The following is a 112,982-nucleotide window of genomic DNA, read 5'->3' as shown; positions in this document are numbered from 1 at the left end:
ACGAAGTTCCTTCGCGCCGCGACCAGTTGGCCCTTGCGGACGACCTGGAAGGTGACCTCGGGGTTGATGAGGCGGGGGAAGCCGGCGGAGGCTATGAGGTCCTCGAAGCGCCAGCTGAGCGGCGGGGTCAGGCCACCGGTGGTGACCCGCAGGCCGCCGTCGAGGACGCGCCGGATCGTCTGGGAGGTCACCTCCCCGTCGCCGATCTCCTTGATGGCGGCCGTCAGGACGGTGTACGCGATCCACGTCGTCTGCACGCCGGGGTCCGCGGGGTCGATCCGGTTGTCGCCGAACGCGTGCTCCCGGATCACCTCCTTCATCCGGTCCCACCGCTTGTCGTTCTCCACCGGGTACCAGCCGGTGACGTACGCCCCCTCGTACGGCCCCGACCGCCCGCCGGTCGCGTCGATCACCGTCTGGTCGACGCTGCCCAGCACCGTCCCCGTACGGACGTCCGGGAAGTCCGCGCGGTCCCGGCGGAAGGAGTCCATGAACGTGAAGGTGCGGTCGCCCAGGGCGGGGACCACGCACCCCTCCGTGCCCGGCTCCGCGCTGGCCCGCCGCAGCGCCTCCCGGGCGTGCCCCCCGTACTCGGTCGCGTCCTCGGCGGCCAGCTGGTCCGCCGACCGGTCGTGGCCCCCGGACCGCAGCCCCGAGTCCAGCAGCAGCGGCAGCTGGTCGCCGGCGATCGAGTCGGGGCGGACGAGGGCGACCGGGCCGCAGTCCTTGGCGAGCTGTTCGCCGAGGCCAGCCATGAGGGCGGCCTGGCCGCCGTTGACCGGGTACGACAGCGCGCTGGCGAACTCGTCGTCGGTGACGCCGTAGCCGCCGATGTACGGGATGCCCGCCGACTCCAGCGGGGCGAGGAAGGCGCGGCCGTGCTGACTGTAGGAGCCGACGACCGCGACGACGTCCTCGTCGGCGGCGCGGCGGGCGCACTTCGCGGCCGCGACGGTCTCGTTGTGGTCGTTGCAGGTGAGGATCTTCAGCTCGCGGCCGTTGATGCCGCCGCCGGCGTTGATCCAGCGGGCGTACGCCTTGGCCATCGCGGGCATGCCGGGCTTGTTGGTGGCGGCCGTCTTCTCGGGGGCCCAGGTCATGACGGTGACGGGGCCGTCCCCGGTACCCCCCGTGGTACCAGGGATGACCCCGCACCCGGCGACGAGTGAGGCACACGCCGCCAGCGTGGTGGCTCTGACCAGGCGTTTGGCGAGGCCTGTGGGATGGCCTGGGGGCTGAGGTGTCCGTGGTGCCTGGAAGCCAGTCATGGCTCCGCACGATTCCGCCATATCCCCAACCCGGGCGTGACGAACGGTCAACGGGAGGTGACCGGGAGGTGAATTACGAGGAGCTACGATCGTATTTTCGAGTGGTTTCAGAGAGGAATGCGCGAGCGATGACCGTCCAAGGCCCGGAGACCCCTTCCCGTCGTGGGCGTCGCTCATCCACCATGGGCGGCATGCCACTGAACGACATGCCGTGGTGGCGCTGGCGCAGCAATGTGCGCTCCGCGCTGCACATGCTCTCCGACCCCGCCTTCCAGCAGAACGTCTGGCTGGCCGGTGTCGACGGGTACGGGGACGTCACCGACGCCGTGTACCGCCTGGTCGAGGACACCTGGCTGGACAACTGGTCCGCCGAGAAGTACGTCGGCACGATCTTCCGTGACGCCCAGGAGGCGGCCCTCGTCGACACGGCCGTCCTGCGCGTGCTGCGGATCATGCACCAGGTCGGCCCGGACGCGCCCGTCTCCGCGTACCTCGACCACGAGGCCTGGCCCGAGGCCGTCCGCGCCGCCCGCGAGGCCCACGTACGCCTCTCGGCGAGCGACGGTGAGGACCCGGACACCCCGCCGCGCACGCTCGAAGTGCTGCGGATCATGACCAGGGCGGCGTAGGGAAGCCGGCGGGCGGTGGTGCGGGGCCCCGCGGTCCGGTCCTCGGGACGGTTGCCGACCTGGGTACGCCATATGGGACCCTGTCGGGCATGAACGAGCAGTCCACCCGAGCCGCGGCGCCCGCCGACCAGTACGTCCTCACCCTCGCCTGCCCCGACAAGCCGGGCATCGTGCACGCCGTGTCGAGCTACCTCTTCATGACCGGCGGAAACATCGAGGACAGTCAGCAGTTCGGCGACCACGACACGGGTCTGTTCTTCATGCGCGTCCACTTCTCGGCGGACGCACCGGTGAACGTGGACAAGCTGCGCGCCAGCTTCGCGGCGATCGGTGACTCCTTCCAGATGGACTGGCAGATCAACCTGGCCGACGAGAAGATGCGCATCGTCCTCATGGTCAGCAAGTTCGGGCACTGCCTGAACGACCTGCTCTTCCGGGCGAGTACGGGCGCGCTGCCGGTGGAGATCGCGGCCGTGGTCTCCAACCACACCGACTTCGCCGAGCTGGTGGGGTCGTACGACATCCCGTTCCACCACATCCCGGTGACCAAGGACACGAAGGCGGACGCGGAGGCGCGGCTGCTGGAGATCGTGCGCGAGGAGAACGTCGAGCTGGTCGTGCTGGCCCGCTATATGCAGGTCCTCTCCGACGACCTCTGCAAGCAGCTCAGCGGGCGCATCATCAACATCCACCACTCCTTCCTGCCGAGCTTCAAGGGCGCGAAGCCGTACCACCAGGCGCACACGCGCGGTGTGAAGCTGATCGGCGCGACGGCGCACTACGTCACCGCCGACCTCGACGAGGGGCCGATCATCGAGCAGGAGGTCGAGCGGGTGGGCCACGGGGTGACGCCCGAGGGGCTCGTCGCGGTCGGGCGGGACGTGGAGTGCCAGGCGCTCGCGCGGGCGGTCAAGTGGCACGCCGAGCGCCGCATCCTGATGAACGGGCGCCGGACGGTCGTCTTCGCGTAAGGGCTCAGCCGGGCCGGGGCGCCTCATGGGTCGCGGGCGTCCGCGGTGTGGCGGGTGTGGGTCCGTCGTGGCTGGTCGCGCGGTTCCCCGCGCCCCTTTGCGGGCCGGTGGTGCTCGGTGCGGGTTCCCGACTCTTACATGCGGCTCAGGGCCGCCGCCGCGAACAGTACGTCTCTGATGGCCTCCCGGTCGCCGCCCTGGCCGGCGGCCGCCTCCTCCGGGGGGACGTGACCGGCGGCGAGACGGCAGAACTCGACGCCGTCCAGGGCCACGTGGGCCACCTCGTGATCGGCGGAGCCGAGGGCAGCGGGGGAGTCCAGGGGGATCAGCCACTCGCCGCCGCCGGAACCCTCGATCTCCAGACGGAGACTGCGGCCGGGGGCACCCGCCGGTACGAGGTGGCGGCCGGACGGGGGGCGGGGACGCGAGACCGGTCCGGCGGCGTTCGGCCAGCGACACCGGCAGCATGCGGGCCGCCAGGTCGATCATGGCGTGCAGATGGCGGCCGGAGGGCGGCTCGTACGGGTAGTCCACGGCCTCCGCGATGTCCTCCGCGTGAATCCAGCACTCGAACGCGCGATCGAGCATCGCGTCCTGGAGGGGGAGTTCGAAGCCGCCGTAGGAGACCGCCGGCCCGCTCGAGGCGTCGGTGCCGTCGGTGCCGTCGAGGCCGCCGCCGCTCGTGAACGAGGTCGTGCGGACGATGTCGTGGCTCTGCTGCCGCCAGGGGGCGCGCAGGGCGCGGGTGGGCGGGAAGTGGGACGCCTTCCAGTACGCCTCGGTGCGCGCCGCCGGGGAGACGCCGCCGGGAGGCTCGTCGGGGCCGGGTTCGCGTGGGCCGAGTGAGTCGAGCGGGTCGTCCAGGCCGAGCGCCGTGGCCACGAGGCCGTCGACGGTCAGGAGGTGGGCGATGACCCCGGCGACGGTCGTACGACGGCTCACCGGGCCCTCGCCCTCGAACCAGCGCAGCCGTACGGGGGCGTGCCAGTCGGAGGCGTCGATGTCCTGGAGCAACGCGTCCAGCCGGGCCGTTTCCGCGTCGTACGGGGCGGCCCAGCGGGGGACGGGGATACGGGGTGGGCGGCGGCCGAGGCAGACGTCCAGGACCTGGGTGCGCAGGGCAGGGTCGAGGTCGAGGCTCTCCGCAGGGTGCAGCAGCCCCACGGCCTCCCGCAGCCGCCGAGCCTCGTCCGCGCACCCGCCGCACACCCCGAGATGCTCCTCCACCGCCAACGCCTCCTCCCCCGAACACACAGCCAGGGCCCAGGCCCCGAGCAACGCCTTCAACACCCGGTGCTCCAGCACGAGAGGAGAAGGGGAGGGAGAGGGGGAAGGGGAGCCGGGCGCGTCGGAAGAGGTCGGAGGTGTCGAGAGGCCGGGAGAGGTGGGTGGGGTTGAGGGGTCCGGGGGGACGGAGGGCGTGGGCTGATCCGAAGAGGCTGGTGGCACGGAGGTTCCGGACGGTGCGGAGGGGCCGGGCGCCGGGGTGGGGTCCGGCGGCTCGGGCGGGGCTGATGGGGCCGAGGGGGCTGACAGGGCCGGTGGGGTGGCCGGGGGCGCCTCGGGGGTGGGGTTCGGCATGACGTCGGGCAGAGGCATTCCGGTGTCCTCCACGGAGGTGCGCGGCAGCGGTATCCGGGGCGGCCCCACGGGTTCGTCACCACCAGCGCCCGTGCCCCCGACCGGCCCGCTCGGCCCGTCGGCGCCGCCGGAAGCACCTGGCCGCGCGGATCCGCCCGACCCCCTCGGTTCGTCCGGCCTACCCGTGCCGTCCGTCCCGCCCGTGCTGTCCCTTCCGTCCGCGTCGTCCGTTCCGCCCGTGCCGCTGGATTCGGGCGTTGCGAGGTCGGGGGACGGGCCCGGGGCCGGGGTTTTCCGGTTCTCCGGCTCGTGCTGCCCGTGCGGGCTGGGGTCGGCGGTCATGTGTGGGGCCCGGGTTCGGGTGGGGGGCCGGAGGGGCGGGTGTCGTGGGCGGTGGAGAGGAGTTGGAGGCCGAGGCGGAGGCGGCGGCGGGCCTCGTCCTCGGTGACGCCGAGGTCCGACGCGGTCTGGCGGTAGTCGCGGCGCTGGAAATAGGCCAGGTCCAGGGCGGCCCGCAGCGGCGCGGGCATGGCCTGCACGATGTAGTCGGCGCGGGCCGCGACCGACGCCTGCTGGACCTTGCGCTCCAGGTCCTCCGCCGTGCCCTCGCCGCCACGGGCGAGCGCCGCGGTCTCGGTGGCCCGCAGCCGCTGCACCGCGAGACGGTGGGTCAGCGCCGCCACCCAGGACCGCAGCGGCCCCTGCTTGGGGTCGTAGTCCTCGGGGTTCTCCCAGAGCTGGAGGAACACCTCGCGGGTGATGCCGTCCGCAGCCCGCTCGTCGCCGAGGACGCGGTGGGCCAGCCCGTGCACGAGGGACGCGAACCGGTCGTACAGCTCACCGAGCGCCGCCGCCTCGCCGCGCGCCAGCCGCTGCTGCATCTTGCGGTCCCAGCGGGGCGGTGCGTCCATCGCCGCCATACGGCCCCCTCACCCTGCTCTCACCTGCGCCGTTCCTGATATCCGCCCGGTCGACGGCCCGCCCGTTTCCGGCCCGCTTCCAGCCTGTGCGCACCGCCGTCCCGAATGTAGTCGGCACCGCTGACCGCGCACGCCCCTTTATGGCAATGCGCGCCCCTCACGAGGCCGGAGGTGGTATGCGCCTCCCGAGTAAGCCGTTTCCACACCGCCCACGTGGGCGTCCACCCGTCTTTCGTATGCCTGTACGACCATACGAGGTACCTGATCTGCGCGAATCCAACCGAGTGGCGGCCGTCTGAGCCCGCATCCGATCGATACCGAAGTCATTCGTGATCAATGTGCGATCACATGTGACCGTACTCGATGGAAATCGCACCGAAAAGGGCCCGGAATTGGCTCGCTTACCCCGCGCTTTCGGCGGGCCACGGGTGTTTCATGGAACGACGGCGGGGCAGCCGCGCAGCAGGAAGCGGTGCAGTGGCTTCCGGTTCGGCGACTGAGAGGCATCGCGGTGGCGTTCGAAGTGACCGACGGCGAGCAGGGCGGACAGGGGGACTGGGCCGTGCTGCACGTGTCCGGGGAGATGGACCTGGTCACCTCCCCCGTGCTCCGCCAGCGCGTGCACGAGGCGGTGGCCGACGGCCGCCGAAGTCTCGTCCTCGACCTCTCCGCCGTCGTCTTCTGCGACTCCAGCGGCGTGGGCGTCCTGGTCGCCACCCGCCGTCTGATGCGGTCCTGCCGGGGGCGGCTCCGGCTGATCCTCCCCGCCGACGGCCACGCGGGCGGCGGCCCCTCGGAGGGCGCGCACGTCAACCGCGTCCTCGCCGCCCTCGGCGTCCGCCGCCTCTTCGACGTCCACCCGGACGTCCCCTCGGCGGTCGCGCCGGACGCGGACGACGAGGCCGACCCCCTGTCGGCCTGACCCCGCACCCTCCCCATGAGCAGTACGTACGTGTGAGCTGTCCCACCTGGTGGTGTCCCGGCGGCCACACAGTTGTCCCGGAATTCCCGCAGTCTTGGTACAAGCGCCGCTTTCCGGCTCCGTCCGGGCCTCTGACGTCGTACGCTCCGTCCGAGAAGCACCCCACTTGACGTAAGGCGGGCCCGAAGAGACATGGTCAGCAGCGAGTACGAGCGCAGGATCGCCGCCCGGTTCGCCACCTTCGACCAGGACGGCAACGGCTGGATCGACCGCGAGGACTTCAGCGCGGCGAGCAAGGCGGTTCTCAACGAGTTCGGCACCACCGCCCGTTCGGACAAGGGCCAGGCCCTGTACGGCGGCGCCGAGGCCTTCTGGCAGGGCATGGCCGGCATAGCGGACCGGGACGGCGACCAGCGCATCACCCGGGACGAGTTCGTGAACGGCGCGGTCAAGCGGCTGCGCGACAACCCCGACCGTTTCGCCGAGATCGCCCGCCCCTTCCTGCACGCGGCCCTCGCCGTCGCGGACGCCGACGGGGACGGGAAGGCCACGGTCGAGGAGACCGCGCGGGTCCTCAAGGCCCTCGGCGCCCCGGCCGAGACCGCCGCCGCGGCCGCCGCCACCCTCGACACCGACGCCGACGGCAAGGTGGACGAGGTGGAGGTCGTCAACGCGTTCGCCCGCTACTTCACCGTCCCCGAGTAGTCCCACGGCCGGGCATCACCACAGCCGTCGCGGGCATCGCACCAGCCGTCGCGGGAACCTCAACAGCCCGTCGCGGGCCGCTCGTCAGCGGTCATCGGCGGGCTTGTCAGCGGTCACGGCGGGGTCGAGAGCGGTCGGCAGTCGTCGGTGATCGGTCGGATTCGCTCGTGGGCGGTCAGCCGTCGCACGTGTGCGGGTCGCGGTGCGGCCGCTCGTACGTGGGCCGCGGCGCAGCCGCTCACGCGCGGGTCCCAGTGCAGCCGCACGTGGCGCGGTCACGTGCGGAGGCCGCCGCCCGCACCGGTGGTGGGCCGGCGGTCGCGGCGGTCACGCATAGCGTTCGCGGAGTTTGTACTTGAGCACCTTTCGCAGGGTCTCGTTGCGTGGCAGGGCGTCCACCACCTCCAGCCGCTCCGGCAGTTTGTGGACGGACAGCCCTTCCGCGCGCAGCCAGTCGGTGATGTCCGGCAGCGTCAGCGCCTCGGCCCCCGGCGGCTGTTCGACGACCGCGCACACCCGCTCCCCGCGCTCCGGGTCCGGCAGCCCGATCACCGCCACGTCCTGGACGGCCGGATGGCGGTGCAGCAGGTCCTCGATCTCCTTGGCGGAGATGTTCTCGCCCTTGCGGATGATGACGTCCTTGAGGCGGCCGGTCAGCACCAGATGGCCGCTCTCGGTGAGGTGTCCGAGGTCGCCGGTGACGAAGAACCCGTCCGCGTCGAAGGCCGCCGCCGACTGCGCCGGATCCAGGTACCCGTGACAGACGGCCTCCCCACGCAACCGCACCTCCCCGTCCTCCGCGATCCGGATCTCCATCCCCTCCGGCGGCCGCCCCTCCGTCGTCGCCAGGTTCTCCGCCGAGTCGTCGGGCGCCCCCATCGTGATCATCGGCACCTCGGTCATGCCGTACCCGTGGGTGAGCTGCACCCCCATCTCCCGTACGACCGCGTGGTAGAGCTCGGGCGGCTTCGGGGCGCCGCCGCCCGCGAGGAGCCGCAGGGACGGGACGACCGGCTCGCCCGGCTGCTTGCGCTGCTCGGCCAGGAACATCGAGTAGAACGCCGTCGACCCGCCCGCCACCGTCACCCCGTGCTTGCGGTACGCCTCCAGCGCGGCCGGCAGCGCGAAGTGCTCGAACAGCACGGCCGGGAAGCCGTACAGCAGGAGCATCACCATGTAGTCGGGGCCGCCTATGTGCGCGTACGGGAAGGCGATCGAGCCGACGTCGTCCGCGGTGAGCCGGAGCGCGTGGGCGAGGCAGGAGCCGCCCGCGATCAGGGAACGGTCCGTGTGCAGGACGCCCTTGGGGTCGGAGGTGGTGCCCGAGGTCCAGTAGATCCAGCGGACGGAGGTGCCGTCGGCGGGCGGGGCGGGGAGCGCCGTGGGGTCGCCCTCCGGGAGGGCCTCGTACGCCTCGAAGATCCCGCGCGCGTCCAGCCGTCGGGCCATCGCGGTGTGGTCGAAGCCCCGCCACTCGCCGGGTACGGCGAAGTGCTCGGCCCTCGACTCCCGCAGCGCGAAGCCGACCTCGCGGTCGCGGTAGAAGGGGATGACCGGGGACTGGACGGCGCCGAGGCGGGCCAGGGCGAAGGAGAGCAGGACCGTCTCGATGCGGGTGGGCAGCTGCCAGGCGACGACCGTGCCGGGGCGTACGCCCCTGTCGTACAGCCCGGCCGCCACGCGCTCGGCGCGGGACCGCAGTTCGCCGAAGCTCAGGGTGCGGTCGTCCTGGAGGAGGACGGGCCGGTCGGGGGTGAGGCCGGCGCGGCGGTCGAGAAGTTCCCAGAGGGTGCGGGAGTCGCTGAGCGCGTGGGCGGTGTCGGTCACGAAAGGCCCCCTGCCGCATTCAACTGACGATATGTCAGATCGTGGGCAGAGCGTAGGGCCGGGCGCCTTGTCGGTCCAGAGGTGCGCCACTAGCCTGCTGGAGAGGACCTAACTGACGGTCCGTCAGAAAACGGCTCGGTGGAGGGGACCCATGACCGAACTGCCCCGCATCATCAGCGTCGACGACCATGTGATCGAGCCCGCGCACCTCTTCGAGACCTGGCTGCCGGAGAAGTACCGCGAGCGGGGCCCGAAGCCCCTCACCGCCGGGATCGGCGAGCTCGCGTACGTCGGGGGCAAGTACCAGATCACGATGGACCCGGACGGACCGCCGACCGACTGGTGGATCTACGAGGACCTCAAGTTCCCGTACAAGCGGAACATCGCGGCCGTCGGGTTCGACCGGGACGAGATGACGCTGGAGGGCATCACCCGCGAGGAGATGCGGCGCGGCTGCTGGGACCCGAAGGCACGGCTGGCGGACATGGATCTCAACCACGTCGAGGGCTCGCTCTGCTTCCCGACCTTCCCGCGCTTCTGCGGGCAGACCTTCGCCGAGGCACACGACAAGGAGGTCGCCCTCGCCTGCGTCCGCGCCTACAACGACTGGATGGTCGAGGAGTGGTGCGGCGACAGCGGCGGCCGGCTCATCCCGCTCTGTCTGATCCCCCTGTGGGACATCGACCTCGCCGTCGCGGAGATCGAGCGGAACGCCGCCCGGGGCGTCCGGGCCGTCACCTTCTCCGAGATCCCCACCTATCTCGGCCTGCCCTCCATCCACTCCGGCTACTGGGACCCCTTCTTCGCCGCCTGTCAGGCGACCGGCACGGTCGTCAACATGCACATCGGCTCCAGCTCCCAGATGCCGGCCGCCTCCCCCGACGCGCCCCCCGCCGTCCAGGCCTCCCTGTCCTTCAACAACGCGATGGCCTCGATGATGGACTTCCTCTTCAGCGGGGTCCTGGTGAAGTTCCCGACCCTCAAACTCGCCTACAGCGAGGGGCAGATGGGCTGGATCCCCTACGCCCTGGAGCGCGCCGACGACGTCTGGGAGGAGCACCGCGCCTGGGGCGGGGTGCGCGACCTGATCCCCGAGCCGCCGTCGACGTACTACTACCGGCAGATGTTCTGCTGCTTCTTCCGCGACAAGCACGGGGTCGCCTCGCTGGACGTCGTGGGCCGGGACAACGCGACCTTCGAGACCGACTACCCGCACGTCGACTCGACCTTCCCGCACACCAAGGAGGTCGCCCTCGACCATGTGAAGGGCCTCGACGACGAGACGGTCTACAAGCTGATGCGCGGCAACGCCATCCGCATGCTCGACCTGGACTTCGACCGCCACCTCGGCCGGTAGGGCCCGGGGCGATGGATCTCGCGTACAGCCCGGAGGAGGAGGCGTTCCGGGCGCGGCTGCGGGAGTGGCTCGCGAAGACGCTCCCCTCGCTGCCGCCGAAGCCGTCGCCCGACGACTGGCCGGGGCGGCGCGCCTACGACCTCGGCTGGCAGCGCACGCTGTACGACGCCGGGTACGGCGAGGTCCACTGGGACGCCTCGCCGACCACCCGGCTGATCTTCCTGGAGGAGACTGAGAAGGCGGGCGCTCCGTATGTGGGGGCGGGGTTCGTCGGGCTGCTGCACGCCGGGCCCACGATCGCCGCCGAGGGGACGGCCGAGCAGCGGGCGCGCTGGCTGCCGCCGATCCTGCGGGGCGAGGAGGTGTGGTGCCAGGGGTTCAGCGAACCGGACGCCGGGTCGGACCTCGCCTCGCTGCGGACCCGGGCGCGACGGGACGGCGACGTGTACGTGGTCAACGGGTCCAAGCTCTGGACCTCGCACGCCGAGGTCGCCGACTGGTGCGAGCTGCTGGTGCGCACGGACGCGGAGGCGCCCAAGCACCGGGGCATCTCCTGGTTGGCGATGCCGATGGACGCGCCCGGTGTGACCGTACGGCCGTTGCGCACGCTCGCCGGTTCCACCGAGTTCGCCGAGGTGTTCCTGGACGACGTGCGGGTGCCGGTCGCCAACCGGGTGGGCGCGGAGAACGACGGCTGGCGGGTGACCATGGTGACGCTGTCGTTCGAGCGGGGGACGGCGTTCGTGGGTGAAGTGGTCGCCTGTCGGCGTGTGTTGGCCGAGGTGGCGCGGGAGGCGCGGGCGAACGGGGCCTGGGACGACTCCGGTGTGCGGCGGCGGCTCGGGCGGGCGAACGCGGAGTTCCGGGCGCTGTGGCGGCTCACGCAGTGGAACGTCAGCGAGGGGGAGGCCTCCGGCGGGGTGCGGGGCGCCTCCGGCGGGGTGCCGGGGGTGGGGGGTTCGGTGTTCAAGCTGCGGTATTCGCGGGCGCGGCAGGAGTTGTTCGAGGTGGCGGCGGAGATTTTGGGGCCGGACGCGCTGGATCTGGGGCGGGGATGGGTGCTGGATCGGCTCAGTTCGTTGTCGTACACGATCGCGGCCGGGACGTCCGAGATTCAGCGGAACATCGTGGGGGAGCGGATTCTTGGGCTGCCGAAGGGGTGACGGGGGCGCCTAGTGGGGTGGGGGTGACTGTTTCGCCGGCGGGTTCGGGTGCGTTGTGGTTGCTCGCGCAGTTCCCCGCGCCCCTTTGGGGCCCGCGGTGGTGATGAGGGGCTGGTGGCTCATGCGGTTTCGGCTCACTGAGGATCAGGTGGCTTTGCGGGCTGGGGTGCGGGAGGTGTTGGTGCGGTGTTTCGGGGCGGAGCGGCTGCGGGACGCCGTCGACGCCGGTGGTGTGTTGGACCGGGGGCTGTGGCGGGAGTTGGGGGCGGCCGGGTTCTTCTCGTTGTGTCTGCCTGAGGCGAAAGGTGGGGTCGGGCTCGGGGTGCCGGAGGCTGTGGTCGTGTTCGAGGAGGCGGGCCGGGCGCTGTTGCCCGGGCCGTTGGTGGCCACGCATCTCGCCGCCGGGCGGGTGCCGGGGGCGGCGACGGGGGAGGCCGTCGTGACGGCCGTCGGGGGCGGGGGGTTGGTGGAGTGGCTGGACGACGCGGACGTGGTGGTGGGGTCCGTGGAAGGGGCCGTGGCGTTGCGGTCGGTGGACCCGTTGACGCCGTTGCACCGGGTGCCGGGGGCGGACCCGGCCGCTCGTCTCGATGATCTGTTCGTCCTGCTCACCGCCGCCGAGCAGGTGGGCACGGCGGTCCGTGCCTGTGAGGCGGCCGTGCAACACGCCCGGACCCGGGAGCAGTTCGGGCGGCCGGTCGGCGCGTTCCAGGCGGTCAAGCACCTCTGCGCCGAACTGCTGGTGCGGGTGGAGGTCGCGCGGGTGGCCGTGTACGCGGCGGCCGTGACCGTCGATCCGGTGGACATCGCGGCCGCCCGGCTGCTGGCCGACGAGGCGGCGGTGCGCGGGGCCCGCGACTCCCTTCAGGTCCACGGCGGTTCGGGGTTCACCTGGGAGGCCGACGTACACCTGTGTCTGAAGCGGGCGTGGGTACGGGCGGAACGTGGCGGATCGATCACGGAGAGTGAGGAGTTGTTGGCGGGGGAACTGCTGGTCGAAGCGAGTTGAGCGCGCTGACCAGGGTCGTAAGGGAAATGTGTGGCGGGGACTCGCTGGAATGTCGCGGAACGTGGCATACCGGAATTACCGAGCGTTGATACCGTGTTGTGTCCTAGGCGTGACTTGTCACGGCCTGGAGTCGGACTTCCGCTCCGGTACCTTCTGGTGGATGCGAGTGGTTCCGAGGTCGAGCCGAGCCGGTGTTGCCCCTGTGGCGGCCCCGGAATGGGCGGTGCCCGGCGCTCGTGAAGTGGGCCGGAGTCTCGATGCCCCGGTCTGTTCGACTCGCCGTGATGAGCGTCGCACAGTATGCCGTATGCGTACTCCTTCGCGCTGGAATATGCCCGAAGCGCTTGTTGGGGTGACTGTACGTCAACCATGCTGTCCTGTAAGGGGATCACGTTCCGTGATCCCGGTGCCGATGGTGTCGATGGCGGTGGCGTCGGCCAGGCAGCAGATGACCACGATCGTGGCCCCTCGGGGGCGTGCGGCGATGTGTCCGCCGGTTCGGATGGTGTGAGCGGTGCAGGTGCTTCAAGTGCAGCTGGAGATCCGGCCCGACCCCGCAGAGGTGGGTCGTGCGCGGAGATGGGCCCGTGCACGGCTCTCCGGGTCCGGGATAGGGGACGACGAGCCGCTCGCCGAGACGCTGATCCTCCTCGTCTCCGAGCTGGTCACCAACGCGGTCGTGCACACCGGCCGTCCGGCGGTGCTGCGGCTGCTGTTGTCCGCCCTCCGTGACGGGGTCATCGGCAAGGTCCGTCTGGAGGTCGTCGACGGCAGTGCGTGTGCGCCGGTCCCGCGGCGCGCCGACGGGGACGAGACGGGCGGGCGCGGTCTCGCCCTCGTCGACGTGCTCGCGGACCGCTGGGGCTGGAGTTACGAGGGCGTCGGCAAACGGATCTGGTGCGAGCTGGACCGTGCGGTGCCGGGCGCTTCGGGGGCGGCGAGCGGTGTGGGCGCCTCCGGAGCGGCGGGGGGTGCGCCGGGCGTGGGCGGCGGCGCGGTCGCGCCGGCGGTGTACCCCGCCTGTCGCGCGGTGACCGGGGTCGCGGCGGTGGCGCGGGAGAGCGTGGCGCGGGAGAGCGTGGCGTACGAGGCGGTCTAGGCCGGGAGTTCCCGGCCCGTAGCCGCCGACGGGACCTCTGCCTCCGGGGCATGAGGCGTACTCGGCCACCCGCTTTCGCGTCGCACACGCCGCGCGCGAGTGCACGGGGTGGGGCGGTTGCCCTGTAGTGGCCGCATCGTGCGCCGGACTTGCTTCCGCACTCACCCTCGCGGTGCCGGTTTCGCCCGCCTCGTCCCCGAACGGGTGTTGACGTCTCGTGTCCGTTTGATCACGCTTGTGTCAGCGATTCGCCGCGAGGGGACGCCGAGGGTCTCGGTGACGGAGGCCCTCGACGAGTGTGGGTCGTGATTCGGCGCCGGCTCCCCGCAGGGCCCAGGGGCAGGGGCGGGTACGCCGAAGCCGGATGGCGGCGCGCGGTGCCGTGCTCGGGGCGGGCAGCGGCGCGCCGCCAGCCGACTCCGCCAGCCGACTCCGGAGATCGGAGTCCGGGGAGGGTGGCGACGGCCCGGTCTCGCGGGATGGTGCGGTCCTACAGGATGGCGATCGGCGCCACCGGTGCGCCCGTCGCTCCGACGAACGGCTCGGGCATCGCCGACAGCAGGAAGTCGTACCGGCCCGCTTGTCCACAGGCTGTGGACAACTCCTCCAGGTTCCAGTTCTGGCCCTGCGGCATGCCCATCTCGACCAGGTCGAGCGCGTGCACCGGCAGCCACAGGTCCTCGACCTCCGGCGGGAAGATCTCGAACGTCAGAGTGTCATTGGCGACGGCCGCGACATCGCGCGCGTGGAACCACTCGGGCGTACGGAGCGACAGCCCCGGCGACGGGAACGCGTACGCGTGCTTGTCCCCGGCGAGGTAGGTGCGGATCTGTCCGGTGCGGACCAGGACGATGTCCCCCGCGCGGACCCGGGTGCCCGCCAACTCCTCGGCCGCGTCCAGGTCTTCGGGGGTGACCGCGTGGCCACCGGGCAGCCGGTCGTCGTCGAGCCCGAGTGCGCGGGGAACGTCCAGCAGGACACCGCGCGAGACGATGTGCCGCGCCTTGTCTATGCCGGCGAAGGCCGCGCCGCCGTGCGGGGTGATCGTGGACGCGGGGCGGCCGTTGTAGATCCGGCCCGAGTGCGAGACATGGGTGAGCGCGTCCCAGTGGGTCGCCGCCTGCAGCCCCATGGTCACCGCGTCGTCGCTGCACGCGACCGTGCCCGGACCGAAGATCTCCTGGTTGATCTGCACCATCGCGTGCAGCGGGTTCACCCGGCCCGGCATCATCCCCGTCTGCACACCGTCCTGTTGCAGGGGTAGCGCCAGCGGCACGCGGCGCCCCGAGCGGACCGAGGCGGCGGCCTCCCGGACGACCTCGTCGGTGATCAGGTTGAGGGTGCCGATCTCGTCGTCCGGCCCCCAACGGCCCCAGTTGTTCACGCGCTTGGCGATGTCGGTGAACGCGGCGAACTCCGTGGGCGATGACATCGGGCCCTCCCCGGGGCTTGTGTGGGTGTATCTGACGGGTCGTAGAATCGCCGTGCGAGCGAATCTAACGGTCCGTCAGATACCGCGATGAGGGGAAGGGGCCGGGGTGGGAAACTTCTTGGCAGGCAAGGTCGTCGCCGTCACCGGGGCGGGGCGGGGGATCGGCCGGGCGGTCGCCCTCGGCGCCGCCGCCGAGGGCGCCCGCGTCGTCGTCAACGACTACGGCGTCTCCGTCGACGGCTCCGCACCCACCAGCTCCGTCGCCGAGGCCGTCGTCAAGGAGATCGAGGCCGCCGGGGGCGAGGCGGTCGCCGTCGCCGACGACATCTCCACGATGGCCGGCGGGCAGCGCGTCGTGGACACGGCGGTCGAGACGTACGGACGGATCGACGGGGTCGTGTGCGTCGCCGGGATCCTGCGCGAGCGGATGCTGTTCAACATGGCCGAGGAGGAGTGGGATCCGGTGATCGCCACCCACCTCAAGGGCACGTTCACGGTGTTCCGGGCCGCGTCCGCCGTCATGCGCAAGCAGCGGGCCGGGACGCTGATCGGGTTCACCAGCGGCAACCACCAGGGGTCCGTGTCGCAGGCCAACTACAGCGCGGCCAAGGGCGGGATCATCTCGCTGGTGCGGAGCGCGGCGCTCGGCCTGCACCGGTACGGGGTGACCGCGAACGCGGTGGCGCCGGTGGCGCGTACGCGGATGTCGGCGGGGGTGCCGATGGAGCTGACCGAGATCGGTGAGCCGGAGGAGGTGGCGGCGTTCGTGGTGTACCTGCTGTCCGAGCGGGCGCGGGAGGCGGGGATCACCGGGCAGGTGTACACGGTCGCCGGGCCGAAGATCGCGGTGTGGGCGCAGCCGCGGGAGCTTCGGGCCGCGTACGCCGACGGGGGGTGGACGCCGGAGAGGATCGCGGAGGTGCTGCCGGGGGCGGTGGGGGTGGATCCGATGCCGATGTTGGAGCGGGTGGAGGGGATGGCTGCGGCTGCGGCGGCGGGGCGGCGGCCCAACGCGTGAGGGGGTGGGGGTGCCGGGTTCGTTGGCGGGTGCGGGTGCGTGGGGCTTCTCGCGCAGTTCCCCGCGCCCCTAAAAGCCCAGGCCCCTGCGGGCCTGAAAAGGGCGGGGCGCAGCCCCGGCTTTTCAGGGGCGCGGGGAACTGCGCGAGCAACCACGAATCACCCGCAGTCGCCGACGAGACAGGCACCCCCTCTCCCGTCCGCGCGGCTTTTGTCTGGAGGCGGTATGGACTTCGGGTTCGGTGATGAGGACGAGGCCTTCCGGGCGGAGGCGCGGGCGTGGTTGGGGGCGCACGCCGGGGTGGGAGAGGACCGGCGTGCGTGGGAGCGGACGCTCGGTGGCGCCGGGTGGATCGGGCTCGGCTGGGGTGAGGGCGGGTACGGAAACCGGACGGCCACCCTCGTCCAACAGGTGGTGTGGGCCGAGGAGTACGCCCGGGCCGACGTACCCCCCAGGTCCGGCCACATCGGGGAGAAGCTGCTCGCGCCGACGCTGATCGCGTTCGGGAGCGAGGAGCAGAAGCGGCGGTTCCTGCCGCCGATCGCACGCGGCGACGAACTCTGGTGCCAGGGGTACAGCGAGCCCGGCGCAGGGTCCGACCTCGCCGGCGTGCGGACCAGGGCGGAGCGGGCGGACGACGGCTCGTACCGGATCACGGGACAGAAGATCTGGACCTCGCTCGCCCACGAGGCCGACTGGTGCTTCGTGCTGGCCCGCACCGAGCCGGGCTCCGAGCGTCACCACGGGCTGTCGTTGCTGCTCGTGCCGATGGACCAGCCAGGGCGGATCGACGTACGGCCCATCCGGCAACTGACCGGGACCAGCGAGTTCAACGAGGTCTTCTTCGACGGGGCGCACGCCCGCGCGGAACACGTCGTCGGGGGCGACGGGAACGGCTGGCGGGTGGCCATGGGGCTCCTCGGCTTCGAACGCGGGGTCTCGACCCTCGCCCAACAGATCGGATTCGAGGAGGAGTTGAAGGACGTCGTCCGGGCCGCCGTCGACAGCGGGGCGGTGGACGACGCCGTCGTACGCGACCGACTCGTACGGCAGTGGGCCGAGTTGAGGACGATGCGGTGGAATGCCCTGCGGACACTCGGCGGGGCGGAGGGTGGCGCGGAGCCGGGCGCGCCCAGTGTGGCCAAGTTGCTGTGGGGGCAGTGGCATCGCCGGCTCGGGGAGCTGGCGATGGAGGTGCGGGGCGCGCGGGCGGCCGTCGGACCGCGGGAGTGGTCGGCGGCGGAGCCGTACGAACTGGACCCGTTCCAGCACCTGTTCCTGTTCAGCCGGGCCGACACCATCTACGGCGGTTCCGACGAGGTGCAGCGCACGATCATCGCCGAGCGGGTGCTCGGTCTGCCGAGGGAGCCGAGAGGCTGAGACGCCGAGAGGTGGAGGCCATGCGCGGAGTGGTGTTCGACGGGAAGCGGGCCGAGGTCGTCGACGATCTGGCCGTGCGGGAGCCGGGGCCCGGTGAGGTACGGGTGGCGATCGCGGCCGCCGGGCTCTGCCACAGCGATCTGTCGGTGGTGGACGGGACCATTCCGTTCCCCGTTCCCGTGGTGCTCGGGCACGAGGGGGCTGGGGTCGTCGCGGAGGTCGGGGCGGGGGTCCGGCACGTCCGGCCCGGGGACCATGTCGCCCTGTCCACCCTCGCCAACTGCGGGGCCTGCGCCGACTGCGACCGGGGGCGGCCGACCATGTGCCGCCGGGCGATCGGGCGGCCGACGCGACCGTTCTCGCGGGGCGGGCGGGAGGTGTTCCAGTTCGCCTCGAACTCCGCCTTCGCGGAGGAGACCGTGGTCAAGGCCGTACAGGCCGTACGGATACCGGAGGACATCCCACTGACCTCCGCCGCGCTCATCGGGTGCGGCGTGCTGACCGGGGTGGGCGCGGTGCTCAACCGGGCCCGCGTCGACCGGGGGGACGGCGTCGTGGTCATCGGGGTCGGGGGCATCGGGCTCAACGTGGTGCAGGGCGCGCGGCTCGCGGGGGCGACCCGGATCGTCGCCGTGGACGCCAACCCCGAGAAGGAGGCGGTGGCGCGGCGGTTCGGGGCCACGCACTTCCTGACGTCGGTGGAGGGGGTGCGGGACATCCTCCCCACCGGCGCCGACCACGTGTTCGAGTGCGTCGGTCGCGTCGAGCTCATCCGCCAGGCCGTCGACCTGCTGGACCGGCACGGGCAGGCGGTGCTGCTCGGAGTGCCGGCCGCGACCGCCGAGGCATCCTTCCTCGTCTCCTCCCTCTACCTGGACAAGTCGATCCTGGGCTGCCGCTACGGCTCCTCCCGGCCGCAGCGGGACATCGCGCTCTACGCCGCCCTGTACCGGGAGGGCCGACTGCTCCTGGACGAGCTGGTCACGGCCACCTATCCCGTGGAGGACTTCGCGAAGGCGGCGGAGGACGCGGGGGAGGGGCGCGTGGCACGGGCGGTGCTCACGTTCTGAGCGGGTCCGGTGGCTCCGGTGGCTCGGGGCGGTCTGGTGGCTTCAGCGGCTCCAGCGGCTGCGGTGGCTCCGGCGGCTGCGCTGACTGCGGCGGCTCCGGTGGAGCGGAACGTGCGTCGGTACGCCGTCGGGGTCACCCCCAGCGCCCCCTGAAGGTGCTGCCGCATGGACTGGGCCGTGCCGAAGCCCGCGTCGTGGGCGACCTGGTCGATGGTGAGGTCGGTGGATTCCAGGAGGTGGCGGGCGCGTTCGACGCGTTGCTGCGTGAGCCACTGACCCGGGCTGACGCCGACCTCCTCACGGAAGCGGCGGGTGAACGTGCGAACGGACATGGACTCCCGCGCGGCCATGTCCCGGAGCTGGATCGGTTGATGGAGCCGCCCCAGCGCCCACGCGCGGGCGGTGCTCGTCGTCGCGGTCTGCGGCTCGGGCAGCGGCCGCTGGATGTACTGGGCCTGCCCGCCGTCCCGGTGCGGCGGCACGATCGTGCGCCGGGCCACGTCGTTGGCGACGCCGGTGCCGTGGTCGCGTCGTACGAGGTGCAGGCACAGGTCGATGCCGGCCGCGACGCCCGCCGACGTGAGGACGTCGCCGTCGTCGACGAAGAGGACGTTCGCGTCGACCAGGACCTTCGGGAAGAGCCGCTGGAAGTGCTCGGCGTGGTACCAGTGCGTGGTCGCCGGGCGGCCGTCGAGGAAGCCGGCCGCGGCCAGGACGTAGCCGCCGGTGCAGATGGAGACCAGCCGGGTGCCGGGGCGGACGTGGGCGAGGGCGGCGGCCAGTTCGGGGGTGAGGACGCCGTCCTCGTAGACCGGGCCGAGCTCGTACGAGGCGGGCACGACGACCGTGTCGGCGGTGGCGAGGACCTCCGGGCCGTTCGGGACGAGGATCTCGAAGTCGGCGTCCGTCTGCACGGGGCCGGGCGGACGGATCGAGCAGGTGACGATGTCGTACAGCGGTCGCCCCGCCGCGTCCCGCGCCTTGCCGAAGATGCGCTGCGGGATGCCGAGTTCGAAGGGGAGCAGGCCGTCGAGGGCGAGCACGACGACGCGGTGGGGGGTGGTGGGACGGTGTGGGGTGGCGGGGCGCTCGGCACCGTCGACGTGGTTCGGCCCGGGGGTGGGCTCGGTCGGTGGGGCGGGAGGCATGGCCCGATCCTAACGAATGCTGTCCTTTCGGCCACTCGTCCGGAATGACCGCAGGTCGGAAGCTTGACGGCATGACCCAGACAGCCGACGACGCGGCCGACTCCCGCTCCACCGCTGCGGCCGACGCTGCCCCTATCGGCCGTGACGGCGGTGGCGGTGGCGGTGGTGGCGCACGGGGGCGGGGCCGTATCCACCGTGCCTGGTTCGTCGCTGCCGTCACCTTCGTGACGATCATCGGGGCGGCGGCCTTCCGTTCGCTGCCGGGGCTGTTGATCGATCCTCTGCACGCGGAGTTCGACTGGTCGCGCGGCACGATCGCGTCGGCGGTCTCGATCAACCTCGCGCTGTACGGGCTGACCGCCCCCTTCGCCGCCGCGCTGATGGACCGCTTCGGCATCCGCCGGGTCGTCGCCGTGGCGCTGACGGTGATCGCGGTCGGGGCCGGTTCGACGGTGTGGATGACGTCGGCCTGGCAGCTGATGCTGTGCTGGGGCCTGCTGGTGGGGCTGGGTTCCGGTTCGATGGCGCTGGCGTTCGCGGCGACCGTCACCGACCGCTGGTTCACCGAACGGCGCGGTCTGGTCTCGGGCATCCTGACCGCGGCCTCGGCGTCGGGCCAGCTGATCTTCCTGCCGCTGCTGTCGTGGATCGTCTCCGAGCGCGGCTGGCGGCCCGCCTCCGTCACCGTGGCGCTCGCCGCGCTGGCCGTCGTGCCCTTCGTCTGGCTGCTGCTGCGCGACCACCCGGCGGACGTGGGGCTGAAGCCGTACGGGGCGCGGGAGTTCGTGCCGAAGCCGGGGCCGGTGCAGGGGGCGGCGCGGCGGGCGGTGAGGGTGCTGTTCTCGGCGATGCGGACGGGGCCGTTCTGGCTGCTGGCCGGTACGTTCGCGATCTGCGGCGCCTCGACCAACGGCCTGATCCAGACCCACTTCGTGCCCGCCGCCCACGACCACGACATGCCGATCAGGGCGGCGGCCTCGCTGCTGGCGGTCATCGGGGTCTTCGACGTCCTCGGCACGATCGCCTCGGGCTGGCTCACGGACCGCTTCGACTCACGGCGACTGCTGGCGGTGTACTACGCGTTCCGGGGCGTCTCGCTCCTCTTCCTCCCGATGCTCCTCGCACCCGCCGTCCACCTCCCGATGATCTTCTTCATCGTCTTCTACGGCCTCGACTGGGTCGCGACCGTCCCGCCGACCATGGCGCTGTGCCGCGAGCACTACGGCGAGAACAGCGCCATCGTCTTCGGCTGGGTCCTGGCCTCTCACCAGGTCGGCGCCGCCCTCGTCGCCTTCCTCGCCGGCCTGGCCCGGGACACCTTCGGCCGCTACGACGTCGTCTGGTACGCCTCGGGCGCGCTGTGCGCGGCGGCGGCGTTGATGGCGCTGGTGATACGACGGGCGCCGACGGCGAAGCCGGGGGCGGCGATGGCCTGAGTCGCCGGGGGCGTAGAGGGGGGCGGAGGGGCCCCGGGAGGCGCCTCAGCCTGCGCGATCGAGCGGCTCGAAGGCGACGTGGAGGCGCATGCCGAGAGCGACGGCGAACCGTTCGAGGAGGGGGAGCGTGGGCATGGTCCCGCCCGCCTCGAACCGCGCCACGGCCGGCTGCAGCATCCCCGCTTCCTGTGCCAGCTGGGACTGCGTCATGCCCAGCGCCTCACGCCGCTCCCGAACCGTCCGGCCCAGCTCGTATCGGATGCGAGCCGCGTCGTACGCCTCGCGCGCAGTCGGTGAGGCGAGGGCTTCGTCCCGCAGTTCGTTCCAGCTTCCGCGCTCACTCATGCATCACACCTCGTCCACTGTGTGGCGTTCCTCGACGCAGCGCACCAGGGCTCTCCGGGCGCGGGCGACCTCGGCAGTCTCGCGCATCCGTCGCTTGCGGAAAGCCGTCAGCAGGATGATCCGCCGCCCTGAGGCGATCCAGTACGTGATCCGGACGGCGTCGGTGTCCAGATGGAACCGCAGTTCTCGCAGCTTGCCATTCAACTGGCGCGAGTAGGGCTCGCTGAGCAGCGGGCCCTGGGCAGCGAGGAGATCCACGTAGAACGCGACCGTACCTCGATGTCCGGCGGACAGTCCCAGGAACCACTGCTCCACCTCCGGCTCCAGCTCCACTTCACCCCACGTCATAACAGCGACGTTATGGCCAGGGTAGTCGCTGACGTCGTGGTTCGTGTGGCGTGCACCCGAAAGAGTGGCGTCCGGCTTTGCTCTCAGGTTCTGAGTTCGCCGAAGCGGCCCCGGTGGAACAGCAGCGGCGGCAATGGTTCGGTGTCGGCGCCCAGGGCCTCCACGCGGCCCACCACGATCAGGTGGTCGCCTCCGGGGTGTACGGCGTGGATCGTGCAGTCGATCCACGCGGCGGCGCCGGTGAGGCGGGGGGAGCCCGTGGCGGGGGCCGGGGTGTGGGCGACCCCGGCGAACTTGTCCGCGCCGCTCACCGCGAAGCGTCGGCACAACTCGCCCTGATCCGCGCCGAGTACGTTCACGCAGAACACACCCGCGCGGGCGATCCGGGGCCAGGTCGTCGACGTACGGCCGACCATGAAGACGACGAGGGGCGGGTCGAGGGAGAGCGCGGAGAAGGACTGGCAGGCGAAGCCGGCGGGGGGCGGGACCGCCGGGGTCGGGGTGCCCGATCCCGGCAGGGTCCCCGCGGCTCCCGCGGCTCCCGGGGCCGTGATCACCGTGACCCCCGTCGCGAAGTTGCCCAGTACGCGGCGGAACTCGGCCTGGTCGACCGGTGCCCGTTCGTGCTCGCCGACGCAGCGCAGGTCGGGGCGGGGCAGGGCGTCGACGACGGGGGGCGTGTGCGTCGCCCCACGGCCCCTGTCCGCCGGGGCCGCCCTCAGATAGCGGACGGCGGCGGCCGCCATTCCCGCGTGTCCCATCACGTGGGTCATTAGAGCTGACGGTCCGTCAGAAGTGAAGGGGCGTACGACGTGTACGAAGCCTTTTCTCGGTCGTCAGCGGCCCTCGTAGCGAGGATTCCGCCGCTCGACGAAGCTCGTCACGCCCTCTTGGGCGTCCGCTGTCGTCATGTTGATCTCCTGCGCGGCCGCCTCGGCGGCGAAGGCGGTGGCGCGGTCGGTGTCGAGGGAGGCGTTGACCAGGTGTTTGGTCAGGGCGATGGCGCGGGTCGGGCCGGCGGCGAGGCGTTCGGCCCACTCGCGGGCCGTCTTCTCCAGGTCCTGGGCGGGGACGACACGGTTGACGAGTCCGAGGCGATACGCGTCGGCGGCGGACAGGGCGTCACCGAAGAACATCAGCTCCTTCGCCCGCTGGGGGCCGACGAGACGGGGCAGGAGGTACGCCCCGCCCCCGTCGGGCACGAGGCCGCGCCGTACGAACACCTCGATGAAGCGGGCCTCTTCGGCCGCCAGGACGAGGTCGCAGGCGAGGGCGAGGTGCGCGCCGAGGCCGGCGGCGGTGCCGTTCACCGCCGCGATCACCGGCTTCTCGCAGTCGAGGACGGCCGCGACGAGCCGCTGGGCGCCGAGGCGGATCACGCGCGCCACGTCACCCGCCACCCGCGTCGCCCCGCCGCCTCCCCCCGTGCCCCGGAGGTCCGCGCCCGCGCAGAAGCCGCGTCCCGTGGCCGTGATCACCACCGCGCGCACGGTGGGGTCGGCGGAGGCCTCGGAAAGGAGGTGGATGAGGCGTTCTCGCTGGTCGGGGGCGATGGCGTTCATCGCCTCGGGGCGGTTGAGGGTGATCCACGAGACGGCGTTGTCAGTGGCGTGCAGTATCAATGAGTCACGGGAAGCGCGGGATTTTTCGGGATGTTCAGAGGGGGAAGCGGACATGTGGGTGCTCCGATTCTTACGGGGAGTGATGGTTCTCCTGGCTGTGGGGGCTGCCTTCCGTGCGCGTCGGCGCTCAGCGGCAGACCGCCAGCGCGTCCAGGGCCACCGCCCCCTGCCCCCTCGGCAGCACCATCAGCGGGTTGATGTCCAGCTCCGCTATCTGGTCCCCGAGTTCGAGCGCCATGCGCTGCACGCGGAGCACGACCTCCACGAGGGCGTCCACATCGGCCGGGGGAGCCCCGCGCACCCCGCCCAGCAGGGCCCGCCCGCGCAGTTCGGCGAGCATGGCGTGGGCCTGGTCCTCACCGAAGGGCGGCACGCGTACGGCCGAGTCGCGGAGCACCTCCACGAGGACACCGCCGAGGCCCACCGTGACCGTGGGGCCGAAGAGGTCGTCGTGGGTCATGCCCACGACCATCTCCACCCCCCGCTCGACCATCTGGCACACCAGCACCCCGTCGAGAGAGACGTCCTCGTAGCGGGCGATGTCGGTGAGTTCGCGATAGGCGTCGCGGATCTGGCTCGCGGAGGTCAGACCGATCTTCACCAGGCCGAGCTCCGTCTTGTGGGCGATGCTCGCGCCGGACGCCTTCATCACCACCGGGTAGCCGACGAGGCTCGCCGCGCGTACGGCCGCCGCCGCGCTGGTCACCAACTGCTCGCGCGGCACCCGGATGCCGTACGCGCGCAGCAACTGCTTGGCCGCGTGCTCGCTCAGCTGCTGCCCCGGCCGCATCAGTGCCTGCGCCTTGCGGAAGGAGGGCGAGGGGGAGCGGGGTGCCTCGTCGAAGGGGGAGCGGTAGGCGGCGCTGAAGCGGGAGTGGTCGAGGTGGGCGCGGACGGCCGTGATGCAGTTGGCGAAGGTGCGGAAGGTCGCCACCCGGGACGACCCGAGCAGCGTCTCGCGGTACGCGGCCTCGGTGCCCACCGGCGACCCCCACACCACGCACACCAGCTTGTCCGTCCGCTCCGCCGCGGCCACCAGGTCCTGGGCGAGCTTGTCACTCATGGGAGGGAAGGGGCCCGTGATGGGGCAGATCAGCACCCCCACGGCAGGGTCGTCGAGGATCGCGTCGAGGATGCGGGGGCCGCGCCAGTCGCCCACGGGGTGACCGCCGTTGTCGACGGGGTTGGCCACGCTCAGATAGTCGGGGATCCACTGGTGCAGCTCGGCCTGCTTGGCCTCGGAGAGCGTGGGCAGGGGCAGCCCCGCCTCGGTGGCAAGGTCGGCGAAGTGCGCGCCCGTGCCGCCCGAGATCGAATAGACGACGACGCCTTCGGGCCGCGGCACGGCAGGGCTCGGCATGGCTGGGCTGGGCTCGGCAGGGCTCGACGCGGCCGGGCTGGGCATGGCTGATCCCGAGGGCGAGGGCGAGGGCGAGGGCGTCGAGGTCGACGGCGTCGAGGTCGACGAGCCCGGGACGCGGTGTCGCCTGGCCCTGGCCAACAGGGTGGCCGTGTCCTGGAGTTCGTCGAGTCCGTCGACGCGGATCACTCCGTACTGCCGCATCGCCGCGTCGACCACCGCGTCCGCGCCGGTGAGTTTGCCGGTGTGGGAGGCGGCCGTGCGGGCGCCGGTCTCGGTGCGGCCGACCTTCACGGCGACGACGGGGACACCGCGCCGGGCGGCCCGGTCGGCGGCGAGGAGGAAGGCGCGGCCGTCCTTGAGTCCCTCGACGTAGGCGGCGATGGCGCCGACCTCGGGGCGTTCGGCGAAGTAGGAGATGAAGTCGGCGGTCTCCAGGTCGGCCTCGTTGCCGGTGGGGGCCCAGTGGGAGAGGCGGATACCGAGTTCCTGGAGGGAGAACAGGGGGCGGCCCTGGTGGCCGGACTGGGTGATCAGCGCGATGGCGGGCCCGTCGAGGTCCTCCCTGAACCGCTCGAAGGCGTTGAGGTTGGTGTTGGGGCCGAGCAGCCGCAGACCGCCGGCCCGGGCCACGGCGGCGGCCAGCCGCTCCTGGGCGGCGGCACCCTCGGCACCGGTCTCGGCGAAACCGGAGGCGAAGGCGACGGCGAACTTCACCTTGGCCTCGGCCAGTTCACCGATCACGGGAAGGGGGTCGGAGAGGAGCAGTGCGGCGAGATCGACCTGTTCGGGCAGGGCGGCGACGGAAGGGGCGCAGGGGATGCCGAAGACCGATGCGCGGGTGGGGTGCACGGGGTGGAGCCGGGCGCCGACCCGTTCGGACCAGGCGAGCAACTGCCGGGTGATACCGGTGTTCGGCCGGCCCTCCGTGTCCGAGGCGCCGACGACCGCCACGGACTCCGGGCGGAAGAAACGGTCCAGATCGGGGACCGCGGCGTACAGCGGGCGCCCGCTGACGTCCAGGTCGCCGGCGCCTGCGGGCCTGCCGTGCACGGCCTGTGCGGGGTGCTCGCCGCACGCGATGGCCCGGGCCCGGCGGGAGTCGGTGGTGAGGGTGCCGTGGGTTGATCCAAGCATCGGTCCGCCCGCTCCTGTGTGACAGCCAATTCAGTGACGTGACGAGCGACGTGACGCGTTCACGAATCTGACGACACGTCAGATTTCAGACTACTGAACTGACGCTGTGTCAGGAATGGGTGTGCGAGCAAAGTTACGCGGCAGTAAGGAGGTTGTACCCATGCGGGGCGGCGGTCAGACCTGTGACCGGAGTCGTCCGTGAGGGACGATCCGGTCGTTGCGGGGAGGGTCGCGCGGCGCGAAGAACCGTCGAAGCCCGAGGTGGCCGGCGGTGCCCGAGGTGGCCGGCGGTGCCAGGGGGCTCGGTGGCGGTCGGTGCGGTGGTGGTCCTCGGTCGGTCAGCGGGTGGTGCGGATCTGGACGGTGATCGCGTCGCGGGTGGCGACACCGCCGGTCTTCGCGACGGCCTTGGCGATCTTCTCGGCGTCGCGGGCGAGTTCGCGGAACATACCGCTGATGGGGTTGGTGAAGCCGGTGAAGTACAGGCCGGGGGCGTTCCCGGGGGTGCGGGCGCCGTGCACGACGGGCTTGCCGCGTCCGTCGAGCACGTCGAGGTGTCCGACGAGTCCTTCCAGGGCGCGCCGGTAGCCGGTGGCGGCGATCACGGCGTCGGCCTCGACGCGCGTGCCGTCGCCGAGGACGATCTTGCCGTTCTCGAACCCCTCGACCGGGCCGACGATCTCGACCTTCCCCTTGCGTACGGCGTCGATGATCCCGACGTCCTGGACGGGGATGGAACCTTCGTTGACGCGGGAGTAGAGGCCGGTGTCGGGCCGGGACAGGCCGTGGGCCGACAGGTCCGGGACGCTGAGCTTCGCCACCGGTCTGGCGAGCCGGTCCACGAGGGCGACCGGGAGCCGCCGTACGAGGACGGCGGTGTACTGGGCGGCCCACCCGGCGGTCGACCGGCGCACGATGTGCGGGGCCGTCCGCACCGCGAGCCGTACGCGCGCCGCTCCGCCCTCGACGAGGTCGACGGCGATCTCGGCGCCGGTGTTGCCGATGCCGACGACGAGGACGTCCCGGCCGGCGTAGGGCTTGGGGTTGCGGTACTCGGCGGCGTGCACCAGCTCGCCCTCGTAGGAGTCCCGGCCGGGCCAGTCGGGGATCCTGGGCGTGTGGTTGTAGCCGGTGGCGACGACCACCGCGCTGCCGGTCAACTCGCGGCCGCCGGTGGCGTGCAGCAGCCAGCCGGTGCCGTCCGCGCTGCGTTCGACGCGGGAGACCTCGACGCCCGTCACGATCTCCAGCTGGTGCACCTCGGCGTACTTCTCCAGGTACCGCACCACGTTGTCGCGCGACACCCACCGGCCGAAGCGGCGCGGCATGGGCAGGCCGGGCAGGCCGGACAGCCGTCGGGTGGTGTGCAGGTGCAGCCGGTCGTAGTGCCGCCGCCAGGACGCGCCGACCGCGTCCGACTTCTCCAGCACGACCGCCCGCACCCCCTGGACCCGCAACGCGTGCGCGACGGCCAGCCCGCCGGGTCCGCCGCCGATCACATAGACGGGGCGGTCGGAGGAGGCGGGGGTCGCGGGTCCCGCGGGTGCACTGGAGTCGGCCATGTGCCTGAGCGTATTCACGCCTTCACTTGTTGGGTCTCGGTCAAGACCGGAATTGGTTGCGGATTGATCACGGGTGTAGGAGGGGTGGGTGGGGTCTGTGGCGTAGGTCGCCTGGTATGTGGAGGAGAGATGGCGGCGTATCGGGTCGCCAGGCCGTGGTCTGCCGCGGTGAGCGGGGCGGCACCTCCGCGGGCGCCGGGAGCAGCGGCAGCGTGAACCGACCGGGGCCTGTCCGCCGGTCCGCGCGTCTTGCGTATCCATCGCCCTTCCGCTGAACTGACGTACCGTCAGAAACCCGCGTGGGTGCGGAAGGGCGTTGTCCATGGAGACGATCTGGCTCAGTGATGCCGAATGGGTGGCCGTGCTCCGTATCGGGCTCGGGCTGTGGTGGCTGGAGAGTTGGCGGCACAAGGACAAGAGGGCCTGGTTCCAGGAGGGGACCGGCATCGCCTGGGCGGCGGGGGTGGCGGAGAAGCATCGGTGGGGGGCGGTGCGCGGTGGGTTCGACGTGGTGGTCAGGCCCCGGCCGAGGGCCATGGCCTACGTCGTCGTCTACGCCGAACTCGCCCTGGGGCTCGGGCTGGTGCTCGGGTTCCTCACGCCGATCGCGCTCGTCGGCGGCCTGGTGCTCAACCTCCTCTACCTCGTGCTGATGATCCACGACTGGGCCGAGCAGGGGCAGAACTCGATGATGGCGCTCATCTCGGTGGTGGCGCTGTTCGGGATGTCGTGGCAGACGTGGTCCCTGGACAGCGCGTTCGGGTTGTTCTAGTGGGGGCCCGGTTCGATCTGCCGGAGGTCGACGGTCTCAGTCGTACGTACTGGGACGCCGCCGCCGAGGGACGGCTGCTGCTGCGGCGATGTGGAGCGGCGGGCTGTGGGCGCGCCCACCACTATCCGCGCGAGTTCTGCCCGTACTGCTGGAGCGAGGACGTGCGGTGGGAGGAGGCCTCCGGACGCGCCGTGCTCTACACCTGGTCCGTCGTCCACCGCAACGACCTGCCGCCCTTCGGGGCGCGGACGCCGTACGTCCCCGCCGTCGTCGACCTCGACGAGGGGCCCCGGATGATGACCGAGGTCGTGGAGTGGGCGGAGGGGGGCGGGGAGCTGCGCGCGGGGATGGGGCTCCAGGTCGCCTTCCGGGAGGGCGGGGGGTTCGTGGTGCCCGTATTTCGCGTGCGGGCGTGAGGGGCCGCGCGTTTCAATGGGGGGCGTGAGCCGTACTGATGAACGATCCTCTGGCCCGTTCCCCGACCCGTCCGAACCGTCCTCCGGGCTGTCCTCCGGCCTGTCCTCCGGCCCGTCCGAACCGTCCTCCGCCGAGCCGCAGGGGCACGGGCTGCGGCTGTGTTCCTGGGACGCCGAGTCCGACGCCGACGTCGAGGCGTGGCTGCGCGGCCGTACCGATCCCGACTTCCAGCGGTGGAACACGCCCCTGGTGTGGGACGCGACCTTCGAGGGCGCCCGGGAGTCGCTGCGGCAGCGGGCCGAGTCCGACGCGGCGGGCACGACCGTGGCTTTCCGCGTCACCGACGCGGAGAGCGGCGCGACCCTCGGGCAGGTCGGGCTGAGCGGGATCGACACGTATCTGCGCAGGGCCGTCGTCGGCTACTGGGTGCTGCCCGAGGCCCGTGGCCGCCGGGTCGCCACCCGCGCCCTCGACCTCGCCGCCCACTGGACCTTCACCGAACTCGGCATCCACCGGCTCGAACTCGACCATGCCGTCGGCCACGCCGCGTCCTGCCGTATCGCCGAGCTGTGCGGATTCCGGTACGAGGGGCTCCTGCGCGGGGCGGCGTTCGCCGAGGGGCGCCAGGACGTGTTCCGGGACGCCCACCTGCACGCACGACTGGCCACCGACCCGGCCCCGGAGGGGATTCGATGAGCGAGCAGTACGAAGAAGTCGACGATCCCGACGGGTACTTCGGGGAAGACGTCGCCGCGCACTACGACGGGCCCTCGGACGACCCCTCCGACGAGGTGTTCGGCTCGGAGGCCGTGGACCCCGTGGTGGACCTGATCGCCGGTCTCGCGGGCGGGCCGGGAGCCGAAGGGGGCGCGCGGGCACTGGAGTTCGGGGTCGGCACCGGACGGATCGCGCTGCCGCTCGCCCGGCGGGGGGTGCGCGTGCACGGCATCGACCTGTCGCGGGCCATGGTGGAGCGGATGCGGGCCAAGCCGGGCGGCGAGGACATCGGGGTCACCATCGGAGACTTCGCGACCGCCCGGGTCGAGGGCCCCGGCTTCCCCGTCGCGTACCTCGTCTTCAACACGATCAACAACCTGACCACGCAGGACGCCCAGGTGGACTGCTTCCGCAACGCCGCCGCGCATCTCGTGCCCGGCGGCTGTTTCGTGATCGAGGTCCTGGTGCCGGACCTGCGGCGGCTGCCGCCGGGGCAGAACGCGGTGCCGTTCCGGGTCGGTCCGACGCGGCTGGGGTTCGACACGTACGACGTGGCGACGCAGGGGATGCGGTCGCACCATGTGACGGTCGTCGACGGACGGGCGGAGTACCGGTCGATCCCGTTCCGTTACGTCTGGCCGGCCGAGCTGGACCTGATGGCCCGGCTGGCCGGGATGCGGCTGCGGGACCGGTGGGCGGGGTGGAAGGGGGAGCCCTTCACGAACGACAGCACCAAGCACGTGTCCGTGTGGGAGAAGGTCTGAGCGGCGCCCACGCTCCTTATGGTCGGCAGCCATCAGGGCCACAGCAGCTCCGTGGCCCAACCCTCCCCTTCACGGCGGTAGTTGAGCCGTACGTGCCGGCGCCGTGCGTCGCCCTGGAAGAACTCCACCTCGTCCGGCTCCACGACGTACGCCGTCCAGGACGGCACGGGCACCTCCGGTTCCTGCTCGGCCCGTGCCCAGGCCGCCTCCGACGCACGCTCCAACTCCTCGTACGAGGACAGGACTTCGCTCTGGTGACCCACGAGGGCGGCGGCCAGCGCACCTGTGGAGCGGGCGTGCAGGTCGGCGTGGGCGACCTCGGCGGGCTCGACCGTGACACGGCCCCGCACCCGTACCGCGCGGCCGAGGCGGGGCCAGTAGAAGCCGAGCGACGCGTACGGCCGGTGGGCGAGCTGGCGGCCCTTGCGGCTTCCGGAGTGGGAGGCGAAGTGCCAGCCGCGCGCGTCCACGTCGTGCAGCATCACCGTACGGACGTCCGGCCGCGCCTCCGCGTCAGCCGTGGCCAGCGACATCGTGTGCGGCTCCACCTCCCCGGCCGCCACGACCTCCCCGAACCAGCTCGCGAAGAGCGGCACCGGCTCGGCGGGCGCCGTGGCCGGGTCGAACAGGGGCAGCGCGCTGACCTGCGGATCCCAGACGCGCAGCTCGCGCAGCGTCTGGACGAACTCGGACGACGGGCAGGGCGCGAACGCGGCCTCGGCCTCGGCTTGGGGCCGGGACTGGTCCTGCGACTGGGGCTGGGCCTGGGGCTCGGCCTGGGCCTGGGGCCGGGAAGGGGGCTCGATCATGGGTGGGACGGTCTCACACCGTGCCCAGGTCGGACGAGACCCACCGCTCGGGACGCATACGGATGACGACCTGCGCGCCGTGGTTGGCGGAGGAGAACTCCACGTAGCCGTCGACCTTCTCGGGCGGGAGGTAGCGCGCGGTGATCTCCCGGAGCTCGTCGAGGGTGGCGGGGGTCGTGTCGGTGACGGGGCCCTCTACGGAGACGTAGCGGATGGTGGGTTCCAGTCGGTCGATCATCAGGCTGAAGCGTCCGGCGGCCTGGATCAGCTGGTTCTTGCGGGAGTCCCGGCCGGTCATGACCCAGATGTCGCCCCCGGGTGCGTACTGGTACCAGATCGGCACCGTCAGCGGGGCCCGCCCCTCTCCCGCGTCCACCGCCAACGCGGCCACATGAGCCTCGGCCAGAAACTCCTCGCGTTCCTTGCGGGACAGCGCCATGTCGCTTCCTCCGGGATGCCTCGGGGTGCCTGGGGACGCCCCGTGGTGCGTCGGGGCGCCTTCGCCTGCCGAGTCGCATCAGCGCGCCGGACCCGCGGCCTATTCCGGGCCCGTCACCCCCGCCCCAGGATCACCGTCCCGGACGAGCAGAACCAGCCACCCGTGCCCGAGGCGACCGCCAGCCGGGGCAGGTCGCCGGCGCGGGTGCGGATCTGCCGGGTGTCGGCCTCGCCGCGCAGTTGGCGTACGGCCTCGACCAGGAGGAAGAGGCCGCGCATGCCCGGGTGCTGGGCGGAGAGGCCGCCGCCGTCGGTGTTGACGGGGAGGTCGCCGGTCAGGGTCAGGCGGTCCTTCTCCACGAAGGCGCCGCCCTCACCCTTGGCGCAGAACCCGAGGTCCTCCAGGGTCACGAGGGTCATGTACGTGAAGGCGTCATAGATCTCGGCGAAGTCGATCTCGGCGGGGCGCACTCCGGCGCGTGCGAAGGCCAGGCGCCCGCTGACCGCCGCCGGGGAGACGGTGAAGTCGGGCCACTCGGACATGGTCGTGTGGGAGGTGTGCTCGCCGGTGCCGAGGACCCAGACGGGTGTCGTCGGCCGGCAGTCCCGTACGTACTCCTCGGCCGCCAGCACGACCGCCGCGCCGCCGTCGGAACGGATACAGCAGTGCAGCTTGGTGAAGGGGTCGGCGATCGGCGCGGACGACAGCACGTCGTCGACGGTGATCGGGGCGCGGAACATCGCCTCGGGGTTCGCCGCCGCGTTCGTCCGGGCCTGCACGGCCACCGAGGCCAGCTGCTCCAGGGTCGTGCCGTACTCGTGCATGTGGCGGCGCGCAGCCATGGCGTACTTGGCGATCAGGGTGTGCCCGTAGGGGACCTCGTACTGGAGCGGGCCGCGCGCGCCGAAGGAGAGGTTGCCGGTCCGGCGGCCCGCCTTGATGTCCGCGCGGGCCGTGGAGCCGTAGACGAGGAGGACGACGTCCGCGTGCCCGGCGGCGATCGCGTCCGCCGCGTGCGCCGCCATGACCTCCCAGGTCGAGCCCCCGACGGAGGTGGAATCGACCCAGGTGGGCCGCAGGCCCAGATACTCCGCCACCTCCACCGGCGCGAGCGTCCCCAGGCCGGCCGAGGCCAGTCCGTCGACGGCCGTGCGTTCCAGCCCCGCGTCGGCGAGGGCCCGGCGGGCCGCCTGCGCGTGGAGCGCGTACGGGGTCGCGTCGTCCACCCGTCCGCAGTCGGACAGGGCGACGCCGACGATCGCGACGTTCCGTCCGGTGGTCCGTCGAGTGGTCATGAATCTGACGGTACATCAGATCAGCCGGGCGCAACCCTGCGCGGCAACCCTGTGCTTCGCTCGCCATCCCCCCTAATATGACGGTCCGTCAGATCCAGAGCAGGGTTTGGCTGGGAACCGAAGGGGGACCGCCCATGGACGCCCGCTTCACCGCCGAGCAGGAGGAGATCCGGCGCACCGTACGGGAGTTGCTGCTCAAGCGCTGTGGTCCGGAGGAGGTCCGGGCCGCCGTGCGGACGGAGGAGGGGTACGACGCCGGGCTGTGGGCCGCCCTGTCCGACCAGCTCGGGCTGCCGGGGCTCGCACTCCCCGAGGCGTACGGCGGCGTCGGGTGCTCGATGACCGAACTCGCCCTCGCTGCTGAGGAGTTGGGACGGGCCCTCGCGCCCTCGCCCCTGCTGTCCGGCTCGGTCCTCGTCGCGCCCCTGATCCTCGCCCTCGGCACCGAGCGGCAGCGCGCCGAGCTGCTTCCCCCGCTCGCCTCCGGCCGGCTCACCGCCGCCCTCGCGGTACCGGGCGGCGCCCTCGCCACCGCACTGGCCCTGACCTGCGACAACAGGGGCGCGTGGTCGGGCGGCGGGCGGGCCGGCGGCGTCCAGGCGCGACGCGTCGGGGACGGGTGGCGGCTCTACGGGGAGGCCGGGCAGGTCCTCGACGGGCACAGCGCGGGGCTGCTGGTCGTCGCCGCGCACACCGGGGGGTATGCCCGCTCGCGGACGCTGCTGTTCCTGGTGCGGGTGGGGAGGGGGGACGGTGGCGGTGCTGGTGTCGGCGCCGGGGTCATGCGGGTGCGGCAGACCTCCGTCGACGAGACGCGACCGGTGGCCAGGATCGAACTGCGGGACGTGCGGGCAGAGTTGCTGGGCGCCGATGACGCGGCGGATGTGCCGGGAGCCCTGGCACGCGTCGGGGACGCCGCGGCCGCCGTGCTCGCCGCGGAGGCCGTGGGCGCCGCCGACCGGGCGTTGGAGCGGACGGTCGCGTATGTGCGGCAGCGGGAGCAGTTCGGGCGGCCGATCGGGTCGTTCCAGGCGGTGAAGCACCGGCTCGCGGATGTGTACGTGGCGGTGCGGGCGGCCCGTTCGGCGGCGTACTACGCCGCCTGGGCGGCCGGGACCGAGTCCCCCGGGGTGGGCCCTCGTGGAGGCGGTGAACGGGTCGGCGGGCTGGCGCTCGCCCATGCCCTGGAGGCCCTGCGGGTGGCCTCCGGGGAGGGGATCCAGCTGCACGGGGGGATCGGGTTCACGTGGGAACACGAGGCGCAGCTGTACTTCAAGCGGGCGGCGGGGGACGAGCTGCTCTTCGGGCCGGTGCACCGGCTGCGGGGGCGGGCGGCCGACGCGGCGGGGGTGTTCACGGGCCGGAGCGGGGAGTTCGACGGACGGGACGTACGCGAGGAGGTGCGGGGCTGATGGCTTCGAGGAGTGCGGCGGGGATGACCGACGGGATCAAGGACATGGGCGTACGGCTGGTGCAGAAGGTGTCCTCGGCACCCGCGTTCGCCCGGGTCGCGCCGCACGTCATACCCGCCCTGGACCGGGCGGTGCACCGGGTCACCCGGGGGCGTGTGCTGCTCAGCGCTCAGTTGCTGCCCGGGGTCGTCCTGACCGCGACCGGCGCGCGCAGCGGGGTGCCGCGTCGTACGCCGCTGGCCTGTATGCCCGAGGAGGGAGGCGGGAGTTGGGTGCTCGTGGGATCGAACTTCGGCCGGCCCGGTCATCCCGCCTGGAGCGCCAACCTGCTGGCCCATCCCGAGGCCGAGATCAACTGGAAGGGGCAGGACATCCCCGTCACCGCGCACCTGCTGGCGGGTGAGGAACGGGCCGCCGTTTGGAAGGAGTTGCTGCGGTTCTGGCCGCCGTACTCGACGTACCAGGCCCGGGTGGACCGGGAGATCCGGGTGTTCCGGATCGTGCGGCGCTGAGGCGCTCGCCGGGGGAGTCGCGGGCCCCGGGCCCCGGACGCGGCAGGCGGCACTCCTCGGGTGAGGGTGCCGTCTGCGTGACAGGAATCGCGTCCGGGGGCGTGCCCGGGGGCTCCTGGCTACTTCGTGGGCTTCTTGCCGGTGATGCCCAGGTGGACCAAGAGGGCCAGGTTGGGCTTCAGTTCGGCCTGCTTCACGCCCCAGGACTGGAAGCCCTTCTGGTGGCCGGAGACCGAGGCGAGCATGGCGACCAGGGAACCGGCGAGGGCCCCCGGGTTCACGTCCTTGTCGACGCGGCCCTTGGCCTGGAGCTCGGCGACCGTCTCCGAGAGGGAGTTGGTGACCGAGTTCAGGATCTTCATACGGATCTTGTAGAACCGTTTGTCGCCCTCGGCGGCGCCCAGGTCGACGACGCGGAGGATGGCGTCGTTCTTGCGCCAGAACTCCAGGAAACCGTCGACGAGTTCCTGGGCGGTCTGCCAGCCGGCCTTGCCGACCCAGGAGCGGCCTTCGAGGAGGCGCGTCAACGTGGCGCCCTCGGTGGCCATTTGCTCGGCGATCTCCAGGACGGCGCCCTCGACGTCCGGGAAGTACTGGTAGAAGGTCGCGGGTGAAGTGCCCGCCTTCCGGGCGACATCAATGACTTTGACGTCCCGGTAGGGCGACGAGCTGAGCATCTCGCTGAGGCAGTCGAGCAGCTTCTGCCGGGTCGCCTGCCCTCGTCGGCCGGCCACGCGGCCGTCGACGGTACGCACTTGTCCTGTCATGCCGTCAGCTTACCGAGGGGTGATCGGAGCGCGATTCGGCCGACTGCAAATGGGGAGTGTGGGCTTCACCAAGGGGTTCGGGTGGTGAGCGGGGGGCGCCTTGGCCATTTTCTTTCGCCCCCGCGCTCGGTGTGTTGGGCGGTGCGTTCTTCGGGTGCGGGTGGGTGGGGCTTCTCGTGCAGTTCCCCGCGCCCCTGAAGGTGCCTTCGGTCCTTCATCGAAAAGCACGGGGCGCGGCCCCTGCCTTTCGAGGGGCGCGGGGAACTGCGCGAGCAACCACGGACCACCCGCACCCGGCGACGCGCAGACACCCCCACCCCGCCCGCCGGTCTCAGAACGTCGCGCGGTCGGACGCGCCCGGCGCGCGGGTGGGGGCGTGCGCCCTTAGCTTGGCGGCATGGCCGATGTGACGGGTGGCGCCGCCGGGACGGGAAACGCCCCGTATCCCGAGGGCGTGCCGTGCTGGGTGGACGCCCAGCTGCCCGACGTGGAAGCGGGCAAGCGGTTCTACGGCGAACTCTTCGGGTGGACCTTCGCGGTGGCCCCCGGAGACGGCGCGCACGAGGTGTGGGCGCACATCGAGGGCGCCCCCGTCGCCGCCCTCGCCCCCAAACCCGACGGCCGCCTCCCCACCGTGTGGACCGTGCACTTCGCGACCCCGGACGCGGTCGCCCTCACCGCCCGGATCGTCGCGGCCGGCGGTCAGGTGATCACCCCGCCCACCCCCGTCGGCGGCCTCGGCACGGCCGCGCTCGCCACCGACCCGGAGAGCGCGGTCTTCGGCCTCTGGCAGGCCGCCGCGCACCCCGGCTTCGGCCGGCGCCACGAACCCGGCACCTTCACGTGGGCCGAGCTCTACACCCGGGACACCAAGGCGGCCAACTCCTTCTACGCGCACCTCTTCCACGACGCCCTCTTCGGCCCGGACGCCACCCCCGACTTCGGCCGCGCCACGCTCACGGACGTCTTCCCGGCGGAGATGCCGCCGCACTTCCTGGTCCACTTCGGGACGGAGGACTGCGAGGCCGCGCTCCGGACCGTCAGCCGGCTCGGCGGCCGCGTGCAGGTGCCGCCGTTCGACACCTCGTACGGAAATGTGGCGGTCGTCACGGACAATCAAGGGGCGTCGTTCGCGTTGCTCCAGCGGAGGGACGAAAACGGCTGGCGGGAGGCCCCGCAGGCGCCGGATCAGGCCGAACAGCGTCCGGACGACCTGCGGCAACAGGGGGAGGACCGGCGCGAGGACGAGGGGCGACCTGCGGGAGAACGCGCGGCGGACGGCCCGGAGGACGAGGGCTGACCAGCGGGAAGACCGCTGCGGCTCAGGGGACCGGCCGGCCTGCGGTCCGGTGCCCGCGCGGGGCGCGCGGGGGGCGCCGGGCGGGCAGACGTACGGGGTTGTGCGCCGGTGGTACGCGGCTCGCCGCACTGTCCCACCATCCGGGCTCCCACTTCCCGAGGGGCGGACGACGTGGTTTTGTCCTGAGACACCCCGTTCCGCACCCGGGTTAGCAACCTGCCCCCGGTAGCAGGAAGAATCGGGGTGCGTGCCGCCATGGCGGTGCGGTGGTGAGACGCTGCACGGGGGTCGCGCGCACAACGTGGGTGACGCGGTCCGTACGGGGAGGTGGCAGGGCAAGTGGTGGATCAGCTGACGCAGCACGATCCGCGGCGGATCGGGCCGTTCGAGGTGCTGGGACGGCTGGGGGCCGGCGGCATGGGGCTGGTCTATCTGGCGCGCTCGGCGTCGGGTCGGCGCGTGGCGATCAAGACGGTGCGGACCGAGCTCGCGGAGGACCAGCTCTTCCGGGTCCGTTTCACGCGTGAGGTCGAGGCGGCCCGCGCGGTGTCCGGTTTCTACACGGCCGCCGTGGTCGACGCCGACCCGCGCGCCGCCGTGCCGTGGCTGGCGACCGCGTACGTCCCCGCGCCCTCGCTCGAGGAGATAGTGAACGACTGCGGGCCCATGCCGGTCCAGGCCGTCCGCTGGCTCGCCGCGGGTGTGGCCGAAGCCCTCCAGTCCATCCACGGCGCCGGACTCGTCCACCGCGACCTGAAGCCGTCCAACGTGCTCGTCGTCGAGGACGGGCCGCGCGTGATCGACTTCGGTATCGCCTCCGGTGTCTCGAACACGCGTCTGACGATGACGAACGTCGCCGTCGGTACCCCGGCGTACATGTCGCCCGAGCAGGCGAAGGACTCGCGCAGCGTGACCGGCGCGAGCGACGTCTTCTCGCTCGGCTCGATGCTCGTGTTCGCCGCCACCGGGCACGCGCCGTTCCACGGGGCCAACCCCGTCGAGACCGTCTTCATGCTGCTGAGGGAGGGGCCGGACCTCTCCGGGCTCCCGGACGACCTGCGCCCCCTCATCGAGTCCTGTATGCAGATGGACCCGACCGCGCGCCCCAACCCCGCCGACCTCCAGGCGCAGCTGGCGCCCCATCTCTTCGGCTCCGGCTCGGACGACAGCGGTACGGCGTCGGCGTGGCTGCCCGAGAAGGCGGTCAGCCTGATCGAGACCCGCCGGGGCGGACGCCCCGCGGCCAAGCCCCAGCAGGCCTCCGGCGGCCGCAGCGGCGGCGGTGCGCGCCCCGCGCCCGTACCCCCGCCCCCGCCCTCGTACGACCCCGCGCCCGTCGCGCTCGGCGCACCCGACACCGGGCCGGTACGGCTCGCGGGCGGTCAGGTGCCCATCGGGCCCGGTCCGCGCGTCGCCGACGCCCGCGCCGCCGCCGTCAAGGCGCCCCCTCCGGAGGCCGGTCTCGCCGCGTCCTGGTCCCGGCCGCGCGCCGGCGTGAACGGCGCCGACCCCGCGCCCGCCGTGGCCCCGCCCGCCCCGGAACCGGCCGCCTCCGGCTGGCGCCCCTGGCGTTTCCGCATGTCGAACGACGTCTGGGGCACCCCGTCCGTCGCCGGTGACCTCGTCTACGTCACCTCCTTCGAGGTGCACGCCCTGGACGTGGCCACCGGCCGGCGCCGCTTCAAGACCCGGGACGTCGCCTGGTCGATGGCGGTCGCGGACGGCCGTATCCACGCCTCGGACGGCCCGACCCTCTTCGCGCTCGACGCCCGCGAGGGCGCCGACCTGTGGCGGCTGTCCACGGAGGCCTGGGTGTACTCGCTGAAGGCCGACCGGGGCACGGTGGTCACCGCCACCCGGGGCGGCGGCGTCCAGGGCTGGGAGGCGTCCAACGGGCAGAAGCTGTGGGAGCTCACCGGCGCGCAGACCGACTTCGAGTCCCCGGAGGCCGGGCCGGTCGTCCAGGACGGCACGGTGTACATCTGGAAGGACGCCCGGCTGCGCGCGCTGGAGGCCCGTACGGGTGAGGAGCGCTGGTCGTACCCCATCGGCGACGCGGCCTCCTGCGGCGGCGTCCCGGTACGGCTGACCCCGGCCTCCGACGGCTATGTCTACATCGCCGCCGGGAGCCGCGTCCTCGCCATCGACATCGCCGGCGGTCACGTCCGCTGGCACTTCGAGGCCCCGGCGGTGTTCCTGTCGGCCCCCACGTTCGCGCCGGGCCCCGCCGTCACGGGCGGCGGTGTCTACCTCGCCGACTACCTCGGCACGGTCTACGCCCTCGACGCGACCGACGGCCGCGACCGCTGGCGCATCGCGACGGAGTCCCGTGCCTCAGTGGAACCGGTGCTGGTCGCCGCGGGACACGTCCACGTCGGCAGCGGCAAGGGGCTCTACACCCTCGACGCGGTCACGGGGACGCCGAAGTGGCGCTTCCAGGCGGGCGGCGAGATCGTGGGCGCCCCGTCGGTGGCGGAGGGCCGCATCCACTTCGGCTCCACCGACCACCTGCTCTACACGCTGAAGGCGGACGACGGCCGGCTGCGGTGGAAGCTCGCGACGGGCGGGGAGATCACCGGGTCGCCGGTCGTCAAGGACGGCGTCGTGTACGCGTGCAGCAAGGACCGCTGCGTGTACGCACTCGACGCGGAGAAGGGGACGGGGACGGCGCGCACCACGTAGGCCGCGTCATATCCCTCTCCCCTCGGAGTCCCTGGCGGACCGGGACACGGGACGCGGCCGAAAACGGTATGGTGTCGTGCACCTGTCACCGCCGCGGTTGTTCCGTTTGCGTGCGTGTGGCCTCAAATCAACGCTACTCAACGGGGGTTGAGCAACGTGAAAACTCGTCATGTCCGAGCCGTCGCCGTGTTCGGCATCGTCGTCTTCGCTCTCACCGGGGCCCGCGGCTCGGGCGGGGGCGGCTGCTCGGGCGGCTCGTCCTCCTCGTCCAGCTCCAGCGGCGGTTCCAGCTCCAGCGGTGGATCCGACAGCAGCTCCACGTCCACCTCGGGCGGCAGCACCACCGTGGGCACGGGCGGCTCGTCGAGCTCCCAGCGCGGTGCCGCGCGGGACCTGAAGATCGAGACCTGCACCTACGACAACGGCCTGGTCTCCCGTGTCCGCGCCACCAACACCAGCTCCAGCAGCACCTATTCGTACGAGTTCGACCTGGAGTTCACGGACGCGAGCGGCACCGTGCTGCACACCGCCGAGGACAACAGCATCCCCTCGGTGCCGCCGGGCGAGTCCGCCACCGTCGAGGTGAAGGCTCCCGCCGGCACGGTCGCCGACGGCGGCGCGAGCGGCGGCAGCTGCAAGCTGGCCGACCTGGAGCGCTCCTCCTTCTGAGGCCCACTCCTGAGGCTCGCTTCTTGGCTCCGCGCCGGGGCTCACCGCACCCGGAACCCGCCCGGCCGGCGTCCGGCGAACAGCTCGGACTGCCGGTCGGCCGGGAGGTTGCCCAGGGAGATCAGGTGCGGTGCCTGCGCCAGGGCGTGGGTCCGCGCCGCCTCCGACGCCGCCCAGCAGGCCCGTACCGTGCCCTGGACGGCCTCCGTCGGATACCCGGCGACGATCTCCGCGCACCGTACGGCCGCGGCGACCGCCTCGCCGGGCTCCGTCACCTCCGACACCAGCCCCACCTCCCGCGCCCGCCGGGCCGACATCCGCTCGGCGGTGCCCAGCAGGGCCATGCGCGCGGCCTCCCCGTACGGCATGCGCTGGGCCATCAGGATCGACTCGAAGGCGCTGACCATGCCGTAGCCGGTGTGGGGGTCGAAGAAGGTGGCGGAGGGGTCGGCGACGAGGAACTCCGACTCGCCCAGCAGGTAGAAGGCCCCGCCGCACGCCATGCCGTTCACGGCGGCGATCAGCGGTTTCCAGCAGTCGTTGGACTTCGGGCCGATCCTGAGGAGGGGGTCCTCGATCGCGTACGGGGAGTTCGGCTGCGGGACGGCCGTCGCCGCGTCCCGGTCGAGGCCCGTGCAGAAGGCGCGCTCGCCGGCACCGGTCACGACGACCGCCCGTACCGAGTCGTCGTACCGCAACTCCAGCCAGAATTCGGTGAGTTGTTCTGCCATTGCTAAGTCGATCGCGTTCAGTCGCTCCGGACGGTCCAGGGTCAGCAGGGCCACGCCCGTGGTCCTGTCCGTCGTCGTGCGCAGGGTCACGGTCGCTCCAGTAGCCATTGGGGGAGGCCGGTGGGGGTGAACACCACCTGCACCCTCGCCCCGATCCGGATCCGCTCGGCCGGGACCGAGTCCAGCCGGGCACCCGGCCCGCTCACCAGGTTGCCGACGAGGCGGATGCGGGGCGCGTCGGTCAGTTCGACGAGGACGACGTGGTACGGGGCCTGCTCGGCGTAGTCGGGGAGGAGCGGCGGGTGCGGGCGGACGTACGACCAGATACGGCCCCGGCCCGAGACCCGGCGCCACTCGGTGGCGAAGGAGCGGCAGTGCGGGCAGCAGGGGCGGGGCGGGAAGCGGAGTTCGGCGCAGTCGGCGCAGGCCTGGATCCGTAGTTCGCCCCGCGCGGCGTACTCCCAGAAGGGGGCGCCGTCGTCGTCCACCACCGGTGTCAGCATGTCTCGACTCCTCAGTTCCTCAGCAGCAGGGCGGAGGTCGGTACCCCCTCACCCGCCGTCACCAGACAGGTCGCCGCGTCCGGGACCTGGGCGGTGCTGGTGCCGCGCAGCTGCCGTACGCCCTCGTTGATCAGGTTGAAGCCGTGGACGTACGCCTCGCTGAGGCCGCCCCCGGAGGTGTTCAGGGGGAGCCGGCCGCCCGTCTCCAGGGCGCCGCCCTCGGTGAACGCGCCGCCCTCGCCGCGCGCGCAGAAGCCGTACCCCTCCAGCGACAGGGGGATCAGGGCGGTGAACGCGTCGTAGATCTGGGCGACGTCGATGTCGTCCGGGGTGAGGTCCGCGTGCTTCCAGAGGTGCCGGGCGGCGGTCCAGGCGGGGCCGGTCAGCGGGTCGTCGTTCCAGTAGTTGACCATGCCGTGGTGCTGGGCGGGCAGGCCCTGGGCGGCGGAGTGGACGTAGACGGGGGTGCGGCGGCAGTCGCGGGCGCGCTCGGCGGAGACCACCACGCACGCCAACGCCCCGTCGGTCTCCAGGCAGTTGTCGAAGAGGCACAGGGGCTCGCTGATCCAGCGGGAGTTCATGTACATCTCGCGGGTCAGGGGGCGCTCGTACATGATCGCGGCCGGGTTCTGGTTGGCCCGGTTGCGGCAGGCGAGGGCCACGTTGAAGAGGTGGTCGCGGGTGGTGCCGTACTCGTGCATGTGGCGGCGGGCCAGCATGGCTATCTCGTCGGCGGGGCGCAGCAGGCCGTAGGGGCGGGTCCACTGGGCCGGGGTGGGGAGTTGGACCGTGGTGTTCTTCCACGGGCGGGGGCCCGAGCCGCGTTTGCGGGACCGCCAGGCGACGCCGACCGTGGCCTGGCCGGTGGCGATCGCGGCGGCGAGGTGCGCGACCGTGGCGCACGAACCGCCGCCGCCGTAGCCGACCTTGCTGAAGAAGGTGAGGTCACCGAGGCCCAGCGCCTTCGCCACCTCGACCTCGTCCGTCTCCTCCATCGTGTAGGAGGCGAGCGCGTCCACCTCGTCGGGCGCGATACCCGCGTCGTCGAGCGCGGCGAGGATCGCGCGGCACGCCAACGCCCGTTCGCTCTCCGGGAGTTGTTTGGCGAAAGGGGTCTGGCCGATGCCGACGATGGCTGTCGCGTCCTTGAGCACGGCCATGAAGGCACACCTCCGCACGGGGGCTTTCGGCTGCTGACAGTCCGTCAGGGTACAGCTAATCTGACGGGTAGTCAGCTACGGATGTCCGACCGGACATCCGGCGGGTGTCCGGTCGGATGTCCGGCTGCCGCTGGCGCACTTGGACACTGGTTCTCGGGTACGGAGGCCTGCTGTGAACGGTGGCGTGGAGGGGCGCGGAGATCTGGCGTGGGGGACCGTCCCGGGGCTGGTCCGCGCGGCGGCCGAACGGTTCGCCGGGGTCGAGGCCGTCGTCGACGGACGGACCCGGGTGTCGTACGCGGAGCTGGGCGCCCGGGTGGAGCGCGCGGCGGCGGCGTGCGTGGCGAACGGGGTGCGGGTCGGGGACCGGGTCGCCCTCTGGGCGCCGAACTCCCTCGACTGGATCGTCTCCGCGCTCGGCGCGGTCTCGGCGGGCGCGGTCCTCGTCCCGCTGAACACCCGCTTCAAGGGCGGTGAGGCGGCGGACGTGCTGGCACGCAGCAGGGCGAAGCTGCTGTTCGTCACCGGAACGTTCCTCGGCACCTCGTACGTGGCCTCGCTCCGGCGCGCGGCGGGCGCGGACGGGGGGCGGCTGCGGGCGCCGGAGGCGGTCGGGAGCGGGTGCGAGCCGCCGGGGCCGCTGCCCGGGCTGCCGCAGTTGGAACAGGTGGTGGTGCTCTCGGACGACGCCCCCGCGGACTTCCGCACCTGGAAGGACTTCCTGGCGAGCGGCGACGGGGTGAGTGCGGCGGAGGTACGAGCGCGGTCGGCCGGACTGACGGGTGATTCGCCCTCCGACATCATCTTCACGTCCGGGACGACCGGCCGGCCCAAGGGCGCGGTGATCACCCACGCGCAGACGCTGCGGGCGTACGAGGTGTGGAGCGAGTTGGCCGGGCTCCGGCAGGGTGACCGCTACCTCATCGTGAACCCGTTCTTCCACACCTTCGGCTACAAGGCCGGGGTGATCGCCTGCCTGATGCGGGGCGCGACGATGATCCCGCAGCCGGTGTTCAACGTGGAGACGGCGATGGCCAACGTGGCGGCCGAGCGGGTCTCGGTCCTGCCCGGGCCGCCCACGCTCCACCAGTCCCTCCTGGACCACCCCGCCCGCGACGACTACGACCTCAGCGCGCTGCGCCTGGTGGTGACGGGCGCGGCGGTGGTCCCGCTCCGGCTCGTCGAACGGCTGCGGGCCGAGCTGCGCGTGGACACCGTGCTGACGGCGTACGGCCTGTCCGAGGCGTCCGGCATCGTCACGATGTGCCGGCGCGGCGACGAGCCGTCGGTGATCGCGTCGACGTCCGGACGGGCAATCCCGGGGACGGAGGTGCGGGTCGTCGATCCGCTGGGCGCCCCTCTGCCGCCCGGCTCCCCCGGAGAGGTCCTCGTCCGTGGCTTCAACGTCATGCGCGGCTACTTCGAGGATCCCGCCGAGACGGCGCGCACGGTCACCGCCGACGGGTGGCTCCGCACCGGCGACATCGGCGTCCTGGACGAGGACGGCAACCTCCGGATCACCGACCGGCTCAAGGACATGTTCATCGTCGGCGGGTTCAACGCGTATCCCGCCGAGATCGAGCAACTCCTCGGCCTCCACCCGGATGTCGCGGACGTGGCGGTCGTCGGCGTCCCCGACCCCCGCCTCGGCGAGGTCGGCAAGGCGTTCGTCGTCCGCCGCCCGGGTTCCCTCGTGACCGCCGACGACCTCATCGCCTGGTCCCGCCGCGAAATGGCCAACTACAAGGTGCCGAGGGCGGTGCACTTCGTGGGCGAACTGCCGCGCAACGCGAGCGGGAAGGTGGTGAAGGGGGAGTTGCGGGGGTGGTAGCGGGGTGTGGCTGGACCGGCGGGAGAGTCTCGGCTCAGCCACCGCGCAGCCGCCGCCCGCCCTCCACACGGCGGCCCGGCCGCCGCCCAGTAGCCGTCCGGCCTACGGTCAGGTGTTGTTCAGGGACTGTCGGGCCGCCGTGTGGAGGGTGTGGATCTCCTCCATGGCCTTGCGCCAGGCGGGGTCGTCGGGGTTCACGGTGCGGGCGGTGTGTTCGGCGGTGCGTAGGCGCGCGGCGGTGGCGGGGACGCGGGCGATCTCCACGGCCACGGCCCAGGTGTCGAGGAACCGGGTGATCGGGGCGAGGCTGCCCGTGCGGGCCGCCAGCGTGATCGCCTCGTCCTTCTGCCGTTCCATCTCGCCCACGCGGTGCGGGGCGACCCGCTCCAGGGCCGCGCGCAGCGCCGCGGGTGTCCTCTCCGGCCGCGAGGCGACGGGAGCACCGGGTCCGACCTTCGCTGCGCCCATCCTGGTCCTCTCCTCGCTCGTACCGGCCCGCTCCCCGGACACACCTCGGCCGCGGTGGCTCCCCCTCCGCGCCACCGCGGCCGATCCCCGTGGGAAGGGAGTCCGGTGCGCCCTTACTTTCCGCCGTCCAGGTCCAGGGCGGGCGGCGCGGGCATGTTGTTGTCGAGGGTCGTGATGGCCTCGGTGTCGACGGGCTCGCTGGGCATGTTGTTGTCCTGGGGGCCGTCACCCAGGACCTTCTTCGGCGGGGTGGGCATGTTGTTGTCGAGAGTCGTGAGGTCGTGCTTGACCGGCTCGCTGGGCATGTTGTTGTCCAGCGGGGTGGCGTCCACTGCCTTCTTCTTGTCACTCATGGTCGCGTTCCTCTGCTGTGGTGACTGATGAGGAACGCCCGTCCAGAGGCTCCCCCGAGGACCGCTGGACGGGCGTACGGAGCCGCACCATAACTGGTAGGACTCCTGGTCAGACCGCCTGCCCCCCGACGCGACGGTGTGACAGGTACGAGAGTGCCGGGCCGGGATAAACGAATGCTGAACGTCCAGGCGGCGCGCGGGGGCGTCTCCTCGGTCAGGCGGCCGCGGCGGGCGAGAGCAGCGCGCGTACGTCGTCGGCCTCGTCCGCGTCGTTCTGCTCGAACAGGTTGAGCGCCTCCCTCCAGCAGGCCTTCGCGCGGTCCGCCTGCCCCAGGGAGGCGAGCGCACGGCCCAGGAGCGTCAGGACGCTCCCCCGCGTCCGGTCACCGCCGATGCAGCCGAGCGCGAGGGCCTGTTCGGCGTGCTGGGCCGCCTTGGCCGGCCGCCGCCCGGCGATGTGCGCCTCCGCGATCCTGAACTGGGTGGTTCCCTCCCAGAGCCGCTGCCGGTGATCCACGAAGATGGTCAGGGCCTGGGAGAACTGGCCGAGCGCCTCCGTGTGACGGCCCGCCTTGGTCAGCGCCACTCCGAGGGCGTAGTGCCCGTTGGCCAGCCGCATCGTGCTGCCCACGTCGATGTGGACCGCGAGGCCGTGCTGCGCGAACTCGATGGCCTTCGCGGTGTTGCCCATGCCGATGTAGGCCCGTGAGAGGTTGCAGAGGGCTGTCGCCTCGCAGAGGCCGTTGCCCGCTGCCCGGAACCCTTCTATGGCCTGGTCGAAGAAGACCTTGCCGTCCGTGTACCGGTGTTGGTGGAGTGCGATGAGTCCTCGGTCCTGGGCGGCCCAGCTGTGGGCGGTGGCGTCCCCGGCCGCGGACGCGCACTCCATGGCGAGCCGTGACGACTCCGCCGCCTGCTGGATACGGCCGGAGACCAGCAGCACACCGGTGAGGGTGTTGCGTGCCCTGCCCTCCGCGCGCACGTCCCCGGCCGACTGCGTCGCCTCGCACATGGCCGCGGCCGTCGTCTCGTACTGGTGCGAGTTGGCTCCCGACTCGGCCAGGTCCCTGGCCGCCCAGAGCAGGTCGACCGCGCGGCGCAGCCGGTCCGTGCCCGCCGCCTGCCGCACGCAGGCCAGCAGCGAGGCCGCCTCGCTGTACAGCCAGTCCAGGGCCGCGGACCCGTCGGTGAAACGGAGTCCCGCGTACTCCGTCGCCTCCCACTCGTCCGGGAGTCGGTCCCCCGGCCGCTCGATCGCGTACACCCCCGCGGCCGTCGCCAGATAGTGGTCCAGCAGCCGCGACATCGCCGACTCCCGTTCGCTCGGCGGCTGTTCGTCCCGCTCGGCGCATGCACGCGCGTAGAGCCGGACGAGATCGTGGAAGCGGTAGCGGCCCGGCGCGGCGGATTCCAGGAGGGACGTGTCGACGAGGATCTCCAGCAGGTCCTCGGTCTCCTCCGGCGGCAGGTCCAGTACGGCGGCCGCGGCGGCCAGCGAGATGTCCGGGCCGTCAGCCAGGCCGAGGAGCCGGAAAGCCCGGGCCTGCGCGGGCTCCAGCTGGCCGTAGCCCAGCTCGAAGGTGGCCTTCACCGCCAGGTCGCCGGCCTGCAGCTCGTCCAACCGCCGCCGCTCGTCGGCGAGTTTCGCGGCCAGGACGGACACCGTCCAGGTTCTGCGCGCCGCCAGCCGGGAGGCGGCGATGCGGATGGCGAGGGGCAGGAAACCGCAGGCCGCGACGACGTCGAGGGCGGCCGTGCGTTCCGCCGCGACACGCTCCTCGCCGACGATCTTCGTGAAGAGCCGCAGGGCCTCGTCGGGGGACATCACGTCCAGGTCGACGAGATGCGCGCCGACCAGGTCCACCATGCGCACCCGGGCGGTCACGAGGGCCGCGCAGCCCGCCGTCCCCGGCAGCAGGGGCCGTACCTGGGCGGCGTCGCGCGCGTTGTCGAGCAGCACCAGCACCCGGCGGCCGTCCAGGACCGACCGGTAGAGGGCGGACCGTTCCGCGAGGGAGTCGGGGATCGCCGAGTCGGCCGTGCCCAGGGCACGCAGGAAGGCGCCGAGGACCGTCTCCGGCTCGGCCGGGCGGGCGCCGGCGCCCTGGAGGTCGACGTACAACTGGCCGTCGGGGAAGGCCCCTCTGGCCTGGTGGGCCACCCGCACCGCGAGGGTCGTCTTGCCGACGCCGCCGATGCCGGCCAGCGCGGAGACGGCCATCACCTGGCCCTCGGCGGCGGAGGCCTGCGCCAGCACCGCGCTCAGATCCTCGACGAGGGAGGCGCGGCCGGTGAAGTCGGGCACGGTGGCGGGAAGCTGGGCCGGACGGACCGGGGCGGCGGCCGGCTCGGGGGCCAGCGGCGCGGAGGGTTCCGCGAGGCCGGGATCGGCTCGCAGGATGCGCTGCTGCAACTCCCGCAGGCCGGGGCGCGGGTCCACGCCGAGTTCGTCCGCGAGCAGGCGGCGGGTGTCCGCGTACACCGCGAGGGCCTCCGCCTGGCGTCCGCTGCGGTAGAGCGCCAGCATCAGCAGTTCGCGCAGTCGCTCCCGCAACGGGTGCGCGGCGGTGAGGGCGGTCAGCTCGGACACCGCTTCCGCGTGGCAGCCCTGCTCCAGGTCCATGTCCAGCCGGGACTCGACCAGTTGGAGCCGCCACTCGTCGAGGCGGGCCCGCTGGGTCTCCGCGTACGGCCCCGGAACGCTCGCCAGGACCTCGCCGTCCCACAGCCCGAGCGCCTTGTTCAGCAGCCGGCGGGCCTGGCACAGATCCCCGGAGTTCTTGGCCTTCTCCGCGTCCGTCGCCAACTCCTGGGCCACGGCGAGGTCCAGGGCGCCGGGGGACAGCGCGCGGACCGCGTATCCGCCGGACTCGCTGACCAGGACGCCGGGGGAGAGCACCTTGCGCAGCCGGGAGGCGTACGTCCGTACGGCGGCCAGCGCCTGGGAGGGCGGCTCGTCGCCCCACAGCGCGTCGATCAGCTCGCTCGCGGTGGCGGTGCGGCCCTCGCGGAGCAACAGTGCGGCGAGCAGCGCGCGTTGCTGTGGCGAACCGGTGGCGAGGGGTTCGGAGCCGCGCCAGGCCCGCACGGGTCCGAGCACGCTGAAGCGCAGCTCGGCCGGGTCCTCGGGGGCCGGTGTCACGGTCTCGGCGTCCATTGCGGTCCTTTGCTCCGGCACTCGCGGCCCACCGACCTCCGGCACTCCCGGTCCACCGCCCATCGACAGCCCCCTATGGCCTCCTGATATCCAGGCCAGTTTGCCTTGTTCATGGCAGATCCGTCAGCCGTGCGAGAGGTCGATCACAGGGAGCCGCGCGGGATGTCACGAGGTCCACACAGACTCTTCGCGGCGGGGGTTGTCGGCGAACCGTAGCTGACGGTTCGTCAGATCAGCGCTACCGTGACGGACATGGACACCATGGAGACGAGCGCCACGGATTCCACCAGCATCCCCGCCCCGGCGGCCTTCCCGAAGATCATCTCCGTCGACGACCACACGGTGGAGCCACCGGACGTCTGGCAGGACCGGCTGCCGAAGAAGTACCTCGACATCGGGCCCCGAGTGGTCCGCGCGCCGCTGAAGGAGATGACGTTCCTCGGCGGCCGCTTCAAGCCCGTGATGGGCGCCCCCGGCGACGACGGCCCCATCGGCGACTGGTGGGTCTACGAGGACCTGCACCGCCCGCTGACCCGCCTGGACACGGCGGTGGGATACAGCCGGGACGAGATCAAACTGGAGATCATCACCTACGAGCAGATGCGCCCCGGCTCGTACGATGTCCCGCAGCGCCTCGCGGACATGGACGTCAACCACGTCCAGTCGGCCCTCTGCTTCCCGACCTTCCCGCGCTTCTGCGGCCAGACGTTCACCGAGGCCGCGGACCGTGAGCTGGGGCTGCTCGGCGTCCGGGCGTACAACGACTGGATGGTGGAGGAGTGGTGCGGGCCTGCGGCACAGGGACGCCTGATCCCCCTCACCCTCATCCCGCTCTGGGACGCGGAGCTGGCGGCGGCGGAGGTCCGCCGCAACGCGGCGCGCGGGGTCCGCGCCGTGGCCTTCTCGGAGATACCCCCGCACCTGGGCCTGCCCTCCGTCCACACCGACGACTGGGACCCCTTCCTCGCGGCCTGCGACGAGACCGGCACGGTCGTCGCGATGCACATCGGCTCGTCCAGCCGGATGCCGTCCACCTCGGCGGACGCGCCGCCCGCCGTCGGCTCGACGATCACCTTCGCCAACTGCTGCTTCTCGATGGTCGACTGGCTGATGAGCGGCAAGTTCGAACGCTTCCCGAACCTCAAGGTCATGTACGCGGAGGGCCAGATCGGCTGGATCCCGTACATCCTGGAGCGCGCGGACGTCGTCTGGGAGGAGAACCGGGGCTGGGGCGGCGTCGCGGACAAGGTCCACCGCCCGCCGTCGGAGCTGTTCGCCGACCACGTCTACGGCTGCTTCTTCGACGACGCGTTCGGGCTCCGCAACCTGGACGCGATCGGCGTCGGCAACGTCCTCTACGAGACCGACTACCCCCACTCCGACTCCACCTGGCCCGAGTCCCGCCAGGTCGGCGAGGCCCAGATGGGCCACCTGGACGCGGATGTCGTCGACCGCATCGTGCGACGGAACGCGATCGAGCTGCTGGGGCTGACGGAGGAGGGGTTGTGGGCGGGGCCGGGGAGCACCCGTTGAGCGGGGGCGGGGGGCGGTCGTCGAGTGGGGCCGGGGGGCGGTCTTGGGGCGGTTCCGAGGGGCGGCCTTCTGGCGGGGTCGGGGAGCGCCCGTTGAGTGGGGCCGGGGGACGGTCTTCGGACGGGTCCGAGGGGCGGCTTTCGGGCGGGGGCGGTGAGCGGTCCTCGGGCGGGGGCGGTGAGTGGTCTTCGGGCGGGGCGGGTGCGGTGCTTCGCTACGGGATGCAGCTGCCTGTCCAGTCGCAGAGCACCCTCTACGCCGAGACCTGGGAGGCGGACGCCGGGGCGGCGGAGCTGGCCGAGGTCGCGCGGGCTGCCGACCGGGCGGGGTTCGCGTATGTCGCCGTCTGCGACCACGTGGCCGTCCCGCGTCGGCTCGCGCCCGCGATGGGCACGGTCTGGTACGACCCGGTCGCCACGCTCGCCTACCTGGCCGCCGTCACCGAACGGGTCCGGCTGCTCAGCCATGTCGCGGTCGTCGGCCTGCGCCACCCGCTCCTCACGGCGAAGCAGTACGCCACCCTCGACCACCTCTCCGGCGGCCGGCTGATCCTCGGCGTGGGCGCCGGGCACGTACGGGAGGAGTTCGAGGCGCTGGGGGTGGACTTCGAACGGCGGGGAGCGGTCCTGGACGAGTGCGTGGACGCGCTGCGGGCGGCCCTCGGCCCGGACGAGTTCCCCTCCCACCACGGCAAGCTGTACGACTTCGACGACCTCGGCCAACGCCCCCGCCCGGCCCAGGCCCGCATCCCGGTGTGGGTCGGGGGCTCGTCCCCCGCCGCCGTCCGCCGGGCCGCCGTCCGGGGCGACGGCTGGCTGCCGCAGGGCGACCCCCGCGACCGCCTCCCGGCGCAGATCGCCCGACTCCGGCGACTGCGGGAGGAGGCGGGCGTCACCGGCCCCTTCACCATCGGCGCGATCACCGAGCCGCTGTACGTGGGCGAGCCGGGGTGGGACGTCGGACGCCGCACCCTCACCGGGAGCCCGACCGCGATCGCCGATTCCTTGCGCGCTTACGGGGCGATGGGGGTGGGGCAGATCCAGGTGCGGTTCCGGAGTCGGGACGCGAGTGAACTCGTGGACCAGATGGAGGCGTTCGGGGCCGAGGTGGGGCCAGACCTTTAGAAGCCGCCCGCCCTGTCGCGGGGGCCGTGTCGGGGCAGGCGGCTGATGGTGAGGCTCCTGGCTACCGGGGCCCCGTCTCCCCCTCCGTCCGGCAGCGAGGGCATCCGCACGGCGGCCACACTTGCGACTGCGGCAGGCGCTCGGTGTCGTGCGCGCTGATGACGATGCGATGCCGCGGGGCGCCGTCGGTCTCGCCGTCGGGGCGGATTCGGTAGATACGAATGGTCAGCCGGGAGGCCCCGTTCTCGGGGTACCGCCCAGCTTTCACCAGGCCCTGTCCGAGCCGGGTGCGCGGCAGGAGCACTGGCACGGGGGCATCAGCAGGCCCGTGGCTCCCGGCAGGGGTACTTCGGCGGCCTGCCGACACCGCCGGTGCGGATCCGCGTAGGCGGGCCGCCCGGCGAGCGCGCACTCGGCAGACAGCGCCGCGTCCGCCTCCGCCGGGCTCAACACGCCACCGCCCGCTCCGCGCCGACCACATGACGGTCGAGGTCGATACCGAAGTCGGCGGCCAACACCAACGCGAGCCGCCGCCGGGACTGCCGTGCCTGCTCCCGCTCGACGGCGAGGAGGTAGGGGCGGACGAGGGGGGAGGCGGAGCCGTCGAAGGGGCCCTGGTCGAGACCGTACGGCGAGCGAGGGATCGGGGGCCCTTCGGCAGCTGTCGTCAAGGGTGCCTCCGGCATGTACCTGGTGTCGGGCTCGTGCAGGCCGGTACCGGCCCGCCTCTTGCCGGTGCCGGGCGCGAAGGTGCCCAGAGCCCACCGTAGGAACGCGTGGATAATGCTCACTGTCATCAGCTCCTTTTCAGCTGGTGGCCGTGCCCCGGGAGGTCCCACAACCTCGCCGGGGTCTGTGTCTCCGCAGCGTAGACGAGGTGTACTACCCCCGTCTATCCTCTGGGGTAGCTATGGCAGGTACACGCTCGCCTCCTACTGTGTTCGATCATGACCATTGACCGGGAGGGGCCAGTCCCGCCCTATCGCCAGATCGCCGACAACCTGCGTGCCCGCATCACGGACGGGACCATCCCGGTCGGCCGCCGCATCCCGAGCCTTGTCGAGCTGGAAGCCGAGTTCGGCGTGGCCCGCGACACGTTGCGCAAGGCTGTGAAGGTGCTGAAGGACGAGGGTCTCGTCGAGACGGTGACCGGCATGGGGGTGTACGTAGTGGACGGGCCGCCTGGTCCGGCCGGCAGAAGCTGATGCGCGGCGCCGCTGCTCTCGCTCCGCGGGTCTGGCTCGGCTCACCCGAAGGACCGGGCTGGGACCTGCCCGACTGAGCGCGGCACCGGCCGCCACCGAGCCGGCCGCAGCCCTACCGCGGCCGCATGAGCCGCAGGTCCTCGCCCCACGCGTCCAGGACCGGGCCGTGTCCGGCCCGGCGGGTCACGGTCTCGACCTGGGCGAAAAGGTGGCGCTGTGCGGCTACGTCGCCCGTGGCCGTGATGTGCTGAACGGCGCCGAGGAGTGGGGCGGTGGGCCAGTCGGGGAGGGGGTAACGGGTCAGCTCCCATGCCAGGTACTTGTTGTAGGGGCGGGGGCGGCGGTCCAGGGCGAAGAGGGTCTCCAGGAGGAAGCGGACGCTGTCGGCGGCGTCCAGGCGGGCCGCGACGGGCTCGCCGTCGCGGGCGTTCTTGACCGAGCGGTAGAGGGAGTTGGCGTAGGCGTCGAGGTACCCGGCCGCCTGCCCGTGGGCCTCGTCGGCGTCGAGCCGGGCCTTGGCGGACAGGATCCGGGTGATCCCTCCGTCCAGACGGTCCAGCACGACCCGGGCGCGGGCGAGGGCGTACCGCTCGAAGCCGGGCATCCCGGCGGCGCGGAACTCGTCGAGGGTCAGGACGACGAGGTCGAGCTCGGGGGTGCGGTGCCCCGCGAACCGGGTCAGGGCCGTCGACGCGTCCTCGGCGAGGACGACGTACAGGTCGTGGTCCGAGTGCGCGGTGGTCATGCCCTCGTGGGCCCGGGAGCCCTTGAGGACGAGGCCGACGACGGCGGGGTCGGCGGTGGCGAGTTCGACGAACGTGTCGTAGTCGTAGGACATGCGGGGCCGAGGGGTGGTCATGGCGTGATCTCCGGTATGGGTGGAGGACGGGTATGCCGAACCGGGCGGCCCCGCGACGCGCCGGGGTCACTCGCATCCTCTGCGGCGGCACTCGGCCACCGCCCGGCAGATCAACGCACTCGCGGACCCTACCGCCCACCCGTCGCACGAGTCCCGCACTCGTCCTGGGCTGCTGCCGCGGCAGTTGGCTCGCTGATCCGTTTGCTCAGCCGACCGGCCCCGTCGTCGCCAGCGGCCGTACCGCCGGTTCGAGCAGCGACAATGTCCGCCGGTGCGCATCGAGGCCGACGCGGATGCCGACCGGCATCGGCAGATTCGGGCCGGCGTGCCCGAACTCGACGTTGCCCAGGACGGGGATATCACGGTCGCCGAGGACGTCGAGGACTATCTCGGCCAGGGTCGGTGATGTGTCAGGAGCATCGGCCGTGCCGAGCCCGTCGATCCCGTCCGGAACGCCCACGACCATGCCGGAGATCCGATCGAGAATGCCAGCGTGCCGCAGTACCTGCAGATAACTCCACACATGCGATGCCTGGCCGCCCGCCTCCTCCCAGAACAGCACCGCGCCGTCGAAGCATTCGAGTGGCAGCGCGAAAGACGTCGCCTGCACCAGCGCGACACGGTTGATCACTCCGCCGATCAGCCGGCCTTCGGTGCGACCGGCGCGCCAGCACTCCCACGACGGGGTGGCCGGCAGCGCACCGATCGCCTCGTCGCCGGTCAGCAGCGTCGAGTAGAGCTTTTCGAGTTCTGCTCTCCGTGCCGCGGGCGCGGACTGCCAGTGCCCGCCAAGTCCATGGGTGGCCACGTCGGCGTGGAATCCGACCAGTCCGGTACGCGCGTAGAGCACCAGATGCAACAGTGAGATGTCGCTGTAGCCGAGGATCGGCTTGGGGTCGGCCGCGATCGCCTCGAAGTCGATCAGGTCGAGGTAACCGAGTACGGTCTGCCCGCCGTCGTGCGCGATGATCCCGCGCACCTCAGGATCACGCAGCAGAACGTTGAACTCCCCGGCGATCTCCGTCGGCGCGGCCGCGCTCCACCAACGGTGCCGCCCCGCTTCGAGCAGCGGTGCCCGACGCACCCGGAACCCCATCTGCTCGAGCACGGCCACCGCCTGCTGGAGGTCGGGCTCGTGCACCGCGTCCAGCGGTCCGGAGAGTGCTGCGACAACGACGAGATCGCCGGGCTTCAGGGCACGAGGCCGAAGCAGTTGAGGCAGTGCGGAACCGGTCACCGACGCAGTGTCCCGACACGCGCGACAACTCGCTACGCATTTCCCGGACTCCTCATGCTGTTCGGCAAGCTGCCAGGGCGATCGGTGGTGCGGGCTCGTACGACGCCGGGAGTTAAGCACGGGCACTGATGCATCAGCCGGCCAGCAGCGCCCGCGTCCACTCGTCTTCGCGTTGCTCGATGTACTCGGCGTCGTTTCGCCAGGCGTCGCCGTGGCCTTCGGCCCACAGCCTTGACCAGGGCTGGACTCCTTGGGCTGCCTGGTCGCGCAGGAAGTCGTGCATGGAACGCGTACGGCGCCCCAGGAGAGGGACCAACTCACGGCGCTCGGACTCCGCCAGACCGTAGGCGTCGGCGAAGGCTCGCAGTCGGTTCGCCGCGTCCGGGCTCTGCCAGTCCGGATGCGCGGAGAGTGGGATGAACCCGTGCATGGCGTAGGCGACGTCCCACAGGCGTGAGCCGGGACCCGCACCGTCCCAGTCGATGAAGGCCCACCGCGCCTCGTCCGCGACCACGAGGTTCCAGGGGGCCAGGTCGTTGTGGGCGATGATGTCACTGCCCTCGGCGGGGATCAGCGTCTGCCACCGCGCATCGGAGGGCGGCGTGAAGTCCTGCACGGCGTCGTGGAAGTCCCGGATCAGCCGTGCGACGCGAGCGAGTTGCCGAGCGGGTTCCATCAGCGAGAACCGGTCGGGCCAGACCACATCTCCCGGCATGAAGGTCAGGACCTCACGCCCCTGATCGTCAATGCCGAGCGGGCGAGGAGCCGAGTCGAATCCCACCTCGTGCAGATGGGCGAGCAGGGCATGCACAGCGGGAGTCCACGGTCCGGCCGGACGGCGAACGGTGTCCCCGACGCGAACGACACCCTCACTGACGTTGCCACCGGACAAAGGCTGTTCATGATCGGGCCGCATCGAACCAGTGTGTCGGATCGGCTCGTCATGCTCACCCCATTACCGGACCCACCGCACCTCGGCCCGACCCCCGCCGGAGCGACCCTGTCTCCGCGCATCGACACGGCTCGTGGGCCAACTGCCTTTCCCCGCAATCTAGTTCGGGACGGGCGGGTTTCGGCCGTCACGGTGGTGGCGAGCGGTCAACCTGTCTGACAGCTTCGCGGTTCGTTCTTGAAACTTCGAACAACCGGCGCCGGAGTCACGTATGTAGGGGAGTCATGGCTTCGGCGGAAGGACACGCGAGGTGCGATCCCCCCGGCACGTCAGAACGTCCCAGCACACCGGCACCCCCGTTTCAGCTGGTCCCGCACGTCCCTCCCGCGTCCCGGCACACCCACCCCGCCAACCCTCACCGTCGTCCCCGGGCCTGTCCGTCGCCCTGGCCTGTGCCCCGGGTCGGTGGCCGCACGACGACTGGCCGGCCCCCGACGACCGGTACGTGAGCAGCGCGCTCCTCGTCCCGCCGCCCTACAGTCAACTGCGCGAGACCGAGGCGGATGTCGTGGTCCTGCACTGCGAGGACCCGTCGGAGTCCTTCGCCGGGCTGCTGAAGGCCATGGGCTCCATGCGCGCCCCGGTGATCGTCGTCAGCCCCCGGCAGGACGCCGACACCGTGGTGGAGGTGTTCCGGGGCGGGGCCGGGTATCTGGTCGAGGGCGACTACTGCACCTGCATGCTGTCCTCCGCGGTCGTGGCCGCCACCGTCGGCCACACCTCCTTCTCGCCCGTAGCATGCGCCGCCATCCGCGACGCGGCGCGACAACTGCCGGAGCAGGGGCAGGCGACGGAGCACCTGCGCTCCCTGCTCTCGCCGCGTGAACGCCAGATCATGGAGCTCCTCTCCACCGGACTCGGCGCCCAGGAGATCGGGCTCCGACTGACGCTGAGCGAGAAGACCGTCCGCAACAACCTCAGCAACATCTACGCCAAGCTGGATGCCCGCGGGAGCACGGAGGCCGTGCTGAGATGGCTGGGCGCGGCCTCCGCGGTTCGCGTATGAGAACGCTCTGACGGTCTCCTGAAAAATCCCCCGCGCGTGGCACGGGGGATCGTTCGGCTTTTCTTTTCTCCGGGCGCTATTGGATGGTGACTTCGGAGAGCGGCACCTCGACGTCGGTCACGTTCGCGCCACCCTCTTCGAATCCGGGCTCGGCGCGGACGCTTCCCTCACTGTTGAGGATTCCGTTCGCCTGCGGGGAATCGCACTTCACATTACGCAGCCAGAGCCGGCCGTCCGGCGTCCCGCTCGGCAGGAGCTGCGGGTAGAAGACGTGGACGCTCGTGGCGTTCTCACTGGGCGAGAAGAACACCTTCTGGCCGTCCTGGGCCTCCTTGTAGGTGGCCTTGAGGAAACCGCTCACGTCGGTGCGCTTGTGGGACCACATGAAGAAGGCGATGTGGTCCGCCTTGACCGTGTCGGACCTGGAGAAGGAGAACGACGACGTCGTGTCGTCGCGCTTGATGTTGAATTCCTGGGTGGCGAACTTGACGCCGATCTCGAAGACGGAGCTGGCCAGTTTCGTACTGCCGTCCGTGTTGAAACCGTCCTCCAGCTGAATGACGCGGGTCACCGACGCCGTGCCGCTGAAGGTCTTCGTCGCCGCGGTGCCGACCCCGCAGTTGTCGGTCACCGAGGTGACCCGCTCGTTGGGGCCGAGGCTGTTGGCCTTGAACTGGACGTCGACGAACTCGCAGTTCTCCAGCTTGTCCGAGTCCGTACGGCAGTCGGTGGCCACCTCGTCGGGAGTGGCGGCTCCCGCGCTGTACATCAGCGGGACGGCCAGTCCGAGGGCGGCGACCGGCGCCAGCGCGAGGGTGATGCGCTTCTTCTTGCTGCGGTGGTTGCCGCTGCGCCCTGTGCGTGTCATGGGGGTCTCCTGCGAAAGGGGTCGGATCGAGAGGGAAGAGCTGGTGGGGGGAGGGGGCGGGGATGGAGAGAGGGGGTGGGGGGAGGTCAGCAGTCCTCCAGGACGACCTTCGTGGTGCCGTCCGCCAGGCCGGGGGTGCCCGCGGCGCTGTCCAGGATGACCGGGCCCTCGACGACCTCCGGCGCCACGAAGTTCTTCTCGGGGGAGGGGTTCACGGCGAAGCTGCCGGGGTCGGCGTCGAGGTGCACCCGCCATTCGCCGGTCATGCGCTGCATCTTCGGCGTGAAGGTCACATGCATGACCTTGCCCACAGGAACTTCCCGCTGTTCCGACTCGCTGGCGGTGGCCGTCTTGACGGTCATGTCCAGCGTGCCCTTGTGCTTCACCCAGCCGCCGCTCAGGGCCCCGAAGAGCCCGCCGAGTGCGCCCTGCTGGGTCGCGGTGTACTTGCCCTGGCCCTGGCCCACCGCCTTCGAGAACTCGGTGGTCACCTTCGCCGGCTCCGTGGCGTTCGGCTCGCAGTTCGGGAAATCGACGGTGACCTTCTCCGTGGGACCGTCGAAGGTCTCGAACTTCGTCTCGACGAAATCACAGGTATCGGATTCGAATCCATCGCCGAGTCCGCCCTTGAAATCGCTCACCGACTGCTGCTTTCCGTTGAGCTTGGCAGTCCTTTCGCACATCCTCATGATCCGCTCGACGGACGGCTCGTCGGCGGCGTTGGCCGAAGGCAGTAGTACGGTGACGGTGGCCGCGCCGGTCACGAGCGAAGCGCCGATCGCCAAGTATCGGACCTTCTTGTTCTTGAAGCGCCTCTTGGCTGCCATGACTGTCTCTCCTTGGGAGTTGCTTTACCTTCCGATGGAGGATTATTGGGGCCCTGTACAGCCAGTGGACAGAGTCAAATGTCCCTACTCTCCGGTCACTTGTCATCGCAGAAGCAAGCTGTCGGCCGCCGGACTGACGCATCGTCAGGTCTGCCGGTACCCTGACCTCGACCAACACACCGCGATGGGAGTCCCCATGGGCAAGCTCGACGGACGTGTCGTCCTCGTCACAGGTGCCGCGCGTGGCCAGGGCGAGCAGGAGGTGCGGCTGTTCCGGTCGGAGGGGGCCGAGGTCGTCGTCGCCGACGTCCTGGACGACCAGGGGGAGGCCCTCGCCAAGGAGATCGGCGCGCTCTACGTCCACCTGGACGTGAGCCGCGAGGGCGACTGGACCGCCGCGGTGGCCGCGGCCAAGGGTGCGTACGGCCGCGTGGACGGGCTGGTCAACAACGCCGGGGTGCTGCGCTTCAACTCCCTCGTCGACACCCCTCTCGACGAGTTCATGCAGGTGGTGCGGGTCAACCAGGTCGGCGTCTTCCTCGGGATCAAGACCCTCGCCCCCGAGATCGAGGCGGCCGGCGGCGGCACGATCGTCAACACCGCCTCGTACACCGGGATGACGGGCATGGCGTACGTCGGCGCGTACGCGGCGACCAAGCACGCGATCGTCGGGCTCACCCGGGTCGCCGCGCTGGAGCTGGCCCGCAAGGGCATCCGGGTCAACGCGGTCTGCCCCGGCGCCGTCGACACCGCCATGACCGACCCGGGCGACGAGGTGTCCGCCGAGGCCGTCGACAAGCTCTACCGCAAGCGCATCCCGCTCGGCCGGATCGGCCGCCCCGAGGAGGTCGCCCGCCTCGCCCTCTTCCTCTCCTGTGCCGACTCCTCCTACATCACCGGGCAGCCCTTCGTGATCGACGGGGGCTGGCTGGCCGGGGTGAGCCTCTGACCGTGCTCGGGCCCGGCCGAGCACGTATCTGACGGCACGTCAGCTATTGACGCTCCACGGGGCCGGTGGAACAGTCGGCCGTACCGAGATCTGACGTACAGTCAGAAACGGTCAGGAACGGTCGAGACGACGACTGCCGGGTATGGCTGAGGACGGTGAACCTCCTTGGAATTCGGGCTCTTTGTACAGGGATACGTGGGCAAGCGGGCCGAGACCGACCCCCTCGCGGAGCACAAGGCGCTGATGGAGGAGACCGAGTACGTCATCCAGGCCGACAAGTCCGGCTTCAAGTACGCGTGGGCCTCCGAGCACCACTTCCTGGAGGAGTACTCGCACCTGTCGGCCAACGGCGTCTTCCTCGGCTACCTGGCGCACGCGACGGACCGGATCCACCTCGGCTCCGGCATCTTCAACCCGCTCGCCCAGGTCAACCACCCCGTGAAGGTCGCCGAGAAGGTCACCATGCTCGACCATCTCACCGAGGGTCGCTTCGAGTTCGGCAGCGGGCGCGGCGCCGGCTCGCACGAGATCCTCGGGTTCATCCCCGGGGTGACCGACATGAACTACACCAAGGAGATCTGGGAAGAGACCATCGCCGAGTTCCCCAAGATGTGGCTCCAGGACGAGTACGTCGGCTTCCAGGGCAAGCACTGGTCGCTGCCGCCGCGCAAGATCCTGCCCAAGCCGTACGGGAAGTCGCACCCCGCGATGTGGTACGCCGCCGGGTCGCCGCCCTCGTACTCCATGGCCGCGCGCAAGGGGCTCGGGGTGCTCGGCTTCAGTGTGCAGAAGGTCTCCGACATGGAGTGGGTGCTGGAGAAGTACAAGACCGCCATCGTCGACGCCGAGCCCATCGGGGACTTCGTCAACGACAACGTGATGGTGACGACCACCGCGATCTGCGCGCCCACGCACGACGAGGCGGTGCGCATCGCGGTCAACGGCGGGCTGCACTATCTGCCGTCGCTCGTCTTCCGCTACCACGACACGTTCCCCCGGCCGGACGGCTTCCCCGTGTGGCCGGAGACGCTGCCCGAGTACAACGAGGAGTTCATCGAACTGCTCATCGAGGAAGAGCTGTTGATCTGCGGCGATCCGGACGAGGTCTTCCGGCAGTGCAAGCGGTGGGAGCAGGCCGGGGCGGATCAGTTGAGCTTCGGGTTGCCGGTGGGGGTGCCGAAGGACGCGACGCTGCAGACGATCAGGTTGGTGGGGGAGCACGTGATTCCGAAGATCGACACGGATCCTGTGCATCGGACGTCGCGGTTCCGGGCTGCCGGGTGAGGTTCGTTCGGCGGCTGCGGGTCCGTCGTGGTTGCTCGCGCAGTTCCCCGCGCCCCTAAACAATTCCAGGCACCCGGAGGGGAGAGGCATGCTCGACCATGTCATCAAAGGTGTGACCGTCGTCGATGGGACCGGCGCGCCCGCGTACACCGCCGATGTCGGGATACGGGACGGCCGTATCGCCGTCATCGGGAGCGTGACCGAGGAGGCCCGTACGGTCGAGGACGCGGCCGGGCTCGTGCTCGCGCCCGGGTTCGTCGACCCGCACACGCACTACGACGCGCAGTTGTTCTGGGACCCGTACGCGACGCCGTCGCTCAACCACGGGGTGACCACCGTCGCGGGCGGGAACTGCGGGTTCACGCTCGCGCCGCTGCACCCCGACCGTCCCGAGGACGCGGACTACACACGGCGGATGATGTCCAAGGTCGAGGGGATGTCGCTCGTCGCGCTGGAGGAGGGGGCGCCCTGGACCTGGAGTGGCTTCGGGGAGTACCTGGACGCGCTCGAAGGGCGGATCGCGGTCAACGCCGGGTTCATGGTCGGGCACTGCGCGCTGCGGCGGTACGTGATGGGGCCCGACGCCATCGGCGGGCAGCCGAGCGCCGAGCAACTGGACGCCATGCTGCGGCTGTTCCACGAGGCGATGGACGCCGGGGCCTGGGGGCTGTCGACCACGCAGTCCTCGACGCACAGCGACGGGGACGGGCAGCCGGTCGCCTCCCGGCACGCGCGACCCGCCGAACTGATCGCGCTGTCGCGGGCGGTGGGCGAGCACGAGGGGACCCAGATCGAGGCGATCGTCGCCGGCTGCCTGGACCAGTTCAGCGACGACGAGATCGACCTCTTCGTCGAGATGAGCGCGGTGGCCGGGCGCCCCCTCAACTGGAACGTCCTCACCATCGACTCGGCCGTCCCCGAACGCGTACCGAGGCAGCTGGAGGCGAGCGAGCGGGCCCGGAAGGCGGGCGGCCGGGTGGTCGCCCTCACCATGCCGATCCTCACCCCGATGAACATGTCGCTGGGCACGTTCTGCGCGCTGAACCTGATCCCCGGCTGGGGTCCGATCCTCGGCCTGCCGGTGCCCGAGCGGATCGAACGCCTGCGCGACCCCGAGGTGCGGGCGGAGATGCTGCGCCGGGCGGACTCCAAGGAGGCGGGCGTCTTCCGGCGGCTCGCCAACTTCGGCCGGTACGTCATCGGGGACACCTACAGCGCGGCGAACGAGGGCCTCACCGGGCGCGTCGTGCGGGACATAGCCGCCGAGCGGGGGCAGGAACCGTTCGAGTGCCTGGTGGAGATCTGCGCCGCCGACGATCTCCGTACGGTCCTGTGGCCCATGCCCACCGACAACGACCCCGACTCCTGGACGCTGCGCGCCGAGACCTGGCGGCACGAGGACGTCCTCCTCGGCGGCTCCGACGCGGGCGCCCACCTGGACCGCATGTGCGGCGCCCCGTACACCACCCGGTTCATCGGCGACTGTCTGCGCGGACGCAAGCTCGTCGGTCTCGAGCAGGCGGTGAAGATGCTCACCGACGACCCGGCCCGCCTCTTCGGCCTGCGGGAACGGGGTCAGGTGCGGGAGGGGTGGCACGCGGACCTCGTCCTCTTCGATCCGGAGCGCGTCGACGCGGGCAAGGCCACCCTGGTGCACGACCTGCCGGGTGACAGCCCGCGCCTCGACTCCAAGGCGATCGGCGTACGGGCGGTCTGGGTCAACGGAGTCGAGGCGATCCGCGACGACGTGGTGACGGGCGCCGTGCCCGGCAAGGTGTTGCGCAGTGGGCGGGACACGCGGACGGTGAGTACGCGGTGAGTCGGCCGGAGTCTTCGGGAGGGGCGTCGGAGAAGTCCTCGGAGGGGGCGTCGGAGGAGTCCTCGCAGCGGCGGCGGCTGTTCATCGGGGGCTCCTGGGTGGAGCCCGACGGCGGGCACTATCCGGTGGTCGACCCGGCGACGGAGGAGGTCGTCGGGTGGGCGCCGGAGGCCTCGCGGGAACAGGTGCACGCGGCGGCCGCCGCCGCCCGGGAGGCCTTCGGCCCGTGGTCGAGGACGCCCGCCGCCGAGCGGGCCGCGATCCTCGCCCGTACGGCGGACCACATACGACGCCACCTCGTCCCGTACGCCGCGCTCGCGCAGGCCGAGAGCGGTGCGACGACCGGGACGGCGCGGGGCATGCAGGTCGGGGTGGGTGCCGCCCGTTTCCAGCGGTACGCGCGCGTGGAGCCGGTGGAGGAGCCGATCGCGCCCCAGATCAACGAGGCCGGGCCCTTCGGGAAGGCGGCCGTGATGGGCGCCCTCGCCGTACGCCAGCCCGTGGGCGTGGTCACCTGCATCACCTCGTACAACAACCCCTGGGCCAACCCGGCCGGGAAGATCGCCCCCGCCCTCGCCATGGGCAACACGGTGGTCGTGAAACCGGCCCCGCAGGACCCGCTCTCCGTCCACCGCATGGCGGAGGCCCTGGAGGCCGCCGGTGTTCCGCCGGGTGTGGTGAACGTGGTGGGCGGGTCGGGGCCGGAGGTCGGTGAGGCAGCCGTGGACGCACCGGACGTCGACATGGTGAGCTTCACCGGCTCGTCGGCGGTCGGGCGGCGGATCGCGGAGGTGTGCGGGCGCGGGATGAAGCGCCAGCTGATGGAGCTGGGTGGGAAGGGCGCGGCGGTCGTCTTCGACGACGCGGACCTCGGCGCGGCCGTCGCAGGCATCGCCACCACCTTCACCTTCTACAGCGGGCAGATCTGCACGGCGCCGACGCGGGTGATCGCACAGCGCGGCGTGTACGACCGGCTGGTGGCCCAACTGGCCGCCTACGCCGCGCGGTTGCCGGTCGGCGATCCGCGCGCGCCGGGCACGGTGGTCGGGCCGGTGATCTCGGCGGCCCACCGCGACCGCGTCGAGTCGTACGTCGAGCTGGGCCGCAAGGAGGGCGCGCGGGTGGTGGCGGGGGGTGAACGGCCGCCGTACGAGCGGGGTTTCTGGGTGGCGCCGACCCTGCTGGCGGACTGCACCCCCGACATGCGGGTCGTCCGCGAGGAGATCTTCGGGCCGGTCGTCGTCGCCCTCCCCTTCGACGACGAGGACGAAGCCGTCGCCCTCGCCAACGACAGCGACTACGGCCTCATCGACTACGTCTGGTCCGGCGACGTCGCCCGAGCCTTCCGGGTGGCCCGGCGCCTGCGGGCGGGCGGCGTGGGCGTGAACACGGTCGGCCGCAACATGGAGGCCCCGTTCGGCGGCTTCAAGCAGAGCGGGGTGGGACGCGACGTGGGCTCGTACGCGCTGCACGCGTACAGCGAGACGCAGGCGATCGTCTGGCCGGGGTGAGCGGGCGCCTTCTCCCCTCGGCGCGGGGTTGAGGCGATGATGGCTGGATGAGCGGGATGAGTGGGTCAGGCGAGCCGGGTGGGCCTGGTGGGCCGGGCGGATCGGGTGAGTGGTCCGGTGGGGCTGTGGGTCGGCGTCCGGTGCTCTATCTGGATGTGGACGGGCCGTTGAACCCGTACGCGGCGAAGCCGGAGCGGCGGCCCGCCGGGTACTCGACCCACCGGATGAAGCCGCAGGGCTGGATCGACCAGCATCCGGGCGAGCCGGCGGCGTACGTCAAGCCGTTGCGGGTGTGGCTGAACGAGGAGCACGGGCGGCGGCTGCGGGAGTTGGGGCGGCTGTACGACCTGGTGTGGGCGACGACGTGGGGCGCCGAGGCGAACACGTACATCGGGCCGGTGCTGGGGCTGCCGGAACTGCCGGTGGTGGAGTGGCCGGGGGCGGCGGGGCGGCCAGGGGCCGTCGCGGTCGAGGGGCCGGGGGCGGGGGCGGACCGCGACCAGATGCCTGACACGGCGTCCTGGCCGACCGGTCTGTTCTGGAAGACCCCGCATCTCGTCGAGCACGCGGCGGGGCGCCCGTTCGCGTGGGTGGACGACGAACTGACCGTGATCGACCGCACCTTCGTCACCGCACGCCACGGCCCCCACGCCCTGCTGCACCGCATAGACCCCCGACTGGGCCTGCGCGAGCCGGACTTCACGGCACTGGCCGACTTCGCCCGGACAGGCGTGCGGTCCGGAGAGGACATGGGTACGGTCGGCCGGTGATCGTCTGGGTGAACGGGGCCTTCGGGAGTGGCAAGAGCACGTTGGTGGAGGAGTTGCGGGGGCGGTGGCCCGACGCGCTGGTCTTCGATCCGGAGGTGATCGGGTACGTGCTCCGCGAGATCGTGGAGGTGCCGACCGGGGACTTCCAGGATCTGCGGCTGTGGCGGCGGCAGGTGGCCGGGTTCCTGGTGGGGCTGGCGGAGGAGTACGGGCAGCGGACGGTGCTGGTGCCGATGACTCTTGTGAAGCCCGACTACATGGCCGAGGTGTTCGGCACGATCGAAGCCGCCGGCATCCCCCTCCACCACTTCTTCCTCCGGGTCCCCGAGGACGTGCTGACCGCCCGCATCGACGGCCGCAGCTTCACCCCGGACGACCCCGAGCAGGACGAACGGGTCCGCCGGTGGTGCAAGGACCGCATCGCGATGTGCACGGCCGCCGCCGACACCCTCCCCGCCGACACGGTGTTCCTGGACGGCGAGTTGGGCCCGGGCGAGCTGGCGGAGCTGGTGCTGGGGAGGGTGGGCGGGAGAGGCTGAGCGGATGATCTCGCAGAGCCACCCCGTCGATCACGAACTCATCCAGGCCGCGGCCCACGTCGCCCGCACGCGCTGTCGCGGCGACAACCACACCATGGCCGCCGCGGCCCGCGCCCGGGACGGTCGGATCGTCACCGCCGTGAATGCCTATCACTTCACCGGAGGGCCCTGCGCCGAGTTGGTCCTCATCGGCACCGCGGCCGCGCAGGGCGCCTACGACCTGGACGTGATCGTCGCCGTGGGCGACCGCGACCGAGGCGTGGTGCCGCCGTGCGGCCGGTGCCGGCAGGTCCTGCTCGACTACTTCCCCACCATCGGGGTCATCGTCGGCGAGGGCGACCGCGTCCGGACCGTCCCCATCGCCGACCTGCTGCCCGCGACCTACGTCTGGGCGGACCACCAGCTCGACGCGCTTCCCGAACAGCACACCTGATGCCGCGCCAGGCGACGTTCGCTCTGCTAAGCGGCCCTGCCTGTCGACGACTTCGGCCGCTGGCGATAATCGACCGATGTCCACCATCGAACGCCCTGTGCCGCCGCTGAACGCCGACGAGCGAACCGTGCTCGAGAGCTGGCTCGACTTTCATCGCACGACACTCGCCATGAAGTGTGAGGATCTGGACGACGAGCAGGCCGCCACCGCGTCCGTGCCACCGTCGGGCTTCACGCTGACCGGCCTCGTCCAGCACATGGCCGAGGTGGAGCGGAACTGGTTCCGCCGCGTGTTCGCCGGCGAACAGGTCCCGCCCATCTACGACCCGCGGGCCGACCCGGACGGCCCCGACGGCGGCTTCGAACTGGCTGAGGGCGCCACCTTGCGCGAAGCCCTCGCGACCTGGCACGCGGAGATCGCTCGCGCGCGCGAGCTCTGCGCCGGTCGTGCCCTGGCCGACACGGGCCGCTTCATGGACCAGGACGTCAACCTCCGCTGGATCTACGTCCACATGATCGAGGAGTACGCCCGCCACAACGGCCACGCCGACCTGCTCCGAGAACGCATCGACGGCACCACCGGCGTATAGCGCCGGGCCGGTTGTGAGGTGCGGCGCCGCCCCGGCGCAGGTGGTTGACGGTGTGGCCAGGGATCAAGGTGTCCCGAGCAGCGTCGCGACGGCTGCCCGTGCATGACGGGCCGGGGCGGGGTCGCCACTGATGCCGGCTGTCACGATGGCTCCTTCGGCAAGCAGGAAGACCGGTTCAGTCACCGGCAGCCCGCCGGCGTGGACCCACACCGCGATCTGATCGTGGAACGCCTGCTTGTGCGACCGGACTTCAGCAAGCACCGCCTCGGACGACGCGCCGAGCTCGCCGTAGGCGTTGATCCAGGCGCAGCCGCGGAAGCCGGGTTCCGCGAACCACTCGGCAAGCCAGTCGAAGATCGCGAGTACGCGCTCGCGGGGATCCGGGACCTGCTCCACGTGGGCGGCCAGGTTTCCCCGCCATCGCTGGTCGCGACGTTTGAGCATCGCCACCACGAGGTCCTCTTTCGCCGCGAAGAACCGGTAGATCCGCTTCAGCGGCAGGCCGGATGCCGCGCGGATCTCGTCCATCCCGACCGCCTGGATGCCTCGCTCGTAGAAGAGCCTCTCCGCTGCGTCGAGCAGTGCTTCGCGGTCCAGGCGGTTCTGCTCGTCGCTGAGCGGGGCTGGCATCCGGGACTCCTTGACGTTGAGAACGAGCGTTCCCTATCTTAGGCGCCATCGGTAGAGAACGCACGTTCTCCATATGAGGAGGTCGCAGTGTCGGAAGATCGCCCGCCCTACCCACCGTTCACACAGGAGACGGCCCTGCGGAAGGTCCAGGCGGCTGAGGACGCCTGGAACACCCGCGATCCCCGCCGAGTGGCAGCGGCGTACACGCCGGACTCGACGTGGCGGAACCGGGACACGTTCGTCCGCGGCCGCGATGAGATCGTCGCTTTCCTGACGCGGAAGTGGGAGCGCGAACTGGACTACGCGCTGCGCAAGAGCCTCTGGGCGTTCCACGAGGACCGGATCGCCGTCCGCTTCCAGTACGAGTGGCACGACGCGGAAGGCCAGTGGTGGCGCAGCTACGGCAACGAACTGTGGGAGTTCGACGAGCGCGGTCTCATGCGGCGCCGCGAGGCGAGCATCAACGACGTCTCCATCTCTGAAGCCGACCGGCGGATCCACGGCCCCCGGCCCACGGACGAGCACGGAGTCGACTTCCCGCTCCGGTAGCGCCCGCCACCACGCCGCCCCGAGTCGTGAGCGCAGACAACTCGACCGTCCAAGCCCACCGCGCTCATGTGGTTGGTTGCCATACTTCCCGAATGGAGATGCGAGCCGTGGAGGTGGCGCGGCGTTGGCTGGCTGACCAGGGTGTCCGCCAGGTGCGCGGTGGGTGGGTGAGCGACGAGAATCCGGAGGTGCTGCTCACGGCCAACGAGGTGGCGCACTCCTTGGCCGGCGAGGTGTTCGCCGAAGAACTGGGTGCGGCGGACCGGCTGAGGTTGGCCTTCGGGCTGCTGGACCTCCTCGACGAGTACTGGGTCACGTGCGAGATCCGGTTCGCGAACGAGGGTGCGGAGGGTCCACTGCCGGCCGACGTGCTGTGGGACGGCTACCGTCGGCGGCTGGAGGAGGACCGGGACGTCGAGGCCGTCACCTACTCGCTGTGGGTGGACTGGTTCGAGGACCACACCACGTCCGCGACAGCCTTCGCCGAGGTCCTCGGCAATGACATCGACCGCGTGGTGGCCGAGCCATCGGACGTCCTGCTCCGCCGAGCCCGGCGGGTTCTGGAGTGTTCGGGCCCGGTGCGCTGGACGGTGAAGGAGCCGACGTACCGCACCGCCCTGCGGCTTCCCGCCCTGCATCCAGCCGTCTTCCGCAGCCTTCGGGCAAGCTTCCACGACCTCTCCGGTGACCTGGAACCGGCCGCCGCACTGGCCCTCCTCGACCGGCTGGAGCTCCCCACGAACACCCGGCATCTTGCCGAACTGCGCCACGTACTCGCCGCGGGGCACAAGAACCACCACCGCAGTCCCCGTGCCTGGGGCGATGCGGTCCGCTCCTGCTCCTGAGTGGGGAAACGGGAGACGGCCTAACCGCGGAGGTCCTGCCCGGCCGGTTCGCCTCGGCCCATCGACAGGGACCAGCGCACTCCCGGGGCGGCGGCGACGGAGATCGTGCCGGCGCGCTCCGCGCCCGCGATGGTGAACTCGTTGTTGGTGCTGGTCACTTCGCCGTCGAGGCACTTCATGGGGAACGAGGCGCCGGTGGGGCGGAGTGTGACCTCGATCGTGCCCTCACCCTGGCAGTTCACGGCGACGGTCAGGGCCTTGCCCTCGCCCTTCCTCGCCGCCCCGAACTCCAGGTGCGCGCTGTCCCGCGTCTTGTTCTGACGCAGGACGACGCGGTCGGCCACGGGGTCCGGGGCCTCGTTCGCCAGCTCGTGAGCCGTGTCGCCCTCGGTCGCGTCGGAGGCCGGGGTCGCCTTCGCCCCGGGCTGCTCGACCGACCCTCCGGTCTGCCGTCCCCCCGCCCCGGCCTCACCGCCGACTTCGGACGTGCACGCGGTGGTGGAGAGGAGCGCGGCCGCCGACAGGGCCGCCAGGGTGGCGGCGCGGCCCCGGCGCGGCCTGCGTGCTGCTCGTGACATGAACGACCCCCGTCAGTCGGCCCGTTGGTGGCGGGCGAGGGCGTGATCGTGACACCGGGGCGAGAGGGGCGACAAGGCGGCGGGGCGGGTTCAGAGGTAGTTCTGAGGTTAGTGGTGACTCATTCGCCGAAGCGCGTCTCTACTCGGGCCAGGGAGCCTGTCTCCAGGGCCGTCCACACGGCGCCGTCCGGTCCCAGGGTGATCCCGTGGGGCTCCGAGGCGGGCGTCGGCAGGTCGTACTCGTGGATCTCGTGGATCTCGTGCGTTTGTGGGTGACGGTCGTCGTAGGTGATCCGGCCGACGCGGTTCGCGCCCCATTCGGTGAACCAGCAAGCGCCGTCGGTGCCGGCGACGATGGCGTGCGGACGGCACTCGTCGTCCGGTAGCGGGAACTCGTCGATCTTGCCGTCCGTGGTGATCCGTCCGATCCGACCGGCACCGATCTCCACGAACCACAGGGCCCCGTCACCACCGGCGGCGATACCCACGGGCGCCGCGCCCGGCGTCGGAAGCGGGTGGACCGTGACCTCGCCGTCCAGCGTGATCGCACCGATCGCGTTCGCCTGGTTCAGCGTGAACCACAGTCGACCGTCCGACCCGGCCGCGATGGCCGACGCGAACGCCCCGGTGAGCGGCAGTGGGAACTCGGTGACCTCCCCGCCGGTCGTGATCCGACCGATCCGGTCGACCCCGGACTCCGTGAACCACAACGCGTCGTCGGCGCCGACCGCGATGCCGAACGGGCCGGCCCCCGGCGTCGGCAGCGCGAAGGACGTGACCTCGCCGGCCGTACTGATCCGCCCGATCCGATGCCCCTGGAACTCCGTGAACCACAGCGCCCCGTCCGGACCGGACGTGATGATCGACGGCCCGCCGGTCGTGGATTCGAGGGCATACGAGGTCACCTCACCGTCGAGCGCGAGGCGTCCGATGCGCCCGGCGTGCACCAGCGTGAACCACAGCGCGCCGTCGGGCCCGGCCGTGACCCCGTACGGCCCTGCCTTGGCGTCGGAGACGGCGAACTCCGTGATGGATACGGTCGTCTGGCGGTCTGGCATGCGAACTCCTCGGTCGGTGGTCGGGTGTTGGTGTCACGATCACCTGTGTGCACGTGTCGTGTCGCGTGATTTCCTCTCGCGTCAGGGGCCGTTGGGCGGGGGAAGGTGACCTCATGGCTGACGAGATCTTCCACGACCGACGGCTGGCCGAGCTCTACGATCCGCTCGACCCCGATCGCGGTGACCTGGACGCCTATCTGCTCGTCGCGGAGGAGTTCGGCGCGAGGCAGGTGCTGGACATCGGCTGCGGGACGGGGGTGTTCGCGCTGCTGCTGGCGGAGCGTGGGGTCGAGGTCGTCGGGGTCGACCCGGCCGGTGCCTCCCTCGCGGTCGCGCGGGCCAAACCGGGGGCGGACCGGGTCCGTTGGATCCACGGTGACGCGACGGACCTCCCGCCGCTCCAGGTCGACCTCGTCACCATGACGGCCAACGTGGCGCAGGCGATCGTCGACCCGGAGCTGTGGCGACGGACCCTTACGGCCGCGCGCGAGGCTCTGCGACCGGGAGGACACCTGGTCTTCGAGACCCGGGACCCGGCCGGGCGGGCCTGGGAGGCGTGGAATCGCGAAGACTCGTACGGGGTCACCGAGGTGCCGGGCTTCGGCACGGTCGAGAGCTGGGTGGAGCTGACCGAGGTCACCGGCCAACTGGTCACGTTCCGTTGGCACTACACCTTCTACGGCGATGGTGACGGTGACGGTGACGGCAAGGGCGACGGCGATGGCTGTACTCGCGGCGGCGACAAGAAGGAACTGACCTCCGACTCCACCCTCAGATTCCGCGAGCGGCACGAAATCGAGGCGGAACTGGCCGCTCACGGATACGTGCTGGAGGACGTACGAGACGCTCCCGACCGCCCCGGCAGGGAGTTCGTGTTCGTGGCCCGCCGGCCGCCGGGGGTGTGACCGGCTGGGGACTTCGGGAATTCAGGCGTGCACCAGACGAGGACGAGCCCTACACGCTGAGCATCTACTTCACGTTCGAGCCGGAGCCCGAGGAGGACTGACCGGGATCACACCCGCGAACTCCCCGGGCTCAGCCCGGACATGGGTCAGACCAGCGCCTTCTTGTAGAAGATGCTGGAGCGCCGGTCGCCCTCCACGCCGGTGGCGAAGCCGATGAAGAGGCGGGTCTCGCCGGCGTCGGTGCGGTAGACCGCCAGGCCCTCGGGCTCTCGGTGGTGGAGGGTGGAACCGGCCTTGCTGAGGACGGGGCCCTGCTTCACGGTGCCCGTGTTGATGTCGATGCTGGTGATGTAGGTGTTGCCGTCGCCGACGGGGCTGCCGTCGCCGGGGTACGCGTCACCCGTCAGGAAGTACATGTACGAGCCGTAGAGGGCGTAGCCCTGCGGGGTGCCGGAGATCGCCGGCTGTGCGAAGTCGACCAGCGGCGAGCCGAAGCTGCCCGTCCGGAAGGCGGACAGGGGGTACACGGCGATGCGCTTGCCGGAGCTGGTGTGGTAGCGCACGATCATGCGGTCGTAGACCGGATCGGCGGAGCAGGTGTACTCGGTGGCCCCGGAGATCGGCCGGTAGGCGGCCGAGCCGGCCGGCGAGCCCAGGGTGGTGTTGGCCTGGTAGGTGATGGGGGCGAGCGCGGTGCCGTACCCGTTGGTGTTCGCGGCGCACTCGATCCACAGCTCGGTGCTGGAACCGCGCGGCAGCGCGGCGAAGGCGACGCCGTGGCCGAAGCCGTTGAGGTGCATGTACGACAGGTAGTTCCCGTCGAAGTCCATCTTGTTGATGCACAGGTCGCCGTCGGCCTCGGTGCTTCCGCTCCGCTTGGTCGCCACGAACAGGAACTTGTTCTCCCAGTCGAAGGCGAAGCTCTGCTGGACCCGCGCTCCGTGCGTGTCCTTGGACCGGAACAGGTCGTACGACGGCTGTGTGAGATCGAACCGCTTGGTGGCGGCCACCGCGGCGGAGGCGGTCTGCGCGCCGACGCCCAGCCCGAGCGCCGCGAGCGAGGCGCCGGCGCCGGTGCGTATGAGGCCGCGGCGGGAGAGAGGGAAGCCGGGGGTGCGGTTCACGGGGGACTCCAAATATGTAGGTGGGGGGAGAAAAAGGAGATGCTATCCGTCGCGGGGGCCGTGGGACGTGCCGGGCCCCGGGGACAGCTGGGTCTCGGCTTCCCAGGGCCCCGGGAGCGAAACGGTGTCGTCCGGGGCCGTGCGCGGGCCGCCGGTGGGCGTCGAGCGCCGCGCCGAAGTGCCGCCTGCCGAACGGTTCCTAGCCGCGCAGGTCCACCCGTACCGTCAGCAGCCGTGACCCCAGCACCCGTACCGCCGCGCTGTTCATACGGGGCAGCGTCCGCAGGCGGGCCACCGGGTCGTCGTCGGGGAGCAGGTGAGCCGTGCCCTCGTGCCAGCGGCCCCGGATGCGGACGCGGACCGACGGGTCGGCCTTGATGTTGCGGATGTAGTGGGACTTCTCGCCGTACTCCGAGACGAGCCAGAACGTGTCGCCGACGCGGCGGCCGCCGATGGGGGTGCGACGGGGGAGGCCGGAGGTGCGGCCGGTGGTCTCCAGGAGGGTCTGGAGCGGCATCCTGCGCAGGAGCGGGTTGGCGACGTGGCGCTGGAAGGCCGTCACGACGCGCTGTTTGCGATCTGTTTCGCGGGACATCGGCGTGGTTCTCCTCGGGGCGTGGGAGGTACGGAGTACGGGATCGGGCGCGGGGCGAAGGTGGTGGGTGGCCGGTGCGGGTCGTGACGTGGAACCTGTGGTGGCGGTTCGGGCCGTGGCAGGAGCGGCAGAAGGCGATCCTCGCCGTGCTGCGTGAACTGCGCCCCGATGTCGTCGGATTGCAGGAGGTCTGGGACCAGCGTGGGGAGGAGACGGGAGAGGGCAACCTCGCCGGATGGCTCGCCCGGGAACTCGGCCTGCACTGGGCCTGGGGCGAGTACGGCGACGCCGAGCGCTGGCAGCGGCGGATCCACGACCCCGGTGTCGGGATCGGTGTCGCCGTGCTGAGCCGGTGGCCCGTCCTGGAGCGGGACGCCATCGGGCTGCCGACGGCGGAGGGCGGCAGCGGGCGCGGCGCGCTGTACGCCCTCCTCGACGCGCCGGGCGCGCCCGTGCCGTTCTTCACCGCCCACCTCAGCTCCGAGACCGACGGGTCCGCGCAGCGCTGCCACCAGGTCACCGCGCTGGCCGAGTTCGTGTCCCGGCACCGGGGCGGCGACACCGGCCACCCGCCCGTGATCACCGGCGACTTCAACGCCTGGCCCGACTCCGACGAGGTCCGGCTGTTCGGCGGCTACAAGACCGCGCCCGCCGTGCCCGGGCAGTACTTCTTCGACGTCTGGGAGTACGCCGATCCGGGCGCCCCGTCGGCCACCTGGGACCTCGCCAACCCGTACGTCGCCGGCTCGCACGGGCCGAGCGTACGGGTCGACTACATCCATGTCGGACCGCCGGGGCCCGGTGGACTCGGCCACGTACGCGCCGCGCGGAGGGCGGGTGACGGCCCCGTCGACGGCGTATGGCCCTCCGACCACGCGGCCGTCGTGGCCGACCTGGCGGACGACGGCGCGGCAGGGACCCCATCCGGGGCCGGAGTCGGAGTCTGAGTCGGGGCCGGCGGTGGGACCGGGGCGCACTGAGCTCAGGCCCTGGCCCCGCCCCCGCCGCCCGACGCGCCCTACGGCTTCCGACCCACCCCGCCGTGCTGCCCGATCGGCTTCGGCTCGCCCGCCGTCGTGTCGTCCGGGTGCCACAGCGGTACGGAGACGACGCCCGGGTCGAGGAGGTCGAGGCCGTCGAAGTAGCCGGTGATCTGGTCGATCGGGCGGAGGAAGTACGGGACGGCGCCCGTCTCGTTGTAGGCGTCCTGGGCGCGCTCGTAGTCCGGATCGGTGCCCCGGGACCCCTCGTTGATGTTGAGGTAGCTGCCGGAGGGCAGGCCGGCGAGGAGGCGGCGGACGATGTCACGGGCCTCCTCGTACGAGCTGACGTGCCCCAGGATGCCGCTGAGGATCAGCGCGGTCGGCCGGGACAGGTCCAGGGTCGCCGCCGCGGCCTCCAGGATGCGCTCCGGCTCGTAGAGGCTGGCGTCGACGTACGCGGTGGCGCCCTCGGGCGAGGAGTACAGCAGCGCGCGGGCGTGCGCGAGGACCATCGGGTCGTTGTCGACGTAGACGATCCGCGCGTCCGGCGCGCTGCGCTGGGCGACCTGGTGGGTGTTGTCGGCCGTGGGCAGCCCGGTGCCGACGTCCAGGAACTGCCGGACGCCCTCCACCTCCACCAGGTGCCGGATGCTGCGCCGCAGGTACGCGCGGCTGCTGCGGGCGATGGTCACGATGCCCGGGAAGGCGCCCGCGTACGCGTCGCCGGCCGCCTCGTCCACCGGGTAGTTGTCCTTGCCGCCCAGCCAGTAGTTCCAGATGCGGGCGGAGGCGGGCACCGAGGTGTCGACCTTCTCCTTCGCCGTCGAAGCCACCGCCGGGTCGGGCGTCGTCGCGTTGTCGGTCATGGGCGCCGTCTCCTTGGCCATGCGGATGCGTCGTCATCCAGACAGACGCACGTACTGTGTCGAGCCAAACCTAAGGCCCAACACAGTTGTTTCGTACGCCGGTTCCCCCTGACTTCCGGGTGGCTGCTACGACAGGCCCTGTCGCCGACCCAGGAAGATCGGGTTGGTGAAGGCCGCCAGGGGGCCCGGGAACCCCGGCACGATCGGGGGCCGGCGGACCTCGGCGCGGACGTACGCCGCGTACGAGGCCGTCGTACGCCACTCCGCCGCGCCCGTGCCGGAGTCCGGGATCGCGGGCGAGGTGAACAGGACTCCCTGGTCGGTGACGAAGCGGATGACGCAGCCCGCGGAGCCCGTCGCCTCCAGGCGGACGGTGACCGGGGTGTCGGCGTCCACCTTCAACCGTTCGCCGATGCCCGCGTGCTCGCCCCGCGTCCCGGACGCCGTGAACGCCACGGACACGTCCTTGGACTCCGCGACGTACGAGCGGCCGGCCCGCAGCCCCTCCTGGATCGCCTCCCGGCTCAACTCGTCGGCCAGGACGACCGTCTGGGGGCGGCCGACGGGGTCGGGGTCGCGGTGCGCGTCGCTGTTGCCCATCGCCGGGATCCAGTCCCGGCGGCCCTCGCGCACGCCCGCGACGAGCATGCCGTCCCAGTCGGCGAGCGCCACCTCGTCCTCCGGCGAGTACGCCCCGTTCCACACCTCCACCGCGTCGGCCTCACCGAAGCCGAACTTCCAGTTGCAGCCGATGCAGGTGGCGTGCGGATGGGCCGGCACGACCAGGCCCCCGGCCCGCCGGATCTGCCGCGCGTACTTGCCGAACCGGTTGTCCCGCGCCCGGTAGCGCCAGTCGACGAACGTGCCCGGGTCGACGCCGAGCGCCACCACGTGCCCGTTGCGCGTGGTGACCTCCTCGCCCAGCATGATCAGCAGGTCGTCACCCGCGTGCTCGGCCCAATGGGCGTGCGCGGACTGGGTGTTGTGCTCCGAGCTGTTGATGAAGTCCAGCCCCGCGGCCCGCGCGAGCGCCGCCAGCTCGGCGGGGGTGCGGCGGCCGTCGGAGTACCAGGAGTGCAGGTGGCAGTCGCCCCGGTACCAGGCCCGGCCCCGCCCCTTGGCCCGCTCCGGCGGGTACACCGGCTGCACGGCCGGGGCCGGGCGTCCGTACGTCAGGGTGATCGTGATCTCGTACGGCAGCCCGTCCGGTGCCACCGTGTACGGGCCCAGCGCGATGTGCCAGGTGCCGGGGCGCACGGGGCCCGGGAGGTAGCCCGGCGTCGCCTCGTCCGTCCGGATGAAGAACTCCGTACGGGCGCCGCCCGACCAGCCACGGAAACCCTTGCCGCCCAGTTCGGTGCCGCGCTCGTCGAAGACGCCGATGTCGAGCGCGTTGCCCATGGTGCCGGCCGGGACGGACGTTCTCGCATAGCTGTAGGACACCCTCAACTCCCGTACCCCCGGCGGTACTTCGACCGGGAGATACACGAAGTCCGGGGATCCGGTGGGGAGGGTTCCCCTGATCGTCCTCGTCTCCTGCTCGCCGTCCGCGGCCTCGGCGCCGCTCGTCCCAAAGGTCACGCTTCCCAACGTAAGCGCGGCCGCGGCCGACGTCACGAACAGCGCGCGCCTTCCCAGTCCGTTCCCGTCACCGTGGTGGTCGTCGCACATGCTGCTGCTCCCCAGGTCGGTCGTGAGTGACATGGCGTGGGTGGTGCTGCCGGTGGTGCGGTGCGTGGCGATGTGTGGCGTGGTGCGTGCCACCTTCGTATGCGGTGGTGAACTGTGGGGCAAGGGAAGGGAATCGCCAGTTTTCGAGAGAGCGGGAGAGCGTGCGCGTGTGGACGCCGACGTGTCTGCTGGGCGGATCCGGTGTCACCGACCGGGTCGCGTACGGCCACGACGCGCACCGGTTCGTGGAGATCGGCTCCCTCACCAAGGTGCTCACGGGCACCGTCCTGGCCCGGCTGGAGGCGGACGGGGACCTGGGCTTCGACACCCCGCTGGAGGAGTGCCTCGACGAGGTGCCGAGGGGGACCGGCATCACCCTCCGGCACCTCGCCGAGCACACCTCGGGCCTGCCCCTGCTGCCCGCCGGGCTCACCGGGCAGCCCACCGGCCCGCCCGACGACCCGTACGCCGGCTTCACGGAGACGGCCCTGCGGGAGTCGCTGCGCGAGCTGGACCGGGTGACGGCCGGACGGCAGGGCCGGGAGGAGTACTCCAACCTCGGCTACGCCGTGCTCGGGCTCGCGCTCACCACCGTGACGGGCCGCTCGTACCAGCAACTGCTGGACACCCACGTCCTGTCGCCGCTCGGGCTGGGCGCGGGAGCGATGACGGCGAGTCCGCCGGAGCGGCGACGGCTCGTCCCGCGCGATGTGTTCGGCCGGCCCCGACCCCTGTGGACGCTGACCGGCGCGATCCTGCCGGCCGGCGGCCTGTGGTCCAGCTGCCGGACGCTGGCGGACCTCGTGGTCGCCCTGCTCGTGGAACGCCGGTTCGGCGATCCGGCGCCCTCCTGGCGACGGGGCCCGTCCCTCCGCTGGCACGACGGCGCCACCCGGGGCTCGTCCGCCGTGGCCGTCGCGTACGACGACGGCCGCTGGGTCCTCGTCCACCGCCTCGGCGACCTCTCCGGCAGCGGCGCCATCGCCCAGCGCGCCCTGCGCACGGCCACGCCACCACGACCCGACCGACACGCGTGAACGGCGCCCGGCCGATGCGCCATACAGCCGTTGTTCATACAGCCTGCGTTCATACAGCCGACCGGCCGGCTCCCCTAAGTGCCGACCGGTCGGTATGGACATCCATGTCCCGAGGGGCTAGAGATGACACATGCGCATCTCCGTGACGATCTTCCTCACCGACGAGACGATCACTCCGACCCGGCTCGCCCGTGAGCTGGAGCAACGCGGCTTCGCGGGGCTCTACCTCCCCGAGCACACGCACATCCCCGTCGAACGGACGACCCCGTACCCGGCCGGCGGCGACCTGCCCCGCGAGTACGGCCGCACGCTCGACCCCTTCGTCGCCCTCGGCCAGGCCGCCGCCGTCACCGAGGGACTGGGGCTCGGCACCGGGATCACCCTGGTGGCCCAGCACGACCCGATCGACCTGGCGAAGCAGATCGCGACCGTCGACCACCTCTCCGGAGGCCGGCTCACCCTCGGCGTCGGCTACGGCTGGAACGTCGAGGAGGCCGCCGACCACGGCGTCGAGTGGCGCACCCGGCGGGAGCTGGTGCGCGACCGGATGGCCCTGATGCGGGCGCTGTGGGCGGAGGAGCCGACGGCGTACGAGGGGGAGTTCGGGAGCGTGCGGGCGAGCTCCGCGTACCCGAAGCCGATGCGGAAGGCGCGTGGGCCGGTGGTCGGGCCGCGCACGCTGATCGGCGGGGCCGCCGGGCCGAAACTGTTCGCGCACATCGCCGAGTACGCGGACGGGTGGCTGCCGATCGGGGGGCGGGGGCTGGGGGAGGCGCTGCCGGTGCTGCGGCAGGTGTGGGCCGACGCGGGGCGCGATCCGGCGGGCCCGCAGATCGTGCCGTATGCCGTGCAGCCGAGTGCGGGGAAGCTGGCGTACTACGCGGAGCTGGGCATCGAGGAGGCCGTGGTGCAGCTGCCTCCGGCGGGGGAGGCGGAGGTGCTGGGGCTGCTGGACGAGTACGCGGTGTTCCTGGGGGAGAGCGCCTGAGAGCTCGGGGTGCGGGGGGTTCGTCGGTGGGTGCGGGCCCGGTGGTGCTTCTCGCGCGGTTCCCCGCGCCCCTGAGGGCGCGGGGACCAGCCCCACCGGACCCGCACAGGCCCGCTACCGGAATTCATTCGCAGTGCATCGGCCTTCAGGCCGGTGGTGAAGCGAGAAGCGAATCTGATGGTGGCGACGCGGAGTGTCGCGGTGTTGTCCTAGCGGAGCCGGGCAGTGCACGGTTCGGTGACATCTCGTGCGCATGTTCCCGATGACAGTGGGTGTTCGAGCTTTCTAGGGTGATCGGCATGCAGCTCCGGTACAGCTTCCGCCTGTACCCGAACGCCGGTCAGCAGAGGGCGTTGGCGAAGGCGTTCGGGTGCGCCCGTGTCGTGTTCAACGACTGCGTGCGCGCCCGTGAGGACGCCCGCAGGGCGGGCAAGCCCCTCTTGAAGGCCGGTGAGCTGTCCACCCGTCTGATCACCGAAGCGAAACGGACCGTGGAGCGGTCCTGGCTGGGTGAGGTCTCCGCAGTCGTCCTGCAGCAGTCGCTGCGCGACGCCGAGGCCGCGTACAAGAACTTCTTCGCCTCCCGCAAGGGCACGCGCAAGGGCCCGAGGCTGGGGGCGCCCCGGTTCAAGTCCCGCAGGGATGCCCGGCAGTCGATCCGGTTTACCGCCAACGCCCGCTGGGGCATCACCGACAGCGGCCGGCTGAACCTGCCGAAGATCGGGGCGGTGAAGGTGAAGTGGTCCCGCACCCTGCCCGCCACCCCCACCTCCGTGACCGTGATCAAGGACAGCGCGGGCAGGTTCTTCGCCTCGTTCGTCATCGACACCGACCCCGCCGAAGACGCCGCCCGGATGCCCGCCACCGACCAGAGCATCGGCATCGACCTGGGACTGACGCATTTCGCGGTGCTGTCCACCGGAGAGAAGATCGGCTCCCCCCGGTTCTTGCGCCGTGCGGAGAAGAAACTCAAGCGCGCCCAGCGCGAGCTGTCCCGCAAACAGAAGGGATCGAAGAACCGCCAGAAGGCACGCCTGAAGGTCGCCCGCGCCCACGCCAAGGTCACCGACGCCCGCAAGGAGTTCCACCACCAGCTCTCCACCCGGCTGATCTCCGAGAACCAAGGAATCGCCGTCGAGAGTCTGTCGGTGACGGGACTGGCGCGTACGAAGCTGGCCAAGTCCGTCCACGACGCGGGCTGGACGGCATTCGTGAACATGCTGGAATACAAAGCCCAGCGCTATGGACGCACCCTGATCAAGATCGGTCGGTTCGAGCCGACCTCCCAGACCTGCTCCACCTGCGGAGTCAAGGACGGTCCCAAGCCGCTGCACATCCGGGAGTGGACCTGTACTGCCTGCGGCACCCTCCACGACCGGGATCACAACGCCGCACTCAACGTCCACCAGGCCGCCGGACTGGCGGTAACAGCCTGCGGAGCGCGGGTAAGACCAGGAGCAATCCCGGCACAGCGCGAAGAAACAGGAAGCCACGGAATCCCCACCGGAAACCGCGCCGCGTAGCGGCACGGCAACCGGTGGAGAAGGCCAGAATCCTCGTCTTTCAAGGCGAGGAGCATGTCAATTCCCGGCGGGACCCACCCGGACCGTCACCGTCGAGCCGTCCTTGGCCTCCTTGACGATCTTGATCCTGGTGTTGGTGTCGGTGATCCTGACGCCGCCCGTGGGGTTCGACTCGTCGTAGTAGGTGTGGGCGCGGTCGTCGAAGACCGACACACCCTTCTTCGACGTGACCTTCAGCGTGACCTCAGTGCCCCAGTGCAGTGTGAAGGCGTCCGTGCGACCCAGCGTGAAGGTCGAGTCGTGCGTCTGGTGGTCGTTCCCGGCCAGGTCACCGTCGGACCACTTCAGCGCCTTCGGGTGGGCGTCGACCGGCAGCAGCAGGCCGACACCGGGGTGCTGACTGGTGTTGTTGTCCTGCTGTGAGGTGTCCCACTTCCAGATCAGCAGGCCGTTCTGGTACGGGTAGCGCTCCACCCAGCCCGGACCCGTGGAGTTGATCGCGAGCTTGAGGGCCTTGTCGTACGACACGTACTGACGGTTCTCGGCGACGTAGTACTGCTCGTGCTCCGTGGTGTAGGAGCCGCCGAAGCGGGAGAACCCGGTGGCGGTCCAGGCGGGGTCGGCCGTCTCGGCGTTGTCCGTGAACAGGGGCGAGCCGTCGGCCGTGACGGTGATCCGGTCGGCCACGAAACCCTTCTGGGCCACGTACTCGTCGGTCTTGTAGCGGAAGCGCAGGTCGACCTTCTGCCCGGCGTAGGCGTCCAGGGAGTACGAGAGCTTCCTGAAGGCGTCCGTCGTGCCGTCCAGGGCCGGCTTGCCGGCGCCGTCACGGCTGATCGGCTGGCCGTCGGCCGTGCCGTCGATGGCGGTCCAGGTGGCGCCGCCGTCGGTCGAGACCTCGGTGTAGAGGTAGTCGTAGTCCTTCTCGATGTCCCACCAGCCGTCGAGGGTCAGCGCGGCGGAGGTCCGGCCGGTGAGGTCGACGGAACGGGTCAGCGTGTTGGACAGGCCGTCGGCGCTGCCGCTCCACCACTGCTGAGCACCCTCCACGGGCTTGACGATCTCGACCGTCACCCGCTTCTTGGGCAGCTCGACCACGAGGGCCTGCTTGTCCTTGGTGTTGTACTCGGCGACGCCCAGCGTGTGGGTGGACTTCTTCCCGGCCCTGGCCTTGTCGTAGTTCAGCCAGCCGAGCTGCAGCTTGTCCCAGGCGGTCATGTCGCCCGGCAGGTCACCGATCTCGGTCTTGCTCTGGCCGAGCCAGGAGCCGCCCGACATCAGGGTCCAGGAGCCGGTGGAGTTGCTGCCCTCGTGGGTGTCGTAGTGGTCCGGCAGGCCGAGGTCGTGGCCGTACTCGTGGGCGAAGACGCCGAGGCCGCCGTTCTCCGGCATGACCGTGTAGTCGCCGACCCAGATGCCGGTGTCGCCGACCGGGGCGCCGCCGCGCTTGTTGCCCTCGGGGCCGGTCTTGTCCCAGTCGTCGCTGAACGCGTACCAGCGGTGGGACCAGATGGCGTCCTCGCCCTGCGCTCCGCCGCCGGCCTCCTCGCCCTCACCGGCGTGCACGATCTGGAAGCGGTCGATGTAACCGTCGGGCTCGTTGAAGTCGCCGTCGCCGTCGAAGTCGCCGCGGTCCCAGATGTCGAACTTCGCCAGGTCCGCCTTGATCTCGGCGCCCGTGCGCCCGGCGGCCTTCTGCTGCTCGGCCCAGGCGTTGACGCCGTCCGCGACGAACTGCCAGACACAGGTGTCGGGCACGCACTTGTTGGAGCCGTACCGCGCCGCGTTGTAGGGGACCTTGACCCAGTCCCCCACCTCGCCCTCGATCGAATAGCGGCCCGAGGACTGCTTCTCGTAGTACTTCTTCATCGACTCGGTCTTCTTGCCCGTGCCGAAGAGCAACTGTTCGTAGTGCTCGCGGTTGTAGTCGGCCCGCCATGCCTTGGTGTTGTTCTTCTCGCGGTCCGGTTCGGCTATTTGGTTGTGCAGGGGGCCGGGCGTCCCGCCGTACGTGCTGTCCGTCCCGTCGCCGAACTCCACCAGGACCGTGAAGATCCGGTCGGTCCTCTCGCGGCCCAGCTCGACGTACTTGGGGTCGCCCTTCTTGCTCTCCAGCCGCACCACTTTGGAGCCGTCGCGGTTCTGGACCGGGGTGTCGCCGGATATGACCTGCTTCAGCGCCTCCTCGCGCTGGGCGGCCTGTGTCTTGCTGAGCGGACTTCCGAAATCGTGCCCGTGCTCGTGCTCGTCGCCGTGCTCGTGGCTGTGGCCACGGCCGTGCTCGTGTGCCGTCCGGGCGTCGGCTGCCTGTGTCGTCGTGACGGTGAACATGGTGAACGTCGCCGCGACGGTGGCGAGTGCCACACCGGTCGCGGCAGCCCTGAACGTCCAGGGTTTGCTGGTCACTTGTGGGGGGTTTCCTTCCTGAACGCGGTCGGCCGTGGCCTGTGACACGCGTGACGGTTCAAGTGAACGTATTTGACCGGAGGTTGAGAAAAAAGGAAAGTCCGCTATCGCCCGTGGCACGAGTAACTCCGTTACCGGACGGCCCCAGTTGGCGCTTGCGCACGAAGTGTTCACGGATTCCCCAGGCGGGGCGCAAAATTACCTACAGGTAACCCACTTCTCTTACTCGGCGGTAATTACCGGTGGGTAATTGGCCGGTAATTGATGGCCGGTACCCAGTGCTTATCCGGGGCTTATCGACGGCTGAATCCCACGGAATGGGGCGTCTGCCCTGCGCCGCCCGCCACGACCCGGCCGATTACACCGTGTAACGAAAGCCGGCGCATCCGGCCCGCCGTGCCTGTCTGGGGCGATCCTGTCGCTCGTATGCTCGACGAATGACGACTTCCGCGACCTCTGGAAACGGACCCACCGGCCCCGACGGCTCCACCGGCCCCACCGAGAACTCGATGCGGCGCGCGCTCAAACGCGCCCGTGACGGCGTGGCGCTCGACGTGAGCGAGGCGGCGGTGCTGCTCCAGGCACGCGGCGCGGATCTGGAGGACCTGGCCACGTCGGCGGCACGGGTGCGGGACGCGGGGCTGGCGGAGGCCGGGCGCCCCGGTGTCATCACGTACTCCAAGAGCGTCTTCATCCCGCTCACCCGGCTCTGCCGGGACAAGTGCCACTACTGCACGTTCGTCACGGTCCCGGGCAAGCTGCGCCGGGCCGGCCACGGGATGTTCATGTCGCCGGACGAGGTCCTGGACGTGGCCCGCAAGGGGGCCGCGCTCGGCTGCAAGGAAGCCCTGATCACGCTCGGCGACAAGCCGGAGGACCGCTGGCCGGAGGCGCGCGAGTGGCTCGACGCGCACGGCTACGACGACACGATCGCCTACGTCCGCGCCATCTCCATCCGCATCCTGGAGGAGACGGGACTGCTCCCGCACCTCAACCCCGGCGTGATGTCGTGGACGGACTTCCAGCGGCTCAAGCCGGTGGCGCCCTCCATGGGCATGATGCTGGAGACGACCGCGACCCGGCTGTGGTCCGAGCCGGGCGGCCCCCACTACGGCTCCCCGGACAAGGAACCGGCGGTCCGGCTGCGGGTGCTGGAGGACGCGGGCCGCTCCTCGGTCCCCTTCACCTCCGGCGTCCTCATCGGCATCGGTGAGACGTACGAGGAGCGCGCGGAGTCCCTCTTCGCCCTCCGCAAGGTCTCCCGGGCCTACCACGGCATCCAGGAACTGATCATCCAGAACTTCCGCGCCAAGCCGGACACCGCGATGCGCGGCATGCCGGACGCGGAGCTGGACGAGCTGGTCGCGACGGTGGCCGTCGCCCGGCTCATCATGGGCCCTTCCGGCTGCATCCAGGCCCCGCCGAACCTGGTCGACAGCGAGTACGAGCGGCTGATCGGCGCCGGGATCGACGACTGGGGCGGGGTCTCCCCCCTCACCATCGACCATGTGAACCCCGAGCGCCCCTGGCCCCAGATCGAGGAACTCACCGAGCGGTCCCGGGCCGCCGGCTTCGAGCTGCGGGAACGCCTCTGCGTCTACCCGGAGTTCGTCTCGCGCGGCGAGCCGTGGCTGGACCCGCGCCTCCTGCCGCACGTACGGGCGCTGGCCGACCCCGAGACCGGCCTCGCCCTGCCGGACGCGGTCGTCGAGGGCCACCCGTGGCAGGAGCCGGAGGAGGTCTTCGTCGCCACCGGCCGGACGGATCTGCACACCGCCATCGACACCGAGGGCCGTACCGGCGACCGCCGCGAGGACTTCGACTCCGTCTACGGCGACTGGGGCGCCCTGCGCGAGGCGGCGGCGCCCGGCATGACCCCCGAGCGCATCGACACGGATGTACGGGCGGCGCTGGCGACGGCGGCCGACGACCCCACGAAGCTGACGGACGCCGAGGCCCTCGCCCTGCTGCACGCGGACGGGCCGGCCCTGGACGCCCTCACCCGGATCGCCGACGACGTCCGCAGGGCGGCGGTCGGCGACGACGTCACGTACATCGTCACCCGGAACATCAACTTCACCAACGTCTGCTACACCGGCTGCCGCTTCTGCGCCTTCGCGCAGCGCCGCACGGACGCCGACGCGTACACGCTCTCCCTCGACCAGGTCGCCGACCGCGCCCAACAGGCGTGGGAGCTCGGCGCCGTCGAGGTCTGCATGCAGGGCGGCATCCACCCCGACCTGCCGGGCACGGCCTACTTCGACATCGCGAAGGCCGTGAAGTCCCGCGTCCCCGGCATGCACGTGCACGCCTTCTCCCCGATGGAGGTGGTGAACGGCGCGACCCGCACCGGGATGTCGATCCGCGAGTGGCTGACGGCCGCGAAGGAGGCGGGCCTCGACTCCATCCCCGGCACGGCGGCGGAGATCCTGGACGACGAGGTCCGCTGGGTCCTGACCAAGGGCAAGCTGCCGACGGCGACCTGGATCGAGGTGGTGACCACCGCCCACGAGGTGGGCATCCGCTCCTCCTCGACGATGATGTACGGCCACGTCGACCAGCCCCGCCACTGGCTGGGCCACCTCCGCACGCTGGCGCGGATCCAGCAACAGACCGGCGGTTTCACGGAGTTCGTGACCCTCCCCTTCATCCACACCAACGCGCCCGTGTACCTGGCGGGCATCTCCCGCCCCGGCCCGACGATGCGCGACAACCGGGCGGTGACGGCGATGGCGCGCCTCCTCCTGCACCCCCACATCCCCAACATCCAGACCAGTTGGGTGAAGCTGGGCACGGAGGGCGCGGCCGAGATGCTCCGCTCGGGCGCCAACGACCTGGGCGGCACCCTGATGGAGGAGACCATCTCCCGCATGGCGGGCTCCTCCTACGGCTCCTACAAGTCGGTCAAGGACCTGATCGCCGTCGCCGACGCGGCAGGCCGCCCCGCGAAGCCCCGCACGACCCTGTACGGCGAGGTCCCCCAGGAACGCCAACAGGCGGCGCAGGCCTCCGACGGGCATCTCCCCGAACTGCTGCCGGTGCTGGACTGACACACACCTGCACGAGAACGGGCGATCATGCCGAACGCGGACGAGCCGGGTGCCCCCGAGACCGTCGTGGCGCAGTTGGCGATGGCCGACGGCGGTGAAGGGCAGGGGCACCGGATCGCGGTCGTCTACGACGACGCCACCGACCGGATCAAGCGCACGGGGACGTCGACGACGTGCACGCGTTCGCCGATGCCCTGAACGACAGCCAGATCGACGGGCTGGGCTGCGCACCGAGCCCTGCCTGTGCTGAGTGCCGTTTCCCGGGTGTCGTCGGCGGGTCGGGCGACCGACCCGCCGGCAGTGCGTCAGCTCGCCCTGGTCTCGTTCGCCGGCAGGTACGTCACCAGCAGCACCACCCCGCTCAGCAGGAACACGCGGAGGGCGGCGTCGAGGCCGTTCCAGTCGCTGGACTGCCACATGACGAACCACTCGCCGCCGATGGCCATGAAGCCGGCGCCGAAGAGGAGGAGGACCATGAGGAGGCCGGCGGTGCTGTAGCGGCGGGCCGTGTGGAAGGTGCGGTGGCCGAGGGACCGGGCCCAGAACCAGGTGGCGGCGATGAGCAGCAGCGCCGCGACGGTCTCCCAGATGATGATGAGGACGTAGGCCGCGTCCTGGACGCCCTTCGACTCGATGGCCCGCCACATCAGGTCCTCGTCCTTGAACGTGGTGTCCATGGCGAAGACATGGCGGACGAACTGCTGGTTCGTGCCGAAGTCCGTGATGTTGCTGAACGCGACGAGTGCCATGTAGAGGGCGACCGTGCCGACGAGCAACGTGGAGGCGAGGGGGAGAAGTGAGCCGCGGGGGGTCTGGGTTTCAGCCATGGTCCAACTATGTGCGTGAGCATGGATCATCCCCAGGTGTTTTTCGGCGCGTTGGATCACAATGAGGGTCGCCGATGGCGGAAAACCGTGGAGCACCGAGGATGGCCGGAGGAGTTCGCATGGGCCGCGCACAGCCGCCGATTCCCACGATGCAGGAGCTGATCCGGCGGCGCACCCGCCAGGGCTTCGTCGGCCGTGGCAGCGAACGGGCGGCGTTTCGCGCCAACTTCGACCTGCCCGTCGAGGACGAGCGGCGCCGCTTCCTCTTCCACGCGCACGGCAACGCCGGTATCGGAAAGACCTTCCTGGTACGTGAGTTGGAGCAGATCGCGCGGGAGCGCGGCGCCCTCACCGCGTACGTCGACGACGGCGCCGGCAGCGTGCCGGAGGCCATGGCCGTCGTCGCGGACCACTTCGCCCGGCAGGGGCACCGGCTGAAGGAGCTGGAACGGCTGCTGGCCGCGCACCGGGAGCGACGGTACGAGGCCGAGCTGGCCGCCGCCGTGGCGCTGCCCGAGCCGGAGGGCGAGCCGCGCGGGCGGAGCGGGCAGGGGGAGCCGGGAGGGCCCGGGGCGCTGGGGGAGCCCGGGGCAGGGGTCGGGCCCGGGGGCGGGCAGTCGGGGCCGGGCGGAGTCGGAGAGCCGTCCGCCGTGAGCCTGGCCGCCGCTCGGGCGACGCTCGTCGCGCTGGGCCTCGTCCCCGTGGTCGGGCCGTTCGCCGGAGCCGTCGACCCGGCCCAACTCGTCCGGCAGGCCGCCCGGTTGCGGGCCGGACTCGGTGCGCGGGGGCGCGGCCACGAGGACGCGGAGCTGCTGCTCGCCCCCGAACTCGTCCTCACTCCCGCACTGTTGGACGGCCTGGGCGCGGTCGCCTCCGAAGTGCCCTGGCTGGTCCTGCTCTTCGACACCTACGAACGGACCGGCGCCTTCCTCGACCCGTGGCTCCACGACCTCGTCTCCGGCGACCGCTACGGCCCCCTCCCCGGCAACGTCGTCCTCGTCACGGCGGGCCGGGACGCCCTCGACACCGCCCGCTGGGGCAACCTCACCGACTTCGTCCTCGACCTGCCCCTGAAGCCCTTCACGGAGGCCGAGTCGCGCGGCCTCCTCGCCGCGAAGGGTGTGCTCTCCGAGCCCGTCGTCGACGAAGTACTGCGGCTGACCGGCGGATTGCCCGTGCTCGTCTCCACCCTCGCCGAGGGCCGACCCGCCGACCTCGACGACCTCGCCGACACGGGCGACGCCAGCGCCATGGCCGTGGAACGCTTCCTGAAGTGGGAAGCGGACCCGGTCCGCCGGGCCGCCGCACTGACCTGCGCGCTGCCCCGCTGGCTGGACGCGGACGTCTTCCGGCTGGCGGTCTCGGGGGTGGGCATCGGCACGGACGGGGGTGCGGGCGCGGACGGGGGAGGTCCCGACGGCGGTTGCGGTCCGGCTGGTGGCGGCGGCCCCGGCGCGGCGGCGAACGGCAATGGCGGCCCCGGCGCGGATGCGGGCGGCGGTCGTGCTCCCGGCGCGGGTGGGGGCGACCGGCGCGCCCCCGGCGCGCGGGCGGACGGACACCTCGACGGCGGATACCTCGACGGCGGCTCCGAGGCGCTGTTCACCTGGCTCCGTGCCCTGCCCTTCGTGACCGAGCGCGGGGACCGGGTGGTGTTCCACGACGTCGTACGGGCACCGATGGTCCGGTTGCAGCGGCTGCGCTCCCCCCGGGTGTGGAGCGAGCGGCACCGGCGGCTGGCGGACGCCTTCGCCGGGTGGCGGGCGGAGACCGAGGCAGGCCTGACGGCGGAAGCCGCTCTGCCGGGCCAGGAGGCGCGGGACGAGGCGCGGTGGGGCGACGAGCGCTGGCGCGAGCTGCGGCTCGCCGAGGCGTACCACCGGCTGTGCGCGGGGGAGCGCGGGGCGCTCGCCGGGGTGCTGCGGGCGGTCGTGGAGGCGTGCGGGGAGGGTGAGGCGGTGGCCCGTCGGTGGGCCGAGGCCCTCGCACAGGCGGGCCAGGACGCCGCCGACGAGGACACGGAACGCTGGGGGCGCGACCTGCTGGACGCGCTGGAGCGCGGCGGTGTGCACGACGCGCTGGGCGTCCTGCTGCTCCGGGCCGGTCTCGACGCACGCCGGAGCGCCCGCGCGCGGGCCCTGCGGGGGCGGGCGCTGCACCGGGACGGGGCGTACGAGCGGGCGGTGACCGAGTACGACCAGGCCCTCGCCCTCGACCCGGACTCGGCCGACGCGTGGCAGGGCAGGGCGGTCGCGCGGGCGCACACCGGGGACTACGCAGCGGCCGTGGCCGACCTCGACCGCGCCCACGCGCTCGCCCCCGACGACGTGACCACGCTCGCCCTACGGGGCGACTACCACCGCCTCCTCGGCGACCCCGACGCGGCGGTCGCCGACCTCGACCGGGCGGTGGCACTGGACCCCGTACGCCGTTCGACGTGGGCCTCGCGGGGAGCCGCCCGCCACGCGCAGGGCCGCCTCGACGAGGCACTGGCGGACCTGGACCGCGCCCTGGAGCTGGACGGGGCGTACGTCTGGGCCCTGATGCGCCGGGCGCGCGTACGACGTTCCCGCGGCGAACGCGAGCGGCAGCTGGCCGATCTGCACCACGCCGTGGCCCTCGACCCGGACGCGCCCCTGCCGCGCTGTGAACGCGGGGACGCCCTGCGCGCCGCCGACCGCGACGAGGAGGCCCTGGCCGACTACGACCACGCCATCGCGCTCAACCCGGTGTACGCCTCCGCGTACGCCGGCAGGGGCGTCTCCCGCGCCAAGCTCGGCCGCCACGGCGAGGCCCTCACCGACCTCGACACCGCCCTGGCCCTCTTCCCCGACTACCCCTGGGCCCTCCGTCACCGCGCCGCCCTCCACCTCGAACTCGGCGACGCGGAACGGGCGTTGGCCGACACGGAACGGGCCCGGGAGCTGAGCCCGGGCGACGCGTCGCCGGAGTAACGCGCGGTGCCTCCCGCCGGCGGGATGCGTCCGTTCTCCGGGAATTGGACCCGGTTACGGCGGCTGTTCACATCCGTCCGTTTGACGACTGAAGTCGATCATCAGCTGTGGCGCACGTGACGTTTGAGGCTCATCCGGAGCCCTGAACGGCCGTTCCCGTTCCATTACAGTGCTGGACTGTCGAGCCGTACGGGCGTACGGATGTACTGACGTACTGACGTACGGGTCGGGCAGGGGCCGTGAGGAGGCCGGGGTGGGTGCGACAGCCGGTGCCGTCTGGGGGCGTGCCGAGCAGCAGGACTTCCGCAGCCGGGTGCGCGGAACGCTGCTGGGCGCGGCCGTGGGCGACGCGTTGGGCGCGCCGGTCGACCAGCTCACCCTGGCGCAGATCGGCGAGGCGTACGGCCCGGAGTGGCTGACCGACCTGGCCTCCGCGTACGGCAGACGCGGCGCGATCACCGACCTCACGCAGCTCACCCTGTTCACCGTCGACGGCCTGATCCGCGCCCAGGTACGCCGGGACACGGGCGTCTGGCACCCGCCGACCGATCTGCACCGGGCGTATCTGCGCTGGGCGGCGACCCAGCGGGACTGGGGCCCCGACGAGCGCCGCAAGGACGACGGCTGGCTCGCGCGCGAGGAGTGGCTCTACGCGCGCCGCGACCCCTCCCTGATCTGCCTCCTCGGCTTCGCCGACGGGACCATGGGCACCCTCGACGCCCCCAAGAACCCGGGCGCGTCCGGCGCCGAGGCCGCCGCCCGCTCGGCGCCGTTCGGCCTGCTCGTCGGCTGGGAGCCCCAACTGGTCTTCCAACTGGCCGTGGAGTGCGCGGCCCAGACCCACGGCCACCCGACCGCGTATCTGTCCGCCGGCTCGTACGCCGTCATCGTGCACGCCCTCGCGCGGGGGGAGAGCCTCGACGCCGCCGTCCAGAAGACGCTGGTGCTGCTGGCCGCCCGCCCCGGTCACCAGCCCGTCGCCGACGCCCTGCAACAGGCCGTCGCCGCCGTACGCCAGGGCCCGCCGTCGCCCGTCGTCGTCGAGCAGCTCGCCGGCGACGGCTGTGCCGCCGGGGTCCTGTCCGTCGCCGTGTACTGCGCCCTGGTCGGCGAGGACATACGCCAGGGCCTGTGCCTCGCCGTCAACCACGGGGGCCCGTCAGGCGCCGCCGGTGCCCTGACGGGCGGCCTCCTCGGCGCCCTCCACGGCGAGACCGCGCTGCCACCGGCCTGGCTCGCCGAACTGGAGGGCCGCCCCACCATCCTGGTCCTCGCCGACGACTTCGCCCTGGAAATGACCCAGGGCCCAGCCCTCCACGCCCCCGCCGGAGCAGTCCCAGGCTGGCTGACCCGCTACCCCCGAGCCTGACCCCACAACCCCCGGCCCACTCCAGCAGGGGCGCGGGGAACTGCGCGCCCAGCCACGACGCACAGTCCCCCGCCAGACAACAGAAGCCCCCGACCGGCACACGGCCCAAGCTCACCCATCGAAGCCCCCGGCCCACTCCAGCAGGGGCGCGAGGAACTGCGCGCCCAGCCACGACGCACAGTCACCCGACAAGACAACCGAAGCCCCCACCGGAACGCGGCCCAAGCCCAGCGCAGCGATACCGTGGTGATCATGGCTGACTGGAACATACGTCCGGCGGCGGCGACGGACGTCGACCACGTCGCCGAGCTGCGCGCCGTCGTCATGCGCCCCGACCTCGAACGCCTCGGCCGCTACGACCCCGACCGCGTCCGTCGCCGCTTCCGCGACGCCTTCGACCCGGCCCACACGTGGATCATCGAGGTCGCCGACACCTTCGCCGGCTGCGTGGCCCTCCGCCCGGCCGCCGACGCGCACTGGCTGGAGCACTTCTACCTCGCCCCCCACCTCCAGGGCACCGGCATCGGCACAGCCGTCCTCCGCACCCTCCTCACCCGCTGCGACGAGGCCGACGTACCGGTCCGCCTGAACGTCCTCCAGGGCAGCCCCGCCAGACGCCTCTACGAACGCCACGGCTTCCACGTGGAGACCGAGGACCCGGTGGACGTGTTCATGCTCCGCACACCGACGAGCCCGGCCAGCCCGGCCAGTACGCCCCGGCCCCCGTCGAAATAGGTTTCGCGCCGTGGTCGAGGCGCCCTACCGTGACCCGATGACCACCCAGATGATCATCCTCAACGGCGGTTCCAGCGCCGGCAAGTCCGGCATCGTCCGGTGCCTGCAGGCCGAACTCCCCGACCAGTGGCTCGCCTTCGGCGTCGACTCCCTCATCGACGCCATGCCCGCGAGGATGCAGGCCTCGGACGGCGGCATCGAGATCTCCGCCGACGGCGCGGTGGCGACAGGAGCCGACTTCCGTGCCCTGGAACAGGCCTGGGCGAGGGGCATCGTGGCCATGGCCCGCGCCGGCGCCCGCGTCATCGTCGACGACGTCTTCCTCGGCGGAGCCACCTCCCAGCAGCGCTGGCAGAAGCTCCTCGACGACCAGGACGACCCGCTGGGCGTCCTCTGGGTCGGCGTCCGCTGCGACCGCACCGTGGCCGCCGCCCGCGAGATCGCCCGCGGCGACCGCGTCCGGGGCATGGCCGCCGCCCAGGCCGACCTCGTCCACCGGGGCGTCCAGTACGACCTGGAGGTCGACACCACCCACACCGAGTCCCTGACCTGCGCCCGCACCATCGCGGCCCACTGCGGCTGACCCCTCCGACGCACCCGTGAGGGCCGCCCCGGCCGCCCCGGAACGACCCTCACGGTCACGCGCACCTCAAGGCCTCACGACCTCACGGCCCCCGTCGCGTGCCCTCAGACCCCGCTGGGGCTGGACGCGTCCTTGCCCTGGGCCGGTACGGGTGCCATGGCCCCGGCGCCGCCCTTGCCGTCGCCGTCGCCGTCGGAGTTGATCGTCTCGATGATCGCGAGCCGCTCGGGGGTGTCCTCGGGCTTGATGAAGCCGATGACGATGTACAGCACCAGCGACACGGCCAGCGGGATGGACACCTGGAACTGCAGGGGCACGCCGCCGTCGAGGTTCCAGTGGATGGGGTAGTTCACCAGCCAGAAGGCGAACAGCCCGCACGCCCAGCTGGTGAGCGCCGCCGTCGGACCGGAGCGGCGGAACGGCCGCAGCAGGCCGAGCATCATCGGGATGGCCATCGGTCCCATCAGCCCCGCCACCCACTTGATGACGACGGTGATGATGTCCTTGAAGGCGGGCGAGTTGACCTGGGTCGCCGCCGCCATGGACAGGCCGAGGAAGACGACGGTCGTGATCCGGGCGACCCGCAGCCCCTGCCCCTCGCTCCAAGTGCGCGCCCGGCGCCAGATCACCGGCGCGCAGTCCCGCGTGAAGACGGCCGCGATGGCGTTCGCGTCGGAGGAGCACATGGCCATGGTGTGGGAGAAGAACCCGACGATGACGAGGCCCAACAGCCCGTGCGGCAGCAGCTGTTCGGTCATCAGGGCGTACGAGTCGGAGCCGTCGCCCTTCTCCGACGTCACCAGCAGCGGCGACATCCACATGGGGAAGAAGAGCACCAGCGGCCAGACCAGCCACAGGGCGGCCGACAGCCGCGCGGAGCGCTCGGCCTCGTACGGGGTCGCCGTGGCCATGTAGCGCTGGGCCTGGTTGAGCATGCCGCCGTTGTACTCGAAGAGCTTGATGAACAGGAAGGCGAGCAGGAAGATCGTGCCGTAGGGGCCCACCAGCGGCTCGGCGTGGCCGTCCAGCTTCGGGTGGTCCCAGACGCCGAAGAAGCCGCCGTAGTCGCCCAGTTTGGCCACCACGGCGATGAACATGGCGATACCGGCGAGCAGTTGGATGACGAACTGGCCCAACTCGGTGAGCGCGTCCGCCCAGAGGCCGCCGATCGTGCAGTAGACGGCCGTGATCGTGCCGGTGATCAGGATGCCCTGGTTCAGGGACACGCCGGTGAAGACCGACAGCAGGGTCGCGATCGCGGCCCACTTGGCGCCGACGTCCACGATCTTCAGCAGCATGCCGGACCAGGCCAACGCCTGCTGGGTGCCCAGGTTGTAACGGCTCTTCAGATATTCGAGCGGGGAGGCGACATGCAGCCGTGAACGCAGCCGGTTGATGCGCGGCGCGAACAGCTTGGAGCCGATGGCGATGCCGAGGGCGATCGGGAACGACCAGGTCACGAAGGAGGTGACGCCGTAGGTGTAGGCGATGCCGGCGTAGCCGGTGAACATCACCGCGCTGTAGCCCGACATGTGGTGCGAGATGCCGGAGAGCCACCAGGGCATCTTGCCGCCGGCGGTGAAGAAGTCGCTGACGTTGTCCACGCGCTTGTGCGACCAGACGCCGATCGCGACCATCACACCGAAGTAGCCGATGAGCACGGCCCAGTCGAGACTATTCATGGGCCCCCTTCCAGGGTCCGCCGCCAGGTTCAGACTTGGGTCAGGCATGTGAACTCTGGGTTCGGTGGCATGCCCACGGCAAGGAAGTGGAAGGTCAATAGCGAGTAAAGAAGTTCCGGGCGATGACTTGCGTTTATGTATATGAACCTTCGATGGCTGAAAAGGATCACTCCCGTCGCCGGGGGAGGCGGCAGCCCCAGAGGGGTCGGCGTACCGCTCAGCGCATCAGCTCACCCGCGTTGACGAGCAGCGACTGGCCGGTGATCGCCCGTGCGCGGTCGGACGCCAGGAACACCGCCGCGTCCGCCACGTCCCCGTCCGTGGCCAGCTCCGGCAGCGCCACCCGGTCGGTCAGCCGGCCCAGCACCTCCGCCTCCGGCACCCCCTCACCGCGCGCCGTGAACCGTACGTACGCCTCGACGGGCGGCCCCCACATCCACCCCGGCAGCACGGTGTTGACCCGGATCCGGTGCGGGCCCAACTCCCGGGCCAGCGAGTACATCGCGCTGGTCAGCGCCCCCTTGGACGCCGCGTACGCGGCCTGCCGCACCTGCGAGGGCGCGGCCACCGCCGACTGCGTGCCGATGAAGACGACCGAGCCGCCGCCCGCCGCCTTCAGTTCGGGCAGGCACGCCCGGGTCATCCGCAGGGTGCCCAGCAGGTTCACGTCCAGGACCGCCTGCCAGGCGGCGAAGTCGGCGTCCTCCAGGCCCCCGAAGTAGCCGTCCCGGGCCGCCACGTGCACCACCGCGTGCACACCCCCGAACCGCTCCCGCGCCAGCGCCGCGAGCGCCGCGCACTGCGCCTCGTCGGAGATGTCGGTCGCCCGGTACGCCGTGTGCGCGCCGTCCGGGTCGACGTCCGCCGCGGCCTTGGCGAGATTCGCCTCCGTGCGCGCCCCCAGGACGGCGTTCCCGCCGTCCCGTACGACCGCCGCGGCGACCCGCCGGCCCAGCCCGGGCCCGACCCCCGAGACGACGACGGTCCTTCCCGCGAGCAGTGACATCGGAGACCTCCCGGCTCTGGCACATTATCTGACGGAGCGTCAGAGTATGGGCGACCGCAGGAGGACGGAAGGGACAGCACATGAGCGAGGACACCCGCAGCGCCACCTACGCCGAACTGGCCGCCGTCGGCCCCTACGGCGTCCGCCCCGGCCACGCCCTGATCACGATGGTCGAGCCGCACCCGGGCCACGAGTACGCGTACAACCGCTGGTACGAGGACGACCACTACTACGCGGGCGCGATGGCCATGCCCTGGATGTTCGCCGGACGCCGGTGGGTCGCCACCCGCGACCTCCAACTCCTGCGCACCCCCGAGAAGTCGGCGATCGCCCAGCCGGTCACCGCCGGCTGCTACCTCTCCACGTACTGGATCACCGACGGCCGCTACGACGACCACATGCGCTGGACCGTCGCCATCAACAAACGGCTGAATCGCGACGCACGCGTCTACCAGGACCGTACGCACGTCTTCACGGCGTTCCAGGACCACGAGGCGACCGTCTACCGCGACGGGGCCGCCGGTCCACGTGACATGCACGCCCTCGACCACCCGTACGCGGGCCTCGTGCTCCAGGTCGTCGACGCCGAAGGGCCCGAGGAGCGGGCGGAGTTGCTGGAGTGGCTGCGATCCCGCCACCTCCCGAAGCGGCTCGCCGGTTCACCGGCCGCGATGGTCACGGTCTTCCGGCCCACCCCGCTGCCGCTCGACCGGATGTCGTACGTGAAGCAGGTCGAGGGCGTCGACACCCGCCTGACCCTCCTCTGGTTCCTGGAGGCGGATCCACGGGACTGCTGGGAGGCGTCCTTCGGCGGACTGGGGGAGGCGATCGCCGAAGGCGGGCTGGGGAGGCTGGAGTTGCTGGCCCCGTTCGTCCCCACGGTGCCGGGGACGGACCGGTACGTGGACAGACTGCGCTAGCCGAACCCGTCCGGGCAGAGGCAAGAGCTCCTAGCCGCGTTCGGGCAAAGGCCGAGCCCCCTCGGCCAGGACGGCGGGCCGGTCGAGAGGGCTCTGTCGGTGGTGCTTGTGGAGTTGTCGTTCAGGCGCTCGATCGAGGGCCGGAACCGTAGCTCAGGCCTTGACCGAGGAGACGAAGGTGTTCCACGCGTCGGCGGGGAACGCCAGGGTGGGACCGTCGGTGACCTTGGAGTCCCGGACCGCCATGGCGGACAGGACGGGGGACTTGATCTCGACGCACGCGCCGTTCCCCTGGGAGTAGGAGGACTTGACCCACCTGTCCGTGGCGCCTTGCTGAATTGCCATTTCTGCTCCGGTGCTGGTTCGTCGCTGAGTTGCTGTCGCCGCGCCGCGGGTTCCCTACGGGACCCGCGGTTCGGTTTGCGCCAAGACTGGTGACCTCCTGGCGTGATCGACGCTACTCGTCAGCATCGGCAGACGAAGCGACTATTCACTCGTGCGGGTGGCATATTCCATTTTAGTCTTCCATTGAACCGTGTGCAGGGTGTATCTTCCGGCGCTTCCTCGTGCAGGAGTGGCCACTGTCAGGGACTTGACGACAGTTCACGGGAGTTCCGGACAGTTCGAGGGAGTTCACGGGCCGCGAGATCAGCGCGCGTATTCCTTCGCGACGGTCTCGATGAACTGCCGCGACTGCTCCACGTTCAGCGCCTGCGCCCGGAGGTGCTCGTACATCACGGTGTACTTCTGCACGTCGTGCGGCTTCTCCAGGTAGAGGTCGCTGGTCACGCCTTCGATGTACACGACGCTCGAATCCGCCGCGTCGACGAACTCCAGGATGGCGTACTGGCCGTTGATGCCCGGATGGGCCCCGACCTCGAACGGCAAAACCTGCACCGTGACATGCGGGACCTGGGACAACTCGATGAGGTGCTCCAGCTGTTCACGCATCACCGACCGGGACCCCACCACCCGGCGCAGGGCCGCCTCGTCCAACACCGTCCACAGCCGCAGGGGGTTGGTGTCGGTGGTGACCCGGTCCTGGCGCCGTATGCGCACTTCCACGCGCTTGTCGATCTCCGTCGCCGACGTCTCGGGCAGCGCGCCCCTGATGATGGCCTCGGCGTACGGGCGGCTCTGCAGCAGCCCGGGGACGACCTGGGGATCGTAGACGCGCAACGACTCCGCGTCGGTCTCCAGCCCGATGTAGACGCTGTACGGTACGTCCCCGAACGCGTGCCACCAGCCCTGCTGGCGGGAGTCCTTGGCCATCTGCATCAGGGAGTCGACCACTCTCTGGTCCTCGACCTCGTAGACCCCGCAGAGGTCGCGGACGTCGCGCTGACTGATGGAGCGGCGGCCGTTCTCCAGCCGGCTGATCTTCGACTGGGAGACCAGCAGTCGCTCGGCGACCTCTTCGGCGGTCATGCCCTTGAGCTCGCGGAGCCGACGCAGCTCCTGGCCCAACCGGCGTCGCCTGACGGTGGGATTGACATTGGACGCCACGGGACGTGCACCTCCGGCTGCGTGCCTCTACTTTGCGTATCTGCTGCTGAGCAGATTGCCACCAAGGTGCTGAGTACCGCTGGAAAACAGCGGATATGCGCTGCGCACGCGCCGTTTGCGCCGGTGTTTTCCCGCCGTGGAGGGATCTCCGCCGCATATCCGCCGGAACAGCTGAACGACGGCCGCGCCGGGCGCTCGACGGGCGCTCGACTGGCGCCGCGGGCGTGCGACGGAAGCGCGCGTGCACGGACCGGCGCGGACATGCGGTCGCGCGGGGCGTGTGCGGCCGTACGTACGGCCGCACACGCCCCGCGCGAACCAGCGGCTCCCGGACGGGTCCTGGTGTCCCTACGAGCGGTCCGGTGCCGGCGATGCAAGTGGTCCGGGTGGTGCGGTGGTGCTGGTAGTGCGGGTGGTGCTGATGATGCCGGTGCTGCTCGTGCGCGGCACACGTGGTGCGGGGCATGTGGTGCGCGGGGGCACGTGGTGCGGTGGGATCGGGACCCGCGGCTCTGGGGTCCGACGCCCACACGCACCTCGATGCCTCAGCGCGTGCCTCGTGTGGTTCCTCGTGCCGTGCCTGGTGTGGTTCTCAGTGCGCCACCACGCGGGCCATCGAGCCACGGCGTGGCTGCAGCGGAACGCCGCGCGCGGGCTCCGGTGCGGGCGGCCTGGCGCCGGGGGCGGCCTGACGGCCGGTCGGTGCCGGGCTGCGGCGTGGCTGTGCGGCCACGCCGTTCTGCACGTCCATGACGGCGTGGGCCACCAGGCCGCCCATGGGGTCGTGCCGGATCAGGTCCCGCAGCCGGGAGCGGGACGAGCGTCCCTCGTTCCCCGGATACAGGTGCTTGCCGAGGCCGACCGCGTGCGCCAGGGCGGCGAGCGCCGCGGTCCGCGGGTCCGGCGGTACGCCGGTGCGGATCGCGGAATCCAGCCGGGCTCGGATCTCCCGGCTGATCTCGGTCTGACTCGCCTGGTAGCGAGTCGTCGGCAGCACTCCGCACATCTGGCCCGCCACGGCATGCACCATGCCGCACCGCTCCAGATGCGAGAGGTAGGTCTGGCGGAGCCCGAGACGCGGCCCGCCTATCCAGTGGACCGCCCGTACGGGAGCGCCACGCCTTCGCAGCAACTCCAACGCGCAGTCCAGTGTCGGATCTCCAGTCGGCCGTGGGGACACCACGGCGATACGATCCCCGTCTGGGGCTATCCGTCCGGCCAGCGCCAGCTCCACTAGCTGCGCTCCGGCCAGACCGAGGTCGAGCGACTGCGGCTGTGCGGTGGTACCCGTGGCCGGGTCCAGCGCCAGCAGTAGAAGCTCTTCCGGAATACTTCTGCGGCTCCTGCCCATCCATGCCTCCCCGCGTGGATGAATGACAGGGTGACCCCTCTCACATTGGTCTGTCGAGAGTGCGTGACCGGAATGTAGTGGAACCGATAGGTATGTCGTTCTCGTCTACCGCAGGGGTTAAGCCCGCACACAGGACACTGGTACATGGTTCGGACAGCGGCGCGGCGCGGTCGTGCGCCGGTGACTAGTGTCCGGGCGGCGGGTTTTTTCACGGATTCGCGGATTCACGGGTAGACGGTTCACGGTTCGGTTGGGCGCGCGCTCCTAGGACGGGCGGCGCGCGGGAGGAGGCATCGGTGGCGGGCACGTCCCCCGACAGGTCGAAGCGGTACGAGTCGTCGACGGAGTCGACGTCGGGGAACGAGCCAGCGGTTCCGGACCCCGGGGGCTCGGTCCCCGGCCAGTCCTCCGGCCCCACGCCGGACCCACGCCTCGCGATGTCCCGACCCTCCGCCCCGAAGCCCGACCAGGCGACGGCGGTCTTCTCCCGCCGGGCCCTGCTGGAGGCGGCGGAGACGGAAGCCCTGAAGCGGAACGATGCGCCTGGGTCCGCGGATGCGGATGCGGATGCGGATACGGGCCGGGGGGCACCGAAAACCGCCGGGACCCTGCGGAACGAGCCGGATGCCGAGGGCGCGGCCGGGGCTGGTGCGGCGGCCGGGGACCCGAACGGGTCCCAGAGGGACGCGGCCCCGGACGACGCCGACAGCCCGGCGGAGGACGGCGGCCGGGCGGATGACGACAGCCCGGCGGACGACAGCCCGGCGGAGGTCGGCGCGACCCGGGAGCGGACCGACGAGTCGGTGTCGGCCTCGGCTACCGCCGCCGACACCGACAGGGAACCGACGCCGGCCGACAGGCCCGAGGACGACGACGCGCACCCACGCGGACGGGATGCCGCCGCGGCCGCCGACGCAGGGGAAGCCGGGGGCGGCGCGGGCGCCGGCGCGGGGAAGAACACACGCGCCGAGACCGATGCCGCAGCCGACGGCGAAGAAACCGGAGACGACGCGAGCTCTGCCGATCCCGCCCCGGCGGCGGAGGCGAAGGCGAACACGGCCCCTGCCACCGGCACCGGCGCTGCCGAAGCCGGACGGGAGACCGTCGACGGCGCGGAAGCGACTGCTGAGGACGTCCGGCAGACGCCTGACGCCGACCGGGAAGCCCCCGACAACGCACGGAAGACCACCGGAGGCGTACAGCAGGCCCCCGACGACACGCCCGAGGCCCCCGGCGCCGCATCGGCGGCCCCTGACGAGGCCCGCAGCCCCGCCGAGGCCACCGGTGGCGCGGGGCCGGCTGCTGACGCCCCGGGCGACCTCGTGGACGACGAGCCGACGACGGCCGACGACGTACGCGAGGCGGCCGGCGACGCGGGGAAGGGCCCTGACGAGGCGGGCGATCTCGCCGACGACGAGCCGGGAGCCGTCGTCGACGCACGTGAGGCCGCTGGTGACGCGAAGGCCTCCGCCGACGAGGCGCGTGACATCGCGGACGACCTGCGCGAAGCCGCCGGTGCCGCAGGGGCGGCCGCCGCCGACGCACGCGACCTCCCCGACGACGAGCCGGGAGCTGCCGACGAGGTACGCGAAGCGGCCGACGACGCACCCGAAGCCGGCGACGCGGGCAAGGACCCTGACGACGCGCGCGACCTTGCCGACGACGAGCCGGGAGCCGTCGTCGACGCACGTGAGGCCGCTGGTGACGCGAAGGTCGCCGCCGACGAGGTGCGCGACCCTGCCGACGACGAACCCGTAGCCGCCGGCGGTGAGGTAGCCCCGCAAGGGCCACCCGCAGGTGACGACGAAAGTCGCACGGGTGGTGCGGGTGGGGGAGCGGGGGGCGATGGCGGAGCCGAGGCGGCGGTGGATCAGCCGACCGCGATCTTCCGTGCCCCCCGGCTGCCCGCGGTCGACCAGCCCACCACCATGCTCAAGCTGGGCGACGCCGCCCCACGGGACGCCGAGCCCGCCAAGGCCGACGCCGCCCCCGAGGACGCCGAGCCCGCGAAGGCCGACGCCCCCTCCGACCGCGCCGGCGTGTCCACCGACGCTGACAGCGACAGGCGTACCGACGACGACAAGGGCGCCGACAGCGGCAAGGGCGCCCAAGGCGGCGTAGGCGTCGACGAACCCGCACCCCCCGCCGAACGCACCAGCAAATTCGTAGCCCTGAAGCCGCTGGACGAGACCACGACCCTCAGGCCCCCGGCGGCGGCGCCCCACCCCGCGCCCCCCGCCCCGGCGGAGGCGACCCGCGCCCTCCCCCAGGTGGGCCCGGAGCGGACGACACAGCAGCCGTTGCCGCCGAAGCCCCCGCTGGACCTCCTCGCGGAGCTGACGAACACACCCCCGCCGCGCCAGACCCCGGTGCGGACGTTCATCCGCCGGGTCAAGATCTGGACCCCGCTGCTGATCCTGCTGGTGATCGTGTTTGCGGTCGTACAGGCCGTACGCCCGCTCCCCACCCCCACCCTCGCCCTCACCGCCGACGCGTCGTACGCCTTCGAGGGCGACAAGGTCTCCCTGCCGTGGCCCGCCGAGGGCCAGGGCTGGATGGACGTCAACGGCATCGGCACGGTCGACAGCTTCGGCGAGCAGAAGCCCGTCGCCATCGGCTCCGTCGCCAAGGCGATGACCGCGTACGTCATCCTCAAGGACCACCCGATGAAGGCCGGCGAGAAGGGCGCGACCATCCCCGTCGACGCGAAGGCGGAGACCGAGGGCGGCTACGACAAGGACGGCGAGTCCACGCTCAACACCGTCAAGGAGGGCGACCAGCTCTCCCAGTACGACGCGATCGCGGCCATCATGATTCCGTCCGCGAACAACATCGCCCGGCTGCTCGCCCGTTGGGACAGCAACGGTTCGGAGGAGGCGTTCGTCAAGAAGATGAACGCCGCCGCCAAGGACCTCGGCATGAAGAACACGACGTACACCGACCCGTCCGGGCTGAAGGAGACGACCGTCTCCACCGCCGAGGACCAGGTCAAGCTCGGCAACGCGCTGGTGAAGATGAAGGCCCTGACGGACATCACCAGGCTCCCCGAGTGGAAGGACCCGTCCGGTCTGAAGCACCGGAACTACAACACCCTCGTGCCGTACGACAACGCCATCGGCATCAAGACCGGCTCCACCACGGCGGCCGGCGGCAACCTACTGTTCGCGGCCACGAAGGAGGTCGGCGGTGAGACGGCGATCGTCGTCGGCGCGATCCTCGGCCAGCACACGCCGCCGATCATCGACACCGTCAACGCGGTCAGCAAGACGGCCATGGTCGCCGCCCAGGACGCGGTGACCTCCGACACGATCCTGAAGAAGGGCGACGTGGTCGGGTACGTCGACGACGGGCTCGGTGGCCGGACCCCGGTCGTGGCCACGAAGAACGTCGCGGCGGTCGGCTGGGCGGGCAAGACCGTCAAGCTGGAACTCGACGCGAGCGCGACCATCCCGAACGAGGCGAAGTCGGGTACGGAGGTCGGCACCCTGATCGTCGGCGACGGCGCCGGCGAGGGCGTCGAGGTCCCCGTGGCCCTCCAGAAGCCCCTCACCGAGCCCGACTTCCTCACCAGGCTGACCCGCGTGAGCTGACCGGCCCGGCAGTCGCCGAGGCGGACTCGACCGTCACTCGGCCCAACCGCCGAACCGTCCAACGCAGAAGCGCCCCTTCCGTCCCAAGACCGGAGGGGGCGCTTTCGTGCGAGCGGGGCCAGGCCCGGAGACCGGGGTCAGGCTCGGAGACCGGGGCCAGGCCCCCGAGCGCGGGCCTTACCCCTCTCCGCCCTCCACCCCCGCCTTCTCGTCGGCCTCCTTCTCGCACTCCAGGGTCGTCGTCCGGGACGGGCCGCCGTACTGGGAGCTGATGCGGACGTCGCCCGGCTCGTGGACCGTGAGGCGGGTGAACTCGGTGAGGTCGCCGTCGGACCCGCGGTCGGCGGTGAGGCAGCCGTTGTCGGCCCAGAGCCAGGGGGAGTAGGCCACGCGGACGGTGACCTCGCCGGCCCGCGGCATGTGGACCACGAGGTTGGCCCCGTCGGCGCTGACGACGGTGGCGGGCCTGTCGACCAGCGGTGTCGCGTTCTTCACCCGGTAGATCTTCCAGTTCGCGTCCTGCCAGACCGGCTCCAGATAGTCCGGCCCGCTGCTCACCAGCGCGTGTTCGAGCTCGGCGGGCCCGTCCGGCTCACCGTTGACGAGGACGACGAAACCGACGGCCCACTGCGAGAGCCACGCCTTGTACGCCGCCGGGGTGAACGCCCCCTCGGGCACCTCGGTCCCGCCGTGCCCCTCGTAGAAGAGCCGCCCGCGTTCGACGTCGGCCTGCCGGTTCCACCCGCGCGCCATGTTGATGTACGGCGCGAGGATCGCGGCCTCCCGGTGGTCGCGGGCCGGTACCACCTCGACGCGGGTCTTCCAGGCGCCCAGCCGCTTGAGCTCGCGCACCACGCCGTCGGTCTTCACGGCCCACTCGGGCACCTTGGTGTTGGTGACGATGTCGGCGGTCGTCTTGCCCGTCAGCCAGGTCACGGACAGCACCAGGGCCACCACGCCGGCCACCGCCCGCCGTCGGGGCGTGAACCAGGACAGGGGGAGACGTCCGTCGTCGGCCGTACGGGACTCGCCCCGGTAGAGGCAGATCGCCAGGGCCGCCGCAGGGCCCGCCAGTTCGAGGAGGCGTTCGACGTTGGTGCCGATGGGGGTGGGGATCAGGTAGCAGAGGACCACACCGAGCGCGTAGATCGCGGCGCTCAGGCGGAGCACCCGCCAGGCGCTCGGCGCGACCAGCACCACCACCGCGCACAGCACGACCGGCGGCCATATCCGGCTGAAGGCCATGGGCTGCTCGCCCTCGAAGGGGAACAGCAGCGTGGTCACGGCGACCACGGTCACCGGCGGCGCGAGCAGCGCCGCCGCCCGACCCCACTCACGGCACAGCAGATACGCGGCACCGACCACGAGGAGGAACAGCCCGGAGACGGGACTCCCCAACGTGGACAGCGTCGCGCACACCGCCGCCACCGCGATGTGCCGCCCGGTACGCCCGCTCACCACCGCCAGCAGGGCGCCCATCGCGAAGGCCGTGCCCAGCATGAACGTGGAGCGGCCGGACACCACCTGACACCACAGCGAGAACGTCGCCGCCAGCGCGACAGGAACCGGCGCCCGTACGCCCGTTCGGGTGACGACCTCGCCGGCCAGCCAGGACGCGGAGAGCCCCGACAGCAGCGTGACCGGGACGACGCCGAACGCCGCCATCAGATACGGCGAGAGCACGCTGTAGTTCGCCGCGTGCAGCCCCCCGTACCAGAACAGGTTGACCGCGGAGTCCGGGTACGTCTTCGCGAACTCGGCCCACGCCACCTGGGCCGCCAGATCGCCGCCGCCGGTCGCGAAGACGGCCCACCACACGACGTACAGCGGCAGGGCGCACAGGGCGGCCGTGAGGGGCACCCGATGGCGTTCCCGCCACGGCTCGCGCGACGGCGACGGCCCGTCGGCACGCGAGACGGGTCGTCGTGGTGTCAGCTCGGCAAAGGCCACTGCGGCTCGTCCGTTCCGTTCGTCTCGTGCGGGCGGGTGTTGTCCGTTTGTTGGTGTAGACGCTAATCACCCGCTGACAGTTGGCCGACAGGAGCTGCCCGATCCGGTACGGCCGTAGGGAAACCCCTCGGCCGTACCGGTACCGCCCGGCCCCTGCGTGGCCACCGGACCACTACCGCACCACCTCCGCACGGCTACCGCCCGGCTACTGAACGGCTACCGCACGGCTCAGGATGCGACCGGGAACGCCACGTCGCACACCGGGTCCTCGGGACCCGCCGCCTCCCAGTCCGCGAAATAGATCTCGCGGCACGGGCCGGTGACCCGCAGCCCCCGCCCGGCGATCCACCGCTCGACCGCCTCGAACGCCGCGAGGATCTGCGGATGGGCCACCTGGGCCTTGCTGATCCGGGTGTAGACGAGCCGCGTCGCGGGCTCCACGCGCACCCTGGTCTCCCAGGCCCGCCCGTGTTCGGCGGCCCAGGCCCGCGCGGCACCCTCGTCGGCCACCGGCACGCACGACTCCGCGGGCCCGTCGCTCTCCATCGACACCTCGGAGTGGTAGACGACGAACGGTGCCCCGGCGACACCGCCACAGGCCGCCGCGCCCTCCTCCAGCCGTCCGAGCGACGCCCCGATCCACGCGGGCAGCTCGTCCGCGAGGGTGTGCCGTGACTGGGTCAGCAGCACCTGGGGTGCCGTGTCGACCGTTTCGATCGCGAACGTTCCGTACGTCTCCGCCATGCCTGACTCCGTTCCCGACAACCGTCCACGGAGGTAGGCGACCAGGGTCCGCTGGGACGCGAACCGCTCCTCGGCCCCGGCCCAGTACGCGGCCAACCGCTCGGCCGCCCGGCTGCCGTCGCGCTCGACGAGGTCCACGATCTCGGCGATCCGCGCGAGTGGCATGTCGAGCTGCCGCAGCAGGGCCACCAGTCGGGCACGTTCGACCTGGTCGGCCCGGTAGTACCGGTAGCCGTTCACCTCGTCGACGTACGCCGGCGGGAGCAGCTCCAGCCGGTCGTACAGCCGCAGTGCCTTCGCCGACAGCCGCGCGCGGGCGGCGAAGACGCCGATGGTGAGCAGATCGTCCATGTCCCCTGGGTCCACTGGGTCGTCCTCCGTCACCGGGCGCCCTCCGCCCGGCGAGAGAGACGGTGCCCCTTGCCCCAGGGACAAGGTCAACGGCGGCCCTGGAGCCGACATGCCCTCGCGGGCGTCAGCCGATGGCCTTCTCCACGGCGGCGACCAGCTCCGCCGACTCGGGCTCGGTCTGCGGCGAGAAGCGCGCGACGACCGAGCCGTCGCGGCCGATCAGGAACTTCTCGAAGTTCCAGCGGATGTCGCCGCTGTGGCCCTCGGCGTCCGCGTGGGCCACGAGCCGCTCGTACAGGGCGTGCCTGCCCTCTCCGTTGACCTCGACCTTCTCGGTCATCGGGAAGGTGACGCCGTACGTCGCCGAGCAGAACTCCGCGATCTCCTCGGCGGAGCCGGGCTCCTGCCCGAGGAACTGGTTGCACGGCACGCCCAGCACGGTGAAGCCCTGCGCGGCGTAGCGGGCCTGGAGCGCTTCGAGGCCCGTGTACTGGGGGGTGAGGCCGCACTTGGAGGCCACGTTCACGACGAGGACGGCCTGACCGGCGTACTGGGCGAGGTCCGCGGGGCCGCCCTTGAGGGCGTCGATCTGCACGTCCAGGACGGAGGGGGTGGCGTTGTCAGTAGTCATGACCGGATGCTATCTCCGGTACCGCACGCCCCCTCCGCTCGGGTTCACGCCCCCCGACCGGCCTGGAGCAGCACCTCTCCGGCCGCCGTCCGCGCGTACAGCACCGAACGCCCGGCCCGCCCGCGCCGCACGAGACCGGCGTCCAGCAACACCTTCAGATGACGCCCGACGGACCCGAGCCCCTGCCCGGTCAGGGCACACAGCTGGGTGGTGCTCATGGGCGACTCAAGAAGCCCAAGAACCCGAGCCCGAGCCTCACCAAGGAGGGGACCGAGGGCAGCGGGGACGGCGGGGGTGGCGGGGGTGGCGGGAGTGGCGGGGACGGCGGGGGTGGAGCGGACGGCAGGGATCAAGGGGGCGCCGGCGACGGTGCTGACGACGGGACCCCTGCCGGTGGTGCCGGTGGTGCCGGTGGTGGCGGTGGTGCCCGGGGTGGCGAGGGTGCCCGAGCAGGGGTAGACGACGGCGTACCGTTCGCGCTCCTCCCACGCCACCCAGCCCGTGCGCTGCGGCGTGACCGGCACGAAGACCAGCCGCGCCCCGGAGATCTCCCGCGGCGGGTACTCGTGCAGATTGACCTGGAGCCGGTTCTCGCCGAGCCACCGCATCCCCGGCCGCATCGCGTCCAGCACCGCCGCCCAGCCGCCCTGCCCCAACCGCGCGGTCCTGGCGAGCACATCGGCCTCCAGCACGCGCCGCCGCCGCTCCCAGTACGGCCGTACGGTCTCCTCCCACACATGGGTCAGCAGGTCGGCCGCGCGGCCGGGCAGGTCGTCCCGGTGCAGGGCGGCGGGCAGAGGGCCGCGCAGGGAGAGGGCGAGGTGGGCGCGGGCGGCGGCCGGGTCGGCGCCCCGGACCCGGGCGATCTCGGCGGCGAAGGTCTCCCCCTCGCGCGGCGCGGGCGTGAGGAAGTCGGCGATCCACTCCTGCCCGAGCCCGGCGCGGATCAGCAGGGCGGTGAGCGGGTCACCGGCCAACGCGGCCCGGTACGCCGGGAGATGGGCCCGCAGCCACGCCTGCTCCCCGGGGTGCGTGCCCGTCCCGGCGTGCAGCATCTTCAGGCTCGCGAACGTCTCCGCGAGCGGCGAGACGACGAACCGGCTGCCGGCGAGGGTATCGGCGTTGACCTGCCACCAGCCCAAGAAAACCCCTCCTGACGTCGAACCGAGCTTGCCTCCGGCCCCCGACCCCGACCAACCTTTCGCGCGTGCGCGAAACATTACGAAGGAAGGGCGGCGCACCCCAGGCTCGTTCTCCATGCACGGCTATCGATCCCTCTTCCGTACACGGGAGTTCACCCCGCTCTTCGTCTCCTCCGCCCTCCAGGTCGCGGCCTCCACGATCGGCGGCCTGGCCCTCGGCACCGCCGTCTACGCGGCGACCGGCTCCCCCTCCTGTCCGCCCTCAGCATGTTCGGCCCCTCCCTCGCCCAGATGATCGGCGCGACGACCCTGCTCTCGGCGGCGGACCGCCTGCCGCCGAGGGCGACGCTGACGGGCCTGGCAGCACTCTTCGCGGTGAGCACGGCGGTGCTGTCCCTCCCCGCCCTGCCCCTGTGGACGGTCTTCGCGGTGATCGCGGCCCAGGGTCTGGTCGCCTCCCTCGGCGGGGGCGTCCGCTGGGGCCTGCTGAACGAGATCCTCCCCGGCGACGGCTATCCGCTGGGCCGCTCGCTGTTCAACATGCTGCACGGCCTGACGCAGATCGCCGGTTACGCGACCGGAGGCGCCCTGGTGGCCTTCCTCTCCCCGGCGGTCACCCTGCTGGTGTCGGCGGCCCTGTACGCGGCGGCGGCCCTGTGCGCCGCGCTCGGGCTGAGCCGCCGCGCCCCGCGTGCCGTCGGTCGCCCGTCGGTCGCCGAGACCTGGCGCACGAACGCGCTCCTGTGGTCGTCCGCCCCGCGCCGCCGCCTCTACCTGGGCCTGTGGATCCCCAACGGCCTCGTCGTCGGCTGCGAGTCCCTGTTCGTCGCGTACGCCCCCGACCGCGCGGGCTTCCTCTTCGCCTGCGCGGCGCTCGGCATGCTGGTCGGTGACGTGGCGGTCGGCCGCCTGCTCCCGCCCCGGGTGCGCGACCGCCTGGCCACGCCGCTCCTGCTGCTCCTGGCGACGCCGTACCTGCTGTTCGCCCTCCACCCGCCGGCCCCCGTCGCGGCGGCCTGCGCCACCCTCGCCTCGGTCGGCTTCGGCGCCAGCCTGGTCCAGCAGCGCCACCTCCTCACCCTCACCCCGCCCCAACTCACCGGCCACGCCCTGGGGTTGCACTCGGCCGGCATGCTCACCTGGCAGGGCGTGAGCGCGACCCTGGCAGGCACCTTGGCCCAACTGACCTCACCGGCCACCGCGATGACGGCGCTGGCGTGCGCATCGGCAGCGGTCACCCTGAGCTTGCGGGCAACGGGACGCCACGACCGAACGGAACACCCCTCCCCGGCGCCCGCGCCCCGACGAGGGGGCCGGCAGCCCCAGGGCTGACGCGGTGCCCTTCAGCGGAGGTGTGTGTCGAAGAAGGCCACGGTGTGGCGCATGGACGTGGGCCACTGGGGGGCGAACGTGTGGCCCTCGCCGGGGTACTTGATCAGGCGGACGTCCTTGCCGGCCGCCTCGAACTCGGCCGCGGTCCGTTCCGACCAGGCGAGGGGGCAGGTCGCGTCGGCGGTGCCGTGGTGGATGAGGAGCGGCTCGGTGACGCGGTCGACGTAGGTGAGGGGCGAGACCTCCCGCCAGAAGGTCGGGTTCGAGGCGGGGGTGCCGTGCGCGGCCTCGATCTCCGCGACGACCGGGTCGCCGTCGGGTCGCTGGAAGTGGTCGATGTTCTCGGCGGGGCGGGAGCTCACCGGGGCGAAGACCACGGCCGCGTCGAACAGCCCCGGCGCCACCACCAGCGTGTTGTAGACGACCCCGCCGCCCATCGACCGCCCCAGCAGACCGATCCGGTCACCGTCGATCTCCGGGCGCCCGGAGTCGCGCAGCGCCAGGGCCGCGCCGATGACGTCCTCGGTGTAGCCGAGGCGGAGGTTCACATCGTTGTCGGGGTCGTCGTCGGAGCCCGCGTGATTGCGGTAGTCGGTGTGCAGGACGACGTAGCCCTCGCGGGCCAGCAGATCCTGCTCCCGGGCCAGCCCGCGCCCCGTGGTGTAGACGGCGGGGTCGATGTATCCGTGCGCCAGCACCAGCGCCGGGAAGGGCCCCTCGCCCTCGGGGACGTTCATGATCCCCGAGATGGTCAGACCGTCGGCCTCGTACGTCACCGCGTGGCTGGTGTACGCGGCGGTACGGGCCAGCACGGCGCCCAGACGCAGGTCGGAGCCGGTGTGCGGGCGGGCGATCAGGCCCGGGATCGAGACCGGGTTCACGGGGGTGGGGGACGCCTCCGACGTCTCTGCACGGGTCGGGGCGGCGCCCTCGCGCGTACGGGTCGGGGCGGCGCCCTCGCGCTCCCCTCCGGCACAGCCGGCCAGCGCCATCAGCACCCACACCAGCACCGACACCAGCCCGGCGGCGACACACCCCCGGCCTCGCAACCGCATGCGCCCAGTATCCCGCGCCGAGCACGACAGGGGCGGGCCACCGGAGGGAGATCCGGGGCCCGCCCGAGGGTGAGGCTGCCGACCAGCTCACATCCGGAGCGAGCGGGTGATCAGCTCACGTCCGACGCGTCCAGGCGGTACAGCCCGCTGTCGCTGTAGTCGCTCACGGCGCTGCCGTTCTCCTTGACCCACTCGGCGATCTCGGAGGCGGCACTGCCGCTCCCGCCCCGGCCGCTGTCGCCGACGACGACGTAGTGGAGCTTGCCGGCCTTCACCAGCGCCTTCAGCTTGGCGAGGGTCATCGCCTCGTCGCTGCCGGACCAGCCGCCCATGGAGATCACCGGCTCGCCCGACTCCAGGATGATCGAGGAGGCCGTCTGGTCGGTGGCCACCGCCACCAGCCAGGTCGCGCCGTCCTGGTTCTTCTTCAGGTACGTGATCATCTCGGAGGAGACCTGGGTGCCGCCGCCCATGCCGCCGCCACGGCCGCCCGCCCGACTGCCGGTCGAGCCGCTCGGGGCGTCGCCGCTGGGCGCGTTGCCCGTCGGAGCGCTTCCGCTCGGGCGCTGGCCTCCGCCCATGCCGCCGCCCCCGCCCATCCCACCCCCGGTGCTGGGACCGGCCGTCGGATTGGTGCCGTTGGACGAGGAAGTGGTGGCCGCGGAGACCGAATACGCGGCGGGCCCCGCCAGCAGCGCGACCACCGCCGCGATCGACGCCAGCCCGATCAGCTCGCGGCGCCGCATGAACCGTCCGACGAGCAGCCCGATCACGGCGACCGCACCGGCGACACCGGCCACCACCTGGGCGACCGTATAGACCGTTCCGGAACCGGAGACCCGCTGCAGCAGCACGACCGCCCAGACCGCGCTCGCCGCGACCGCCAGCGGCAGCACCCACCCCCAGCGCGCGACCGACCCCTCCTTGAAGGCGCCGTACAGCATCACCCCACCCGCCCCGGCCAGCGCCGCGACACCGGGCGCCATGGCGGTGACGTAGTACGGGTGGAACGTGCCCTCCGCGAGCGCGAACGTCAGGTAGTGCAGGACGAACCAGCCACCCCAGAGCAGCAGAGCCGCGCGCTTGGCGTCGGTACGAGGGGCCCGGCCCCGCAGCACCAGACCGCCCACCAGCGCGACGATCGCGAACGGGATCAGCCAGGAGATCTGGCCGCCCATGATCTCGTTGAACATCCGGTAGACGCTCGCCTCGCCGCCGAAGCTCGCCCCGTTTCCCTGCGAGCCCGCCGACGCACTGGCGCCGAAGATCCGGCCGAAGCCGTTGTAGCCGATGACCAGGTCCCAGACCGTGTTGTCGGTCGAGCCGCCGATGTAAGGCCGGGAGGAGGCGGGGATCAGATCCACGACCACCATCCACCAGGCGCTCGACACGACCAGCGCGACCGTGCCGACGGCCAGGTTGCGGATACGGCGGCCGAGCGAGGTATTCGCCGCCCACAGGTAGACCAGGAAGAACGCCGGCAGGACGACGTACGCCTGCATCATCTTCGTGTGGAAGGCGAAGCCGATCGCGACGCCGGACCAGACGAGGGGCATCGGACGCCCCGTGCGGACGGCCTTCATCAGCGCCGCCGCGCCCAGCAGCATCAGGAAGACGAGGATCGGGTCCGGGTTGGTGTCCCGGGTGAGGGCGACCGTGATGGGGGTCAGGGTGAGCGCGAGCGCGGCGATCGTGCCCGCGACGGCCCCGAAGTCACGCTTGACCATCCGGTACAACAGCGCCACCGAGCCGACGCCGACCGCGACCATCGGCAGCAGCATCTGCCAGGTGCCGTAGCCGAAGAGCCGGGCCGACAGGCCCATCACCCACAGCGCGAACGGCGGCTTGTCGACGGTGATGAAGCTGCCCGCGTCCAGGGCGCCGAAGAAGAACGCCTTCCAGCTCTTGGTGCCGCTGTAGACGGCCGCGTTGTAGAAGCTGTTGCCGGTGACGGAGGACAGGTTCCAGGCGTACAGCGCCGTGGCCAGGACGAGGATCGCCCACAGGGCCGGGCGCGCCCAGCGCGGGTCCTCCGGCGCTCCGGTGAACAGCCGCCGACCTCGGACGGCGAGCCCGCCACGGGCCCCGGCGGCCCCGGCGGCGGGTGAAGGAGTGTCGGCCCGATGCCTCGGCGGGGCGAGGGTCGCCGCGTTCTTTTCGTTCATGGCAGCGACTGTCGAGGCCGCTCCTGGGGCGAAGCTGTGCGACCACTGAGGGAAGAGTGAGAATCAGTAAACCCACAGCTTCCCCACAGCCATCGGACTCGGCCCGTTCCCGCGCCGGGGCTCAGCCCCTTCTCACTCCGGACCTTCCCCCGCCCGGTGTCACGACTGGTACGGCTGCTGCTGTTGAGGCTGGCCGTACGACTGGCCGCCGTGCGCGCCGGCGCTCTGCTCCTGGAGCCGCTCGGCCTGCTCGGCGCTGACCTTCTGCTCGGCGCCGCAGAAGGTGCACTGCGTCTGGTACTTCGTCGAGATCGGGATGAGCGGCACGAAGAACAGCGTGAACTTCGTGACTCGCTTCCTGAGCGTGTGCGCGGCGGGGTTACCGCACTGTCCGCACACGAGCGTCAGTATCGCGAGCTGGTACAGGTATCCCTTGGTGCCGAAGATGATGAACATCTGATCCTTCCCGGGGGTGCCCTATCGACGCACCGCGCGTGCTGCACGCACCGTACGCACTGTCTCAAGTGTGCCTGTCCCTCACTTCTTCACGTCGCCGGTGAAGATCGCTTCCTCGGAGTCGTAGTCGGGGGAGACCTCGACCTGGAGGAACGTTTCGTCCTTGGGCAGCTCACAGGCCCACGGAACGGTGAGCGAGCGTCCGGCGAGGATACGGGTGTCGGGGAGCCCGTCGAGGCCGTCGTCGTAGATCGCCTCGCCCTCCTTGCCCTGGTCGCCGTAGGCGCAGTTCACGGTCAGCTCGTTGGCGTCGACCGTGCCGTCGGACCCATTGGTGATCTTGATGTTGAACTTCACGTACGGCGTGCTCTCGGGCACCGCGTACTCGCTGGACACCCCGCGCTTGAACCCGGAGAGCGCGACCTCGACGTCGCTGTCGTAGATCACCTCGTCGTCGAGGGCGAAGACCCCGTCGTCGTCGGTCGCGGTGTCGCTCGCGTCCTCGGAGGAACCGTCGGTCCCCTCGCCGCTGTCGCCGCCGTCGTTGCCGCTGTCGTCGCCGGTGGTGTCGGCGTCCTCCGCCGCGACCGTCTTCGTGACGGTGACCGTCGGCGCGGGCGAGGCCGAGCCGTCGCCGTCGTTGGTCACCACGATGCCCGTGCCGATGACACTGGCGACGACGGCGACGGCACAGCCGACGATGATCAGGTTCGTCCGGTTCGCGCCCGGCGGCTTCGGCGGCATCGGCGGCCCGAAGCCCGGCATGGGCGGTGGCGTGATGTCGTGGCTCATGGTCCCCCCCACGCTGGTGCAGTTGAAGGGTGAATCATCCCGTACGGGCGTCGTTTTTTGGAGAGGGTGTGGCTGGAACGTGATGGCGAGGTGGAGGCCCCGCCACCCGCCGAAGGCCCACCCGCCGAAGGCCCACCCGCGACCGGCTGACGACGAGCCCGAGGACCGCTGTCCCCCAGAGCTCCACCCTCCGCCACGCCACGTGCAACCAGAGAGGCATGCCGAGGCCCGCCGAGGTCCGTCTCGGGGGCGATGTGGCCGGCACCCCCGCTCGGGGAGGCTGCACATCAGGACGAGCGAGAAGAGGGAAGGGCGGCATGGAAACGATCAAGGAGCCCGACTGGAACACCGTGGGCATCCTGGGGGCGGCCCGGGGCGCCCAGTCGGGCAGCGGGGGCGCCCTCGGCACCGAGCACCTGCTCGCCGGCATCACCACGTCCAAGGGCCCCGCGCGCGAGGCACTCGCGAGCGAGGGCGCGACCAAGACGGCCCTGCTGGCGGTGCTACGGCACCGGCAGGACCGGGACGGCGCGTGGAGCGCGACCGACGACGCGGAGGAAAGCGTCGACGCGCGGAAGGTGCTGGGCGACGACGACAGCCGGAGCGACCGTTTCACGGGCGCCGCGGCCAGGGCGCTCACCAAGGCGATGGGCGACGCGGAACGGGAGGGCGAGGCGAAGTTCGGCGCACCGCACCTGCTGCGCGCCCTGCTGGACGAGGACAACCGCGCGGTGGAACTGCTGGGCGCCTGCGGCATCACACCACAAGCCGTACGAGCCCGCCTCGACGGTACGGCCGACAGCGCGACGGACGCTCTGCCCCCGCTCCTGCACGCCACCCGCGACAGACTCCTCGGCCGTGACCACTACCGCCACCTGCCCTTCTGGAAGCGGTGGCTGGTCAAACGCTCCGGCATCAACTGGGCGTCGCGCCCCGCGCGTTGGGTGAGCCTGGAGACCTACGAGCAGGCACAGCGCCTGGGCGCGGCCGCGATCGGTACGGAACACGTCCTCCTGGCGATCCTCGCCACGCACGAGGTCGCACGACGGCACCCGCATCTCGCGACGGAGAACGCCCCCACGCCGGACCTCCGCTACACGGGCGGCGAACGCCTGACCCGCCTCGGCCTCGACTACACCTCGGTCCACAAGGCCCTGACCGACGGCCGCGTCCACCTGCTCCCCGACCCGCACCCGCTCACCCACTACCTGGACCGGGCCACACCCCCAGCCCCCACCTCCACCGACGACTTCCCGCCGGACCCGGGCACGGGCCCGTTGGTCGAGTCCCTCCTGAACGAACAAACCCGAGCCCACCAGCTGATCACGACCCTGACCACGCCCCCCACCACCTGACCGGACCAGCCCTCATTCCTGAGGCTGCGCAAGACTGACCCCGTGGCACACGAAGAACCGGATGATGACGCGAGGGCCGCGACCATGGCCGCCCTCTTCGACCCCG

At 71.6% G+C, this 112,982-nt stretch carries 99 protein-coding genes and 4 pseudogenes (2 of these 103 running past the window's edge); 52 read left to right on the top strand and 51 right to left on the bottom strand.

Going from position 1 to position 112,982, the window contains the following annotated elements; genetic code table 11:
• Window positions 1-1,268, bottom strand: the 5' portion of a protein-coding gene (locus tag L3078_RS20050; protein ID WP_239755284.1) for an ABC transporter substrate-binding protein. The gene continues 37 nt to the left of window position 1, outside the view; only the first 1,268 of its 1,305 coding nucleotides appear in the window; its start codon is at window positions 1,266-1,268; its stop codon lies off the left edge, out of view.
• Between the two features lie 128 nt (window positions 1,269-1,396).
• Here L3078_RS20050 and L3078_RS20045 point away from each other — a divergent pair, with 128 nt between their 5' ends.
• Window positions 1,397-1,897: an SCO4402 family protein gene (locus L3078_RS20045; RefSeq protein WP_045556084.1), complete on the top strand. Its 501-nt coding sequence runs from the start codon at window positions 1,397-1,399 to the stop codon at window positions 1,895-1,897.
• An 89-nt stretch (window positions 1,898-1,986) separates the two neighbouring features.
• Window positions 1,987-2,868, top strand: coding sequence for a formyltetrahydrofolate deformylase (gene purU, locus L3078_RS20040; RefSeq protein ID WP_239755283.1), 882 nt, complete (start codon window positions 1,987-1,989; stop codon window positions 2,866-2,868).
• 134 nt (window positions 2,869-3,002) lie between these two features.
• On the opposite strand, the pseudogene L3078_RS20035 reads toward purU, so the two are convergent.
• Window positions 3,003-4,467: pseudogene (locus L3078_RS20035) on the bottom strand (zf-HC2 domain-containing protein).
• Window positions 4,468-4,787: 320 nt separating this feature from the next.
• Window positions 4,788-5,369, bottom strand: coding sequence for a sigma-70 family RNA polymerase sigma factor (locus L3078_RS20030; RefSeq protein WP_239755282.1), 582 nt, complete (start codon window positions 5,367-5,369; stop codon window positions 4,788-4,790).
• Between the two features lie 505 nt (window positions 5,370-5,874).
• On the opposite strand from L3078_RS20030, the gene L3078_RS20025 reads away from it, so the two are divergent.
• Together L3078_RS20025 and L3078_RS20020 are read left to right on the top strand one after the other, a co-directional pair.
• Window positions 5,875-6,291 (top strand): STAS domain-containing protein, encoded by a 417-nt coding sequence (locus L3078_RS20025; protein ID WP_239760389.1) that lies wholly within the window; start codon window positions 5,875-5,877, stop codon window positions 6,289-6,291.
• Window positions 6,292-6,483: 192 nt separating this feature from the next.
• A complete protein-coding gene (locus L3078_RS20020; RefSeq protein ID WP_239755281.1) occupies window positions 6,484-6,996 on the top strand; it encodes an EF-hand domain-containing protein in 513 nt (170 codons plus the stop codon).
• A 327-nt stretch (window positions 6,997-7,323) separates the two neighbouring features.
• Here the strand turns inward: L3078_RS20020 and L3078_RS20015 are convergent, their stop codons facing one another.
• On the bottom strand, window positions 7,324-8,823 hold the full coding sequence (locus L3078_RS20015; RefSeq protein ID WP_239755280.1) for a class I adenylate-forming enzyme family protein: 1,500 nt from the start codon (window positions 8,821-8,823) through the stop codon (window positions 7,324-7,326).
• Window positions 8,824-8,974: 151 nt separating this feature from the next.
• Between L3078_RS20015 and L3078_RS20010 the strand changes: the two genes are divergently transcribed.
• The 4 genes from L3078_RS20010 to L3078_RS19995 all read left to right on the top strand — a co-directional run bounded on the left by L3078_RS20010 (window position 8,975) and on the right by L3078_RS19995 (window position 13,451).
• Window positions 8,975-10,180, top strand: a complete 1,206-nt coding sequence (locus L3078_RS20010; RefSeq protein ID WP_239755279.1) for an amidohydrolase family protein — start codon at window positions 8,975-8,977, stop codon at window positions 10,178-10,180.
• A gap of 11 nt (window positions 10,181-10,191) precedes the next feature.
• On the top strand, window positions 10,192-11,343 hold the full coding sequence (locus L3078_RS20005; protein WP_239755278.1) for an acyl-CoA dehydrogenase family protein: 1,152 nt from the start codon (window positions 10,192-10,194) through the stop codon (window positions 11,341-11,343).
• A gap of 121 nt (window positions 11,344-11,464) precedes the next feature.
• Entirely contained in the window at window positions 11,465-12,352 is an 888-nt protein-coding gene (locus L3078_RS20000; RefSeq protein ID WP_239755277.1) for an acyl-CoA dehydrogenase family protein, read from the top strand.
• Between the two features lie 514 nt (window positions 12,353-12,866).
• The gene (locus tag L3078_RS19995; RefSeq protein WP_239755276.1) at window positions 12,867-13,451 is read left to right on the top strand and encodes an ATP-binding protein; all 585 of its coding nucleotides are present in this window, start codon (window positions 12,867-12,869) and stop codon (window positions 13,449-13,451) included.
• Window positions 13,452-13,941: 490 nt separating this feature from the next.
• Here L3078_RS19995 and L3078_RS19990 read toward each other — a convergent pair whose 3' ends face one another.
• Window positions 13,942-14,883, bottom strand: a complete 942-nt coding sequence (locus tag L3078_RS19990; RefSeq protein ID WP_239755275.1) for a cyclase family protein — start codon at window positions 14,881-14,883, stop codon at window positions 13,942-13,944.
• Window positions 14,884-14,989: 106 nt separating this feature from the next.
• Between L3078_RS19990 and L3078_RS19985 the strand changes: the two genes are divergently transcribed.
• The 3 genes from L3078_RS19985 (at window position 14,990) to L3078_RS19975 (ending at window position 18,351) form a co-directional block, all read left to right on the top strand.
• Window positions 14,990-15,901 (top strand): SDR family NAD(P)-dependent oxidoreductase, encoded by a 912-nt coding sequence (locus tag L3078_RS19985; RefSeq protein WP_239755274.1) that lies wholly within the window; start codon window positions 14,990-14,992, stop codon window positions 15,899-15,901.
• Window positions 15,902-16,126: 225 nt separating this feature from the next.
• Window positions 16,127-17,281 carry an acyl-CoA dehydrogenase family protein gene (locus L3078_RS19980; protein ID WP_239755273.1) on the top strand — a complete coding sequence of 385 codons (1,155 nt, stop codon included), beginning with the start codon at window positions 16,127-16,129 and terminating at the stop codon, window positions 17,279-17,281.
• 20 nt (window positions 17,282-17,301) lie between these two features.
• Window positions 17,302-18,351: a Zn-dependent alcohol dehydrogenase gene (locus tag L3078_RS19975; RefSeq protein ID WP_239755272.1), complete on the top strand. Its 1,050-nt coding sequence runs from the start codon at window positions 17,302-17,304 to the stop codon at window positions 18,349-18,351.
• Here the strand turns inward: L3078_RS19975 and L3078_RS19970 are convergent.
• The gene (locus L3078_RS19970) at window positions 18,273-19,499 is read right to left on the bottom strand and encodes a GlxA family transcriptional regulator (protein WP_239755271.1); all 1,227 of its coding nucleotides are present in this window, start codon (window positions 19,497-19,499) and stop codon (window positions 18,273-18,275) included. The genes L3078_RS19975 and L3078_RS19970 overlap by 79 nt on opposite strands.
• Before the next feature lie 71 nt (window positions 19,500-19,570).
• Between L3078_RS19970 and L3078_RS19965 the strand changes: the two genes are divergently transcribed.
• Window positions 19,571-20,935 (top strand): MFS transporter, encoded by a 1,365-nt coding sequence (locus tag L3078_RS19965; RefSeq protein ID WP_239755270.1) that lies wholly within the window; start codon window positions 19,571-19,573, stop codon window positions 20,933-20,935.
• A gap of 45 nt (window positions 20,936-20,980) precedes the next feature.
• Here the strand turns inward: L3078_RS19965 and L3078_RS19960 are convergent, their stop codons facing one another.
• The 7 genes and pseudogenes from L3078_RS19960 to L3078_RS19935 all read right to left on the bottom strand — a co-directional run bounded on the left by L3078_RS19960 (window position 20,981) and on the right by L3078_RS19935 (window position 27,309).
• Entirely contained in the window at window positions 20,981-21,280 is a 300-nt protein-coding gene (locus L3078_RS19960; protein ID WP_239755268.1) for a helix-turn-helix transcriptional regulator, read from the bottom strand.
• A gap of 3 nt (window positions 21,281-21,283) precedes the next feature.
• Window positions 21,284-21,628, bottom strand: a complete 345-nt coding sequence (locus tag L3078_RS19955) for a type II toxin-antitoxin system RelE/ParE family toxin (protein ID WP_239755267.1) — start codon at window positions 21,626-21,628, stop codon at window positions 21,284-21,286.
• A gap of 83 nt (window positions 21,629-21,711) precedes the next feature.
• The gene (locus L3078_RS19950) at window positions 21,712-22,389 is read right to left on the bottom strand and encodes a flavin reductase family protein (protein WP_239755266.1); all 678 of its coding nucleotides are present in this window, start codon (window positions 22,387-22,389) and stop codon (window positions 21,712-21,714) included.
• Between the two features lie 75 nt (window positions 22,390-22,464).
• Window positions 22,465-23,304: an enoyl-CoA hydratase/isomerase family protein gene (locus L3078_RS19945; RefSeq protein WP_239755265.1), complete on the bottom strand. Its 840-nt coding sequence runs from the start codon at window positions 23,302-23,304 to the stop codon at window positions 22,465-22,467.
• 73 nt (window positions 23,305-23,377) lie between these two features.
• A pseudogene (locus L3078_RS44755) lies at window positions 23,378-24,595 on the bottom strand (acetate--CoA ligase family protein); the annotation flags it as partial.
• Window positions 24,596-24,736: 141 nt separating this feature from the next.
• Window positions 24,737-25,747: pseudogene (locus L3078_RS44750) on the bottom strand (CoA-binding protein); the annotation flags it as partial.
• Window positions 25,748-26,085: 338 nt separating this feature from the next.
• A complete protein-coding gene (locus L3078_RS19935; protein WP_239755263.1) occupies window positions 26,086-27,309 on the bottom strand; it encodes a flavin-containing monooxygenase in 1,224 nt (407 codons plus the stop codon).
• A 322-nt stretch (window positions 27,310-27,631) separates the two neighbouring features.
• Between L3078_RS19935 and L3078_RS19930 the strand changes: the two genes are divergently transcribed.
• The 4 genes from L3078_RS19930 to L3078_RS19915 are packed head-to-tail and all read left to right on the top strand — an operon-like array spanning window position 27,632 to window position 29,979.
• A complete protein-coding gene (locus L3078_RS19930; RefSeq protein WP_239755262.1) occupies window positions 27,632-28,081 on the top strand; it encodes a DoxX family protein in 450 nt (149 codons plus the stop codon).
• Window positions 28,081-28,497, top strand: a complete 417-nt coding sequence (locus L3078_RS19925; protein ID WP_239755261.1) for a Zn-ribbon domain-containing OB-fold protein — start codon at window positions 28,081-28,083, stop codon at window positions 28,495-28,497. The genes L3078_RS19930 and L3078_RS19925 overlap by 1 nt, the downstream gene beginning before the upstream one ends.
• Window positions 28,498-28,522: 25 nt before the next feature.
• Window positions 28,523-29,194, top strand: a complete 672-nt coding sequence (locus L3078_RS19920; protein ID WP_239755260.1) for a GNAT family N-acetyltransferase — start codon at window positions 28,523-28,525, stop codon at window positions 29,192-29,194.
• On the top strand, window positions 29,191-29,979 hold the full coding sequence (locus L3078_RS19915) for a class I SAM-dependent DNA methyltransferase (RefSeq protein WP_239755258.1): 789 nt from the start codon (window positions 29,191-29,193) through the stop codon (window positions 29,977-29,979). Before L3078_RS19920 ends, L3078_RS19915 begins: the two co-directional genes overlap by 4 nt.
• A 32-nt stretch (window positions 29,980-30,011) precedes the next feature.
• On the opposite strand, the gene L3078_RS19910 is transcribed toward L3078_RS19915, so the two are convergent.
• From L3078_RS19910 to L3078_RS19900, 3 genes are all read right to left on the bottom strand, one after another.
• Window positions 30,012-30,788, bottom strand: a complete 777-nt coding sequence (locus L3078_RS19910) for a pyridoxine/pyridoxamine 5'-phosphate oxidase (RefSeq protein ID WP_239755257.1) — start codon at window positions 30,786-30,788, stop codon at window positions 30,012-30,014.
• A gap of 13 nt (window positions 30,789-30,801) precedes the next feature.
• A complete protein-coding gene (locus tag L3078_RS19905; protein ID WP_239755256.1) occupies window positions 30,802-31,227 on the bottom strand; it encodes a pyridoxamine 5'-phosphate oxidase family protein in 426 nt (141 codons plus the stop codon).
• A gap of 113 nt (window positions 31,228-31,340) precedes the next feature.
• The gene (locus L3078_RS19900) at window positions 31,341-32,522 is read right to left on the bottom strand and encodes a thiolase C-terminal domain-containing protein (RefSeq protein ID WP_239755255.1); all 1,182 of its coding nucleotides are present in this window, start codon (window positions 32,520-32,522) and stop codon (window positions 31,341-31,343) included.
• Window positions 32,523-32,656: 134 nt separating this feature from the next.
• On the opposite strand from L3078_RS19900, the gene L3078_RS19895 reads away from it, so the two are divergent.
• Together L3078_RS19895 and L3078_RS19890 are read left to right on the top strand one after the other, a co-directional pair.
• Entirely contained in the window at window positions 32,657-33,934 is a 1,278-nt protein-coding gene (locus L3078_RS19895; RefSeq protein WP_239755254.1) for an acyl-CoA dehydrogenase family protein, read from the top strand.
• A 23-nt stretch (window positions 33,935-33,957) separates the two neighbouring features.
• Window positions 33,958-34,446, top strand: a complete 489-nt coding sequence (locus L3078_RS19890) for a nitroreductase/quinone reductase family protein (RefSeq protein WP_239755253.1) — start codon at window positions 33,958-33,960, stop codon at window positions 34,444-34,446.
• 119 nt (window positions 34,447-34,565) lie between these two features.
• Here L3078_RS19890 and L3078_RS19885 read toward each other — a convergent pair whose 3' ends face one another.
• Window positions 34,566-35,213 carry a TetR family transcriptional regulator gene (locus tag L3078_RS19885; protein WP_045556112.1) on the bottom strand — a complete coding sequence of 216 codons (648 nt, stop codon included), beginning with the start codon at window positions 35,211-35,213 and terminating at the stop codon, window positions 34,566-34,568.
• A gap of 397 nt (window positions 35,214-35,610) precedes the next feature.
• Here L3078_RS19885 and kbpA point away from each other — a divergent pair, with 397 nt between their 5' ends.
• From kbpA to L3078_RS19870, 3 genes are all read left to right on the top strand, one after another.
• Window positions 35,611-36,513 (top strand): AfsK-binding protein KbpA, encoded by a 903-nt coding sequence (gene kbpA / locus L3078_RS19880; RefSeq protein WP_239755252.1) that lies wholly within the window; start codon window positions 35,611-35,613, stop codon window positions 36,511-36,513.
• Between the two features lie 339 nt (window positions 36,514-36,852).
• Window positions 36,853-39,195, top strand: coding sequence for an outer membrane protein assembly factor BamB family protein (locus L3078_RS19875; protein WP_239755251.1), 2,343 nt, complete (start codon window positions 36,853-36,855; stop codon window positions 39,193-39,195).
• A gap of 156 nt (window positions 39,196-39,351) precedes the next feature.
• Entirely contained in the window at window positions 39,352-39,864 is a 513-nt protein-coding gene (locus tag L3078_RS19870) for a hypothetical protein (protein ID WP_239755250.1), read from the top strand.
• 41 nt (window positions 39,865-39,905) lie between these two features.
• On the opposite strand, the gene L3078_RS19865 is transcribed toward L3078_RS19870, so the two are convergent.
• Genes L3078_RS19865 through L3078_RS19855 form a run of 3 tightly spaced genes read right to left on the bottom strand, consistent with a single transcriptional unit; the run spans window position 39,906 to window position 42,258 of the window.
• Complete coding sequence (locus L3078_RS19865) at window positions 39,906-40,703, bottom strand: enoyl-CoA hydratase/isomerase family protein (protein ID WP_420864078.1); 798 nt, start codon at window positions 40,701-40,703, stop codon at window positions 39,906-39,908.
• Window positions 40,682-41,098, bottom strand: coding sequence for a Zn-ribbon domain-containing OB-fold protein (locus L3078_RS19860; protein WP_239755247.1), 417 nt, complete (start codon window positions 41,096-41,098; stop codon window positions 40,682-40,684). The genes L3078_RS19865 and L3078_RS19860 overlap by 22 nt, the downstream gene beginning before the upstream one ends.
• 11 nt (window positions 41,099-41,109) lie before the next feature.
• Window positions 41,110-42,258: a lipid-transfer protein gene (locus L3078_RS19855; protein ID WP_239755246.1), complete on the bottom strand. Its 1,149-nt coding sequence runs from the start codon at window positions 42,256-42,258 to the stop codon at window positions 41,110-41,112.
• A 172-nt stretch (window positions 42,259-42,430) separates the two neighbouring features.
• Between L3078_RS19855 and L3078_RS19850 the strand changes: the two genes are divergently transcribed.
• Complete coding sequence (locus L3078_RS19850) at window positions 42,431-44,089, top strand: fatty acid--CoA ligase family protein (RefSeq protein WP_239755245.1); 1,659 nt, start codon at window positions 42,431-42,433, stop codon at window positions 44,087-44,089.
• A gap of 108 nt (window positions 44,090-44,197) precedes the next feature.
• On the opposite strand, the gene L3078_RS19845 is transcribed toward L3078_RS19850, so the two are convergent.
• The 3 genes from L3078_RS19845 to afsR all read right to left on the bottom strand — a co-directional run bounded on the left by L3078_RS19845 (window position 44,198) and on the right by afsR (window position 48,067).
• A complete protein-coding gene (locus L3078_RS19845) occupies window positions 44,198-44,557 on the bottom strand; it encodes a DUF6247 family protein (RefSeq protein ID WP_239755244.1) in 360 nt (119 codons plus the stop codon).
• A gap of 113 nt (window positions 44,558-44,670) precedes the next feature.
• Window positions 44,671-44,910, bottom strand: coding sequence for a hypothetical protein (locus L3078_RS19840; protein WP_239755243.1), 240 nt, complete (start codon window positions 44,908-44,910; stop codon window positions 44,671-44,673).
• 214 nt (window positions 44,911-45,124) lie between these two features.
• Window positions 45,125-48,067, bottom strand: a complete 2,943-nt coding sequence (gene afsR / locus L3078_RS19835) for an SARP-family global regulator AfsR (RefSeq protein ID WP_239755242.1) — start codon at window positions 48,065-48,067, stop codon at window positions 45,125-45,127.
• A gap of 252 nt (window positions 48,068-48,319) precedes the next feature.
• Here afsR and L3078_RS19830 point away from each other — a divergent pair, with 252 nt between their 5' ends.
• Together L3078_RS19830 and L3078_RS19825 are read left to right on the top strand one after the other, a co-directional pair.
• Window positions 48,320-49,600: an amidohydrolase family protein gene (locus tag L3078_RS19830; RefSeq protein ID WP_239755241.1), complete on the top strand. Its 1,281-nt coding sequence runs from the start codon at window positions 48,320-48,322 to the stop codon at window positions 49,598-49,600.
• Window positions 49,601-49,821: 221 nt separating this feature from the next.
• Complete coding sequence (locus L3078_RS19825) at window positions 49,822-50,724, top strand: LLM class F420-dependent oxidoreductase (protein WP_239755240.1); 903 nt, start codon at window positions 49,822-49,824, stop codon at window positions 50,722-50,724.
• A gap of 446 nt (window positions 50,725-51,170) precedes the next feature.
• Here the strand turns inward: L3078_RS19825 and L3078_RS19820 are convergent, their stop codons facing one another.
• Window positions 51,171-51,521: a hypothetical protein gene (locus L3078_RS19820; protein ID WP_239755239.1), complete on the bottom strand. Its 351-nt coding sequence runs from the start codon at window positions 51,519-51,521 to the stop codon at window positions 51,171-51,173.
• A gap of 150 nt (window positions 51,522-51,671) precedes the next feature.
• Here L3078_RS19820 and L3078_RS19815 point away from each other — a divergent pair, with 150 nt between their 5' ends.
• Window positions 51,672-51,929, top strand: coding sequence for a GntR family transcriptional regulator (locus L3078_RS19815; RefSeq protein ID WP_239755238.1), 258 nt, complete (start codon window positions 51,672-51,674; stop codon window positions 51,927-51,929).
• Between the two features lie 112 nt (window positions 51,930-52,041).
• Here L3078_RS19815 and L3078_RS19810 read toward each other — a convergent pair whose 3' ends face one another.
• The 3 genes from L3078_RS19810 to L3078_RS19800 form a co-directional block, all read right to left on the bottom strand.
• Complete coding sequence (locus tag L3078_RS19810) at window positions 52,042-52,788, bottom strand: hypothetical protein (RefSeq protein WP_239755236.1); 747 nt, start codon at window positions 52,786-52,788, stop codon at window positions 52,042-52,044.
• Between the two features lie 205 nt (window positions 52,789-52,993).
• Window positions 52,994-54,025 carry a S66 peptidase family protein gene (locus L3078_RS19805; RefSeq protein ID WP_239755235.1) on the bottom strand — a complete coding sequence of 344 codons (1,032 nt, stop codon included), beginning with the start codon at window positions 54,023-54,025 and terminating at the stop codon, window positions 52,994-52,996.
• 133 nt (window positions 54,026-54,158) lie between these two features.
• The gene (locus L3078_RS19800; RefSeq protein ID WP_239755234.1) at window positions 54,159-54,941 is read right to left on the bottom strand and encodes a phosphotransferase enzyme family protein; all 783 of its coding nucleotides are present in this window, start codon (window positions 54,939-54,941) and stop codon (window positions 54,159-54,161) included.
• A gap of 481 nt (window positions 54,942-55,422) precedes the next feature.
• Between L3078_RS19800 and L3078_RS19795 the strand changes: the two genes are divergently transcribed.
• Window positions 55,423-55,983 carry a LuxR C-terminal-related transcriptional regulator gene (locus tag L3078_RS19795; RefSeq protein ID WP_420864077.1) on the top strand — a complete coding sequence of 187 codons (561 nt, stop codon included), beginning with the start codon at window positions 55,423-55,425 and terminating at the stop codon, window positions 55,981-55,983.
• Between the two features lie 76 nt (window positions 55,984-56,059).
• Here L3078_RS19795 and L3078_RS19790 read toward each other — a convergent pair whose 3' ends face one another.
• Together L3078_RS19790 and L3078_RS19785 are read right to left on the bottom strand one after the other, a co-directional pair.
• Window positions 56,060-56,851, bottom strand: a complete 792-nt coding sequence (locus L3078_RS19790) for a hypothetical protein (protein ID WP_239755233.1) — start codon at window positions 56,849-56,851, stop codon at window positions 56,060-56,062.
• Window positions 56,852-56,937: 86 nt separating this feature from the next.
• Complete coding sequence (locus tag L3078_RS19785; protein ID WP_239755232.1) at window positions 56,938-57,678, bottom strand: hypothetical protein; 741 nt, start codon at window positions 57,676-57,678, stop codon at window positions 56,938-56,940.
• Window positions 57,679-57,874: 196 nt separating this feature from the next.
• Here L3078_RS19785 and L3078_RS19780 point away from each other — a divergent pair, with 196 nt between their 5' ends.
• The 8 genes from L3078_RS19780 (at window position 57,875) to L3078_RS19745 (ending at window position 65,572) form a co-directional block, all read left to right on the top strand.
• Window positions 57,875-58,627: an SDR family NAD(P)-dependent oxidoreductase gene (locus tag L3078_RS19780; RefSeq protein WP_239755231.1), complete on the top strand. Its 753-nt coding sequence runs from the start codon at window positions 57,875-57,877 to the stop codon at window positions 58,625-58,627.
• Window positions 58,628-58,792: 165 nt separating this feature from the next.
• Window positions 58,793-59,911, top strand: a complete 1,119-nt coding sequence (locus L3078_RS19775) for an LLM class flavin-dependent oxidoreductase (RefSeq protein WP_338059512.1) — start codon at window positions 58,793-58,795, stop codon at window positions 59,909-59,911.
• An 88-nt stretch (window positions 59,912-59,999) separates the two neighbouring features.
• Window positions 60,000-61,730, top strand: a complete 1,731-nt coding sequence (locus tag L3078_RS19770) for an N-acyl-D-amino-acid deacylase family protein (RefSeq protein WP_239755230.1) — start codon at window positions 60,000-60,002, stop codon at window positions 61,728-61,730.
• Window positions 61,731-61,807: 77 nt separating this feature from the next.
• Window positions 61,808-63,241 (top strand): aldehyde dehydrogenase family protein, encoded by a 1,434-nt coding sequence (locus L3078_RS19765; RefSeq protein ID WP_239760386.1) that lies wholly within the window; start codon window positions 61,808-61,810, stop codon window positions 63,239-63,241.
• Window positions 63,242-63,366: 125 nt separating this feature from the next.
• Entirely contained in the window at window positions 63,367-64,011 is a 645-nt protein-coding gene (locus L3078_RS19760) for a hypothetical protein (protein ID WP_239755229.1), read from the top strand.
• Window positions 64,008-64,550 (top strand): P-loop nucleotide/nucleoside kinase family protein, encoded by a 543-nt coding sequence (locus tag L3078_RS19755; RefSeq protein ID WP_239755228.1) that lies wholly within the window; start codon window positions 64,008-64,010, stop codon window positions 64,548-64,550. The genes L3078_RS19760 and L3078_RS19755 overlap by 4 nt, the downstream gene beginning before the upstream one ends.
• Window positions 64,551-64,554: 4 nt before the next feature.
• A complete protein-coding gene (locus tag L3078_RS19750; protein WP_239755227.1) occupies window positions 64,555-64,983 on the top strand; it encodes a cytidine/deoxycytidylate deaminase family protein in 429 nt (142 codons plus the stop codon).
• A gap of 76 nt (window positions 64,984-65,059) precedes the next feature.
• A complete protein-coding gene (locus L3078_RS19745) occupies window positions 65,060-65,572 on the top strand; it encodes a DinB family protein (RefSeq protein ID WP_239755226.1) in 513 nt (170 codons plus the stop codon).
• A 63-nt stretch (window positions 65,573-65,635) separates the two neighbouring features.
• Here L3078_RS19745 and L3078_RS19740 read toward each other — a convergent pair whose 3' ends face one another.
• Window positions 65,636-66,202, bottom strand: coding sequence for a TetR/AcrR family transcriptional regulator (locus tag L3078_RS19740; protein WP_239755225.1), 567 nt, complete (start codon window positions 66,200-66,202; stop codon window positions 65,636-65,638).
• A gap of 87 nt (window positions 66,203-66,289) precedes the next feature.
• Here L3078_RS19740 and L3078_RS19735 point away from each other — a divergent pair, with 87 nt between their 5' ends.
• Complete coding sequence (locus L3078_RS19735) at window positions 66,290-66,751, top strand: nuclear transport factor 2 family protein (RefSeq protein ID WP_239755224.1); 462 nt, start codon at window positions 66,290-66,292, stop codon at window positions 66,749-66,751.
• A gap of 92 nt (window positions 66,752-66,843) precedes the next feature.
• Window positions 66,844-67,596 (top strand): hypothetical protein, encoded by a 753-nt coding sequence (locus L3078_RS19730; RefSeq protein WP_239755223.1) that lies wholly within the window; start codon window positions 66,844-66,846, stop codon window positions 67,594-67,596.
• Window positions 67,597-67,616: 20 nt separating this feature from the next.
• On the opposite strand, the gene L3078_RS19725 is transcribed toward L3078_RS19730, so the two are convergent.
• Both L3078_RS19725 and L3078_RS19720 read right to left on the bottom strand, forming a co-directional pair.
• Window positions 67,617-68,174 carry a hypothetical protein gene (locus tag L3078_RS19725; protein ID WP_239755222.1) on the bottom strand — a complete coding sequence of 186 codons (558 nt, stop codon included), beginning with the start codon at window positions 68,172-68,174 and terminating at the stop codon, window positions 67,617-67,619.
• A gap of 119 nt (window positions 68,175-68,293) precedes the next feature.
• On the bottom strand, window positions 68,294-69,232 hold the full coding sequence (locus L3078_RS19720) for a Vgb family protein (RefSeq protein ID WP_239755221.1): 939 nt from the start codon (window positions 69,230-69,232) through the stop codon (window positions 68,294-68,296).
• Between the two features lie 113 nt (window positions 69,233-69,345).
• Here L3078_RS19720 and L3078_RS19715 point away from each other — a divergent pair, with 113 nt between their 5' ends.
• Window positions 69,346-70,137 (top strand): class I SAM-dependent methyltransferase, encoded by a 792-nt coding sequence (locus L3078_RS19715; RefSeq protein WP_239755219.1) that lies wholly within the window; start codon window positions 69,346-69,348, stop codon window positions 70,135-70,137.
• A 146-nt stretch (window positions 70,138-70,283) separates the two neighbouring features.
• On the opposite strand, the gene L3078_RS19710 is transcribed toward L3078_RS19715, so the two are convergent.
• Together L3078_RS19710 and L3078_RS19705 are read right to left on the bottom strand one after the other, a co-directional pair.
• A complete protein-coding gene (locus L3078_RS19710; protein WP_239755218.1) occupies window positions 70,284-71,261 on the bottom strand; it encodes a phage baseplate protein in 978 nt (325 codons plus the stop codon).
• Between the two features lie 199 nt (window positions 71,262-71,460).
• Window positions 71,461-71,856 (bottom strand): nitroreductase/quinone reductase family protein, encoded by a 396-nt coding sequence (locus L3078_RS19705; RefSeq protein ID WP_239755217.1) that lies wholly within the window; start codon window positions 71,854-71,856, stop codon window positions 71,461-71,463.
• 74 nt (window positions 71,857-71,930) lie between these two features.
• Here L3078_RS19705 and L3078_RS19700 point away from each other — a divergent pair, with 74 nt between their 5' ends.
• Window positions 71,931-72,803 carry an endonuclease/exonuclease/phosphatase family protein gene (locus tag L3078_RS19700; protein WP_239755216.1) on the top strand — a complete coding sequence of 291 codons (873 nt, stop codon included), beginning with the start codon at window positions 71,931-71,933 and terminating at the stop codon, window positions 72,801-72,803.
• Between the two features lie 71 nt (window positions 72,804-72,874).
• Here the strand turns inward: L3078_RS19700 and L3078_RS19695 are convergent, their stop codons facing one another.
• Window positions 72,875-73,705: an SAM-dependent methyltransferase gene (locus L3078_RS19695; RefSeq protein ID WP_239755215.1), complete on the bottom strand. Its 831-nt coding sequence runs from the start codon at window positions 73,703-73,705 to the stop codon at window positions 72,875-72,877.
• Window positions 73,706-73,831: 126 nt separating this feature from the next.
• On the bottom strand, window positions 73,832-75,376 hold the full coding sequence (locus L3078_RS19690; protein ID WP_239760385.1) for a CehA/McbA family metallohydrolase: 1,545 nt from the start codon (window positions 75,374-75,376) through the stop codon (window positions 73,832-73,834).
• Between the two features lie 167 nt (window positions 75,377-75,543).
• On the opposite strand from L3078_RS19690, the gene L3078_RS19685 reads away from it, so the two are divergent.
• The 3 genes from L3078_RS19685 to L3078_RS19675 all read left to right on the top strand — a co-directional run bounded on the left by L3078_RS19685 (window position 75,544) and on the right by L3078_RS19675 (window position 78,924).
• Complete coding sequence (locus L3078_RS19685; protein ID WP_239755214.1) at window positions 75,544-76,413, top strand: serine hydrolase domain-containing protein; 870 nt, start codon at window positions 75,544-75,546, stop codon at window positions 76,411-76,413.
• Window positions 76,414-76,543: 130 nt separating this feature from the next.
• On the top strand, window positions 76,544-77,401 hold the full coding sequence (locus L3078_RS19680; protein WP_239755213.1) for a TIGR03619 family F420-dependent LLM class oxidoreductase: 858 nt from the start codon (window positions 76,544-76,546) through the stop codon (window positions 77,399-77,401).
• Window positions 77,402-77,700: 299 nt separating this feature from the next.
• Window positions 77,701-78,924: an RNA-guided endonuclease InsQ/TnpB family protein gene (locus L3078_RS19675; protein WP_239755212.1), complete on the top strand. Its 1,224-nt coding sequence runs from the start codon at window positions 77,701-77,703 to the stop codon at window positions 78,922-78,924.
• A gap of 57 nt (window positions 78,925-78,981) precedes the next feature.
• Here L3078_RS19675 and L3078_RS19670 read toward each other — a convergent pair whose 3' ends face one another.
• Entirely contained in the window at window positions 78,982-81,330 is a 2,349-nt protein-coding gene (locus L3078_RS19670; protein ID WP_239755211.1) for an immune inhibitor A domain-containing protein, read from the bottom strand.
• A 437-nt stretch (window positions 81,331-81,767) separates the two neighbouring features.
• Here L3078_RS19670 and L3078_RS19665 point away from each other — a divergent pair, with 437 nt between their 5' ends.
• A complete protein-coding gene (locus tag L3078_RS19665; protein ID WP_239755209.1) occupies window positions 81,768-84,380 on the top strand; it encodes a bifunctional FO biosynthesis protein CofGH in 2,613 nt (870 codons plus the stop codon).
• Window positions 84,381-84,407: 27 nt separating this feature from the next.
• Window positions 84,408-84,578: a hypothetical protein gene (locus tag L3078_RS19660; RefSeq protein ID WP_239755208.1), complete on the top strand. Its 171-nt coding sequence runs from the start codon at window positions 84,408-84,410 to the stop codon at window positions 84,576-84,578.
• Between the two features lie 107 nt (window positions 84,579-84,685).
• Here L3078_RS19660 and L3078_RS19655 read toward each other — a convergent pair whose 3' ends face one another.
• Window positions 84,686-85,207 carry a DUF2165 domain-containing protein gene (locus L3078_RS19655; protein ID WP_239755207.1) on the bottom strand — a complete coding sequence of 174 codons (522 nt, stop codon included), beginning with the start codon at window positions 85,205-85,207 and terminating at the stop codon, window positions 84,686-84,688.
• 119 nt (window positions 85,208-85,326) lie between these two features.
• On the opposite strand from L3078_RS19655, the gene L3078_RS19650 reads away from it, so the two are divergent.
• The 4 genes from L3078_RS19650 (at window position 85,327) to cpt (ending at window position 90,848) form a co-directional block, all read left to right on the top strand.
• Complete coding sequence (locus L3078_RS19650) at window positions 85,327-88,161, top strand: tetratricopeptide repeat protein (protein ID WP_239755206.1); 2,835 nt, start codon at window positions 85,327-85,329, stop codon at window positions 88,159-88,161.
• A 253-nt stretch (window positions 88,162-88,414) separates the two neighbouring features.
• Window positions 88,415-89,530, top strand: coding sequence for an ADP-ribosylglycohydrolase family protein (locus L3078_RS19645; protein WP_239755205.1), 1,116 nt, complete (start codon window positions 88,415-88,417; stop codon window positions 89,528-89,530).
• Between the two features lie 252 nt (window positions 89,531-89,782).
• Window positions 89,783-90,265, top strand: coding sequence for a GNAT family N-acetyltransferase (locus L3078_RS19640; protein ID WP_239755204.1), 483 nt, complete (start codon window positions 89,783-89,785; stop codon window positions 90,263-90,265).
• 37 nt (window positions 90,266-90,302) lie between these two features.
• Window positions 90,303-90,848, top strand: coding sequence for a chloramphenicol phosphotransferase CPT (cpt, locus tag L3078_RS19635; protein WP_239755203.1), 546 nt, complete (start codon window positions 90,303-90,305; stop codon window positions 90,846-90,848).
• A 104-nt stretch (window positions 90,849-90,952) separates the two neighbouring features.
• Here the strand turns inward: cpt and L3078_RS19630 are convergent, their stop codons facing one another.
• Both L3078_RS19630 and L3078_RS19625 read right to left on the bottom strand, forming a co-directional pair.
• Entirely contained in the window at window positions 90,953-92,530 is a 1,578-nt protein-coding gene (locus L3078_RS19630; protein WP_239755202.1) for a sodium:solute symporter family protein, read from the bottom strand.
• Between the two features lie 217 nt (window positions 92,531-92,747).
• Window positions 92,748-93,536: an SDR family oxidoreductase gene (locus L3078_RS19625; protein ID WP_239755201.1), complete on the bottom strand. Its 789-nt coding sequence runs from the start codon at window positions 93,534-93,536 to the stop codon at window positions 92,748-92,750.
• Window positions 93,537-93,616: 80 nt separating this feature from the next.
• Here L3078_RS19625 and L3078_RS19620 point away from each other — a divergent pair, with 80 nt between their 5' ends.
• Entirely contained in the window at window positions 93,617-94,456 is an 840-nt protein-coding gene (locus L3078_RS19620) for a hypothetical protein (RefSeq protein ID WP_239755200.1), read from the top strand.
• Window positions 94,457-94,609: 153 nt separating this feature from the next.
• Here the strand turns inward: L3078_RS19620 and L3078_RS19615 are convergent, their stop codons facing one another.
• The 3 genes from L3078_RS19615 to L3078_RS19605 form a co-directional block, all read right to left on the bottom strand.
• Entirely contained in the window at window positions 94,610-94,801 is a 192-nt protein-coding gene (locus L3078_RS19615; RefSeq protein WP_045556149.1) for a DUF397 domain-containing protein, read from the bottom strand.
• Window positions 94,802-95,104: 303 nt separating this feature from the next.
• Window positions 95,105-95,962, bottom strand: a complete 858-nt coding sequence (locus L3078_RS19610) for a helix-turn-helix domain-containing protein (RefSeq protein ID WP_239755198.1) — start codon at window positions 95,960-95,962, stop codon at window positions 95,105-95,107.
• 592 nt (window positions 95,963-96,554) lie between these two features.
• A complete protein-coding gene (locus tag L3078_RS19605) occupies window positions 96,555-97,313 on the bottom strand; it encodes a GOLPH3/VPS74 family protein (protein ID WP_239755197.1) in 759 nt (252 codons plus the stop codon).
• Window positions 97,314-97,609: 296 nt separating this feature from the next.
• Between L3078_RS19605 and L3078_RS19600 the strand changes: the two genes are divergently transcribed.
• Complete coding sequence (locus L3078_RS19600; protein ID WP_239755196.1) at window positions 97,610-100,903, top strand: D-alanyl-D-alanine carboxypeptidase family protein; 3,294 nt, start codon at window positions 97,610-97,612, stop codon at window positions 100,901-100,903.
• A gap of 177 nt (window positions 100,904-101,080) precedes the next feature.
• Here the strand turns inward: L3078_RS19600 and L3078_RS19595 are convergent, their stop codons facing one another.
• The 4 genes from L3078_RS19595 to L3078_RS19580 all read right to left on the bottom strand — a co-directional run bounded on the left by L3078_RS19595 (window position 101,081) and on the right by L3078_RS19580 (window position 105,721).
• Entirely contained in the window at window positions 101,081-102,763 is a 1,683-nt protein-coding gene (locus tag L3078_RS19595; RefSeq protein WP_239755195.1) for a hypothetical protein, read from the bottom strand.
• A gap of 318 nt (window positions 102,764-103,081) precedes the next feature.
• A complete protein-coding gene (locus tag L3078_RS19590) occupies window positions 103,082-103,948 on the bottom strand; it encodes a MerR family transcriptional regulator (RefSeq protein ID WP_239755194.1) in 867 nt (288 codons plus the stop codon).
• Window positions 103,949-104,072: 124 nt separating this feature from the next.
• A complete protein-coding gene (locus tag L3078_RS19585) occupies window positions 104,073-104,579 on the bottom strand; it encodes a glutathione peroxidase (protein WP_239755193.1) in 507 nt (168 codons plus the stop codon).
• Between the two features lie 44 nt (window positions 104,580-104,623).
• The gene (locus tag L3078_RS19580) at window positions 104,624-105,721 is read right to left on the bottom strand and encodes an ArsR family transcriptional regulator (RefSeq protein ID WP_239755192.1); all 1,098 of its coding nucleotides are present in this window, start codon (window positions 105,719-105,721) and stop codon (window positions 104,624-104,626) included.
• A gap of 115 nt (window positions 105,722-105,836) precedes the next feature.
• Here L3078_RS19580 and L3078_RS19575 point away from each other — a divergent pair.
• Window positions 105,837-107,053, top strand: a pseudogene (locus L3078_RS19575) (MFS transporter).
• Between the two features lie 11 nt (window positions 107,054-107,064).
• Here L3078_RS19575 and L3078_RS19570 read toward each other — a convergent pair.
• From L3078_RS19570 to L3078_RS19555, 4 genes are all read right to left on the bottom strand, one after another.
• Complete coding sequence (locus L3078_RS19570) at window positions 107,065-108,108, bottom strand: alpha/beta hydrolase family protein (protein ID WP_239755191.1); 1,044 nt, start codon at window positions 108,106-108,108, stop codon at window positions 107,065-107,067.
• 110 nt (window positions 108,109-108,218) lie between these two features.
• Window positions 108,219-110,273 (bottom strand): ArnT family glycosyltransferase, encoded by a 2,055-nt coding sequence (locus L3078_RS19565; RefSeq protein WP_239755190.1) that lies wholly within the window; start codon window positions 110,271-110,273, stop codon window positions 108,219-108,221.
• Window positions 110,274-110,432: 159 nt separating this feature from the next.
• Window positions 110,433-110,729, bottom strand: coding sequence for a zinc-ribbon domain-containing protein (locus tag L3078_RS19560; protein WP_239755189.1), 297 nt, complete (start codon window positions 110,727-110,729; stop codon window positions 110,433-110,435).
• Window positions 110,730-110,810: 81 nt separating this feature from the next.
• On the bottom strand, window positions 110,811-111,521 hold the full coding sequence (locus L3078_RS19555) for a hypothetical protein (protein WP_239755187.1): 711 nt from the start codon (window positions 111,519-111,521) through the stop codon (window positions 110,811-110,813).
• Window positions 111,522-111,838: 317 nt separating this feature from the next.
• Here L3078_RS19555 and L3078_RS19550 point away from each other — a divergent pair, with 317 nt between their 5' ends.
• Together L3078_RS19550 and L3078_RS19545 are read left to right on the top strand one after the other, a co-directional pair.
• Complete coding sequence (locus L3078_RS19550; RefSeq protein ID WP_239755185.1) at window positions 111,839-112,876, top strand: Clp protease N-terminal domain-containing protein; 1,038 nt, start codon at window positions 111,839-111,841, stop codon at window positions 112,874-112,876.
• A 42-nt stretch (window positions 112,877-112,918) separates the two neighbouring features.
• Window positions 112,919-112,982 carry the 5' portion of a hypothetical protein gene (locus tag L3078_RS19545; protein ID WP_239755183.1) on the top strand. Its footprint extends 287 nt past the window's final position, so the window shows 64 of its 351 coding nt (coding positions 1-64); its start codon is at window positions 112,919-112,921; the stop codon falls past the right edge of the window.

Origin of the sequence: Streptomyces deccanensis (genome assembly GCF_022385335.1) — a bacterium.
GTDB classification, from domain to species: domain Bacteria; phylum Actinomycetota; class Actinomycetes; order Streptomycetales; family Streptomycetaceae; genus Streptomyces; species Streptomyces deccanensis.
The sequence above is the reverse complement of the archived record's forward strand: the minus strand, read 5'-3'. Positions and strand labels throughout refer to the sequence as shown.

What these genes read in the sequence shown, in the direction of transcription:
- L3078_RS19945 (WP_239755265.1), bottom strand. Translation starts at nt 23,304, where the DNA reads ATGTCCGCTTCCCCCTCTGAACATCCCGAAAAATCCCGCGCTTCCCGT.
- L3078_RS19820 (WP_239755239.1), bottom strand. Translation starts at nt 51,521, where the DNA reads ATGACAGTGAGCATTATCCACGCGTTCCTACGGTGGGCTCTGGGCACC.
- cpt (WP_239755203.1), top strand. Translation starts at nt 90,303, where the DNA reads ATGACCACCCAGATGATCATCCTCAACGGCGGTTCCAGCGCCGGCAAG.
- L3078_RS19905 (WP_239755256.1), bottom strand. Translation starts at nt 31,227, where the DNA reads ATGGCGCTGTCCCGCAAGGAACGCGAGGAGTTTCTGGCCGAGGCTCAT.
- kbpA (WP_239755252.1), top strand. Translation starts at nt 35,611, where the DNA reads ATGGCCGATGTGACGGGTGGCGCCGCCGGGACGGGAAACGCCCCGTAT.
- L3078_RS19570 (WP_239755191.1), bottom strand. Translation starts at nt 108,108, where the DNA reads ATGCGGTTGCGAGGCCGGGGGTGTGTCGCCGCCGGGCTGGTGTCGGTG.
- L3078_RS19955 (WP_239755267.1), bottom strand. Translation starts at nt 21,628, where the DNA reads ATGACGTGGGGTGAAGTGGAGCTGGAGCCGGAGGTGGAGCAGTGGTTC.
- L3078_RS19630 (WP_239755202.1), bottom strand. Translation starts at nt 92,530, where the DNA reads ATGAATAGTCTCGACTGGGCCGTGCTCATCGGCTACTTCGGTGTGATG.
- L3078_RS20045 (WP_045556084.1), top strand. Translation starts at nt 1,397, where the DNA reads ATGACCGTCCAAGGCCCGGAGACCCCTTCCCGTCGTGGGCGTCGCTCA.
- L3078_RS19690 (WP_239760385.1), bottom strand. Translation starts at nt 75,376, where the DNA reads ATGTGCGACGACCACCACGGTGACGGGAACGGACTGGGAAGGCGCGCG.
- L3078_RS19975 (WP_239755272.1), top strand. Translation starts at nt 17,302, where the DNA reads ATGCGCGGAGTGGTGTTCGACGGGAAGCGGGCCGAGGTCGTCGACGAT.
- L3078_RS19720 (WP_239755221.1), bottom strand. Translation starts at nt 69,232, where the DNA reads ATGCCAGACCGCCAGACGACCGTATCCATCACGGAGTTCGCCGTCTCC.
- L3078_RS19890 (WP_239755253.1), top strand. Translation starts at nt 33,958, where the DNA reads ATGACCGACGGGATCAAGGACATGGGCGTACGGCTGGTGCAGAAGGTG.
- L3078_RS19615 (WP_045556149.1), bottom strand. Translation starts at nt 94,801, where the DNA reads ATGGCAATTCAGCAAGGCGCCACGGACAGGTGGGTCAAGTCCTCCTAC.
- L3078_RS19660 (WP_239755208.1), top strand. Translation starts at nt 84,408, where the DNA reads ATGCCGAACGCGGACGAGCCGGGTGCCCCCGAGACCGTCGTGGCGCAG.
- L3078_RS19725 (WP_239755222.1), bottom strand. Translation starts at nt 68,174, where the DNA reads ATGTCACGAGCAGCACGCAGGCCGCGCCGGGGCCGCGCCGCCACCCTG.
- L3078_RS19965 (WP_239755270.1), top strand. Translation starts at nt 19,571, where the DNA reads ATGACCCAGACAGCCGACGACGCGGCCGACTCCCGCTCCACCGCTGCG.
- L3078_RS19915 (WP_239755258.1), top strand. Translation starts at nt 29,191, where the DNA reads ATGAGCGAGCAGTACGAAGAAGTCGACGATCCCGACGGGTACTTCGGG.
- L3078_RS19555 (WP_239755187.1), bottom strand. Translation starts at nt 111,521, where the DNA reads ATGAGCCACGACATCACGCCACCGCCCATGCCGGGCTTCGGGCCGCCG.
- L3078_RS19650 (WP_239755206.1), top strand. Translation starts at nt 85,327, where the DNA reads ATGGGCCGCGCACAGCCGCCGATTCCCACGATGCAGGAGCTGATCCGG.
- L3078_RS19745 (WP_239755226.1), top strand. Translation starts at nt 65,060, where the DNA reads ATGTCCACCATCGAACGCCCTGTGCCGCCGCTGAACGCCGACGAGCGA.
- L3078_RS19990 (WP_239755275.1), bottom strand. Translation starts at nt 14,883, where the DNA reads ATGTCATCGCCCACGGAGTTCGCCGCGTTCACCGACATCGCCAAGCGC.
- L3078_RS19865 (WP_420864078.1), bottom strand. Translation starts at nt 40,703, where the DNA reads ATGGCTACTGGAGCGACCGTGACCCTGCGCACGACGACGGACAGGACC.
- L3078_RS19605 (WP_239755197.1), bottom strand. Translation starts at nt 97,313, where the DNA reads ATGGGCAGGAGCCGCAGAAGTATTCCGGAAGAGCTTCTACTGCTGGCG.
- L3078_RS20020 (WP_239755281.1), top strand. Translation starts at nt 6,484, where the DNA reads ATGGTCAGCAGCGAGTACGAGCGCAGGATCGCCGCCCGGTTCGCCACC.
- L3078_RS19785 (WP_239755232.1), bottom strand. Translation starts at nt 57,678, where the DNA reads ATGGCAGCCAAGAGGCGCTTCAAGAACAAGAAGGTCCGATACTTGGCG.
- purU (WP_239755283.1), top strand. Translation starts at nt 1,987, where the DNA reads ATGAACGAGCAGTCCACCCGAGCCGCGGCGCCCGCCGACCAGTACGTC.
- L3078_RS19790 (WP_239755233.1), bottom strand. Translation starts at nt 56,851, where the DNA reads ATGACACGCACAGGGCGCAGCGGCAACCACCGCAGCAAGAAGAAGCGC.
- L3078_RS20030 (WP_239755282.1), bottom strand. Translation starts at nt 5,369, where the DNA reads ATGGCGGCGATGGACGCACCGCCCCGCTGGGACCGCAAGATGCAGCAG.
- L3078_RS19675 (WP_239755212.1), top strand. Translation starts at nt 77,701, where the DNA reads ATGCAGCTCCGGTACAGCTTCCGCCTGTACCCGAACGCCGGTCAGCAG.
- L3078_RS19770 (WP_239755230.1), top strand. Translation starts at nt 60,000, where the DNA reads ATGCTCGACCATGTCATCAAAGGTGTGACCGTCGTCGATGGGACCGGC.
- L3078_RS19750 (WP_239755227.1), top strand. Translation starts at nt 64,555, where the DNA reads ATGATCTCGCAGAGCCACCCCGTCGATCACGAACTCATCCAGGCCGCG.
- L3078_RS19840 (WP_239755243.1), bottom strand. Translation starts at nt 44,910, where the DNA reads ATGAGTGACAAGAAGAAGGCAGTGGACGCCACCCCGCTGGACAACAAC.
- L3078_RS19665 (WP_239755209.1), top strand. Translation starts at nt 81,768, where the DNA reads ATGACGACTTCCGCGACCTCTGGAAACGGACCCACCGGCCCCGACGGC.
- L3078_RS20000 (WP_239755277.1), top strand. Translation starts at nt 11,465, where the DNA reads ATGCGGTTTCGGCTCACTGAGGATCAGGTGGCTTTGCGGGCTGGGGTG.
- L3078_RS19740 (WP_239755225.1), bottom strand. Translation starts at nt 66,202, where the DNA reads ATGCCAGCCCCGCTCAGCGACGAGCAGAACCGCCTGGACCGCGAAGCA.
- L3078_RS19655 (WP_239755207.1), bottom strand. Translation starts at nt 85,207, where the DNA reads ATGGCTGAAACCCAGACCCCCCGCGGCTCACTTCTCCCCCTCGCCTCC.
- L3078_RS19620 (WP_239755200.1), top strand. Translation starts at nt 93,617, where the DNA reads ATGAGCGAGGACACCCGCAGCGCCACCTACGCCGAACTGGCCGCCGTC.
- L3078_RS19970 (WP_239755271.1), bottom strand. Translation starts at nt 19,499, where the DNA reads ATGCCTCCCGCCCCACCGACCGAGCCCACCCCCGGGCCGAACCACGTC.
- afsR (WP_239755242.1), bottom strand. Translation starts at nt 48,067, where the DNA reads ATGGACGCCGAGACCGTGACACCGGCCCCCGAGGACCCGGCCGAGCTG.
- L3078_RS19730 (WP_239755223.1), top strand. Translation starts at nt 66,844, where the DNA reads ATGGAGATGCGAGCCGTGGAGGTGGCGCGGCGTTGGCTGGCTGACCAG.
- L3078_RS19780 (WP_239755231.1), top strand. Translation starts at nt 57,875, where the DNA reads ATGGGCAAGCTCGACGGACGTGTCGTCCTCGTCACAGGTGCCGCGCGT.
- L3078_RS20005 (WP_239755278.1), top strand. Translation starts at nt 10,192, where the DNA reads ATGGATCTCGCGTACAGCCCGGAGGAGGAGGCGTTCCGGGCGCGGCTG.
- L3078_RS19860 (WP_239755247.1), bottom strand. Translation starts at nt 41,098, where the DNA reads ATGCTGACACCGGTGGTGGACGACGACGGCGCCCCCTTCTGGGAGTAC.
- L3078_RS19900 (WP_239755255.1), bottom strand. Translation starts at nt 32,522, where the DNA reads ATGACCACTCGACGGACCACCGGACGGAACGTCGCGATCGTCGGCGTC.
- L3078_RS19695 (WP_239755215.1), bottom strand. Translation starts at nt 73,705, where the DNA reads ATGACCGACAACGCGACGACGCCCGACCCGGCGGTGGCTTCGACGGCG.
- L3078_RS19640 (WP_239755204.1), top strand. Translation starts at nt 89,783, where the DNA reads ATGGCTGACTGGAACATACGTCCGGCGGCGGCGACGGACGTCGACCAC.
- L3078_RS19560 (WP_239755189.1), bottom strand. Translation starts at nt 110,729, where the DNA reads ATGTTCATCATCTTCGGCACCAAGGGATACCTGTACCAGCTCGCGATA.
- L3078_RS19845 (WP_239755244.1), bottom strand. Translation starts at nt 44,557, where the DNA reads ATGGGCGCAGCGAAGGTCGGACCCGGTGCTCCCGTCGCCTCGCGGCCG.
- L3078_RS19980 (WP_239755273.1), top strand. Translation starts at nt 16,127, where the DNA reads ATGGACTTCGGGTTCGGTGATGAGGACGAGGCCTTCCGGGCGGAGGCG.
- L3078_RS19910 (WP_239755257.1), bottom strand. Translation starts at nt 30,788, where the DNA reads ATGATCGAGCCCCCTTCCCGGCCCCAGGCCCAGGCCGAGCCCCAGGCC.
- L3078_RS19705 (WP_239755217.1), bottom strand. Translation starts at nt 71,856, where the DNA reads ATGTCCCGCGAAACAGATCGCAAACAGCGCGTCGTGACGGCCTTCCAG.
- L3078_RS19930 (WP_239755262.1), top strand. Translation starts at nt 27,632, where the DNA reads ATGGAGACGATCTGGCTCAGTGATGCCGAATGGGTGGCCGTGCTCCGT.
- L3078_RS19950 (WP_239755266.1), bottom strand. Translation starts at nt 22,389, where the DNA reads ATGGGACACGCGGGAATGGCGGCCGCCGCCGTCCGCTATCTGAGGGCG.
- L3078_RS19550 (WP_239755185.1), top strand. Translation starts at nt 111,839, where the DNA reads ATGGAAACGATCAAGGAGCCCGACTGGAACACCGTGGGCATCCTGGGG.
- L3078_RS19815 (WP_239755238.1), top strand. Translation starts at nt 51,672, where the DNA reads ATGACCATTGACCGGGAGGGGCCAGTCCCGCCCTATCGCCAGATCGCC.
- L3078_RS20010 (WP_239755279.1), top strand. Translation starts at nt 8,975, where the DNA reads ATGACCGAACTGCCCCGCATCATCAGCGTCGACGACCATGTGATCGAG.
- L3078_RS19935 (WP_239755263.1), bottom strand. Translation starts at nt 27,309, where the DNA reads ATGGCCGACTCCAGTGCACCCGCGGGACCCGCGACCCCCGCCTCCTCC.
- L3078_RS19800 (WP_239755234.1), bottom strand. Translation starts at nt 54,941, where the DNA reads ATGCGGCCCGATCATGAACAGCCTTTGTCCGGTGGCAACGTCAGTGAG.
- L3078_RS19585 (WP_239755193.1), bottom strand. Translation starts at nt 104,579, where the DNA reads ATGACTACTGACAACGCCACCCCCTCCGTCCTGGACGTGCAGATCGAC.
- L3078_RS19885 (WP_045556112.1), bottom strand. Translation starts at nt 35,213, where the DNA reads ATGACAGGACAAGTGCGTACCGTCGACGGCCGCGTGGCCGGCCGACGA.
- L3078_RS19810 (WP_239755236.1), bottom strand. Translation starts at nt 52,788, where the DNA reads ATGACCACCCCTCGGCCCCGCATGTCCTACGACTACGACACGTTCGTC.
- L3078_RS19960 (WP_239755268.1), bottom strand. Translation starts at nt 21,280, where the DNA reads ATGAGTGAGCGCGGAAGCTGGAACGAACTGCGGGACGAAGCCCTCGCC.
- L3078_RS19625 (WP_239755201.1), bottom strand. Translation starts at nt 93,536, where the DNA reads ATGTCACTGCTCGCGGGAAGGACCGTCGTCGTCTCGGGGGTCGGGCCC.
- L3078_RS19825 (WP_239755240.1), top strand. Translation starts at nt 49,822, where the DNA reads ATGCAGCTGCCTGTCCAGTCGCAGAGCACCCTCTACGCCGAGACCTGG.
- L3078_RS19715 (WP_239755219.1), top strand. Translation starts at nt 69,346, where the DNA reads ATGGCTGACGAGATCTTCCACGACCGACGGCTGGCCGAGCTCTACGAT.
- L3078_RS19895 (WP_239755254.1), top strand. Translation starts at nt 32,657, where the DNA reads ATGGACGCCCGCTTCACCGCCGAGCAGGAGGAGATCCGGCGCACCGTA.
- L3078_RS19590 (WP_239755194.1), bottom strand. Translation starts at nt 103,948, where the DNA reads ATGGACGATCTGCTCACCATCGGCGTCTTCGCCGCCCGCGCGCGGCTG.
- L3078_RS19680 (WP_239755213.1), top strand. Translation starts at nt 76,544, where the DNA reads ATGCGCATCTCCGTGACGATCTTCCTCACCGACGAGACGATCACTCCG.
- L3078_RS19855 (WP_239755246.1), bottom strand. Translation starts at nt 42,258, where the DNA reads ATGGCCGTGCTCAAGGACGCGACAGCCATCGTCGGCATCGGCCAGACC.
- L3078_RS19830 (WP_239755241.1), top strand. Translation starts at nt 48,320, where the DNA reads ATGGACACCATGGAGACGAGCGCCACGGATTCCACCAGCATCCCCGCC.
- L3078_RS19565 (WP_239755190.1), bottom strand. Translation starts at nt 110,273, where the DNA reads ATGAACGAAAAGAACGCGGCGACCCTCGCCCCGCCGAGGCATCGGGCC.